The following is an 84,253-nucleotide window of genomic DNA, read 5'->3' as shown; positions in this document are numbered from 1 at the left end:
AACAACGGATGCGAAGCACCAAGCAAGACCCCGGCCCCGGAGGGGACGTGCGACGACGAGGCGGCGGCAGCCGCCACGAATCGGCCCCGCCGAACCGACCCAGGGCCACCACGGCACCAGCCCAACCCCACGACGCCCAACCCGCCAACCGCCCCCGACCACGAGCCAGCGAAGCCGACCAGGGCAGTGACGGCCACGTAGTGGACGGGCAACAACGGATGCGGAGCACCAAGCAAAAACCCCGGCCCCGGAGGGGACGAGCAACGACGAGACGACGGCCACCGCCACGACCCGGCCCCGCCGAACCGACCCAGGGCCACCACGCACCAGCCCAACACCACCACGCCAACCCGCCAACCGCCCTCGACCACGAATCAGCAAAGCCGACCAGGGCAGCAACCGCCACGTAGCTGACAGGCCCCGCCCCCAGGTACGGCAGCCGCCCAGTGGCCGTTCGGCGGAACCCCGCCCGGGTGTGCGTTCAGAGCCCTCAGAGTCGCCAGATCTCGGGTAGCCCCGCCTGGGCGCCTGTCGCCGAGTAGTCGTGTCCGACCTCGGCCAGCTCGTCCATCCGGGCCTGCCACGCGACGTTGACCGGTAGGTCGGCCAACTCCGCGAGCAGGCGCTCGTAGTCGTCGCAGTCGATCAGGTGGAACAGGTCCTGGCCGCTGCGCCAGATGCTCCACTCGTGCACGCCCGCCGCGCGGATCGCTGCGGTCAGCTCGGCGGGGACCTCGCGGTGGGCCTGTTCGTACTCGGCCTCGCGTCCCGCGTGCAGGCGGGTGTGTAGTGCCACGCGCATGTCGTTGCTCCTGGTTCGGGGGGGGTCCAGGTCGTCCCACACGACCTTGACATTGATCCGATCATTGGGTTTCAGTGGGCGAGTCAATCTTGCATATCGGCGTCATGTGGACCAGGGGTTCGGGCATTCGATCCCACATTGGTCGGATGACTTCATCGCCCTGCGTACCTCTGGAGTGACGTTTCGTGAAATTCCTGCGCGTCGGCGCCCCCGGCTTCGAGCGTCCCGCCGTGCTCGGTCCGGACGGCGGCGTACACGACCTGTCCTCGCTGACCGGCGACCTCGACGGCGCGTTCCTGGCCGGGGACGGGATCGCCCGAACCCGCGCCGCGCTCGCCGCCGGCGAACTGCCGAAGACGCCGAAGCTGCCGAAGCCGCCCACCCCCGCCCGGATCGGCGCCGCCCTCGCCCGCCCCGGCAAGGTCGTGTGCATCGGGCTCAACTACCGCGACCACGCCGAGGAGACCGGCGCCGAACTGCCCGCCGAACCGATCGTGTTCATGAAGGACCCCGGTACGGTGATCGGCCCGCACGACGAGGTGTTGGTACCCCGGGACAGCGTCAAGACCGACTGGGAGATCGAACTCGCCGTGGTGATCGGCGCGCGCGCCCGCTACCTGGAGTCCGACGCGGCGGCAGCCGAGTGCATCGCGGGCTATGCGATCAGCAACGACGTCTCCGAGCGCGAGTTCCAGTTGGAGCGCGGCGGGCAGTGGGACAAGGGCAAGTCGTGCGAGACGTTCAACCCGCTCGGCCCGTGGCTGGTGACCGCCGACGAGGTCGGCGATCCGCAGGCCCTCGAGCTGCGGCTATGGGTCAACGGCCAGTCCCGCCAGCACGGTTCCACCGCGAATATGATCTTCGGCGTCCACCACCTGGTCCGCTACCTGAGCCGCTTCATGGTCCTCGAACCCGGCGACGTGATCAACACCGGCACCCCCGCCGGCGTCGCACTCGGCCTGCCCGGCAACCCGTACCTGCGTGCCGGCGACGTCGTCGAACTGGAGATCACCGGCCCGAACGGCTCCCTCGGCCGCCAGCGGCAATCGATCGGGCAGGCATGAGGAACGAGACGAACGAGACCAAGAAAACCAAAAGAACCAAAGAAACCAAAGGAGCCAAAGAGCCAAACGCGACCAACCAACCAAACAAGCCCCCCGCAGCCGACCCCACCCCCCGCCTCGACGCCCACCACCACCTCTGGGACACCGGAACCGGCACGGACACCGCCACCGCCACCGACTCCAGCACCGCCACGGACTCCGCCGCCACCACCACCCACACCTACCCCTGGATGGACGGCCCCTGGGCCGACCCCCTCCGCGGCCGATTCGGCCCCGCCGAGCTGACCGTAGCCACCGGCCCCGGCGCCGCCACCATCGCCGTCCAGGCCCGCACCGACACCCACGAAACCCGTGAACTCCTCGCCATCGCCGCCGATCCACGGACACCCGTGGTCGCCGTGGTCGGCTGGGTCGACCTGACTCGCCCCGACGTCGCCGATCAAATCGCCGAGTTGCGCAGCGCGCCCGGCGGCCGACACCTCGTCGGTGTTCGGCACTTCGTCCAGGACGAGCCCGACCCGCGCTGGTTGTTGCGGCCCGATGTGGAGCGTTCGCTCGCCGCGTTGACCACCGCCGGCCTGACCTACGACCTGCTGGTGAAGCCGGCGCAGCTGCCCGCCGCGATCGAAGTGGCCCAGCGCCACCCCGAGTTGTCCTTCGTCCTCGATCACCTCGGCAAGCCGGAGATCGGCGCCGGCACCTGGCAGCCCTGGGCCGACACGATCGCGCGACTCGCCGCGCTGCCGAACGTCTCGGTCAAGCTGTCCGGCCTGGTCACCGAGGCGGACTGGCGGCACTGGACGATCGACCGGCTGCTCCCCTACGGCCGACACGCGCTGGCCCGCTTCGGCGCGAACCGCACCATGTTCGGCTCGGACTGGCCGGTCTGCACGCTGGCCGCGTCCTACGACACCGTCGTCTCGGTCGCCGACCGGGTCTGTGCCGAGCTCTCGGCCGCCGAGCGGGCACACGTGTTCGGCGCCACCGCCCGCCGCGTATACGGCTGCTGACGTCACGTCGGACATCGGCGGCGGATCGGCGGCCGACGGTCGGCGGTCGGCAACCGGCGGATCGGCGGATCGGCAATCGGCGGCGCACGGCACGGAGGAGCCATGCGCCGCCGGGACGAACCCGTGCCGACCCCCGTGCCTAGCCGCACGCCTCCAGGTACTTGTGCAGGATCAGCTTGGCCACCGAGGTGTGCGCCCCGATCGGCTCCGCCGCCGTGCACCCGGCCTGATCCGCGACCGCCGCGATCCGGCCGCCCTCGACGTCCGGCCCGAGCACATGCGGCGCCAGCGCTATCGAGGCCGCGCCCATCTCGCGCAGTCGCTCGGCCGCGGCCTCCACCGTCTTCGGGTCCCCCAGGTCGGCGGTCATCACCGGCAACGCGAGTCGGGCCGCGAGCAGTACGCCGGTCACCTCGGCGGCGGCCACCGCCTCCGGACCGCCGTCGGTGACCAGCACGATGCCCTCGGCGGCGGTCGCCACGCTGAACAGTCGGGCCCGGTCGGCCCGGGCCAGGCCGGCCTCGGACAGCCGCTCGTGCAGTACCTCGGCGAGCAGCGGATGCGGGCCGAGCACGCCGCAGCGCACGAACTCCCCCTCCGTAGCGGCGAGCACCGTCTCGATCCGGTCGGCGGCCTCGGCGTTGGGGCCGAGCAGAAGCGGGACGACGACCGCCGACGGCGCGCCGTGCAGCACGGCGGCCAGGTCGGTGCCGTCCTCCTCTATCACCACCGGCCGGATGTCCAGACCGGGCAGATCCGCGCCGGCCAGCAGCGCGACCTCGCCCACCAGGGCGATCAGGTCCGCGTTCGCCGGTCCGGGCACGGCGAGAATCAACGGTTTTGCGGCCTCCGGGAGTTCGTGGGAGTCGGGCCGACGGTGCCGTCCGCCCTGACGGGGTTGCGGCACTCGGGTGGGCAGACCTGGAGTGCGGGCGGGCAGCGGGGACGCTGCGTCCGAGGAGGAGCTCATGGGATCGAATTTTATGGAATCCGGCCAAAGCCTTCACAGCCGGACGCCAAGAGCAACAGGACTGTTACGGCCATGATCGGCGGCGACCCCGGCCGACCCGCTCAGATCCGGGTCGCCAATTGTGGATAGTCCACCACCAATCCCTCACGATCCACGAGCAGATCGCTGCTGAAGTCCCCGGATTCGTAGCGCACCCGGGCCCCGCCGGGCTCCACGCACAGGTGTGTGTACGTCTGCCAGGACGGCTGCACCACCAGCTCCGGCACGGCCACGAAGGCCATCAGGAACCGATGCCGCCCCGCCTCCTCGTGCAGCCCGTGGCGCAGGATCGGCATCGTGTTGGTGAGCGGACACAGGCCCAGATCGCAGTCGAGCGCGTCGACCAGGTCGGGACGCGGTACGCCGTCCACCGTCCACCCGTCGGCCGTGCGCCGCAGATCGAGGCGCCTGGTCTCGCCCGCGCCCTGCGCGACCACCCGCAATCGGGTCGTCACGTAGTCGTCCGCCGTCGCCAACTCGTAGGTGAGCCGATAGGAGCGCGGCGTCGTGCCCAGGGCCTCGCCCCGCGCACTGAGCCGGGACTCCCCCAACTCGACCCACGAGGTCTCCTGCCCGCCGCTCTCGGTCACCCGCCATGTCAGTACGCGCTCATCCGTCACGTGTGCATCGGTACCCCGAATCGGCCGCCCACACCAACGCATTTCCCGGCCCGGCCGCGCCTCGCTCAGCCGGCCGCCGCAGCCGCGGTCGCCAGCAGTTCGGGCAACGTCCCGGCGAACGAGGGGGCCATCCGCGCGGCGATCACCCGGGCCTCCAGGCTCGTGCCCAGGTATTCGCGGAGATACTCGGGCATCCGGGCCCGTTGCGTCTCGCGCAGCCGGGCGTCCTCCGCGTATCGCTGGATCCGGTTGTACAGTTCCAGCGCACGCTCGGCGCTGCTCGCGCCGTTGAACACCCGTTCGGCCAGCCCCGGAATCTTCGCCAACTCGATACGCAGCCGACGTACCTCGTTGGTGTACATGTCACCGCGCGCGACCGCCGGCACCCAGTCGCCGACCACCGGCCATCGCACGCGCAGCGCCTTGCCGTCCGCCTCCGCCGCGGCGACGATCGGGTCCGGACAACCCGGGAACGTGCTCAGCAAGCGCGCCGCCTCCTTACGCGGCGGCTCCTCGGCGCACGCGGCCCAACCCGTTTGCGGATAGCCCGGCACGGCAAGCCGAAAGCCCAACGGCGCGAGCCACTCGCCCTTGAACATCCGCTTGTCCAACGCCCGCGCGCACTCCGTCCGCATCCGCGCCCGACCCGCGTCCCCGGCCGCGAACAGCGCCCGCAGCCGCGCGGCCGTCGACGCTCGCAGCGGCAGGTCGTCGACCAGGCTCTCCGCCGCCGCCACGCCGTGCCGATCCCACAACCCGAGCAACGCACCCAGCAGCACTCCGCGATGCGCCGGCACCATGAACGGCTCGTGCTGCTTGCGCTGGTAGCTGTTGTGGAACAGCGGGCGCAGCGCCTCGATCCCGCCCTGCTCCCACCGCTCCATACACTTGGCCACACTCGTGCCCATGTTCCGCACCCGCAACATCGCGGCCCGCACCAGCTTGGGATCGCCGGACCACACACCGGGGCGCCGGTAGTGCGGGTTGTCCGACTGGATCACCCGCGCGATCGTGACCGGGTCGAGCGGGACCTCACCCGCACTCGCCATGATCAGGTTTCGTTCGCGCTCGCCGGCCCGGGGGTTGAGGTAGATCAGCGCGTTCAACTTCGGGTCGGCCAGGGCGAGCAGCGCGTCGTACGCGTCGGCGCGCGGATGGGTCGCGACGGCCAGCGCGGCGCGCTGCCGGGGCGTCGCGCGGCGCACCGCCTCGGCGACGATCGGGCCGGGCAGCCGGGCGCCGAAGTGCACCAGGTCGAGCACGGTACGCGGGCGCAGGTGCGGCACCAGTGCGGCCAGTCGCTCGGGGCGGGCGAACAGGAGCAGTTGCCGCCAGTCGACCGCGACCGCACGCGGCGGGGCCGGTATCGCCTCGGTGCCGCCCGCACCCGCCCCGGCCGCCTCGATCAGCTCGGCGACCGTGCCCTGGCAGTCCGGCAGCATCGCCAACAGGCGGGACCAGGCGCACGGATCGGCGCCCAGGTGCCGGTCCAGCAGCCCGGTCACCTCGGCCATCGGCCGCAGGTAGGCCTGGGCATCGTCGCTGCCGCAGTGCCGCAGGAAGCGCAGTACGGCGACGGCGGGGCCGGCCGTGGCCAGGATCTCGGTGGCCACCCGCACGTCCGAGTTCGGCGCGGCGATCCGGACCAGGTCGGCGCCGGTGCCGTGGCGGATCACCGAGGTGATCAGCGAGGCGGGCAGACCACCGGCCTCGCCCAGGTGCGGGGTGTAGGTGCCGCGCACCCGGGCGAACACCTCACCCTCGGCGTTGTCCAGCGCGGCGAGCAGCGCGAACGCGGCGGCATAGTGCATGTCGGAAGCCCTCTCGGGAGTCGGACCCGTTCGCGGTCGAACGGCGGCTGTCGAACGGTGGCTGTCGAACGGTGGCGGTATGCGGAACGGTCAGCCGCGCACCGCGGCGGCCGACGTGGTGACCAGTTCGGCCAGGCTGCCCTCGAACTCCCGAAGCAGGCGCAACGCGACCACGGCGAACGCCGTCCGGTCCGTCGGGGCCACCTGACCGTCGATCAGTTCGCGCAGCTCGTCCCGGAGTCGGCGGCCGGCCCGGGCGTCGGGGGCGATCGTGTCACGCCGGCCGAGCAGTTCGGCCGCCGGCGCGGCCCGCGGGCCGGTCAGCAGGTCGGCGATCGGCACTCGGCCGGTCGCCAGGGCGGTCGCGTAGTCGTGCTCGGCGGCGGTGTCCTGCCCGCGCGAGCGCGGATCGAACCAGTACACCGGGGTCGGCCAGGCACCACGTAGACGTGCGCCGTACGCGGGCCGCCCGGCGGTGCTCGCCGCGCGTCGCAACTCGGCCGGGCAGCCGTCCTGTTCGGCCAGCAGTGCCAACGCCCGGGCGGAAAACGCCCGGCGTCGGTGCGCCCGGGTCAGCTCGGTCCAGTCGACCACGGGCGTCTCCACCATCGGCCACTCCAGGGCGGGCAGGTAGCCGCGCAGTCGCCGGGTGAGCCGGCGAGCCCCGGTCGATCGGGCGATCTCCGCACGCAGCCGGGTGATCCCGGCGGGCGAGGACAACAGTTCGCGAAGGTGCGCGGCCGAGCGCTCGGGCAGGTTCAGCTCGGCGACCAGCTCGAGGGCCGCCTCGGCACCGGCGCGCTCGGACAGGCGCAGCAGGGCGATCAGCAACACCGAGCGATAGCGCGGCACCCGGAAGGGTTGCGGCGCGCGGCCGTCCGCTGTGGCTACCGGGTCGACGGTGTACACACGCAGTTCGTCGATGCCCTTCTCCTGCCAGATGGCCAGGCATTCGGGCAGGGTGAGCCGCACCGCGCGGCGCCCGAGCAGCGCGGCCCGCACCAAGAGCGGATCGCCCGACCACAGTGCGGGCACCCGGATCGTGCTCGCCCAGTCGTTGCACACCCGTTCGACCAGGGTCGGATGCAGCGGCGTCGCGCCCGTCATGATCCGCGCCCGCAGCGCCACGCCGGTGCGCGGATTGAGGTAGACCGCGGCGTTCGTCGCGGGATCGGCCAGGTCGAGCAGCGCGCCGGCCACCTCGGGCAGCGCGTGTCTGGCCGCGGCGAGCACCCGGCGCTGCGCGGGGGTGGCCCGGGCGACCACATCGGCGAGTACGTCGGCGGGCACCTCGGCGCCGAACCGGATCAGATCGCGCACGGTGTACGGGGGCAGCGCGGGCAGCAGTTCGGCCAACCCCTCCGCCGGCGCGAGCAACAACAACTGACGAAATTCCACCCGGAGTCGGGCCGACACCCGCAGTCCCGGCGCACCGTCGCCAACCCCCTCCCCCGGGTCCTCGCCCGCGCCCGCCGCCTCGATCGCCGCCGGCAGTGGCCCGTCGAAGGTGGGCAGCGACGCGAGCAGTCGACCCCACGCGGCGGCCGAGCCGCCGAGGTGACGGTCCATCAACTCGCCGACACCACGGGTGGCTTCGGTGTACGCACGCGGATTCTTGGCGGCCAGCCCGCGCAGTGCGCGCAGCGCGGGCAACACCGGCCCGGTGTACAACTCGGCGAGCGCGCCGCGCGGCAGGCCCAGGTTGCCCGCGATCGCGGACAGGGCCTGTTCGTCGGCCCGGCGCAGCGCGTCGCGGACCAGCGCCGGCGGCAACGCCTCGGTCTCCCGGAGGGCGGCCGGCAGCTCGTCCCGCATTCGTGCGAGGATCGACCCGTCGGCGTCGTTCATCTCGGCCAGCAGCGCGATGATGGCGGTCTTCGACACTCGTGCACCCTCCGTGGCGTCCTCACCAGGACGCTACGGGGTCCGGCCGACAAGAACTCGGCCGAGGTGCACCCGGGCGCTCGGCGCGCGGGTGCACCCCCTGCGTACCTCGGCTCAGCCGCTCGTCGTCGCGCACTGCCCACGATCGGCATACGCCGGGCCGTCGGCCGAGGGTCGGATGTCGAAGTCGAAGATCTCCGTCGGCACGTACAACGTCGCGCACGCGTTCGGGATGTCCACGACGCCGGAGAACCGGCCCTCGATCGGCGCCGCGCCCAGGATCAGATAGGCCTGCTCGGACGTGTAGCCGAACTTGGTCAGGTAGGTGATCGCGTTCAGGCAGGCCCGCCGGTAGGCCAACGTCGCGTCCAGGTAGCGCTGTTCGCCGTCCTCGGTGACCGAGAAGCCGGTGAAGGTCAGATACTCGCTGTACTGCGGCGCCGAGCGTCCCGGCAGGAAGATCGGGTTGGTGGTGACCCCGTACGTCTCCATGCCGCCCTTGAGCACCTCCACCCGCAGGTCGATGAACCCGCCCATCTCGATCGCGCCGCAGAAGGTGATCTCGCCGTCGCCCTGGCAGAAGTGCAGGTCGCCCACGGAGAGCTTGGCGCCGTCGACGAACACCGGGTAGAAGATCCGCGATCCGGCGGTCAGGTTCTTGATGTCCTGGTTGCCGCCGTTCTCGCGCGGCGGCGCGGTGCGCGCGGCCTCGCGGGCGGCGGCTGCGGCCTGCGCGGCGTCCAGCGAGCCGAGCACGGCCGCGATCGGCTCGGGCGGCAGGGACAGCGGCGGCACCCGGTTCGGGTCGGTGGCGCGCAACGCGCCCTCGCGGGCGTTCCATTCGGCGAGCAGCCGGGCGGAGGGCGCGGTGCCCATCAGGCCGGGGTGGATCATCCCGGTCAGCTCGACCCCGGGGATGTGCCGGGAGGTGGCCCGCTGCCCGTGGAAGTCCCAGACCGCCTTGTACGCGCCGGGGAAGTGGTCGGTGAGGAAGCCGCCGCCGTTCTCCTTCGCGAACAGGCCGGTGTAGCCCCAGCCCTGGCCGGCCACCGGGCCGGTCACCGAGAAGGTGTCGTCCTGCGGGCAGGCCCCGACGTCGAGGATGTCCACGATCAGCAGGTCGCCCGGTCGGGCACCCTCCACCCCGATCGGGCCGCTGAGTTGGTGCACCATGGTCAGGTCCGCGTCGCGTACGTCGTCGGCACTGTCGTTGTTGCCGATCGTGCCGTCGAACCACTCGCGACACTCGATCCGGAACTCCGCCCCGGGCTTGACCATCGTCACCGGCGGCACGTCCGGGTGCCAGCGGTTGTGGCCGAGCACCTTCTGCTCGCGAAACGGGCGGGACTGGTCGACACCGAATACGACCTCGGGCATGTGACTCCTCGAAGACTCGCAGGAACGGCGGCCGTTGACGATGCGTCAGGGCCGGGGCAGCCGTGCGTGCCGGGGGTCGCCCGGCCCGCGTACACCCGGCCGGGGCGGTGGGCCCGAGGTCACGGCGGGGGCATGCGCCGAGCGCTCCTCGGCGGCGGCGAGCCGCATGCCGCCGCCGGTGTTGCCGAGCCGGGGAGCGGTCCAGACCCGTCTGCCGGGCACCGCGCACACGGGACATCGCTCGGCCGCCCGGGCCTCGCCCAACGGGCGGCTCAGCTCGAAGTCGCCACAGTCCGCGCATCGGTACACGTAGGTCGCCACAACCGCTCCTCACCTGGTCGCCGGGTGTGCCAGGAAGCAGAACACAGCGCCGACCAAAAGAAAACGGCCGACACGCGGGTTGGACCTGACGCATGGTCAATTCGAGCGCTCCATGGTTGCATCACGCTGTCGATCAGCACGTTCCGGAGGTCCGATGACACAACGTGTGGCCCTCGTCGTCGGCACCGCCGCCATCGGCAAGGCGGTGGCCCTACGGCTGGCCGGGGACGGGTACGAGGTGATCCTGGTCGATGCCGCGGACTCCGAGCGGGCGGCGGAAGCGGTCGTGGGGACCGGCGGACGGGCCGGCGAACGGGCCGACGGGCGGGGCGGCGAACCGACCGGCAGGCCGGCCGACGACCGGGACGCGGCGCAAGGCGGCGGCCGGGCAAGCGGGCGGGCCGAGGCGCAGGCCGACCCACAGGACGACCGGTGGGTCCGCGGTATCCCCATCCCCGTCGACCTCGGCGACCCCCGGCGGCTTCGGGCTGCGCTTTCGGCGTCGGCGGCGCGCGATGCGGTGGATGTGATCGTCCATACCCTGTTGCCCGGCGACGCGTTCGTGCCGCGGGCCCTGGCCGCGCTCGGGGACGACGAGTGGCGGCGGTTGGCGGAGGATCCGGTTCGGCACGGCCTGACCGTGCTTCAGGTCGCCCACGGGTTGCTCGCCCCACGGCGCGGCCGGTTCGTACTGGTCGTGCCCGCCGTCGCCCTCGAAGGCGCCGCCGAACTCGTCCCGTTGGCCACCGCCGCCGAGGCGCTGCGCGCGCTGGCCAAGTCGGCGGCCCGCCGCTGGGCCGCCGACGGCATCACCGTCAACATCGTCACGCCCGACGTATTCGCCTACGGCGCCGAGCACTTGCGCGGCACCGACGTCGACCGGAACGAGGCGGTCCTGCCCGGCCCCCGGACCACCCGGGACGTCGCCGACGCGGTGGCACTCCTGCTCGCCCCGGACGCCGCCCGGCTGACCGGCACCACCCTGATCGTCGACGGAGGAGCGCTGATGACGCCGTGACGGAACACGTGGCGTTGGTGACCGGCGCGGCGGCCGGCCTCGGCCGAGGCATCGCCCTGGCCCTGGCGGCGGCCGGCTCCACCGTCGTGGTGACCGCGCGACGCCTGGCGGCCGGCGTCGAGGTGGTCGAGGAGATCACCGCCCGCGGCGACACCGGCTGGGCGACCGAATGCGACGTCACCTCGCCGGAGTCGGTCCGCACCGCGATCGAGGCGAGCGCCGCCCGATTCGGCCGACTGGACGCGGTGGTACACAACGCGACCTCGCGCCGCTCCGCTGAGCCGGTGGATCTGGCGCAGGCCGAGCCCGAGTTGTGGCGCGAGCACGCCGCCGTATCGCTCACCGGCTCGTTCATCGTGGCCCGCGCGGCCTACCCCCATCTGCGCGCCACCGAAGGCGCGTTGCTCCTGCTCACCTCCCCCGCCGGCATGCGCGGCAGCGCGAATCTGGCCTTCTACGCCGGCGTCAAGGGCGCCCAACGCGGCTTCGTCAAGGCGCTGGCCCGGGAGTGGGGCCCGACCGGCGTCCGGGTCAACGGCCTGGCACCGCTGGCGGTGACCCCGGCCCTGGCCGCCGCGTTCGCCGCGGACCCGACCATGGAGTCGCGGATCGCGGACCGGGTGCCGATGCGCCGCGTCGGCGACCCGGAGACCGACATCGGCGGCCCCGCCGTGTTCCTGTGCGGCCCGGCCTCCCGCTACGTCACCGGCCAGACCCTGATCGTCAACGGAGGCCGCGACACCTTCCTCTGATCCCGCGAGTCCCGTGCCGCCCGCACTTCCCGGCCCCGCCCCGGCCCGGCCTCCCTCCGGCTGCCGATTTCCCACCAACTCCCTTGATACGCCCGCATATAGCACAAGAATCCGCTTTCCTACAAGAGAGAGCACCGTGTGGTAACCGAGCGATCACCCGTCTAACCTGACCGGATCGCCGAGCGGAACGAGGGGGCGCCCGTTCCATGTCCAGCACCGCAGCGCCGGCCGGCGCGGCACCGCCGATCACGACCCGGTCGATCGTGGGCCGTCCGCGCCGGATCCGGGCCCGGTTGCCCTCCTCCACGCCGGGCCGGTTGGTCGCCCTCGCGCTGCTCGTGGTGCTCGCGCTGATCCCGGTCTGCACCCTGTCCGTACTGATAGCGGACCGCTCCCGAACCACCACCGCGGATCTGAAGGACCGTCAAGTCCCCGGTGTCCTGGCCCTGGACCAGGCCGCGTCCGCGCTGACCGAGGCGGATCGGGCCGCCGCCACGAGCCTGGTGTCCGGCGCATTCGCGCTGACCGGTCCGGGGCAGGACTACCAGGACGCGGTCAAGCGGGCCAACCGCTTCCTCACCCAGGCCGCCGATCTGCATCGCGACGACGCCGCCGCCCGCGCCCGGCTGACCGGGGTGAACGCGCTGCTGGTCGAGTACACGATGCTGGTCGGCCTGGCGCAGACCGGCGACGCCGGGCCACTGTCCCTGGCCAACGTGTTCTACGCGGCCGACCTGCGGCGCTCGATCGTGGACTCCCTCTACGACCAGCGCCGGGCGGATCTGGCCGACATCCGGGCGGCCCGCTCGACCTGGTGGGTCGGCACGTATGTCGCGGTCCCGTTCGGCGCCACCGCGTTTGTCGCGCTGCTCCTGGTGTTGTTCGCGCACCGCTACGTCCGCCGGCGCTTCCACCGCCGGACCAATCCGCCGCTCCTCCTGGCCGCCGCCGCGCTCGCCGCGCTGATCGCCTGGACCGTGCTGCACGCACAGACCACGCACGACCGGCTGGCCGAGGCGGCCGGGCGCGGGGTCACCGAGCAGTCCGCGCTGTGGCAGGCGCGGACCGCCGTACACGAGGTGGTCGGCACCGCCGCGCTCGACCTGGCCTCCGGCGGCGTGCCGCGCAACAACCCGGTCAGGGCCGGGCTCACCCTGCGCGATCTGGCCGAACCGCTGCCGTCCGCCGACCGGATCGAGGGTGTGCGGACCGGCGCCGACCCCCGGTTCGGCGGCCTGATCGCCACCGCGCTGGCCCAGGACCACTCACCGGCGCTGCGCGAGGCGGGCGCCCGGGCGCTCACCGCGCTGGCCGCGTTGCGCGACGCCGGCGACCGGGAACGGGCCCAGGCACCGCACGACGGCACGCGCGTGGTCGGCCCCGGGGCGGCGCTGCTGACCGGCCGGGCCCCGGATCGGATGTCCGGCGCGGCGGACGCGGCGGAGGCCGCGTTGACCGACGCGCTGATCGCCGGCCGGACGAGCGCCGACGCGGCGCTGACCGAGGCCGCCGACGACGGCGGACTCACCCTCGGCGGTCCGGTGGTCTGCGCGGCCGTGCTGGTCCTGGCCCTGCTGGGCCTGCTGTTGCGCCGCTTCGAGTACGGGAGGCACCGGTGATCGCCATCGGCCGACGCGAGTCCACGATCGGCCGACCGGGGTCCGGGGCCGGTCGGCGGGAGTCCGGATTCGGCCCGCGCACGTCCACGTCCGACCCGCGCACGTCCAAGTCCGGTCGCCGGCAGGCCGCGTTCCGCCGCCGGCGGTTCGCGCTCGGCGCCCTGCTCGTGGTCGGCGCGGTGCTCGCGCCGATGGTGTCCTGTTCGCCCCAGCGGTCGACCCAGGTGGTCCACGTGCTGGGCACCTGGGAGGACGCGGAGCGCCGGGCGTTCGAGGACGTGGTGGCCCCGTTCGAGCGGGAGACCGGGATCGACGTGCGCTTCGAGGGCTCCCGGGACGTCGCGGCGGTGGTGGCCGGTCGGGTCGAGGAGGGCAATCCGCCGGAGATCGCGGTACTCAGCTCGCCGGGCGATCTGCTGCGCTACGCCAAGATGAACAAGCTCATCCCGCTGGACTGGATCCGCCCCGGCTACGCGCCCGAGTGGCTGGCGCCGGGCCGGGTCGACGGTCGGCAACTCGCGGTGGTGCTCAAGGCCACGCTCAAGAGCACGATCTGGTTCAACCCGGCCAAACTGGCCCGGGTCGGCGACCCGATTCCCGCGTCGTGGTCGAACCTGCTGGCCACCACCGCGAAGTTGCGGGCCTCCGGGGCGACTCCGTGGTGTGTGGGACTGGCCTCCAGCACCACGTCGGGCTGGCCCGGCACGGACTGGATCGAGGACCTGGTACTGGCCCGCTCGGGGCCGGACGTCTACGACGCCTGGGTCCGGGGGCAACTGTCCTGGGCGGCACCGGAGATCCGCGCCGCGTGGCAGAGCTGGGGCGAGTTGCTGAACCCGCCGGACACCGTGCTCGGCGGCCCGATCGGCGAGTTGCTGACCGGCTTCGACAAGTCGGCGGAGCTGCTCGACCCGCACGGGGGTTGTGTGTTCGACCACCAGGGCTCGTTCGTGTCCGGCACCTACGCGGCCCGGACGCCGCCGGGCGCGCCGCGCGGCTACGACGAGTTCGCCTTCCCCGGCTTCGGCACCCCCGCGCCGCGCGAGGTCGCGGGCGACGTCGCGGCGATGTTCCACTCGACCCCGGCGGCCCGCCGACTGCTCGACTACCTCACCGGGACGAAGGCGCAGGAGTTGTGGGTCAGGTCGGGCACGGCGCTGTCCCCCGACCGCAACGTGTCGCCGGACGCCTACCACGACGAGGTGACCGAACGACTCGGCACCGCGCTGGCCGGCGCACCCGCGATCCGCTTCGACGCGTCCGACCTGATGCCCACCACGATGCGCGACGCGTTCCAACGGGCGGTGTCGGCCTACGTGTCCGCGCCGGCGAACCTGGACCGGATCCTGAACGACCTCGACCAGGTGCGGGCCACCGCGTACTGACCGGCCGCCGGGAGGGGGACGACGCGGGCCCGCCCCGGCCGGGCCCGCCTCGTCTCGAAGTGTTCGCCACGCTCCCTGGCGAACACCTGCAATCTTGGCCCCTCGACGGGCTACTCATGCGTATCCACAGTGAAGTTCTTGAGAATTTTACTTTTCTCCGCACAACCGTCGAGGTATTTGCCCCTATTTTCGGGGTTCGTTCCCGACAGAACCTCACTCCTCCAGCGTGTCCCGGGCAATGCTCGCCAAACCGGTCACAAGGAACTCGATTCGCGCCCGAAGCTCACCGGCCGGATCCGCGGCACGACACAGCGCACTTGCCGCGCGATACCCGGCGACCACTTCGACCACGGTCGGCAACCCGGGCCCGGCGTCCGGCAGATGCCCACCGCACCGGCGCACGGCAGTCGGCCGGCGGCACCTACTCCGCGTCGAGCGGCCCACGCAGGTCTGCCACCAACCGCTGCATACGATCGGCGAGATCGGTGAGTTCCTCGGGCGTCCAATCCGCCAACTGCCCGGCCAACATCTCGTCGTTGGCCGTCACGAACGACCGGTACGCCTCGTGCCCACGCTCCGTGGCCTCCAACAGCGCCACCCGGCCGTCGTCGGGATCGGCCACCCGGACCGTGTAGCCGCCCTCCTCCAGGATCCGTATCTGCCGACTCAACGCGGCCGGTTGGATGTCCGCGCGCTCGGCCAGTTCGGTCGGCCGGATCGGCCCGAAGTCGATGATGCGGTGCAGCACACCGATCGCGACCAGGCTCAACGGCACACCGGAACGCTCCACATGCAGCGCGTCCAGCCGGCGGCTGCTCATCAGCCGGCGGATCGAGCTGATCGCCTCGTTGATCCTGCGTCGGCTCTCCACGTCGGTCATGAGCGCCAGCGTACGGCCGGCCTGTCGGGCGGCTTCGCCGCCGGCTCGCGAGATACCGCTTTTTGCTCCCCCGCTTCGCTCCTCCGCAAAAAGCGGCACCTCGCTCGGGGTGGTGTGTCCCTCCGCTTCGCTCCGGGCCACCCCACCCAAACCTGCGGCTCCGCCGCTCTCCGCGCTCCGCGCGTCGATCACTTGGGGTGGCCCATCTCGTGGGCGCTGACGCGCCGGGGGGTGTGACCATCGGAGCCAATCACCGCCACCCCCTGTCCGGAGCGGGCCTTCGTCCCCAACACTGATCTCCGTGCATGCCGAGGTGGTCGTCGACGACCCACGAAACGATTCCGGAGAGCGCGCGTTCGCGCTCACCACGCCCGAGGCCGCCGTCGTGGTGGCCGCCGCGCTGACCGAACCGGTGGGCGGGTGCGGGCACGGCATGGACTGGTTCCTGCGCCGCCTCGGGGTGCACCTGCTCGCGAGGTTGACCGACCGCCCGGACCGGGGCCTCACCGACTGCCTGGCCGACACGATCGCCGAGACCGCCGCCCTGCACGGCGCCCGCTGCGACCTCGCCCACGACGCGACGCCGGCCGCTTCGGTGGTGGCGTGCCGGGTGCTGCCCCACGACCTGCAATACCTGATCCTGGGCCCCGGCGTGGTCCACCTCCACCACGACGGCGGCCCACCGAGCCGAATGACCGGCCCCGACGGCCCCTTGGCCGCGGTACGAGCCCGCCCGACCATCGCCACCCACGCCACGACGGGCTCGGCCCGCCTGACCTCCATAACCGCCGCATCCCTGACCACGGACCCCACCAACCACCCCTCGGCCCAAATCACCCTGACCTTTTAGCCCTTGTCGGGCGGCTTCGCCGCCGGCTCGCGAGATACCGCTTTTTTGCTCCCCCGCTTCGCTCCTCCGCAAAAAGCGGCACCTCGCTCGGGGCGCGGCGTCCCTCCGCTTCGCTCCGGGCCACCCCACCCAAACCTGCGGCTCCGCCGCTCTCCGCGCTCCGCGCGTCGATCACTCGGGCGGGCCCACCTCGCGGGCGCCGACGCACCAACCCGCAGCGCGCCCGTCCGCGACCTGGGGCAGCCCACCCAAAACCGCAACCAATCCACCAAATCCCGAGCAACCACCCGAGCGGGCTACAAGGCCAGACCAGGCCACCCCGCAGCCTCTGAAACCCCAGCCATCGAACCAAACGCCACGGGTGGAGCGGGCGGGCAAACCACCCAACCCAACCAAAACGCACCCGCAACAACCACACCCATCAGGGCCATGCGGCCACGAACTACCCACGCCAAGCAAAACTCGGCACTCGCCGCTCCGTGAACGCGGCCAACCCCTCCCGGACGTCCGCCGACCCACGCGACTCGGCCTCCCACGTCGCCCGCCACGTCGCAAGCCGATCCTCGTCGGCGGCAGCCAACGGCGTCGACAGGAGATCCTTCGCCGCCCGGACCGTCAACTGCGACCTCGACGCGATCGTCCGGGCGAAGGTGTACACCCTCTCCTCGGCCTCGTCCGGCCCGAACACATCGTCCACCAACCCGACCCGCAACGCGTGCGCCGCGTCGATCAACTCGGCCGAGAACAACAGGTACTTGGCCGTGGACACCCCCACCAACCGGGCCAGCCGCGCCGTCGACACCGCGTCGTAGACGATCCCGAGCTTCGCCGGCGTCACCCCGAACCGCGCCGTCGAGTCCGCGAAGCGCAGGTCACAGGCCGCCGCGAGCTGACACCCGCCGCCCACGCAAGGCCCCTGTACGAAGGCGATCGTCGGCTTGCCGAACCCCGCCAACGCCCGCTCCGCGGCCGCGTTCAGCGCATGGAACGCGTCCGCCGCCTCGGCCGTCGCGTAATGCCCCCGCAGTTCCCGGATGTCCGCCCCCGCCGAGAACACCCCATCGGTGCCGGTCAGCACGAGCACGCTGACCTCACGATCCGCCTCGAGCCCGGCCAACAACCCCGGCAAGGCCCCCCACATGGCGGCGGTCAACGCCCCCCGAGCCTGCGGCCGGTCGATCCGCAACGTCGCGATCCCACCGTCGACCTCGACCACAAGCCCATCGACCCCGCCCATAGCGCCACCTCTCCGCACCGCCCGAAACCCGCACCCAACCCAAGCGCCCGCACGTCCCACCGGATCATGTCCCGCACGCCGCCCGAATCCCACATCCCTCGAACCCCCCGCGACGGGTGGGCGGGTGGACGGGCGGGCCACCCAAACCCCCTACCGCCCCGCCGCCCCCACCTCTTCGTGCCCGGGATCCAACGGCGGCCCGGCCATGTCGCAGCCCATGCGCACGCACGGTTGCGCGCCCTTGACACCCGGCTCGCCCGTTTCGCTCGCCCCCAACACCCCCGCCGAGATGGTGAACCACGCCACCGCCGACCCCACCACGAGCAACCCCGCGCAGATCCACAACGCCCGGTCGAACCCCGTGTCGACCACCCCCGGGTCGCGGTATCCGTCGCCGGACAGGCCGACCAGCGCCGGCAGCCCGGCCACCGTGAGCAGCCCCGCCGCCCGCGCCGCCGCGTTGTTGACGCCGCTCGCGATGCCCGCGCGCGTGACGTCGACCGACGCCAGCACCGTCGCCGTCAACGGCGCGACCAGCACCGCCAGTCCCAGACCGAAGACCAACACACCCGGCAGGACATCGACCACATAGGAGGCGTCCGGGCCCACCCGCAGCAGCGACAACAACCCGCCCGCGCACACCAGCGGCCCCACGGTCAGCTGCCAACGCGGCCCGATCCGGCGAGCCAGATCCGCCGAACGTGCGGACAGCAGCAACATCACCACCGTCACCGGCAACAGTGCCAACCCCGCCGACTGCGCCGAATAGCCCGCGACCGTCTGGAGTTCGAGCACCAGCAGCAGCATGAACGCGCCCAGCGCGCCGTACACGAACAGGGTCACGATGTTGACCGATGTAAACAACCGGACCCGGAAGATGCCCAGCGGCAACATCGGCTCCCGGGTACGCCGCTCCACCAACACGAACGCCACCCCCGCCACCACCCCCGCCACGCCCGCGATCCCCGCCGCGACCGGGCTGGTCTGCGCCTCCACCAGCGCCCAGGTCACCCCCGCCAACGCCAATGCGGCAAGGGCCGCGCCGGGTACGTCGAAGCGCCCGCGTGGTTGCGGGTCGAACGTCTCCGGGACGGTGCGCAGCGCGACCACGATGGTCACCGCGGCCAGTGGCAGATTGATCAGGAAGACCCAGCGCCAACTCACCGCGTCCACCAGCCAGCCGCCCAGGAACGGCCCGATCGCACTCGCCACGCCGCCCAGCCCGGACCAGGTGCCCACCGCGCGGGCCCGGTCGTCGGCATGGAACGTGGCCTGGATGATGGCCAGCGATCCGGGCGTGAGCAACGCGCCGCCGATGCCCTGGAGCGCCCGTGCGGCGATCAGCGTCTCGACGTTCGGCGCGATCCCGCACAGCAGCGAGGCCAGCGCGAACCAGGCCACGCCGATCACGAACACCCGGCGCCGCCCGTACCGGTCCCCGAGCGCGCCGCCGAGCAGGATCAGCCCGGCCAGGGTGAGGGTGTACGCGTTGACCGTCCACTGCAGCGCCGCGAGGGAGGTGCCGAAGGACCGTCCGATGGTGGGCAACGCGACGTTGACCACGGTCGAGTCGAGCATCGCCATGCCGGAGCCGAGCACGGTGGCCAGCAGCACCCACCGGCCGGCGGACGTCTTGGCGCGGATGCCCCCGGAGGGGAAGGAGACGGGCATCTGTGCATCATGCCCGCCGGCGACCGCGAACTACCGCGCTATCCGCGGCGCCGGGATCCGGCGCGCCAACCGCTCCTGTGGATCGTGCCCCGGGCCGGGCAACACCGCGAGCGCGAAGATCATCAGCAATACCGCGACCACCGCGTCCATCCAGTAATGGTTCGCCGTCACCACGACCACCATCAGGGTGATCACCGGATGCAGCCACACCACCCAGCTCGCCACCTTGCGACCGGTGCCGGCGGTATGCCACACGGACGCTATCGCCAGCGCGACCACCACCGCCCAGCCCACGTGCAGCGACGGCATCGCGGCGAACTGGTTGGCGATCTTGGCGCCCGCGCCGGAATACGGCGAGTCGCCCGCGTCCATGCCGGTGTCGGTGAAGCCCGGCATCTTCCGCGGCGGAGCCAGCGGGACCAGGATGTGGATGATCAGCGCGGCGCCGGTCATCATCGCCAGGATGTTGCGCACCCACCGGTAGTGCTCACGATGGCGGATCCACAACCACAGCAGCACCCCGACGGTGGCCGGGAAGTGCACGTACGCGTAGTACTTGTTGCAGAACGTCACCGCCGCGTGCGACTGCATGAACCAGTCCTGGATCGCCGCCTCGTCCGGCAGGCGCAGGTTCTGCTGCATGGTCAGCAGTTGCTTGGCGTTCGCGAACGCCGTGGACTCCTCGCCCGAGGCCAGGCCGCGGCCGAGCTTGTACACCCCGAACAGCAGCGCGACCAGGAGCAGTTCGCGCGCCGCGTCCTTGAGGGTGCGCTTGCGGCGCGCCTTCGCCGCCGCCTCGTCCGCGCCCGGGTCCGCCGCCGGCCGCTCGGCCGCCCGATCGACCTCCGTCACCGAAGCCGCCTGCGTGGTCGGCGACGCCTGCGCGCGTCGCCGGACCTCGTGGGAAGGATCCTCCGTGACGTCTGCCTTCACCACGTCCCCCTGCTGTCGGTTGTGCCGGTAGCCGTCGGTCGGCCGCTCGATCCTGTCCGTCGCCGCCCGGAACGGGGGCCACTTCCCCGCTCGCGCACCGCCCCGGATCGCGGGTGTTCGGTGTCCTGCGGCAACGCTTCAGTCAGGGTAGACGGATCAGGTTAGACCGATCCTCCCCCTGAAGTACCAATCCCGAGCGACTCGTGTGGGGTACCCGAGTCCCATGCCCTCCTCTGCACGTCGTAGGGGACTCCCTCGGTTCGGCCCCGATTTCGCCCGCGTACGGACCGGCCCGACCAACTCGCGCACACACCCCGCCGGTGGTACGTAGGCTGCGGGTATGACCGACCCGACGGGGGAAAAGCGGCTCGTACTCGTGGTCGAGGACGAGCCCATGATCGCCGACGCGGTGGCCGCCCGGCTGCGGGCGGAGGGCTTCGGCGCGATCACCGCGCCGGACGGCCCCTCGGCGCTGACCACGGCCGCGACCACCCGGCCCGACCTGGTCGTGCTCGACGTGATGCTGCCCGGGCTGGACGGCCTGGAGGTGTGCCGTCGGCTCCAGACGCTGCACCCGGGCCTGCCGGTGATCATGCTCACCGCGCGCGACGACGAGACCGATCTGCTGGTCGGCCTCGCGGTGGGCGCCGACGACTACATGACCAAACCGTTCTCGATGCGCGAGCTGGTCGCCCGGGTGCATGTGCTGCTGCGTCGGATGGAGCGTGCCGAGGCCGCCGCCCGGGCGGTCTCCCCCGAGGCTGCGCTGCACCTGGGCACGTTGCGGATCGACCGCACCCAGCGCCGGGTCCGGCTCGGCGCCGACGAGGTGCACCTGACCCCGACCGAGTTCGACCTGCTGGTCTGCCTGGCCTCGCGCCCGCGCGCGGTGCTCTCGCGCGAGCAGTTGCTGGCCGAGGTGTGGGACTGGGTCGACGCGTCCGGCACCCGCACGGTGGACAGCCACGTCAAGGCACTGCGCCGCAAGCTCGGCGCCGAATGGATCCGCACCGTGCACGGCGTGGGTTACGCGTTGGAGGCACCGTCCTGAACCTCGCCGACCCCCGCCTCGTCCGGCCCGGGCGCGCCCGGCTCGGCCGGGCCAACCTGCGGCCGCTGGATCGACTGCGCTCGATCAAGGCGAAGCTCGGCGTGCTCGTGATCGCGTCGGTGTTCGTCTCGACGCTGCTGATCATTTTGGGCCTGCGCACCGAGGTGCGGTTCCGGTACATGCTCGTGTTCACCTCGCTGGCCTGTCTGGCGGTGACCCTGGTGCTCGCGCACGGGATGACCTCGCCGCTGCGCGAGATGACCGCCGCCGCGCAGGCGATGGCGCGCGGCGACTACTCGCGCCGGGTGCGGGCCACCTCCCGCGACGAGGTGGGGCGCCTGGCCGGCGCGTTCAATCACATGGCCGCCGACCTGGAGGCGGTGGACCGACATCGCCGCGAACTGGTCGCCAACGTCTCGCACGAGTTGCGCACACCGATCTCGGCGCTGCACGCGGTGTTGGAGAACATGGTCGACGGCGTGCAGAAGCCCGACCCGGACACGCTGGGGCTCGCGCTCAACCAGACGGCGCGACTCGGGCGTCTCGTGTCACAACTTCTCGACCTTTCCCGGCTCGATTCGGGGGCGGTTCCGCTACAGGCGCGCGAGTTCGCCGTCCGGCCGTTCCTGGCCGCGCTCACCGAGGAGACCGGGGCCCTGGGCAGCGACGTTCGCTTCCGGGTGGACGTACAGCCGGCCGACCTGACCGCGGTCGCCGACCCCGAGCGGCTGCATCAGGTTGTTACCAATCTGGTGGCCAACGCCTGCCGGCACAGCCCCTTCGGTGGCACGGTGAGTCTGCACGCCCGACGCGACGAGGGCCCCGGCAGCCTGCGCCTGGAGGTCCAGGACGAAGGTCCGGGGATCCCGTACAACGAGCGTGGTCGAGTCTTCGAGCGGTTCACCCGCGGCGGTGGCAGTTCGGCCACCGACGGGGGGACCGGACTGGGCCTCGCGATCGCTCGCTGGGCCGTGGATCTGCATGGGGGTGATATTTCCGTAGCCGAATCGAGCCATGGGTGCCGTATCCGAGTACTCCTGCCCGGTGACCCGGCGTAATCGGGTGATCGGTCACTTACTGCACGGGACGATCCCGACATGACGTTCCGTGACCAACAATACGGCGGGAAGCAACAAACGCGACTAAACAGTCAACCGTTTGTGATCTACGCGACGCGGAGGCCGAGGGGCCTGCGCGACACTGGTCAAAGGGCGTAGCCTTGTTTCCCGCTGTCCACCACCCCAGGAAGCGGAAGAGGGCGGTTGCCGCCGTGTCGTCACAGTCCCCTAGCAACCCGATGGCCAGCTTCGGCCCCAACGAGTGGCTCGTCGACGAGATTTACCAGCAATATTTGCAAGATCCCAACTCGGTGGATCGTGCTTGGTGGGACTTCTTCGCCGATTACAAGCCCAGCGAGTCGTCGACTCCGTCGACGTCCGCCGGTCAAGCCACCGTGGCAAGCCCGAGCGGCCCCACACCAGTGAGCAGTACCACGAACAACTCTGGAAGCATCCCCGCGCCGAACGCGGCGCAACCCCCTGTGTCGGCGGCGGTCTCGTCGACCGCGACGGGGACGACGACTCCGGCCCCGGCTCCGAGCCACCCGATGATGACGACCGGCGTCCAGGATGCGGCGCCCGCGCCGACTCCGACCCCGGCCGGCACGCCGGCCCCGGCCGCGCCCGCCAAGGTCGCCGCAGCCCCTACGCCCGCGCCGGCACCGGCCGTCAAGGCACCCGCCGCGCCCGCGAAGAAGCAGCCCGCCGCATCCCCCGAGGCCGTCCAGCTCAAGGGCCCGGCGGCACGTGTCGCGATCAACATGGACTCGTCGCTCACCATCCCCACCGCGACCAGCGTGCGGGCCGTGCCGGCCAAGCTGCTGATCGACAACCGGATCGTGATCAACAACCACCTCAAGCGCGCTCGCGGTGGCAAGGTCTCGTTCACCCACCTCATCGGCTACGCGCTCGTCCAGGCGGCCAAGTCGATGCCGTCGATGAACCACGCCTACGAGGAGCGCGAGGGCAAGCCGTTCCTGGTCAAGCCCGCGAACGTCAACCTCGGTCTCGCGATCGACCTGACCAAGGCCAACGGTGACCGCCAGCTCGTGGTGGCGGCCATCAAGAAGGCCGACGAGATGGACTTCTTCGCGTTCTGGCAGGCCTACGAGGACATCGTGCGCCGGGCCCGCTCGAACAAGCTCACGGTGGACGACTTCGCCGGAGTGACCATCTCGCTGACCAACCCGGGCGGCATCGGCACCGTGCACTCGGTGCCGCGCCTGATGCCCGGTCAGGGCACCATCGTCGGCGTCGGTGCGATGGACTACCCGGCGGAGTTCGCGGGGGCGTCCGCGGACACCCTGTCCCGCCTCGCGGTCAGCAAGACACTCACGCTGACCAGCACCTATGACCACCGCATCATCCAGGGCGCCCAGTCGGGCGAGTTCCTGCGCCGGATGAACCAGCTGCTGCTCGGCGAGGACTGCTTCTTCGAGGAGATCTTCCGTTCGCTGCGCATCCCGTACGAGCCCGTGCGCTGGGTGCAGGACATCTCCGCGACACACGAGGACGACGTCAACAAGACGGCACGTGTGCAGGAGCTGATCCACTCCTACCGGGTCCGCGGTCACCTGATGGCCGACACCGACCCGCTGGAGTACAAGCAGCGCCGGCACCCCGACCTCGACGTGGTCGAGCACGGGCTGACGTTGTGGGACCTCGAGCGCGAGTTCGCGGTCGGCGGCTTCGCCGGCCAGTCGCTGATGACCCTGCGCGACGTGCTCGGCGTGCTGCGGGACACCTACTGCCGCACCGTCGGCATCGAGTACATGCACATCCAGGACCCGGACCAGCGGCGCTGGATCCAGGAGCGGGTGGAGGTGCCGCACGCCAAGCCGGACCGCGAGGACCAGCTGCGGATCCTGCGCCGGCTCAACGCCGCCGAGGCGTTCGAGACCTTCCTGGCCACCAAGTACGTCGGCCAGAAGCGCTTCTCCCTGGAGGGCGGCGAGACCACCATCCCGCTGCTCGACGCGATCATCTCGGCCGCCGCCGAGGACGGTCTGGACGAGGTCGCGATCGGCATGGCGCACCGCGGCCGGCTGAACGTGCTGACCAACATCGTCGGCAAGTCCTACGCGCAGGTCTTCCGCGAGTTCGAGGGCAACATCGACCCCAAGTCGATGCACGGCTCGGGCGACGTGAAGTACCACCTCGGCGCCGAGGGCACGTTCTCCTCCGAGGACGGCGCGCAGGTCAAGGTCTCCCTGGTGGCGAACCCCTCGCACCTGGAGGCGGTCGACCCGGTCCTGGAGGGCGTCGTGCGCGCCAAGCAGGACATCATCGACATGGAGGGCGCCGACTTCCCGGTCCTGCCGCTCCTGCTGCACGGCGACGCCGCGTTCGCGGGTCAGGGCGTGGTCGCCGAGACGCTGAACATGTCGCAGCTGCGCGGCTACCGCACCGGCGGCACGATCCACGTGGTGATCAACAACCAGGTCGGCTTCACCGCCTCCCCGGCCGAGTCCCGCTCGTCCATCTACGCGACCGACGTCGCGCGGATGATCGAGGCGCCGATCTTCCACGTCAACGGCGACGACCCCGAGCAGTGCGTACGGATCGCCCAGCTCGCCTTCGAATACCGCCAGACGTTCCACAAGGACGTGGTGATCGACCTCATCTGCTACCGGCGCCGGGGCCACAACGAGGCCGACAACCCGTCGTTCACGCAGCCGCTGATGTACGACCTGATCGACAAGAAGCGCTCGGTGCGCAAGCTCTACACCGAGGCGCTGATCGGTCGCGGCGACATCACCGTCGAAGAGGCCGAGCAGGCCCTCAAGGACTACCAGGACCAGCTGGAGAAGGTCTTCTCCGAGGTCCGGCAGGCCACCGCGCCGCAGGCCCCGCAGGTGGCCCCGGCCGCCCCGGCGGCCGACATCGCCTTCCCGCGGATCGACCCGACCGGCATCGCGCACGAGACGGTCAAGCGGATCGTCGAGTCGCAGGTGTCGCTGCCCGAGACGTTCTCCGTACACCCGCGCCTGCAGCCGCAGTTGCAGCGTCGGGCGGCGATGGTCGAGGACGGCACGATCGACTGGGCGATGGGCGAGACGCTCGCGTTCGGCTCGCTTCTGATGGAGGGTCGCCCGGTGCGGCTCGCCGGTCAGGACAGCCGGCGCGGCACCTTCGGCCAGCGGCACTCGGTGCTCGTCGACCGCACCTCGGGCGCCGAGTACACCCCGCTCGCGCACCTGTCCGACGACCAGGCCAAGTTCACCGTCTACGACTCGCTGCTCAGCGAGTTCGCCGCGATGGGCTTCGAGTACGGCTACTCGCTGGCCCGGCCGCAGTCGCTGGTGTTGTGGGAGGCGCAGTTCGGCGACTTCGCCAACGGCGCGCAGTCGATCATGGACGAGTTCATCTCCTCCGCCGAGCAGAAGTGGCACCAGCACTCCGGTGTGGTCCTGCTGCTGCCGCACGGCTACGAGGGTCAGGGTCCGGACCACTCGTCCGCCCGGATCGAGCGCTACCTGCAGATGTGCGCGCAGAACAACATGACGGTGGCCGCGCCGACCCTGCCGAGCAACTACTTCCACCTGTTGCGCTGGCAGGCGCTCAACCCGCACCACAAGCCGCTCGTGGTGTTCACCCCGAAGTCGATGCTGCGCCTGAAGGCCGCCGCGTCGAAGATCGAGGAGTTCACCACCGGGCAGTTCCGGCCGGTGATCGGGGACACCACGGTGGACCCGGCCAAGGTCAAGCGGGTGGTGATGTCCGCCGGCAAGTTCCACTACGACCTGGCCGCCGGGCGCGCCAAGGCGGGCCGCGACGATGTCGCGCTGGTCCGGGTGGAGCGGCTCTACCCGCTGCCGGTGGCCGAGCTCAAGGCCGAGCTGGAGCGCTACGGCCTGGACCGCTACGGCAAGGACCTGGAGCTGGTCTGGGCCCAGGAGGAGCCGACCAACCAGGGCGCGTGGCCGTTCATCGCGCTCAACCTGGTCGAGTACGGCCTGCCGGCCCCGCGCCGGATCGCCCGGCCGTCCTCCTCCTCGCCCGCGGTCGGTTCGGCCAAGCGGCACGAGGCCGAGCAGCAGGGCCTGGTCGAGGAAGCGATGAGCTGACGCTCGTGGCTCGATGCACCGGCTCCGCCCCGGCGCGCGTACGATGCGCGCCGGGGCGGAGCCGTGTGTACCGGCAGTGGATCCGCTGAACACACCGGAGTTGGAGAGCATGTACTTCACGGACCGTGGCATCGAGGAGCTGGAGAAGCGGCGCGGCGAGGAGGAGGTGTCCCTGGCCTGGCTCGCCGAGCAGCTGCGCACGTTCGTGGACCTGAACCCCGAGTTCGAGACCCCCGTCGAGCGGTTGGCCACCTGGCTGGCCCGGCTGGACGACGACGAGGACGACGAGTAGCGGCGGGCCTTCGGCTTCGCGGCGCGGGCGTTCGACGACCCGCGCGGCGAAGCTCCGGGCTCATGCGTGGGCGCCGGCCCGGCGCAGTGTGCGGCCCTGCCACAGGGCCCAGCCGAGGCCGTACAGCGCCAGCCCGATGGCCAGCCCACGCCCGAAGCCGGTCGCCGCGTCGAAGCCGAGCACCTCGAAGGCCGGCACCCGCCCGTCGGGGAACGGGAACAGCGCCTGGGCCGCCCCGAGCGTGCCGAGCAGCGCCAGGCCGCCCAGCACCGCCCAGCGCGCCGCCACGGGCATCCGCGGGCCGGTGACCGGGCGCCGGGGCAGGCCGGCGATCCAGCGCCACGTCCACACCGCGCACACGGTCAGTCCGACCGCCGTGCTCAGGTGCTGGAGCAGCACGTAGCCGGGCCGCAGTCCGAAGAACTCCCGGCGCAGTTCGGGCAGTACGTGTGCCACCCCCGGATCGTCGTGGTGCGTCCAGGCGTCCCAGGCCAGGTGCGACAGGCCGCCCAGGATCGCCGAGACCACGAACCACCCGCACACCGCGAGGGTGTCCCGCGCGAACGGCCGGCCGGCCCGCGCGGCGGCGTACAACCGGCCCGGCAGGCGCGGCCGGAGCGGTTCCTCCAGGGCGCCGCGGATCCGGTCCGGCAGCAGTCCCAGGAGCGGTCGCGCGAGCAGGTGGAACGCGAGCACGAGCAGCCCGGTGAGCGCGATGTCCAGGCTCAGCGCGCCCGACCACAGGCCGTGGGTGGCCCGCCGGTCGGCGCGCACGGGCAGGAAGTCCAGGTTCACGTACAGGATCAGGTCCGGGGCCATCGCACCGAACGCGAGCGCGGACGCGATCAGCGGGCCGTGTCGCCCGGCCCCGGCGCCGGCCGTGGTCCCGGTGCGGGTCGCGCCCTGCAACGGCAGCACCGCCGCGATGTGGCCGAGCGTGAATGGCATGCGTTGCGCCCCCGGGTGGTGAGTGAAGCCCCTCGGGTTCGACAAACGCGAAAACTCGACCGCCGGTTCCCTTGACGTTCGGCAGACGCGATATATCGTGAATGGCAGAGCCTCGCGATATATCGCGTTCGACACTCCGACCCGAAGGGGAGGGTCCATGTCCCAATGGATGATCGACGCACCACAGGACCTCACACTCGACACCGTCCGCGTGCTGCGGGTGCGCACGATCGGCGGCCTCGTCGACGTCGTCGGCACCGACGGACCGCCGCGCCTGGAGGTGCACGCGGTCGAGGGGCCGCCGCTGCGGGTCACCCACGACGAGGTGAGCGGCGAACTGGTCGTCACCTACCCGGACCTGACCGGGAAGCAGCTGATGAACTGGTTCCAGGAGGCGGGCCGGCGCGGCGACTTCAAGACCTTCATCGCCGACGGTCGCGCGTTGAGCAAGCGACACGCGGAGGTGTCCCTGGCGGTGCCGTGGGACTGCACGGTCGAGATCGGCGTGGCCTCCGCCCACGCGACCGTCTCCGGCCTGAGCGGTGCCACCACGGTGCGCAGCGTCAGCGGGGATGTGACCCTGGTCGGGCTGACCGGCACGGTCGACGCGAACACCGTCTCCGGGTCGGTGGACGCCGAGTCGATGGCCGGCGACCTCGGGGTGGCCACGGTGGCCGGCTCGCTCACCGTGATCGAGGGCACCGGCGGGCGGGTACGGGCCAATTCGGTCTCCGGCTCGATGATCCTGGACTTGGACGCGGCCGGCCGCAGCCACGTACAACTGAGCACGGTCTCCGGCGAATTGACCGTTCGGCTGCCGCATCAGGGCGACATGCGCGTGGATGTGCGCAGCGCGATCGGCTCGGTCGACTCGGTGTTCGACGAGCTGACCACCACCGGCAGGTACGGCGCGAGCCACGTCACCGGCAAGCTGGGCCGGGGCTCGGGTCGGCTGCGGATCAACTCGGTATCGGGCGACGTGACGCTGCTGCGCCGCGCCCCGGAGGGAAAGGTGAGCGCATGACCCCGGTCTTCGGTCACGGCCGACTCCGGCTCTACCTGCTCAAGCTGCTCGACGAGAGCCCCCGACACGGCTACGACGTCATTCGGCTGCTGCACGACCGCTTCATGGGCCTCTACGCCCCCTCGGCGGGGACGGTCTACCCGCGCCTGGCCAAGCTGGAGCAGGAGGGGCTGGTCGAGCACGACGTCGAGGGTGGCCGCAAGGTCTACCGGATCACCGCCGCGGGCCGCGCCGAACTCGAGGAGCGGCAGGAGGAGTTGGCCCAGTTGGAGGCGCAGATCCACGAGTCGGTCTACGAGCGGGCCCGAGAGATCCGGGACGAGGTGCGCACGTCCGCGCAGAGCCTGCGCGAGGAACTGGGCCTGGCCGCCCGCGAGGTGCGCAACACGCCGCGGGCCGCCGTCGGCGGATCGGCGAAGGCCGACGCGGCGAACGACTCGACAGACGGCGCGACGGCGGCCGACGGCGACCCGGAGTGGCCGGACGCGGACCGGTGGCCCGGGCGCGGGAGCGGGCGCGGGCGCGGCGCGCGGTCGAACAACACGTGGGAGCCGATCTTCTCGCAGCGGATGGCCGACCTCGCCGAGGGCCTCGCGCACAACCTGGTCGACCTGGCCGCCCGGCCGGGCCTGGGCGACCTGGAGCGCGAACTGCGCCGCCGCTTCGGCGCCGGCCCGGAGCCGACCACGGCGCGCGAGCGGGCCGAGGACGCGTGGGCCGAGGAGACCGACCGCCCCGCCCCGCGCGGCCCGGAGGGCTTCGATCTGGACGCCGTCATCGACACCATCCGCGCCGAGGTGGCCCCCCTGGCCCGGCGCGCGGGAGTGACCCCCGACCAGTTCGACCGGGCCCGCGCCATCGTGGTCACCGCCGTCAAGGACCTGCGCGAGGTGTTCGCCGAGGACACACCCCCGAAGGACACATCCCCGAGCTGACCCCGGCCGCGAGCCCCGACCGACGCCACCTTCGGCCCGGCCGGGGCTCGCGGCCGACCGGCATCCGGCGCTCTCGTCCCTACGCCCCAGTCCCTAGTCGCGCAGGTGCAGCTTGGCCAACTCCACCCGTCCGACCGCCAGTTGCCGTACGTCCACCGACTCGACCCGGCCGGTCCGGCCGACCGCGACCTTCGGGTAGACCGGCGGCAGCACCACCGCGTCGCGCGTGACGATCTCGCCCGCCACCCGGGTGAGCGTGGCCCGCTTCGCGTGGTCCGCGGTGGCCAACGCCTGCTCGATCAGCCGGTCCAGCTCGGGATTGACGTATCCGGTGGCGTCCGGGCCGCCGGACATGGCCGGCGCGAGCACCGCGAACCCGGTCCGCCCCACCACGTATCCCGCACCGCGCCGATCCACCAGCGCGACGTCGAAGTCGCCGGTCCGCCGCCGCGCCGCGAACCCCTCCGAGTCCGCCTGCTCGACCGTCACGGAGAACCCGATGCGATTCCATCCCTCGGCCAACACCCGGGCCACCTCCGGCAGTTCGCCGGCCTCGCCGGTCACCGCGAGCAGCGTGAAGCGCACCCCGGGCGGCACCGGCGCCTCGCCGAACATCGCGGTGACCCGCTCGGGCTCGACGGTCGGCCCGGCGGTCGCGCTCGGGCTCGGCTTGGGCGACGCGCTCGGGTCGACCCCTCGGCCGTACGGCGTGTACTCCGGGTCCCAGCCCTCGTTGCCCGGCCCCAGCGGCCCCTGCCCGATCACCGCCTCGCCCCGGTAGACATCCAGGGACACCCGGGTCCGGTCCATCCCGAAGGCCAGCGCCCGACGCACCGCGACGTTGTCGAACGGCGGCCGGCGCAGATTGGGCAGCACCACCAGATCGGTCGGCCCGCTCGCGATCTGCACGTAGGTGCCGTCGGCCCTGTGCAGCCGGCGGACCTGATCGGGCGTCGGGCGCGGATACACCCCCAGGCGGTGCGCCTTCAGGTCGGCCACGCCGTCGGCGGCGGCGCGAAACTCCAGGCCGTCCAGCGGCGCGGCCTTGTCCCGGTAGTCCGGCGAGCGGCGCAGCGCGACCACTCCCCCGGCGGCGCTCGCCAGCCGGAACGGGCCGGTGCCGATCAGCGCCCGGGGATCGGCGAGGGTGGCCTGATGCGGGATCGGCAGGCAGGCCAGAAAGGCCCGCAACGCACCGAACGGCCGGGGCAGCGCGATCCGTACCGTGCGGTCGTCGGGCGCCTCGATCGGGCCGAGGCGACCGGCCAGCCACGGCGCCCAGTCGCCCGCCGTCGCCGGGTCGTTCATCCGGCGCAGCACGGCTGCCACGTGCTCGGCGGTGAACGGGTCGCCGTTGTGGAAGCGCACCCCCGCGCGCAGCCGGATGGTCCAGCTCAGCCCGTCGGCGGCGAGTTGCGGATCGGCCGCGGCAAGGACCGGGCCGATCGTGGTGTCGTCCCGGTAGGTGTACAGCGCCTCGACCACCGGATCGGCGATCCAGCGCACCGGCTCGGCGCTGGAGTGCAGCGGGTTGAGCACGTCCGGCAGCCGGGCCAGGCCCACCGTCAGCGTGCCGCCCGTGCGCAGGTCGTGGCCGGCACAGGAGGCGAGCAGACCGCCGGTCGCCGCGACGGCCACCCCCGTACCGGCTCCGAGGGCGAGCAGGCGGCGACGGGACAGCGGCATCGGCGGGTCCTTCCGAGACGACCCGGGCGACTCCGGACCGGCGGTGGATCGGTGATTCGGGTGGCTGGTTGCCGCGCCCGGCGACGTTCCCCCCGGCACGGCGCCCGGCGCGGCACTAGACGGTGAAGACGATCTTCCCGAACAGATCGCCCTCGGCCAACCGACGGAAACCAGCCACGGCCTCGGTCAGCGGCAGCACGGTGTCGATCACCGGCCGCACGCCGGCTTGCGCGCACAGCCGGAGCAGGCCCGCGAGTTCGTCCCGGTCGCCCATCGTGGAGCCGACCACGCGCAGTTCGTTGAAGAAGATCCGGGTCAGTTCGGCGGCGGCCGGCCGGTCGCCGGAGGTGGCCCCGGAGATGACGATCGTGCCGCCGGGCTTGAGGCTCTTGATCGAGTGCGACCAGGTGGCCGCCCCGACGGTCTCCATCACCGCGTCGACCCGCTCGGGCAGTCGGGCTCCGGACCCGAAGGCCGCGTCGGCGCCCAGTTCGACCGCACGGGCGCCCTTGGCCTCATCCCGACTGGTCACCCAGATCCGGTAGCCGGCCGCCTTGCCGAGCACCACGAGCGCCGTGGCCACCCCGCCGCCCGCGCCCTGGACCAGCACCGTGCCGCCCGGGCGCACGCCCGAGTTGGTGAACAACATCCGGTAGGCGGTCAGCCAGGCGGTGGGCAGGCAGCAGGCCTGTTCGAAGGACAGCTCGGCGGGCTTGGGCAGCAGGTTCCAGCGCGGTACGGCGACCTTCTCGGCGAAGGTGCCGTGGTGGCGCTCGGTCAGGATGGACCGGGGCTCGTCGGTACCGAGTCCGCCGATCACCGAGTGCACCACCACTTCGTTGCCGTCCTCGTCGAGTCCGGCCGCGTCGCAGCCCAGGATCATCGGGAGCCGGTCCTCGGTGATCCCCACGCCCTTGAGGGTCCACAGGTCGTGGTGGTTGAGCGAGGCGGCCTTGACGGTCACGGTGGTCCACCCCGGCGGCAACCCCCCGTCCTGCCCGGGCTCGGGTCGCTCCCCGAGCCGGAGGCCGGACAGCGGGTCCTGGGCGTCGATGCGCACGGCACTCACGGCAAACATGGGGGCACCCTACTGACGCGAGGGGCCCACCCGGTCGGGCAGGCCCCTCGTGTCGTGGCAGGCCCGCGAACCGCGATCGAGCGTCGGACGGTCGGCGAGGAGCCGTCGGACGGGCATCGGGCGCCGCTGCGCGGACCGCGGCTCAGATCCGCGCCACGCCGTCCCGTCGGGCCGCGTCGGCCACCGCCTTGGTCACCGCCGGCGCCACCCGCGCGTCGAACGGCGAGGGGATCACCTTGTCCGGCGCGAGTTCGTCGGCGACGACCGCGGCCAGCGCCTCGGCGGCGGCCACCTTCATGCCCTCGGTGATCCGCTTGGCGCGCACCGACAGGGCCCCGGCGAACACGCCCGGGAAGGCGAGCACGTTGTTGATCTGGTTCGGGTAGTCGCTGCGCCCGGTGGCCACCACCGCGGCGTACTTGTGGGCGACGTCCGGGTCGATCTCCGGGTTCGGGTTGGCCATCGCGAAGATGATCGCCCGCGGCGCCATCGTGGCCACCACGTCCTCGGGCACCTTGCCCGCGGACACCCCGAGGAAGACGTCGGCGCCGGCCATCGCGACCTCGATGCCGCCCTTGAGGCCGGCCCGGTTGGTCAGTTCGGCGATCGTGCGCTTGATCGGCGTGAGGTCGTCGCGGCCCTCGTGCACGATGCCGCGGCTGTCCACCACGCACAGGTCGCCGATGCCGGCCTCGATCAGGATCTTGGCGATCGCGATGCCCGCGGCGCCCGCGCCGGAGATCACCGCGCGCAGGTCGCCGAGCGTACGGCCGGTCACCGTCGCGGCGTTGCGCAGCGCGGCGAGCGCGACGATCGCGGTGCCGTGCTGGTCGTCGTGGAAGACCGGGATGTCCAGCCGTTCCTGGAGTCGGCGCTCCACCTCGAAGCAGCGCGGGGCGCTGATGTCCTCGAGGTTGATCCCGCCGAAGGAGGGGGCGAGTCGGGCGATGGTGTCCACGAGTTCGTCCACGTCGGTGCACGAGAGCGCGAGCGGCACCGCGTCGATCCCGGCGAACTCCTTGAACAGGATCGCCTTGCCCTCCATCACCGGAAGCGACGCGGCCGGGCCGATGTCGCCCAGACCCAGCACCGCGGTGCCGTCGGTGACCACGGCGACCGTGTTGGACACCCAGGTGTACTCGTGCACCAGTTCCGGGTTTTCCGCGATGGCCGTGCAGACCCGGGCCACCCCGGGGGTGTACGCGAGGGACAGGTCGTCGCGGTTGCGCACCGGGACGGTCGAGCGAACTTCCATCTTTCCGCCGCGGTGCAGGGCGAAGACCGGATCGAGTCCGTTCGTCGCCGTGCTGTCCGTCGGGATGATCTCCGCTGCCACAGGGACCCCTTTGTCGACATTGTCAGTAGTGGTGCAGCTCTCGGATGCGTGATCGCAGGCTGCAGCCTCGGTGAGATCGGCGCTTCGTGCAGCGCCCTTGATCCGGCCGAGGTTACGGGGGTCACCCGTGACGCCGATTTTGACACACCCCCCGAATGGCGATGTGCGGGGGCGATGCAGTCATTACCACCATGTCGTGACGGCGCGTCGGACCCCTTCGCGCAACCGGCCCAGACGCTAGCGCCACGCGCAGTAGGCTGACAGTAACCGCCGCCACATCCGGCCCGATCGACCGTGCGAAGGGCAGTCGTTGGACCTCTCCGCCTACGCCGAGCACGCGGTCCGCCTGGTCAACACCGAGCAGCCGGCGCGCGGCGAGGACGTGTTGCGCTCGCCGGAGGACGTACTGGCGCTGATCGCACCCGTTCGGCGGATCCCACCGCGGGTGACCGACGGCGACGTGACCCGGCTGCGTTCGGTGCGCATCCGGCTGCGCGCGGTCTTCGCCGACGCCGCCGCCGGGCGCGAGGCGGACGCGATCGCCACGCTCAACGGCCTGCTCGCCGAGTTCCCCGTACATCCGCGCCTGACCGGGCACGATGCGAGCCCGTGGCATCTGCACCTGGCGGGCGACGCGGTCGGCGCGGCCGAGGGCTTCGCCGCGATAGCCGGCATGGGACTGGCCGTACAGCTGACCACGCACGGCATCGACCGACTGGGCGTGTGCCAGGCGCCGCCGTGCCGGAACGTGTTCCTGGACCTGTCCGCGAACCGCTCCCGCCGGCACTGTTCGGACCGGTGCTCCTCGCGCGCCAATGTCGCGCTGTACCGCGCCCGACGCCGGGCCCACGAGCCGCGGCCGGAGCGACATACCTGACATTTGCGGGTTGGCGCGCGGCGCACTGTGGCACATGTACATGGACGGCTCGATCTCGCAGTGCGAAATTACCAAAGTCGGGTACACTACGTACTCGTCAAATCACATATCGTGACGTACCGTCGGGTAGAAGCCGCCCCGGTCGTTCCGGCTCACGTTCCCGCATCGATGACGACAGTTGTCGGCCGGCGCGGTAGCGTCGCTGGGGTTCCCCCCGACATCGGTGGTGATCGCCCGGCGGCGGCCACCCACAGCAGCACCTTGGAGGTGAGGGTGTCCCAGCGATCCGCACACACGGCGGACGAAGCCGGCACCGGACAGCGTGACTTCGTCGAGGTCCGACTGCCTGCCGAAGGTGCCTATCTCTCCGTCCTGCGCACCGCGACGGCGGGCCTCGCGGCCCGTCTCGACTTCACCCTGGACGAGATCGAGGATCTGCGCATCGCGGTCGACGAGGCGTGCGCGATGTTGCTCGACCAGGCGGTGGCCGGCGGAGTCCTCTCCTGCGTGTTCAACCTGGTCGGCGACGCGTTGCACGTGACCGTGTCCGCACCGACCACCGACGGTCGAACACCCGCGCGCGACACGTTCGCCTGGACCGTCCTGTCGGCACTCGCCGGCGAGGTGGACGCCACGGTGAGCCAGGACAAGGTGGTCAGCATCAGCCTGCACAAGAAGCGCGGTGGCGGGCCGGAGCAGACGTGAGCAGTGGTGTTGAAGGCGCGGCCAACGAACCGCAGCCGAGCGCGGCCTCACCCGACGAGGCCGCCGGGCGCGGCCGAGGGGAGGGTGAGGGCATGGTGAGCGACGCGAGTATGACGATGGACGGTGGCGTCGAGGCGGCCGGCCCGGACGGTCCGGCGCCGCCCGCCGGCACCGGGGGCCCGGGTCACGCGGTGCCGAACCGGCGGCGCGCCGGTTCCGAACGCCACGCCCACGACCGGGAGATCGCGCGCGGCCTGTTCGCGCAGCTCGCGCAGTTGGAATCGGATCCGCCCGCGCGGGCCGCGGTGCGCGACCGGCTGGTGGAGATGCACCTGCCGCTGGTCGAGCACCTGGCCCGGCGGTTCCGCAATCGCGGCGAGCCGTTGGACGACCTGATCCAGGTGGCCACGATCGGCCTGATCAAGTCGGTCGACCGGTTCGACTCCGAGCGCGGCGTGGAGTTCTCGACGTACGCGACGCCGACCATCGTCGGCGAGATCAAGCGGCACTTCCGGGACAAGGGCTGGGCGGTGCGGGTGCCGCGCCGGCTCCAGGAACTGCGGCTCGCGTTGACCTCGGCCACCGCCGAGCTCTCCCAGCGCAACGGCCGCTCCCCCACGGTGGCCGAACTGGCCGTACAACTCGGGATCTCCGAGGAGGAGGTGCTGGAGGGCCTGGAATCGGCGAACGCCTACAGCACCCTCTCGCTCGACGTCCCGGACACCGACGACGACTCCCCGGCGGTGGCCGACACGCTCGGCGCCGAGGACGACGCGCTGGAGGGGGTCGAATACCGCGAGTCGCTCAAGCCGCTCCTGGAGCAACTGCCGCCGCGCGAGAAGAAGATCCTGCTGCTGCGCTTCTTCGGCAACATGACGCAGTCGCAGATCGCCCAGGAGGTCGGCATCTCGCAGATGCACGTCTCGCGACTGCTCGCGCGCACCCTCGCGCAACTGCGCGAGCGCTTGCTCGTCGAGGAGTAGCCCGCGGCGCACCCCGAGCCGAACCTGACCCGAGCACGGCGGCGGGGGGGGGGGCCCGCCCCCCCCCGGCCGCCCCCCCCCCCCCCCCCCCCCCCCCCCCCCCCCCCCCCCCCCCCCCCCCCCCCGGGGGCCCCCCCCCCCCCCCCCGGGGCCGGGCCCCGCCGCCGTCGTCCGCTCAGGCCCCGCGAGTCCGGTGCCGCGCCTCGAGCGCGTTGTACATGCTCGGTGTGGCGAGGAAGCCGATGGTGGCCGCGCCCACGATCATGGTCAGGATGCCGATCGCCGACTGGTCGGCCTTGATCAGATACCAACCCATGCCGACCACGATCAGATTGGCCGTGATCGCCGGCGACCTGCTCCAGCGCCGACCGCGCAACATGCCGACGAGCACGGCGACTATCCCGGCGGCCAGGATCAGCAGATAGATCCCGATCGCGACACCCTCCGACGAGTTGCTCGGATGGCCGAACTCGCTGCGGAAGGTCAGGTAAAGGGAGTACCCGAGGAGTGCGAACGCCTCCACACCGACCACCGCGGTGCAGATGCGCCAGGTGCGGGGGAGGGCCCCGGCGGGGTCCGACTGGTCCTGGGCGGATGGGCTCTCGGTCACCACACGACTGTAACCGGGGCCCGGACCGGCCCCGGCCACGGGCGGGCTACCGGCCGGTAGATACGTCGATACGCTGTCGTCCATGCGCGCCCTTCTCGTCGTCAACCCCAACGCCACGACCACCAGTGAGCGGACCCGGGACGTGCTGGCGCACGCGCTCGCCGGCGACCTCAAGCTCGACGTGGTCGGCACCGAGCACCGCGGCCACGCCGCCGAGCTGGCCCGACAGGCCGCGGACGACGGCCTCGACCTGGTGATCGCGCTCGGCGGCGACGGCACGGTCAACGAGGTGGTCAACGGTCTGCTCGTGGCCGGACCCGCCCCCTCGCTGCCCGCGGTGGCGGTGGTGCCGGGCGGCAGTACCAACGTCTTCGCCCGCTCGCTCGGGATGCCCAACGAGCCGGTCGAGGCGACCGGCATGCTGATAGAGGCGCTGCGCGCGGGGCGCAGTCGGGAGATCGGCCTGGGGCTGGCCGACGAGCGCTGGTTCCTGTTCTGCGCCGGGTTGGGTTTCGACGCGGAGGTGGTCGGCCGGGTCGAGCGGCACCGGGCCGGCGGCCGGCGGGCCACCCACGGGTTGTACGTGCGTTCGGCGGTGAGCCGCTTCGTCGGCGGTCGCGCCGCGCGCCGGCACGGGCCGCTCACCCTGGAGGTCCCGGGCCGCGACCCGATCGAGGGAATCTCCATGGGCATAGTGCAGAACACGGTGCCGTGGACGTTTTTGCGCAACCGGCCGCTGAATCCGTGTCCACAAGCGTCATATGACACCGGATTGGACCTCTTCGCGCTCACTCGGATGTCAACACTGCCCACATTGCGCCATCTGGCCCAGATGCTGGCCGCGACAGGTAATGCTCCACATGGGCGTCACGTCGTGTCCCTGCACGACTGCGATGCGTTCACTCTTCGGGCTGAAGAACCTGTTTCCCTTCAGGTCGATGGGGACCATCTGGGAGAACATCGGAGTGTGACCTTCCGGGGGGTTCCCCGTGCACTGCGTGTGATTGTGTGAGTGGAAGGGCCTTTTGGCCTTTCACTCGAACGCAAATACCGGGTTCACCCCTTCGATGTAGTGGTGTGACCTAGTCGACACCGATGATTTAAAAAATCCTGGCCCAAGGGGGTTGTATCGGCGGCCCAGGTTTGTAAGGCTCTACGAGGCGGCAGGGACGTGGCCGAAAGGTCATCTTCACCGCCCGAATCCACTGCCAAACCTGGGGACCGACTTCGTCGGCCCCATGCTTGTCGGGGGGTTCGTGAAAGCGTTCACATTCACAAGCCACAGCGGGGCCGGAAGCCCCCGCTGACCCACGAGGAGTTGGACCGCATGGACTGGCGCCACGTTGCTGCCTGCCGTGACGAAGACCCGGAGCTGTTCTTCCCGATCGGCAACACCGGTCCCGCTCTGCTTCAGATCGAGGAGGCGAAGGCGGTCTGCCGCCGTTGCCCCGTGATGGAGCAGTGCCTGGGCTGGGCTCTCGAGTCCGGTCAGGACGCGGGTGTGTGGGGCGGTCTGAGCGAGGACGAGCGTCGCGCTCTCAAGCGCCGCGCCGCCCGCAACCGCGCCCGCGCCTCCGCCTGATCACCACGAAGGCTGAACACTCCGGAGACTGAATCACCGGAAACCGAAGCTTTACCAGCAGTTGCCCCGTCAGGGTCCGGTCGGACCAAGGCGGGGCAACTGCTTTTCCCGGCGGGGCCGTTGTCCCGGTATTCGCCCGGTCGGCGGAATTCGGCCGGACCGCACGCGAATTCGCCCGCCGCGCGCGTTTTCGATCAGCGGCGCTGGCGCAGTTGCAGGTCCAGGGTGACGATCGTGCCGCCGGCCGGATTGGCCACCATGTCGAAGCGGCCCGCGAGTTCGCTGCCGACCAGGGTGCGGACGATCTGTAGACCGAGATTTCCGGACACCTGCGGATCGAAGTCGGCGGGCAGTCCGATCCCGTCGTCGGTGACGGTGATCAGCAGGCGTTCCGCACGCCGTTCGGCGTGTACCTCCAAGGTGCCGACCCGGCCGGTGGCGCCCTGATCCTCGAACGCGTGCTCCAGGGCGTTCTGCAACAACTCGGTGAGCACCATCGCCAGCGGGGTCGCGGTCTCCGCGATCAGTTCGCCGAAATTGCCGTGGCGGGCGGTGCGTACCCGGATCGAGGACGCGGCCACCTCGGTGACCATGGACAACACCCGGTCGGCGATCTCGTCGAAGTCCACCCGCTCGTCCAGCGTCTGGGACAACGTCTCGTGCACGATCGCGATCGAGCCGACCCGGCGGACCGCCTCCTCGAGCGCGGCCCGGGCCTGCGGCGCGTCCATCCTTCGGGCCTGCAGGCGCAGCAGCGCGGCCACCGTCTGCAGGTTGTTCTTCACCCGGTGGTGGATCTCCCGGATGGTGGCGTCCTTGGTGATCAGCTCGCGCTCGCGGCGGCGCAGTTCGGTCACATCGCGCAGCAGCATGATCGCGCCGATCCGCTGACCGCGCGGCTTGAGCGGGATCGCGCGCAGCTGTACCACCGCGGCGGGCGTCTCCACCTCGGTCTCGCGCGGCGCCCAGCCGCTGGCCACCGCGGAGATCGCCTCGTCGACCGGGCCCTCGTGCGGGGCGAGTTCGGCGGTGATCCGGCCCAGGTGGCAGCCGACCAGGTCGGTGCTCAGGCCGAGCCGATGGTAGGCGGAGAGCGCGTTGGGGCTCGCGTACTGCACGATGCCGTCCGCGTCGAGCCGGATCAGGCCGTCGCCCACGCGCGGCGAGGCGTCCATGTCGAGCAGTTCGCCGGCATGCGGAAACGTCCCTGCGGCGATCATCTGCGCGAGGTCCGCGGCGCTTTGCAGGTAGGTCAGTTCCAGCCGGCTCGGGGTGCGCGCGGTGAGCAGGTTGGTGTTGCGCGCGATCACGCCGATCACCCGGCCCTCGCGGGAGACCGGGATCGCCTCGACCCGTACCGGTACGTCGTCGCGCCATTCCGGATCGCCCTCGCGCACGATCCGGCCCTCGTCCAGGGCCGCGTCCAGCATCGGCCGCCGGCCGCGCGGGACGAAGTCGCCGACCAGGTCGTCCTGATGCGAGGTGGCGCCGGTGTTGGGCCGCATCTGGGCGACCGCGACGTACTGCCCATCGCCGGTGGGCACCCACAACACCAGGTCGGCGAAGGACAGGTCGGCGAGCAGTTGCCACTCGGACACCAGCAGGTGCAGCCACTCCAGATCGGCGGCGGGCAGCGTGCCGTGGCGGCGGACGAGATCGTTCATGGAGGGCACACGCGCAGCGTACTTTCCGACCGGCCTGCGATCCTGGCCGCCCCACTCCGGCGCACCTGTGAGGTTTCGATGTCCACCGAATCGCCCACGTCCCGGCCGGCCCTCGGCGGCGGCGGTCACCCGCTCGACTGGTTGGACCTGCGCGAGAAGGAACGGGTGGCGGCAGGACTGCGCCGCCGGTTGCGCCCGCGCGAGGCGAGTGCGACCGCATTGGATCTGGCCGGAAACGACTACCTGGGGCTGACCCGGGACGAGCGGGTGATCGAGGCGACGGTGGCCGCGGTGCGCACCTGGGGCGCCGGCTCGACCGGTTCCCGACTGGTGACCGGATCCACCGCGCTGCACGCCGAGTTGGAGGCCGAGTTGGCCGAGCACACCGGTGCCGAGGCGGCGCTGGTCTTCTCCTCCGGCTACCTGGCCAATCTCGGCGTGATCGCGGGCCTGGTCGGCAAGGGCGGCCTGGTGGTCTCGGACGCGATCAACCACGCGTCGATCGTGGACGCGTGCCGGCTCTCCCGGGCCCGGGTGGCGATCACCGGGCACCGCGACGTCGAGGCGGTGGCCCGGGTGCTGGCGGAACGGGCCGAGGAACGGGCCCTGGTGGTCGTGGACGCGGTTTTCTCGGTGGACGGGGACATCGCCCCACTCGCCGAGCTTGCGGCCGTCACACGGCGATCTGGCGCCGTCCTGCTCGTGGACGAGGCGCACGGCCTCGGCGTGGTCGGCGCGGGCGGCCGGGGGGCGGTACACGCGGCCGGCCTCGCGGGCGCCGACGACGTGGTGCTGACCGCGACCCTGTCCAAGGCGCTGGGCGCGCAGGGCGGCGCGGTCCTTGGGCCGCGCCGGGTGGTGGAGCATCTGGTCGACGCGGCCCGGCCGTTCATCTTCGACACGGGTCTGGCCCCGGCGAGCGTCGCGGCGGCGCTGGCCGCGCTGCGGATCCTGCGCGCGGAGCCGGGGTTGGCGGACACGGTCCGGGCGAACGCGCGGGCGCTGGCGGCCGGCGTCCGGGAGTCGGGCCTGCGGGTGACGGAGCCGGCGGGCGCGGTGGCCTCGGTGTTGATCGGCGAGCCGCAAGCGGCCTTCGACACGGCGGCGCGGTGTGCGCAGGCGGGCGTCCTGGTCGGCTGCTTCCGCCCGCCGTCCGTGCCGGACGGCATCTCCCGGCTGCGGCTGGCCGCGCGCGCGGACCTGACCTCGGCGGACCTGACCCGCGCTCTGGAGGCACTGCGCTTCGCCACCCTTTGACCCGAAATTCCCGCACACCCTCGGTACATCCTTCGCCACCTTCCTCGGCATTGGTCTAGACAACCAGGATTGGTCTGAACCAAAATGGGCGGCGGCCTCCCGGCCCGCACCGGGAGGCCGCCGAACGTTCGGCCGCGTAGCGGTCCCGCAGGGAAGGAAGGGCACGCGTGGCCGGCATTGGGGCACCTCGCGTGCTTGTGGACGGGAAGCTCGTCGGCCCGACCGAGGTGAGGGTGGAACAGGGCCGGATCACCGGCGTCACCGAGGGCCCCGGCGGCCCCGACGCGGTACGGCTGCCGCACGGCGTGCTCACCCCCGGCCTGATCGACGTACAGCTCAACGGCGCGTTCGGGCACGACTTCGTGGCCGCGGACGCGACCGCGTGGCGCGAGGTGGCCGCGAAGCTCCCGTCGACCGGGGTCACCGCCTTCTGCCCGACCTTCATCACCGGCGACCTGGACACGCTCACCGCGGCGCTCGTGCGCGCCGCCGAGCTGCGCGCCAAATTCGCCGTGGAGCCGATCGCGCGCGACCTGGGCGTGCACCTGGAGGGGCCGTTCCTGTCCCCCGCCCGGGTCGGCACCCACCCGCCGCAGTACCTCCGCGAGCCCACCCCGGAGCTGGTCGACCGACTGCTCCTGGACGACGCGGTCCGCGAGGCGCTGACCCTGATCACACTGGCGCCGGAACTACCCGGTGCGCTCGACGCCATTCGGCGCATCGTCGCCACGGGGATCCGAGTCTCGGCCGGACACACGGACGCGACCGCCGCCGAGATGTCCGCCGCCGCGGACGCGGGCGCGACCATGGTCACCCACCTGTTCAACGCACAACGCGGCCTCGGCCACCGCGAACCGGGCGTGGTCGGCGCGGCCCTGAGCGACCCGCGCCTGACCCCCGGCCTGATCGCCGACCTGCACCACGTGGTCGGCCCGGTCTGCTCCCTGGTCCTGCGCGTGGCCGGCGAACGCACCGCGCTGGTCACCGACGCGATGGCCGCGGCAGGCATGCCCCCGGGCCGCTACCGCCTGGGCGACGTGGACGTGACCCTGGTCGAAGGCGACGTCCCCCGAAACCCCGACGGCACGATCGCCGGCTCGGCGCTGACCCTGGACCAGGCCGTCCGCAACCTGATCGGCCTGGCCAACCCCCCGGCCAAGGTCCTCACCTCGGCCACCAAGGTCCCGGCCGACGCCCTGGGCCGCAAAGACCTGGGCCGAATCACGGCAGGCGCGGCAGCGGACCTGGTGTGGTGGAGCGACGACTGGCAGGTCCTGAAGACCTGGGTCGGCGGCGTGGTCGCCTACGAGGCAGCGGGGGCCTGAGCCCGACCCGAGCGACGCACCGCCATCAGGCCGGGAGCCGCAAGCCGAGCAAGCGGATGGGCCCGAGTCGCGCTCACCGCCGTCCGCCGAACCCGAGTCGCGAGCGAAGCCCGATCAACCACCCCGGAAGGGCTGCGAGGCCGGACCAGACCGCCCCGCAGCCCCTGAAACCCCAGCCATCACGCCAAAAGCAACGGGTGGAGCGGGCGGGTACACATCCCGACCCGACCAAAACGCAACGGCAAGGTGCACACCCGAGCCTGCCGCAGCCACAAAGCCCCGGTCCCCCGGACCCATCAGGGCCATGTGGCCACGAGCATCGAACCCACGCGCGGAGCTACCGCGTCTCCGTCACCTTCGCGAGCGCCCTGGGCGCATCCGGGTCCAGCCCCCGCGCCATGGTGACCTCGTACGCCAACAGCTGCAGCGGGATGATCTCCAGGATCGGCTGCACCTCCTCGGCCACGCCCTCCGGCAGGACGAAGCCCGCCGACGCCCGGCCGACCTGGTCCGCCGTGCCGATCACCATCAGGTCCGCACCGCGACCGCGCAGCCGGTCCAGGACCGGCTGGAGCGCGTCGCCGCCCTTGCCGTCGGGGACGACCGCGATCACCGGGCTGACGTTGTCGACCATGGCCAACGGACCGTGCAGCAGGTCCGCGCCGGAGAACGGCTGGGCCGGGATGTAGCTGGTCTCCATGATCTTGAGCGCCGCCTCGCGCGCCGTCGGGTAGCCGTAGCCGCGCGAGGTGATCACCAGCCGCTGGGCGAACCGGTAGCGCTGGGCCAGTTCGGCGACCTCCGCGCCGCGGTCCAGGATGTCCTGGGCCAGCGCGGGCAGCAGGTCGGCGGGCGAGGTGTCGCCGCCGCGCAGGCCCTCGACGAACAGGTACAGGGCGAGCAGTTCCGCGGTGTACGTCTTGGTCGCGGGCAGCGCCTTCTCCGGGCCGGCCAGCACGTCGATGTGGAACTCGGAGACCGCGGCGAGCGCCGAGCGCGGGTTGTTGGTCACCGCGAGGGTGATCGCGCCGGCCTTGCGGGCCGCCTCGGTCGAGGCCACCAGGTCGGGCGAGCCGCCGGACTGCGAGACGGTGATCACCAGGCAGTCGGTCAGGTCGGGCTCGGCGCCGTACGCCGTGGTGGTCGACATCGAGGTGAGCCCGGCGGGCTTGCCCAGCAATACCTCGATCAGATACTTCGCGTACAGCGCCGCGTTGTCGCTGGTGCCGCGCGCGGTCAGCAGTACGAACCGCGGGTTGCGCGCGGCGATCTCGGTCGCGACGGCCCGGATCGCGGGCGCGCCCTCGGCCAGGATCCGGCGCAGCACGGCAGGCTGCTCCGCCATCTCGGCGGACATGATGGTGCCCCGGTCGGGTGCCGAGACGTCACGGTCGTCGGTGGCGGACATGGTGCGGCCTTCCGTTGATTCCATGTGCTGTTGCACAGTGTCCGGTTTCCCGGTGTCGAGCAGGTTCACCAGGACCGGACGCCGCGTGTCGTACGGATTCACAGTCGTACGGACGCGCCGTCCGGTCCCCGGATCGGGCCGAGTCACAGACCCTCAGGCCAGCCGGCGGCCGGTCAGGATCTCCGCCGCGGCGATTCCGCAGACGGTGGCCGCGCCGTGCGTGGCGAGATGGGCGGCGCCCGGAGTGGCAGCTCCGGGGATGCCCATCTCGACCACGACGGCGTCCGGCCGCGCGGCGAGCAGGCCCGCCACGATCTCGGTCGCCCAGGCGTGGTGGTCCAGGTTGCGCACCACCAGCACCAGCGGACGTTCGGCCGCCGCCCGCAGCACGTCCTCGACGAGTTGCGGCTCGGCGGCCCGGGCGCGGGTGACCGTGGTCCCGGGCAGCGCGTCCGCCAGTACGGGGGCCAGGCCCCACGGGGTCTGCTCGCCGACCGCGATATTGGCGGTGGGCGACAACTCCACGACATGCGCCGGCCGGTCGATCGGCGTCACCGTACCGGTCACCCGGACCGCACGCCGGGCCGCGTCCAAGCCGAGCGCGTAGTCCACCGGTTCGGCCGCGCCCACCTTGGCCCACGCGGCCAGTGCGTGCACCCGCCCGGCCGCGTCGGCCAACCGCTCCTCGCTCAGCCGGCCCTCGCGGACCGCGTCCACCAGCGCGTCGCGCAGGTGCAGCACGGTGTCCTCGTCGCACAGCCCGCCGCCCACGCACACCGCGTCGACGCCGGCCGCGATCGCCCGGACCGTGCCGTCGGCGATGCCGTAGGTGTCGGCTATCGCGCCCATCTCGATCGCGTCGGTGACGATCAGGCCGGTGTAGCCCAGTTCCTCGCGCAGCAGCCCGGTCATGATCTTCCGGGAGAGCGTCGCGGGCAGCTCGGTGTCGTAGGCGGGCAGCAGGATGTGCGCGCTCATGATCGCCTTGGTGCCGGCCGCGATGCTCGCGTGGAACGGCACCAGCTCACGCGTGGCCAGCGTCTCGCGCGAGACGTCCACGAGCGGCAGGCCGTGGTGCGAGTCGATCGCGGTGTCGCCGTGGCCGGGGAAGTGCTTGACGCACGCGGCCACGCCCGCCGACTGCAATCCGCGTACATAGGCCGCAGTGTGCCGGGCGACCAGCTCGGGCTCGGCCCCGAAGGCCCGCACGCCGATGATCGGGTTGTCCGGGTTGGAGTTGACGTCGGCCGACGGCGCCCAGTTGAGGTTGACCCCGCAGGCGGCCAACTCGCGACCGAGGCCGCGCGCGACCGCCTCGGTGGTCGCGGTGTCGTCCACCACGCCCAGGGCCAGGTTGCCCGGCCAACGGCTGCCGGTGTTGACGTGGATGCGGGTGACATCGCCGCCCTCCTCGTCGATCGCCACGACCAGGTCCGGGTTCTCCCGGCGCAGTTCCTCGGTCAGCGCGGTGACCTGCTCGGGGGTCGCGATGTTGCGACCGAACAGGCCCACCGAGCCCAGCCCGGCGGCGATCTGCCCGCGCACCCACTCGGGCGCGGTCAGCCCGTCGAATCCGGGCTGCAGGACGGCGAGCGCGAGCCGCTCGATACGTTCGGACATCGTCGATCAGCCCTTTACCGCGCCGGAGGTGAGACCGCCGGTGACCTTGCCCTGCAACACCAGGAAGATCGCAAGTACCGGAAGCATGAACAGGGTCGAGGCGGCCATGATGGCGCCCCAGTCGATGGTCAGCCCGTTGCTGAACGAGTTGAGCCAGGTCGGCAGGGTCTTCTGCTCCGGCTTGTTCAGCAGCAGCGCGTTGGCGAACGCGAACTCGTTCCACGCGGTGATGAAGCCGAACAGCGACGTGGAGAGCAGACCCGGGGCGAGCAGCGGGAAGACGATCTTGCGGAACGCGGTGAAGCGTGAACAGCCGTCCACCCGGGCGGCCTCTTCCAGCTCGACCGGGATGCCGCCGAGGAAGCCGCGCAGGGTCACGATCGAGAACGGGAGGGTCATCACGAAGTAGATCGCGGTGAGCATCGGCAGCGAGTCGAGCAGGTCGTTGTCGCGCGCGATCAGGTACATCGGGATCATCAGCGCTTCCCACGGCGCCATCTGCGCGATGAACACCATCAGGATGAAGGGCGCCCGGCCCTTCCACTGCATGCGCGCCACCGCGAATGCCGCGAAGCACGCGACGACCAACGCCAGGAGGACACCGCAGCCCGCAACGAGCAGGCTATTGCGCCAGTAGTCCCAGAAGTGCGGTGTGTTGATCGCGGTGTCGAAGTTGTGGAACGAGATGGAACTCGGCAGGAACTTCGGCGTCCTGGTCTGGATGTCCTTGGCCGGCTTGAACGCGGTGAGGACCATCCAGTAGACCGGGAAGATCGACACGGCGAAGACCAGCAGCGCCGCGATATTGAGCGGAATCCGCTTCAGGGTGCGCGCCTTCACTTGTCGGCCTCCCGCTCCTGCTTGAACATCTGACGGAAGTAGAAGACGAGCATCACCACGAGGATCAGCACGGTGATCGTGGAGATCGCGCCGGCCATGTCGAACAACTTGAGCGACATGCCCTGCTGGTACGCGTACACGGGAAGGGTGCGCACGTCGTTGATCGGTCCGTTCTCGCCGGCGATCGCCCAGATCTGGGCGAACGACTTGAAGATCCAGATCACTTCGAGCGAGGCCACCAGCGCGAAGATCGGGCGCAGGATCGGGAAGGTGATCGAGCGGAAGATCCGCACCGGGCCCGCGCCGTCGAGCCGGGCCGACTCGTAGACGTCGGTGGACACGGTGGTCAGACCGGCGTACAGGGTCAGCGTCGCGAACGGGATCGACTGCCACACGATGAGCAGGGTCACCACCACCAGCGTGGAGGTGCCGTGCGCGAACCAGGTGTAGCCGTCGTAGTCGAAGCCGAGCTTGACCAGCGCCCAGTTGACCACACCGTTGTCCGAGCGGAAGAGCCACTTGAAGATCGTGGTGGCCGCGATCACCGGGGTCGCCCACGCGGCGATCAGGCCGATCAGCATCACGATGCGCATGGTCTTGCCGAGCTTCATCAGCATCAGCGCGCACAGCGTGGAGATCACCATGACCGCGATCACGTTGACGGCGGTGAAGTAGAAGGTCCGCCGGGTGACGTCCCAGAACTCGCTGTCCTTGAGGACGGTCTGGTAGTTCTCCCAGCCGACGTAGTCGGCCGATCGGGAGATCAGCTGCTTGAAGCGGTAATGCTGGAACGACAACATGACGTTCCGGACCACCGGATAGAACAGCAGGAAGGCGATCCCGAGGATCGATGGCGCGACAAGAAGGTATGGGGTGACCATCTTGACGATCCCCGACTTGCGTGGGGGCTTCGTTGCGCGTCTGGCACCCGTCGGTGACTGGTTGCGCGGGGGCTGCGTAGGTGTCGCGACCACCGCATCTGCCTTGGAGGCTGACACAGCTGCCTTCCCGTTGTTCGGTGTCGGGGGTCTGGGGCGGCGGTCCGTCCGGCCCGGTGGCGGGACGTGCCGAGGGCGCGGAGCCGGCGACGGGGGTCCGCCGGCGGGCCGCGCCGGGTGGGCCGGGCCGGTCCCGCCGCGAGGGATGACCCCGCGGCGGGAGCCGGTCGTTCGGCCCGACTGCGCTGCGCCCGATCCGGTCGTCGGTTCGGGCGCGCGCGTCACGTCAGTTCTTGGTGTTCAGCGTCTTCTCGATGGACGCGTTGGCTTCCTTGCCGGCGCCGGCCGCGTCGCCGCCGGTCATCACCTTGGTGAGGTACGCCTTGATCGGGTTGTTCTCCTCGACGGAGGCCCAGTTCGGCGAGTTGGGGGTGGCGAAGCCGTTCTTCGCGCCCTCCATCATCGCCGCGCCACCCGGGTCGGCCGTGACGGCCGAGCCGAGCGTGGTCTTGTTCGGGAGCTGCTTGGTCGCCTGCGCGAGCTTGGTCTGCCACTCGTCGCTGTTGATCAGCTTGATGACGTCGTAGGCCAGGTCCTGGTTCTTCGACGCCTCGGGGATCATCAGGTCGGAGCCGCCGGTGAGGGCGGCGCCGGCCTTGCTCGCGTCCTTGCCCGGGATCGGGAAGAAGCCGAACTTGTCCTTCAGGGCCGGGTTGGACTTGATGATCGTCTCGGCCTCGCCGGGAACGGCGATGAACTGGGCGATCTTGCCGCCGTCGGCCGCGACGACCTCGGGCTGGGTCTTCTCGTCGCCGTCCTTGGCCGCCTTGCCCAGGGCCTGGAGCTCCTTGTAGAAGCCCGACGCGGCCACGGCGGGGGCGCCGTCCAGGTTGGCCTTCCACGAGCTGCCGGCCTTGGTCGCGATGTCCGCGCCCTCGTCCTTGAGCAGGCCCGCGTAGAAGTACCAGTTCTGACCCGGCAGGTAGATGCCCTGCTGGTCGCCGGTGTTGAGCTTCTTGGTGGTCTCGATCCACTCGGCGCGGGTCTTCGGCGGCTGGACCGAAGCCTTGGCGAACAGGTCCTTGTTGTAGACCACGACCCGGTTGGCGGCGTAGAACGGGATGCCGTAGGTCTTGCCGTCCACCTTGCCCGGGTCGGACAGGCCGGTCAGCCAGTCCTTGCCGCCGAGGTCGGAGACCTTGGAGCTGAGGTCCTTGAGCCCACCCGAGGCGCCGTACTGGGCGATCTGGGTGTTGCCCGCCTCGATGACGTCGGGGGCGTCGTTGCTGGCGAGGGCGCCGGTGATCTTCTGCCCGATGCCGTTCCACTGCTGGATCTGCACGTCCAGCTTGGCGCCCGGGTGGTCCCCTTCGAACTTCGTCTTCAGCGCGGCGATGTAGTCGTCGGGGGCGGAACCCTTCATCAGCCAGACGCGGACCGTCTTGCCGCTCGCATTGCCGGCCGGCGCGCTCGCGCCCGGCGCCTTGGTTTCCTTCTTGTTGTCATCGCTGCTGCTGTCGGACCCACAGGCGGCAACACCGGTCAGCGCCGCCGCGACACCGGCCGCGACGAGAAGACGACGCTTCACTACATCCTCCTCAGGATGTCGGGCACCGCAGTTCGGTATGGAGTTGTCGCTGTTTCCCCGTCGGATCCGTGAAGGTGCGCGGATCGACCGAGTCCCCCACTGGGGAGGGGACTCGAAATGGGAAAACACCGACGCACCAGGGACGAGGGTTGCGCGGTGACCATCAATGGTTTAGACCATTTCGGAGGTTGGCATAGACCAATTGGGGTGTCAAGGTTCCGTAGACGGCGAACCCGCGCCGTTATCGGACCGACATCCGCGCTCCTGGTCCTGGGGGGATCGGTGGTCGTGCCACGATGGGGACCGAACGTGTCAGGAGGGCACCGGTGACGGCGGAACACGCGATCACAACCGCGGCGGACAGTGCGACGGCAGGAGGCGACCCCGGCCTCGAACCGAGCGCACGCGTGCCCAAGTACTACCGCCTCAAGCGCCATCTTCAGGAGCTGACCAACACCCAGCCACCGGGCACGCCCGTGCCACCCGAGCGAACCCTCGCGGCGCAGTTCGACATCTCCCGCACCACCGTGCGCCAGGCCCTCCAGGAGCTGGTGATCGAGGGCCGGTTGGAGCGTGCCCAGGGGCGGGGCACCTTCGTCGCCAAGCCCAAGGTCGCACAGAGCCTCCAGTTGACGTCGTACACCGAGGACATGCAGGCCCAGGGCCTGGAGCCGACCTCTCGGCTGATCGAGATCGGCTACATCACGTGTGACGACCACCTCGCCGAGCGGCTGGCCATCCGGCCCGGCAACCGGGTCCTGCGGATAGAGCGCCTGCGGCTGGCCAACTCCGAGCCGATGGCGATCGAGACCACTCACCTTTCCACCAAGCGCTTCCCGGGGTTGCGCAAGCACCTGGCCAAGCACAACTCGCTGTATCGGGCCCTGTCGGCCGGCTTCGACGTCCACCTGGCCGAGGCCGAGGAGACGATCGAGACCGCGATGGCCACCCCGCGCGAGGCCGGCCTGCTCGGCACCGACGTGGGGCTGCCGCTGCTGCTGCTGTCCCGACACAGCTTCGACACCGACGGCGAACCGGTGGAGTGGGTCCGCTCGGTCTACCGGGGCGACCGGTACAAGTTCGTCGCCCGGCTGCGTCGTCCCCAGGAGTGAACCGGGCCGCGCCCCGATCCACCCTCACGGTCCACCGCATGCCATCGGCCGGGTGCCCCGGGTCGCCCCGGACCACCCGGCCGATGGCCGGAGGATTGCCGTTCGCTCCTACAGCCCCGTGCAGCGGGCCGCTGGTTCGGCGAGTCGCACCGCCCCGCCGGGCCGTACGCTCACCGCTTCCATGGTCCCTCGGGTCCGCGCCGCCGCCAGGGGCCACAGGTCCACAATCGGCGGGCCGAAGGTCCCGGGGGGTGACTTCGGGCCCGGTCGAGCCCACGACGGCCTGATCCGACGGGGGCCCGAAGGCACGCCCTACTCTGAACGGTCATGAGCATTCTCGTGGTGACCGGTACCGACACCGGCGTGGGCAAGACGATCGTCACGGCGGCCGTCGCGGCCATCGCGGCCGTGCGCGGTGGCACCGTGGCGGTGGTCAAGCCGTCCCAGACGGGCGTGGCGCCGGACGAGCCGGGCGACCTCGCGGATGTGCGCCGCCTGGCCGGGGTGACCGACCTGCACGAATACTCGCGCTATCCCGACCCGCTCTCCCCCGCCGCCGCCTCCCGCGTCTCCGGCCTGCCGCCGGTGGACCTCTACGGCGTCGCCGACCGGGTCCGCGCGCTGGCCGAGACGACCGACCTGGTGATCGTCGAGGGCGCGGGCGGCCTGCTCGTGCGCTTCGACGACGAGGGCACCACGATCGCCGACCTCGCCCACGAGCTGAAGGCGGGGGTACTCGTGGTCACCCGCCCCGACCTGGGCACGCTCAACCACACCGCGCTCACCCTGGAGTCGATGGCCCATCGCGGCGTGGACCCGATCGGCGTGGTGATCGGGTCCTGGCCCGCCGCGCCCGACCTGGCGATGCGCTGCAACGTCCGGGATCTGGAGACATTGGCCGCCCGCCCGCTGGCCGGGGTGCTGCCCGCCGGCGCCGGTTCGCTGCATCCGGCCGACTTCCTGCTCACCGCCCGCGCGAGTCTGGCACCGGCCCTGGGCGGTACCTTCGACCCGGCCGCGTTCCGCGCCATACAGGATCCGACCGCGAGGTGAAGCGACATGACGGAAACCCTCGACAGTGACCGTACGCAGACCGTGACCGACGACATCCTGACCGTGGCCCGGCGACAGGTCCTCGACGAGGGCCGCGGCCTGAGCGCCGAGCAGGTGCTGGCCGTACTCACCCTGCCGGACGAGCGGCTGGAGGAGTTGCTCCAGCTCGCGCACGAGGTCCGGGTCCGGCACTGCGGGCCCGAGGTCGAGGTCGAGGGCATCGTGTCGGTCAAGACCGGCGGTTGCCCGGAGGACTGCCACTTCTGCTCGCAGTCCGGGCTGTTCCCCTCCCCGGTCCGGGCCGCCTGGCTGGACATCCCCACGCTGGTGAAGGCGGCCGAGGAGACCGCGGCGACCGGCGCCACCGAGTTCTGCATCGTGGCCGCGGTGCGCGGTCCGGACGCGCGCCTGATGAAGCAGATGCGCGAGGGCGTCGCGGCGATCCGCGAGGTCGTCGACATCAACATCGCCGCCTCGCTCGGCATGCTCACTCAGGAACAGGTCGACGAACTGGCCGAGATGGGCATCCACCGCTACAACCACAACCTGGAGACGGCCAGGTCCTACTTCACCAACGTGGTCACCACGCACACGTGGGAGGAACGCTGGGACACCCTGCGGATGGTGCGCGCGGCAGGCATGGAGGTGTGCTGCGGCGGCATCGTCGGCATGGGCGAATCGGTCGAGCAGCGCGCCGAGTTCGCCGGCCAGCTGGCCGAACTGGAACCGGACGAGGTGCCGCTGAACTTCCTCAACCCGCGCCCGGGCACCCCGTTCGCCGACCAGGAGGTGCTCGCGCCGCGCGAGGCGCTCCGGATCATCGGCGCCTTCCGGCTCGCGCTGCCCCGGACCATCCTGCGCTACGCGGGCGGTCGCGAGATCGCGCTCGGCGACCTGGGCACGCGCGAGGGCCTGCTCGGCGGGATCAACGCGGTGATCGTCGGCAACTACCTGACCACGCTGGGCCGCGGCGCGGACGCCGACCTGGCGCTGCTCGACGAACTGAGCATGCCGGTCAAGGCGCTGAACCAGACCCTGTAGTGCCGCGGGCGGGGCCGCCCCGGCGGCGGCCCCGCCCGACAACCCGGCGGCCGCGCGGACCGGTTGCCGCCGGCACGGCGTCGCGGCGCGCGTGCGCCGCCGGCGGGCCGTACCCGCCGAACGGGCGCGCCGCTCCGGCGGCGGTCCACCCGCGAGCGACCATCGGGGTCTCCCGGGCGGCGTAAACTGGGCGGCTATGAATCCTCCTGGCTCCGCCGCCGCGGCCCGACCCCACGACCAGCTCGCCGCACCCGCAGGCGTCCGCATCCGCCAGGCCCGTCCGGACGAATACGAGGCGGTCGGCGAGGTGACCGTCGCGGGCTACGCGGGTCTGCTCGCCGCCGACCGGCACTACGTCGACGACCTGCGCAAGGCCGCGCACCGCGCGGACAACGCCGAACTCCTCGTGGCCGTGGACGAGCACACCGGGGAGATCCTGGGCACCGTCTCGTTCGTGCTGCCCGGCAGCGCCTACGCCGAGGTCTCCCGCGAGGGCGAAGGCGAGTTCCGGATGCTGGCGGTCACCCCCGCCGCACGCGGGCGCGGCATCGGCGAGGCACTGGTCGAGGCGTGCCTCGAACGCGCCCGCAAGTACCACTTCACCGCCGTCGCGATCTCCACCGTGTGGGACATGCGGGCGGCGCATCGCCTCTACGCCCGCATGGGCTTCCACCGCGCACCCGAGCGCGACTGGTGGCCGGTGCCCGAGGTGGAACTGTTCTGCTACCTCAAGGACCTCCGCGAGCCGGCGCAGCCGTAACCTACGCCCGTGAGCACACGTACGACCTTCTGCGACCACTGCGGCGACCCGTTGTCCGGCCCCGCACACGAAACCTGCGCACGCCGCCGCGAACTCGAACCCCCGCGCTACTGCGCCGAGTGTCGCCGCCGCATGACGGTGCAGGTGACCCCACGGGGCTGGACGGCCAAGTGCGTGGAACACGGGATGCGCACGTCGCCCTGAAGGGCCGCGCCGTGCCGTGGGCCTCGGGGCCCGACCGGAACGCCCCGAGGCCCCCGAGACTCCAGCCGCCGAACGGGAGGCAACGGGAGGAGCAAGTGGAGCGGGTGGGTAAACCGATCACGCCCGACCCGGGTGCTCCACCTCGACCACGGTCTCCTCGACCGACACCCGCTGCGCGTCCACCTCGACACGCACCAGTTTGATCCGCTCCAGCACCTTGGAACGCAGTTCCGAAGGCACCTCGTCGCGCCCGCAGCAGCGGTGCACGAGTTCCTTCACCTGTTGTTCGAGGCCGTACTTGTCCAGGCACGGCGAGCACTCGTCGAGGTGGGTGCGGATGCTCGTGCAGTCCGCGTCCGCCAGCTCGTTGTCGATGTACTCGTAGAGGTGCCCGAGGATCTCGGCGCAGTCCACCTCGTGGTGGTCACCGCAGCTCATGAGTCCGAGCCTTTCCGGTCGGTGCCTGCGGGGACGAGGCCGCGCTCGCGTGCGTAGTCGGCCAGCAGATCGCGAAGCTGGCGCCGCCCGCGGTGCAGGCGCGACATCACGGTCCCGATGGGAGTACCCATGATGTCCGCGATCTCCTTGTACGCGAAGCCCTCGACGTCGGCGAGGTAGACCGCGATCCGGAACTCCTCGGGGATGGCCTGGAGGGCCGTCTTCACGTCGGAGTCCGGCAGGTGATCGAGCGCCTGTGCCTCGGCCGAGCGCAGTCCGGTGGACATGTGCGACTCGGCGCGGTGCAGCTGCCAGTCCTCGATCTCCTCCGCATGCGATTCCAGCGGCTGCCGCTGCTTCTTGCGGTAGGAGTTGATGAAGGTGTTGGTCAGGATGCGGTAGAGCCAGGCCTTGAGGTTGGTGCCCTCTTTGAACTGGTGGAACGACGCGTACGCCTTGGCGAACGTCTCCTGGACCAGGTCCTCGGCATCCGCGGGGTTGCGGGTCATCCGCAGCGCCGCCGAATACAACTGATCGAGGAACGGCAGGGCGTCCCGCTCGAACCGCGCGTCTTGCTGCTCCAAGGTCTCCGGTACGAGACCCACCTCCTTCAAGCCAGGAGTCGACGATATCGCCCGAGGCTGGTCGGTGCCCGCACCCCACTCGGGCCAGGCGAGAAACGGTGCCTCGTTTCGGACAACCGAACCGGCGGCCTTGAGCATGGGAGGGACCTCCACTCGTCGACGCTTGACAGTGGTGGGAACACGACGTCGACACGGATCATTCCCGTGCGCTCGCCGCCACCAGCCAATCGCCGACACCCGCTGTGATCAGGGCCAATGCCGCTTCCTGAGTGATCTCGGCACGCCTGGGAACGGCGAATCCGTGGTCCGCGAACGGCACCGCGAGCACCGTCGGACCGTCCGCCGGAAACTCCGGCGGGCCGCCGAACGTGTCCCGTTCGCCCTGTACGACCAGAGTCGGCACACCGGCGCCGAGCAGTTCAGCCAAGCGCGAACGCTCCGGCCGACCGGGTGGATGCAGCGGGAAGGCCAGCGCGACCACACCCGCCACCGCGGTGTCCCCCGCGGTGCGGCAGGCGACCCGCGCACCGGCACTGCGCCCGGAGCCGAACACGGGCAGGCCCTCGGCCGCGTTGCGCCGGGCGATCTCGACGAGCACCGGCCGCCAGCCCGCGTCCAGCGTCTTCGGCGCGGGCGCGAGTCGGCGCCCGGCCACCCGCCACGGCTGCTCGACCAGGGCCACGTGGATCCCGCGCCCGGGCAGCGCCGCGGCGAGCGCGACCAGGTCGCGCGCCTCGATCCCACCGCCCGCACCGTGACTCACCACGAACCACGCACGGGCCGGCCCGACGGCCCGATGCAGGGTCACCCGCGCGAGCCCGACCGGCGTGTCGACGTCGAACACCTCCGGCGCCGCGGCATCGGCCGAACCGACCCGATCAGAAGAGCGTCGCGTCAACGGTGACCTCGTCCTCGGGAATCGCGTCGAGCAGACGCGGCGCGTTGTTGCGCACGTTGTTCACGTCCGTGGAGACCGGACGCGCCGTCATGAACCCGGTGGGCGGCGGCACCAGCAGCCCCCGGATCTCCTCGGGCTCGGTCCACGCCGGGTCCAACCACCCGTCCCACCTGTCCCGGGTCAGCACCAGCGGCATCCGGTGGTGGATCCGGGCGAGTTCGGGATCGGCGTCCAGGGTCAGGATCGTGCACGTCCACAACCAGCCGAGCGGGTCGTCGTCCGGCCGGCTGCGGTCGCGCCACCATTCGTACAGCCCGGCGAAGGCCACCTCGGCGCCGTCCGCCGCGTGGATCCAGTACGGCTGCCTGCGCGAGGCGCCCTTGGGGCCGTCCGGCGCGGTCTGCGGGGTGTGCCATTCGAAGTAGCCGTCGGCCGGCAGCAGACACCGCCGCGCGGCGAACGCCTTCCGGTAGGCGGGCTTCTCGTGCACGGTCTCCGAGCGCGCGTTGATCATCTTGGCGCCCTGGCCCGGGTCCTTGGCCCAGGACGGCACCAGGCCCCATTTGACCGAGCGCAGTTGCCGGGCGGGCGGGCCGCCGGACTCGACCGGGCGTTCCAGGACCGCGTAGACCTGCTTGGTCGGCGCGATGTTCCAGTCGGGTGGGAGTTCGTCCGCGGGGTCGAACCGATCGACCTCGAACAACTCGACGAGGTCCTCGGGGCTCTTGCTGGACGCGTACCGGCCGCACATGGCGTCCAGGGTGCCACGTAGCCGAAGCACATCGGGGGCCGGGCGGCCAAACCACTAGGCTTGGGACGTGATGTCTGCGTTGTGGTCCGCCCCTGTCGCCTCCGCTCCCGTGACCGCCACCGTCGAGGTGCCCGGTTCCAAGTCGGTGACCAACCGCGCCCTGGTGCTGGCCGCGCTCGCCGACGGTCCCGGCCATGTCCGCCGTCCGCTGCGCAGCCGCGACTCGCTGCTGATGGTGGCCGGGCTGCGGGCGCTCGGCGTGGTGATCGAGGACCGCGGCGCGGACTGGTACGTGTTGCCCGGCGGGCTGACCGGCCCGGCGACCGTGGACTGCGGCAACGCGGGCACCGTGATGCGCTTCCTGCCGCCGGTCGCGGCGCTCGCCGACGGGCCGGTGCGCTTCGACGGCGACCCGCGCTCCTACGAGCGCCCGCTGGACGGGGTGATCAACGCGCTGCGCGACCTGGGCACCCGGATCGACGACGAGGGCGAGGCCCGGTTGCCGATGACCGTGCTCGGCGGCGGCAGGGTCGAGGGCGGCGTGGTGCACATCGACGCGTCGAACTCGTCGCAGTTCGTCAGCGCGCTGCTGCTGTCCGGGCCGCGCTTCAACCTCGGCGTCGAGGTCCGGCACACCGGCGGCTCGGTGCCCTCGATGACGCACATCGCGATGACCGTGGACATGCTGCGCGCGGCCGGCGCCCGGGTCGACGACGCCGAGCCGAACGTCTGGCGGGTCGCCCCCGGCGCGCTCCTCGGCCGGGACATGGTGGTCGAGCCGGACCTGTCCAACGCCGGCCCGTTCCTGGCCGCCGCGCTGGTCACCGGCGGCTCGGTGACGGTGCGCGACTGGCCCGAGCACACCACGCAGCCCGGTGACCGGCTGCGCTCGATCTTCACCGAGATGGGCGGCTCGTGCGTGCTCACCCCGGCCGGGCTGACCCTGACCGGCGGCGGCGCGGTGCACGGCATCGAGGCCGACCTGCACGACGTCGGCGAGCTGACCCCGGTGATCGCGGCGGTCGCGGCGCTGGCCGACGGCCCCAGCCGGCTGACCGGCGTGGCCCACCTGCGGCTGCACGAGACCGACCGGCTGGCCGCGCTGGTCAAGGAGATCAACGACCTCGGCGGCGACGTCAACGAGATCCGGGACGGCCTGGAGATCCGGCCACGCCCGCTGCACGGCGGCGTCTTCCACACCTACGACGACCATCGCCTGGCCACCGCCGCGGCGGTGCTGGGCCTGCTGGTCCCGGGGGTGGAGGTGGAGAACGTGGCGACCACCGCGAAGACCCTGCCCGACTTCACCGGCCTGTGGACCCGCATGCTGACCGCGCGACGCGGCTGAGAGGCAAGACCATGGCGGGACTCGGTTCGAACCGACGCAGGGACCTGGACGAGGACGACATCCGGATCCGGCCGGGCAAGCGCGGTTCACGCCCGCGCACCCGCACCAGGCCCAAGCACGAGGACGCCCGCGAAGGCCGGGTGCTGACCGTGGACCGCGGCCGGTACACGTGCCTGCTCCAGGACGAGGACGCGCCGGACCGCTCGATCACCGCGATGAAGGCCCGCGAACTGGGCCGCAAGGGCGTCGTGGTCGGCGACCGGGTGGGCATCGTCGGCGACCTCAGCGGCGAGGACGGCTCGCTGGCCCGGATCGTCCGGGTCGAGGAACGCCGCAGCACGCTGCGCCGCACCGCGGACGACGACGACCCGTACGAGCGGATCATCGTGGCCAACGCCGACCAGCTCGCGATCGTCACCGCGCTGGCCGACCCCGAGCCGCGCCCGCGCCTGATCGACCGCTGCCTGGTCGCGGCCTACGACGCGGGCCTGGAACCGCTGCTGGTGCTGACCAAGGCCGACCTCGCCGCCCCGGACGACCTGCTGGAGATGTACGGCGCGCTCGGCGTCGAGCACGTGGTCACCAAGAGCGCGTCGAACTGGGACCTGGACCCGATCCGGGCCCGCCTGGCGGGCAAGGTCACCGTGTTCGTCGGGCACAGCGGCGTCGGCAAGACCACGCTGGTCAACGAACTGGTGCCGGCGCATCAGCGCGCGGTCGGGCACGTCAACGAGGTGACCGGTCGCGGCCGGCACACCACCACGTCGGCGCTGACCCTGCGCCTGCCGGTCTTCGAGCCGGGCGAGGACCAGGGCTGGGTCGTGGACACCCCCGGTGTGCGCTCGTTCGGGCTCAACCACGTCGACCTCAGCCGGGTGATCAACGCCTTCCCGGACCTGGCGGCCGGCACCGAGGGCTGCCCGCGGGCCTGTTCGCACGACGAGCCGGACTGCGCCCTCGACGCGTGGGTGGCCGCGGGGCACGCCGACCCGGCGCGGCTCTACTCGCTGCGCCGGTTGCTGAGCACGCGCGAGCGGGACGAGGGCGACTGACCGGCGCCGCCGGTTCGGGAGCCGATCATTGGACCGGCGCCTGGCTGTTCTTGACCGTGTCGTGCCAGACCGCCTTGGACCCGGACTCGCCCACCCGCACCACCTGGACCACCGCGAGCACCGCGCCCACCACGGTCAGCACCGCGACGATCGGCACCACGATCGGCGGTATCGTCCGCGGCCGGAAGGTGGCGGCGGCCCGGTGCCGGGCGACGAGCAGCAGGATCAGCGTGATGCCGAGCAGGCCCAGCGTGTACCAGAGCATGTCCTGGCCGCGGTCCACGTGCGTCTGCACCGCGGCGGCGCGCTGCCCGTCGGTGAGCCGGTCCAGCCGGGCGAGCAACTTCTCACCGCTCAGCTTGGCGACATACGCGGTGAGCGCGGCGGCCGCGTCCAGCCCGACCACCCACCACCCGGCGCGCAACAACCACGGCCGGCGTACCGCCACGAGCACACTCGCGATCGCCGCCACCGGCACGATGACCACCGCCAGGTGCACGACCAGGACGTGGAGGGGCAGGCCGGAGACGGTGTCGAACATGAATCGGCACTCCTGATCAGTCGGGGTCCGCGGTTGTCGTGTCGGCGGTCCATGGGAGAAAAAACGACCCTCGCACAGAACGACGGCTCCCAGAGTGCCCGGGTTCACCCCGGGTCGAACACCCGCCACGCGCGGCCGGTCACGGTCCGCACAGGGGGGCCAGCCCTACCCCGGGTTCGGGTGACCACCGGATGCCGGTCCCGGGGCGCGCGCTCATACAGTTGGTCAGCTTCGCATCACCTGTCGGGGAGAGTGTCATGAAAAGGCCGCTACGGACGTCACTGATCTTCTTCGGTGGTCTCCTCACCATCGCCGGGATCGTGCTGGCCGGATGGACCGCGATGGCCGCGCTCTCCCAACACGACGTCCGCGCCCAGCAGATCTTCCCGTTCACGGCGAACAACCTGGTCATCGACACCGACAACGGCGGAGTCACCCTGGAGCCGGGTGAGCCGGGCAAGGTCACGGTGGACCGGAAGCTCACGGACAGCGTCAACGGCCCCGACCCGACCTGGTCGCTGGAGGGCAACCGGCTCAAGCTCCGGCTGCACTGCCCGTCCTTCTTCGGCATCGCGTGCGGCGGGTCGTACCGGATCAAGGTGCCGCTGAATGTCCCGCTCGACGTCTCCTCGGACAACGGCGGCATCAGCGCCAGCGGACTACGGCAGGACCTGACGTTCAGCACCGACAACGGTCACCTCGACGTCTCCGACAGCACCGGAAATCTGCGGCTGACCAGCGACAACGGCGGCATCACCACGTCTCGGGTCAATGCCGACCAGGTCTGGGTCCAAACCGGTAACGGGGGCGTCCGCCTGCGCTTCGACTCCGCTCCCGGCAACGTGCGGGTGCGGACCGACAACGGCGGCGTGCGGGTCACCGTGCCCGAGGACCAGAACACGTACCAGGTGAGGACCCATAGCGGCAACGGTGGGATCGAGAACGGGATCGACAACGACTCGCGCTCGAAACGCTCGATCGACGTCGGGACCTCCAACGGCGGGATCACCCTCGATCGGGCCCCGGTCCGCTAGCACGTCACCCCAAGCAGGCCGCGCGCTCAGACCACGAACGACCCGCCGGTGCGCCAGTACACGCCGCCCTCGCGGCCCAGGAAGCCCTCGTCCACGAGGTGTCTGCGCAGCGCCGCGTGGTCGTCCATGAAGCGGCGCAGCGTCTCGACGATCTCCTCCTCGTCGTAGCGCACGCCGGGTTCGAAGCTGCCCGCGACGTGATCCAGGACGACCAGCCGCTTGGCCCGCTGCACGGGCAACTGGCGCACCCGGCCGCGCACCAGGTAGGTCCGCAACACGGCCGCCTCGGCCGGGCCGCGGTCGGCGAACGCGTCGTCCGGTTCCTCGCCCATCCCGGCCGCCGCCTGGGCCAGCGCCTCGGGGCACGCATGCCATCCGTCGCCGGCGCGCGCGGCCAGCCCGGCCGTCTCCAGTTTGGCCAGCACCTTGATCGTGTCCCGCAGCGGCAGCCCCGCCCGATCGGCGATCTCGGAGCTGAGATGGGCCTCCAGAACCAACGCGGCGAACACCTTCAACCGGGCGTCGTCGGCGAGGAGACGGAGCAGTTCCGCAGGTTCGTCGGCCGGACCCATGTCCCCAGGGTAGGACTTCGGGTCCGGCCCGGGACGCCTTGCCGGCCAGGATCACCCGGATGCGTGCGCACGGTCAGTCGCCGCGCACGCCCAGTTCGTCGATGTGCGCGAGCAGGTCGCCCGGCTCGTCGTAGACCCGGAAGGCGTGCGCACGTTCGAGTTCGTCCGCGCCGTAGCCGCCGGAGAGCAGGCCCACCCCGAGCGAGCCGGCCCGCCGGGCGGCCAGCAGGTCCCAGATACTGTCCCCGACCACGACACACTGGCCCGGGTCCACGCCGAGCTTGGCCGCGCCGGCCAGGAACAGATCGGGGTCCGGCTTGGCCCGGGCGACCTCGTCGCGGGTGACCATCGGCAGGTCGGCGGGCGCGCCGAGCTTGGCCAGCATCGGTTCGGCGCCCGCCCGCCGCCCGCTGGTGGCGATGGTCCACGGGATGCCCACCTCGGTCAGGTGACGCAGCAGTTCCGGCGCGCCGGGCAGCGGCTCGACGAACGGCACCCGGGCGGCGTAGTGGCGCCCGTGCGCGTCGGTAAACGCCTCCACCTGGTCCGGGGAGAGGTCGATCCCGGTCTCGCGCTGGATGCCCTTGACGAACAGTCCGCCGCTCATCCCGATCTTGCGATGGATGCGCCACATCGCCAGGTCGATGCCGGCCTCACTGAGTGCCTCCTGCCACGACATGACGTGGTGGTAGACGCTGTCGACGAGGGTGCCGTCGAGGTCGAAGACGAACGCGGGCGGACGGGAACGTACAAGATCGGTCATACCGAAAATCTAGCCCGCTCCCCCGCCTTCGGCCCTTTCGTGCCCGCGACTCGGACGCCCCCGGCGCGCGATATCGGCGCTACCCCTCCGCACCCGACTCCACCATGTCCGCGACCTCGGCCGCCCGGGCCCGCTCCTCGGCGCGGATGCGCCGGTCCCGGTCCAGGGCCTCGGCCTGGTCCTCGTCGTCGCGCATCAGCCGCTCGACGTTGGCGTCGCCCAGGTCCAGCACACCCATCTCGGCGAACGTGGTGCGTACCTTGGGTCCCCACAGGCCGATGTCCTTGATGCACGGCACGATCCGGCTGAACAACAACCGGCGGAACTCGCGCAGGTATTCGGAGTTCTCGGTGGCCTCGCGCGCCTCGGCCTTGTCTATCTGGAAGTTCTCCCACACCTCCTCATCGCGCAGCCGGTCGCGCATCAGGTAACACCCCTCGACCACGAACTCCTCGCGCTCCGCGCGCTCGGCGTCGGTCAGTTCGCGGTAGTGGTCGCGCAACGCCATCCGCCCGAAGGCCACATGCCGGGCCTCGTCCTGCATCACGTAGGCCAGGATCTGCTTGGGCAGCGCCACCGAGGTCAGGTCCCGCAGGATCCCGAACGCGGCCAGCGCCAGGCCCTCCACCAACACCTGCATGCCCAGGTACGGAAAGTCCCAGCGGCCGTCCGAAAGGGTGTCGTCCAGCAGCGACTTCAGGTGCGGGTTGATCGGGTAGTACAGCCCGACCTTCTCCTTGAGAAAGCGGGCGTACACCTCGGCATGTCGGGCCTCGTCCATCACCTGGGTCGCCGCGTAGAACTTCGCGTCGATGTCGGGCACCGACTCGGCGATTCGCGCGCTGCAGATCAGCGCGCCCTGTTCGCCGTGCAGGAACTGGCTGAACTGCCACGCGATCGCGTGCCGGCCCAGTTCGTCGCGCTCGCGCTGCGACATCATGTTCCAGCTGCGGGTGCCGTAGAGGGTGTGCAACTCCTCGGGCATGCCCAGCGGGTTCATCGGGTCCACCGGCAGATCCCATTCGATCCGCCGGGCGGCGTCCCACTGCTTGTCCTTGCCCTTGGCGTACAGCGCGAGGAGCCGGTCGCGCCCCTCGTCGTATTCCCAGTTGAAGCGGGCCGCCCCCGACGCGGGGACCTCCCAGACGGTCATGTCGGCGGGCAGCGCGTAAAGGTCGTGCGTCGACACGGGCGTTCTCCTCGCGAGAGACGTGTGACGTGCGGTCGGCGAATGCCGTTACCCGCTGTCCTACGCCTTCCTCGCGCCGACCGGAACCCCCGCGCGGCAACCGATTACTGCCGAGTAGCCTGCCCGGTCCGCACCTCGCCGGCCACCGGCGGCGGGCTGGCCGGTTTGGCCGGCATCACCACCGGCGGCGGCACGGCCCGGCCCTGCGCCGGGATGGCCGCGGTCGGCGCGGGCGGGCCGCCGAGTCGACCGCGCAGCCGCTGCCGACGCCGGCCCAACGCTCGGGTCGCGGCCGGACTGGCCCGGCGCACCTCCTCGGGCAGCGCGAACCACACCTCCACCACGGCCAGCGCCTGCGGTCGCTCCCCCGCGCGCTCGAGCAGGTCGGCGGCCCGCTCGTAGGTCCACGCGGTCCGCATCTCGGCCCCGACACCGTGCAACAGCGTGCCCAATTCGCGCAGTTCCTCGGGCTCGAAGCGATCCGCGAGCGGAGTACCCTCCAGTGTCCAACCGTCCAGACTTCGACGCGGTTGGACGAGACCGGGTCCCGGTACGGCCTCTTTGCCGTGTGCTGCCCTGCGCCCGACCCCGAACAGTGCCATCGCGGTCCCGCACCCCCTCCGCCATCGACTCGTACCCGTAACACGCGCAGGATCGATGAACGGTTGTCGACTGTCGCTGTTCGCGCTTTCGTGTCTGCATAACGAGCGTACGAGGCCACGGCGACGGCGCGTAAGTGCGTGGCATGGGCGCGGGGCGCGCGGACGCTTCGGCGAGGCGCCAGTACTGTTCGTGTCATGCCCGGCTATGACGACGACCTGCGCTTCGCCCACGTCCTCGCGGACGCCGCCGACGCGACCACCATGGACCGCTTCAAGGCGCTCGACCTCCGGGTCGAGACCAAGCCGGACATGACCCCGGTCAGCGACGCGGACAAGGCCGCCGAGGAGATCATCCGGCACCAACTCGGGCGCGGACGCCCGCGCGACGCGGTGCTCGGCGAGGAGTTCGGCTCGACCGGACACGGCCCCCGCCGCTGGGTGATCGACCCGATCGACGGCACCAAGAACTTCGTCCGGGGCGTGCCGGTGTGGGCGACGCTGATCGCGCTGATGGACGGCGACGAGTCGGTGATGGGTGTGGTCTCCGCACCCGCCCTGGGCCGCCGCTGGTGGGCCGCCAAGGGCGCGGGCGCGTGGACCGGGCGCAGCCTGTCCCAGGCCTCGCGCTGCCGGGTGTCGCAGGTGGCCGCGCTGGAGGACGCGTCGTTCGCGTACTCCAGCCTGGGCGGCTGGGAGGAGCGCGACCGGCTGGACGACTTCCTGGACCTGACCCGGGCCTGCTGGCGCACCCGCGCCTACGGCGACTTCTGGTCGTACATGCTGGTCGCCGAGGGCGCGGTGGACATCTGCGCCGAGCCCGAGGTCAACCTGTGGGATCTGGCGCCGCTTTCGGTGATCGTCGAGGAAGCCGGCGGCCGGTTCGGCGCGCTCGACGGCACCCCCGGCCCGGCGGGCGGCACCGCGGCCGCCTCCAACGGTCTGCTGCACGACGAGTTGCTGAATCGACTCGGTGACCCGCTCACTCCGAAGGAGTAACCGGGTCCATATACCTTCCCTTGACCTTCCCGGGCATGTGACCATGTGAAAACAGGGCTTGTGAACTTGTGAAAACTTTCTCGAGCGCACTCGCCCGTATCGGTTGCACACCCGACGGAGGTGGTGTCACATGTTCGTCCGCGACGGCATGAGCACGATCGTTCTGACCATCGGCCCGGCCCACACCCTGCGCGCCGCGGCGCGCCTGATGTCCGCCCGGCAGATCGGCGCGGCGGTGGTGATCGACCCGGAGACGTCCGGCCTGGGCATCCTGACCGAGCGCGACATCCTGACCTCGATCGGCGCCGGCCAGGACCCCGATACCGAGTTCGCCGGCGACCACCTCACCTCGAACGTGGTCTTCGCCACCCCCTCGTGGTCGCTCGCGGACGCGGCGACGGCGATGACGCGCGGCGGCTTCCGCCACCTGATCGTGCTCGACGACGGCGACGTGCTGGGCATCATCTCGGTCCGCGACATCGTCCGCTGCCAGATCCACGAGGCGCAGCGCACCCAGGAGTTGGTGGGTTGACGGACGCCGCCCGATACCGATTCGCGGATCAGGTACCGGGCGGCGCGCTGTGGGGCATGGAGGTCAGGCGCGTAGGCCCTTGACCGCCGCCTCGATCCGGTCGCCGTAGTCCTGATCGGCGGCCCGGAAGTGCCCGACCACCCGATCGACGATGTCGTCGCGGGAGACCTGCGCCAGGAACCCGGAGATGTTGGCCACCAGCCGGCCCCGCTCGTCCGCGTCCATCAGCCGATAGAGATTGCCGGCCTGCACGTAGTCGTCGTCCTCGGCGTGCGCCGGTGCGGCGTGGGTCCCGGTGAACCCGGCCACCTCGCTCGGCGCCCACAACGGCGCACCGCTCTCATCCGGACCACCGAAGCTGTTCGGCTCGTAGTTCTTGGCCCGCCCACCGGGATTGCCGGCCATGGCCCCGTCCCGCCCGTGATTGCGCGCAACGGCCGCCCGCGGCGCGTTCACCGCAAGCTGCGTGTGGTTGATCCCCACCCGATAACGCTGCGCGTCGGCATAGGCAAACAACCGCCCCTGCAGCATCTTGTCCGGACTCGGCCCGATCCCGGGCACGAAGTTGGCCGGCGAAAACGCCGCCTGCTCCACCTCCGCGAAAACATTCTCCGGATTACGATCCAGCACCAACCGCCCGACCTCGATCAACGGATAATCCGCGCGCGGCCAAACCTTGGTCAGATCGAACGGATTGAACCGGTAATTCGCCGCCTCGCCGACCGGCATGATCTGCACCTTCAACGTCCACGACGGAGCCGCACCGCCATCGATCGCATTGAGCAGATCCCGCTGATGCGAATCGGGATCCGCCCCGGCCAGCGCCGCCGCAGCCTCGCTCGTCAGATTCCGGATGCCCTGATCGGTCTTGAAGTGATACTTCACCCAAAACGCCTCGCCCGCCGCATTGACCCACTGGTAGGTATGCGACGAGAACCCGTCCATGTGCCGATACGAAGCCGGGATCCCCCGGTCTCCGAACAGCCAGGTGACCTGGTGGATCGCCTCCGGCGAATGCCCCCAGAAGTCCCAGACGTTGTCCGCCTCCTGGCTCCCGGTGTACGGATCACGCTTCTGCGTATGAATGAAATCCGGGAACTTCAGAGGGTCCTTGATGAAAAATACGGGAGTATTATTCCCGACCAGATCATAATTCCCCTCCGCCGTATAAAACTTCACCGCAAACCCACGCGGATCCCGCACCGCATCCGCCGACCCGAGGCTGCCGGCCACGGTCGAGAACCGAGTAAACACCTCGGTACGCCGCCCGACCTCCCCCAGGAAATGCGCCCGAGTAAACCGCGACAGATCCGCAGTCACCTCGAAATACCCGAACGCCCCCGCTCCTCGGGCATGCACCACCCGCTCCGGAATCCGCTCACGATTGAACCGGGCAAGCTTCTCGATCAAATACTGATCCTGCACCAACAACGGCCCACCGACCCCGGCGGCCTGACTGTTCTGATTGTCCGCAACCACCGCACCCGACTCGGTGGTCAAGGCATCCACCCGCTGCGACACGATCCATCTCCCTCGACGTAGCCCACACCGCGCTCCGCCACCCAACCTAGAACCAAACTTAGACTTTGTCCAGATCAACACTTAGACCAAGTCCAACCCAACGTCCAACCGCAGCCCGTGGCCCGATGGCACCCAAACCAATCAGCCCGTCCGGCGCTTGAGGACACCCAGCGCCGCCAACGCCCAACCGCAACGATCGACCCCAACGGCAACCAAATTCAGCCCGTCCGGCGCGTGAGGACACCCCAACTCGGCCCAACACCACGCCGCAGCCACCCAGCCCAAGCGCAACCGCCCCAGCCCGTCCGGCGCTTGAGGACGTCCCAACACAACAAAACGCCCAGCCGCAGCCCGTAGCCCGATGGCAACCAACCAATCAGCCCGTCCGGCGTTTGAGGACACCCGGCGCACCCAACGCCCAACCACAGCGATCCAGCCCAACGGCAACCAAATTCAGCCCGTCCGGCGTTTGAGGACACCCCAACCCGGCCCAACACCACGCCGCAGGCCCGACCTCAGCCCGCCCGGCGCTTGAGGGCAACGGCAACACCAACCCAACAACGACCCAGCCCGCGGCTCAACTCGCCAGCGACTCCGCCCGAAACGCGTCCAACAGCCGCTGCGCCTTCGCCGCGACCTCCGCAGGCCCATGCGCCACCGCCGGCCCACACCAGTGCTCCGCATCGGCCAAGTCCCCACGATGCAGCGCCAATACGACCAGCCGCAACGCCGCCCGCCCATGCCCCCCACGCGCGGCCACCGTCAACCACGGCTCGGCCCCGTCCGGATCGCCGTGCCGCAGATGCAGCAGCGCCAGATTCCACGCCCCGGAGACGCTCCCCGCCTCGGCCGCGACCTTGAACCGCCGCGCCGCCGCCTTGTCCTCCCCCCGCCGCGCACACAACACGCCACACCGCAACGCCGCCGTCACATGCCCCGCATCGGCCGCCACCGCGTACCAGCGCTCCGCCTGTCCGGCCTCCCCCGCACCCGCGAGCATCGCGCCGAGCCGAAACGCCGCCGTCGGCCGATCCGCCCGAGCCGCCGTCTCGTACGCCCGCGCCGCCCCCTCCGCGTCCCCCCGACGCTCCAGCAACAGCCCCATCTGCAAGGCCGCGTCCGCGTGCCCCGCGTCCGCCGCCCGCCGCCAGCACGCCTCGGCCGCGTCGTCGAGCCCGGCGCGCGCGTGCAGGATGCCCAGGTTGTACGAGCCGTCCACGCTGCCCGCCTCGGCGGCCCGCGCGAACCATATCCGCGCCTCCTCGTCGTCCCCACGCTCGAGGAGCAGCCCGGCCAGCGCGTTGGCCGCGTCCCCATGACCCGCGTAGGCCGCCATCCGGAACCACCGCTCCGCCCCCGCCGCGTCCTCGTGCTCGGCGTGCAACAGCCCCAGGTTGAACGCCCCGTTGCACTCCCCCGCCGCCGCGGCCCGTTCGTACCACCGCGCCGCCTCGCCGGAGCGCCCACCGGCCGCGAACCAGGCCCCGAGCGCATTGGCCGCCGTACCGTCCCCGCTCTCCGCGGCGACCTGCCACCAGCGCACCGCGCCCTCGACATCGCCCTCGTCCTGGAGCAGGAACCCGAGTGCCCGGGCGCCCTCCGCGTCGCCCTCCTCGGCCGCGAGCCGATACCACTTGATCGCCTCGGCGAGATCGCCCGCCCGCTCGAGCGACGTGGCCAACCGCACCGCGGCCCGGACATGTCCGCACGAGGCCGCGCGCAGGAACCACGTCGACGCCGCCCGCTCGTCGTCCCGCTCCTGTCCCATCCGCCCGAGCCGATACGCCGCCTCCGGATGCCCCGCCTCGGCCGCCCGCCGATACCACCGCTCCGCGCCGGGACGCCCGGTCTCCTCGAAGAACTCGCCCAACGTGAGCGCGGCCCGCACATGCCCGGCCTCGGCCGCGTTCCGCAGCCAGTAGACGCCCTGCCCGGACAGGTCGTGCTGCCTGGACGAATCACGAGGGGCCCCCGCGCCCACACCCGCACTCGCCCGCGCCGCGTCCGCCTGATCGAGCAGCAGCGCGCCCAGCGAGAAGGCCGCGATCCGGCTGCCCGCCTCGGCCGCCCGATGCCACCACAACGACGCCGCGTCATCGCGCCCCTGACGGTGCATCAGTACGCCCAGGTTGGTCGCCGCGCCGCGATGCCCCGCCTCGGCCGCCCGCCGCAACAGCTCGGCGGCCTCGTCCTGTTCGCCGCGCTCCAGCAACATCAGCGCGAGACTGTTCGCCGCCGAGGGACTGCGCCCGGCCCGTTCCCGGTAGCGCCGCTCCAACTCCGCCGACTCGTGCCGGTCCAACGCCTCGTGACCCTCGACGCTGCCCCCCGGACCACGCCGGCGCGGCCGGAACGGGACCAGGACCGCGTAGTCGTCGGGATGTTCGGGAGCCGTCGCGGCAGCCGCCCGACCGCGGTCCAGGACCACGGTGTCGGGGCCCTCCGGCACGGTCTCGAAGACGTCCGGCTCCGGCGGTGGGTGCTCCCCCCGCCGTCCGCGATGTCCCTTCCACGCCCCCATGAGTCCATCGTGGCATCTCGGGCCACATCCATGCAGTCGCGATTCGGCAACAGCCGACCCGACCCCCGGCCGAATTGTCGGGGAACGCCCTTTGTCGGCACACGCACGAAGGGCCCGGTCGATTGACCGGGCCCTTCGATGTGGTAGCGGGGACAGGATTTGAACCTGCGACCTCTGGGTTATGAGCCCAGCGAGCTACCGAGCTGCTCCACCCCGCGTCGGTAGACACAACTGTACGGCAGCGCCGACGCGCCAGGCAAATCCCCTCCGGCGCCCGCCCGTACCGACCGCGGCCGGCGACCACCCGGGAGAGCGGCCGAATTCAGACCATGGAGTGAACCTGCCCGATCCCGTCCCGACCCCGAAACGACTCCCCTTTGTTCCCAATTACCCCTGGTTGCCCGGGAGTTCGTTTGCGCCACAAGCGACCGGTCGGCCATTCGCGGACACGATCGGGTCTCGAGATGGGTCCGGAAGCCGTCACGGCGTGCCCCCGATGGGGTACGGTCTGCGTCGTGGTCATATCAGGAATGGACCATCCGAGCATGCCGCGCCGAGTCCCGGTTCCGCCGATGGACGTAGGCCGAAGCAGCATGGGCGAGCGCCTCGAACGGCACCTCGCCCTGATCGGCCGCGCCTCCACCCAGGAGACGGCCGACAGTCGCGAATCGGCCGCCATCATCCAGAGCCTGGTTCCGCGTACCGAACAGCGCGGCACCCACCGTCTGGCGCGCGTCACCCTGATGGCTCCGCTGCGCGCCAAGCGCCGCCGCCAGATCGCGCTCTAGGCCGCCAAGCCCTCAGCTCGTGCGCCACCGAAAGCACATCCGAAAAAGCACAACCCAACACAAAAGACCCGAACGCAAAAGGCCCGGTTCCGAGGAACCGGGCCTTTTGCGTTCTTCCCAAGTAGCGGGGACAGGATTTGAACCTGCGACCTCTGGGTTATGAGCCCAGCGAGCTACCGAACTGCTCCACCCCGCGATGCGTTGTGCCTTGAGCTTACGGGACCTCTCGCCTGACACCAAATCGATAACGCGACGGGCCCGCCCCCCGAAGGGGACGGGCCCGCCCGATGCGTCACGCGCCGACGATCACGGCTTCGGCGGCGTGGAGGCCGGTGGTGTGCCGCCGGCCGGTGGCGTCGAGGGCGGTGTACCCGGTGGTGTACCGCCTCCCGGCTTCGCCGCCGCCTCGGCCGCGATGGCCTTGTTCACGGCCGCCTGGAGCCGCTTCTGCGCCTCGCCGTACTTGGCGAAGTCGCCGGCCTTGATCGCCGCGTCGGCGTCCTTGAGCGCCTGACTGGCCTCGTCCAGCGCCTGCTTGACCGTCGGGTTCTCCGGCGTGGTCGCCGGCGGTGTGCCGGTCGCCGGTGGCGTACCGGTGGCCGGCGGCGTACCGGTGTCGGTCGGTGGCAGCGTGGTCGTCGGCGTCCCGCTGAACACCTTGCTCAGCGCCTGGTCGAGGGAGTCCTCGAAGGCGATACTGCCCCCGTAGGACACCAGCACCTTCTGCAGCACCGGATACGACCCCGGCGCGTTCGCCCGGACGTAGACCGGTTCCACGTACAACATGCCGCCGCCCACGGGCAGGCTGAGCAGGTTGCCGTAGACGACCACCGAGTCACCGCGCTGCAGGATGTTGATCACCGTGGCGACCGCGGCGTTCGACTTGAACTGGTTCTGCATCTGGTCCGGGCCCAGGATCGCGGTGTTCGGCGGCAGGCTCAGCAGTCTGATCTTGCCGTAACCCGGTGATCCCGGTTCCGAGTTGACCGCCATGAAGGCCGCCAGGTTCTGCCGTTCCTTGGGCACGAAGGTGCTGGTCAGCTGGAACGACTGTTGCGCGTCGGGCGCGGCGCCCGCGAGCGCCGGCATCTTCATCGACAGGTAGTACGGCGGCTGGTCGCCCGAGCCCGGCGCCACCCCGGTCGGGTCCTTGGGGACCTTCCAGAAGTCGGAGCCGTTGAAGAACGTCCGCGGGTCGGTCACGTGATACCGGGTCAGCAGATCGCGCTGCACCTTGAACAGGTCCTGCGGGTAGCGCAGGTGCTCCATCAGGGTGGGCGGGATGGTGTTCTTCTTCTTGACCGTGTTCGGGAAGGCCTTCATCCAGGTCTTCAGGACCGGGTCCTTCTCGTCCCACTGGTAGAGCTTGACCGAGCCGTCGTAGGAGTCGACCGTGGCCTTGACCGAGTTGCGGATGTAGTTGACGTTGCCGGTGTTGCCGACCGCGCCGCGGGCCCGGTCCTCGGCGTTGAGCGAGTCCGCGGTGGCCTGGCCGAGGGTGGTGCGGGTGGCGTACGGATAGCCGTTGCTGGTCGTGTACGCGTCGACGATCCACTGCACCTTGCCGTCTATCACGGCCGGATACGGGTCGCCGTCGATGGTCAGCCACGGCGCGACCGCCTCGACCCGCTGCTTGGGCGTGCGGTTGTACAGGATCCGGGAATCCTTGTTGATCGTGTCGGAGAGCAGGATGTTGCCCTCCTGGAACTTCGTCGCGTACAACAGCTTGTTGAACATGCCGCCGATCGGCACGCCGCCCTTGCCGTTGTACGTGTAGGTGGCCTGGCCCGACGCGGTGTCGGTCGGGTAGTCCACCTCGGTCGGCGTGGTGTTCTTCGGCGCGCCCACGATCGAGTACTCGGTGGTCGACTCGCCGAAATAGATCCGCGGCTGGTACGGGCCCAGCGGGCTGGGCGTCTGCGCCTCCTGGGCGTCCGTACGGATGTTGCCCTCGATGTAGACGGGCTTGCCCTCGCGGTCGACCCGGGTGCCCTCGGCCGCGACGACGCCGTAGCCGTGGGTGTACTTGGTGTGGTCGTTGACCCAGTTGTGGGTCTGACCACCCTTGGGGTTGAGCTCGCGCAGCGCGATCACGGTGTCCTGCATCTTGCCGTCGATCATGTAGCGGTCGACGTCGAGCGTGGTCTGGAAACCGTAGTACTGGCGCAGCTGCTGCATCTGGTTGAACGTCGGCGAGACGATGTTCGGGTCGAGCAGCCGGATGCTGGCCGTGTTCGCGGCCTGGTCCCGCAGTTCGGGCTTGGCCTCGACGTTGCCGTCGTACTTCTCCGGCTCCACCTTGTCGATGCCGTACGCGTCGCGCGTCGCCTGGATGTTGCGCTCGATGTACTTGGCTTCCTTGGCCTGCTGGTTCGGCTTGACCTGGAAGCGCTCGACGATCGCCGGGTAGAGCCCGCCGATCAGCACCGCGGACAGCACCATCAGGCCGAAGCCGATGATCGGCAGCGCCCACGTGCGGCGGAAGACGTTGACGAAGAACAGCGTCGCGCAGATCAGCGCGACGATGAACAGGATCGTCTTCGCGGGCAATACCGCGTGCGCGTCGGTGTAGCGCAGGCCGGTGAATTGCGAGGCCTGCTTGAAATCACCGGACGAGACCGCGAGCGAATAGCGGTCCAGCCAGTAGGCCACGGCCTTGAACAACACGAAAAGGCCGAGCAGCAGCGAAAGATGCGCCTGCGCGGCCGGCGTCGCCCGCGACCCCGGGCTCTGCACCCGAAGTCCGCCGTAGAGGTAGTGCGTGATCACCGCGAGGACGAGGCCGACGACGACCGCGACGAACGCGAAATTGATCAGGAATCGGTAGAACGGCAGATCGAACGCGTAGAACGAGACGTCCTTGTGGAACTGCGGATCCTTGGTTCCGAACGAGACGCCGTTCACGAACTGGAGCCAGGTCTTCCACTGCCCCGACGCCGAGGTCCCGGCGATGATGCCGATGATCACCGACAGGCCGATCAGCAGCCAGCTGCGGAACGGCGTGATGGCCGACCGGTAGCGGTCGAGGCTCTGCTGTTCGAGCGACATCCCCCGGAAGGCGGGACGCAGCCGGTAGGCCATATAGACGTTGGCGCCGACGGCCGCGGCCATGAGCAGACCGAACACCAGGAACAACCCGATGCGCGTCCACAGTTTGGTCGTGAATACGTTTCCGTAGCCGACCGACTTGTACCAGAGCCAATCCGTCCAGAAATTCGCGAACAGCACCCACGCGACCACGATCACCACGAGGATGGCCAGCGTCAGGAGCAGGGTTCTGGACCTGCGGGACGGAGCTCCCAATCTGATCCGACGGCCACCTGAGCCGCCTCGTTCGGGCATCTGAAAAACCAAGGGTGCGCACCTCGATCATTACCTGGACGCGCCCGGTCGGCGCTCGATGGGTCAACTTACCGAGTGGGGACGTGGTTCCCCACAGACACGGCCGATACAGGCTCGTGATCCACCGTGGGGAACAGACGGGAAGATGGGGTCATGACCGTTGCACTCACCCAGGCCCTCGTCGAGATCGAACGCCACGTGGCGGCGTACGGCTGGGACCAGCAGGCCCGCCTCTACGCGCTCGTGGACACCGCGGAATTGGCCCGTACCGAACCCGACCTCGCGGCGCAGCTCGGCTTGTCCGCCGACCGTGACGCGCCCATCGACACCCTTACGCCGATCGAGCAGGAGGAGATCCCGGACAACGTCGCGATCGACGAATTCCTGGCGAGTATCGCCTGGCCGGAGGCCGTACTCGGCTGCGCGCTGGTGGTGGAGCGGCTGATGTTGCCGCCGGCCGCCGAGGCGAGCATGCCCGCGGTGGGCAGTGATCGGGAGATCCACGACTGGGTGGCGGCGCACCCGCAGCGCCAGGAGGTCCGGCTCGCGGTCGGGGTGTTGCGCGACGGCTCGCGCGAGTCGGCGGTGCGGCTGCGGGACAAGGACGACGACTCCGAGGTGCTCTCCGGCGCGGATCTGGTGCCGGGGCTGGCCGAGGCGCTGTTGGCCACGTTCGGGGAGGGCGACGAGGACTAGTCCGCGCCGCGGGGGTCCGCACCGGTCACGCATGACATTCCGTCAGCGTGCCCCGGCCGGTGCGGATCGTCTCCAGGGCCTTGAGCGCGTCGGTCAGGGTCTCCACCTGGACCAGGGTCAGCCCGCCCGGCTTGGTCTGCGCGGCGGCGGCGCAGTTGGCCTTGGGGGTGAGGAAGTACTTGGCGCCCTGGCGGCGGGCCCCGATGGTCTTCATCTGGATGCCGCCGATCGCGCCGACCTTGCCCGCGTCGTCGATGGTGCCGGTGCCGGCCACGAACTTGCCGCCGGTCAGGTCGCCGGGGCTGAGCTTGTCGATGATGCCGAGCGCGAACATCATGCCCGCACTGGGACCGCCGACGTCCTCGAGGTGGATCTCCACCTTGAACGGGAACTTGGGCAGGATGCCCGGCGTGATGCCGACCAGCGCCCGACCGTCGTCCTCGGCCCGCCGGGTGACCACCTGCACGTCGCGCCGGGTGCCGCGGGCGTCGGCCGGGTCGACGGTGAGCGTGACCGTGTCACCGGCCTGGTGCTTGGTGATCGCCGCGGCGACGTCCTCGGTCCGGCCGATCGGGGTGCCGTCCACGGCCACGATGATGTCGCCGGCGTGCAGCTTGCCGAGCGCGGGCGCGTCCTTGGCGACCGTGGCGACGATCACCTGCTTCTCGATCGGGATGTTCAGCGCGGCGAAGGCGGCGACCTTGGCGTGTTCCTGCGAGGAGCTGAACTCCTCGGCGTTCTCCCGCTCGACCTCGGCCGCCGACTTGTTGTCGGGGTAGAGCGACTTCTTGAGCACCACGTCCGCGTCGTCCTTGACCCAGCCGGCGAGCGCGTCGAGCAGCGGCATGTTGTACGACTTGTTGGTCACCGACACGGTGGTCATGTTCAGGTGGCCGGTCGTGGGATAGGTCTCGTGGCCGGAGATCTCGATGACCGGCTTGCCGCCCTCGTCGCCGAGCGTGTTGTAGGTGGGCCCGGGGGTCAGCTCGGCGTAGGGCACCGGCGCGAACAGCACGGCGCAGGCCAAAGCCAGGAGCAACAGCCCGGAGACGACCAGTGTGGCGGTGCGGCGCGACATGCGCCCGACCCTACGGCACCCGGTTTCGCGCGGTGCGGCCCGGGCGGTCACGGGTTTTCGCGGCCGGATTCCGGAAGCGGTTCGCCGGGCGCATCGAGGGTGGGGTCGGGCCGGACCGGGCCGGCCGCGCGGACCCGGTCGAGCGCCGCGCTCCACTCCGCGAAGTCGGACATCGAGTCGCGCATGCTCGGGGTGCGAAACGACCGGCAGGTCCACGCGGCCCAGCTCACGCCGACCACCAGTGCGATCCCCGGGATGGCCCACCACCACGCGACAGACGCCATGACGTACCCCGTCCAAACGAGAGGGAGGCTGAAGGCTTAAATCATATGTATGTGGTGCTAATGGTGCATTCCCATTGCTCCGTGGCGTATGTGCATAAAGAGGCGAGTGGGGTCGGTATCGACCTCAGCAGGCGCCGACCCAGTCCGCGTCGCCGTCGGTGAAGTGCTGGAGCTTCCAGATCGGTACCTCGTGCTTGAGGTCGTCGATCAGTCGCCGGCAGGCCGCGAACGCCTCCGCGCGGTGTGGGCACGAGACCGCGACCACGACCGCGAGATCGCCGATCTCCAACCGGCCCACCCGGTGCACCGCCGCCATCGCCAGCACCGGCAGGTCGGCCGCGATCTTGTCCATCACCCGGCGCAGTTCGGCCGTCGCCGAGGGGTGCGCGGAGTATTCGAGCGCGGTGACCGTACGACCGCCGTCGGCGTTACGGACCGTGCCGACGAACAGGTCCGTACCGCCGGCCGACGGGTCGCCGACGGCGGCGAAAACCTCGTCGACGGACAGCGGCGTGTCGCGGATCTCGGCGATGCGAATGACGTCCATACCGGGCAGTATCGCGCGCCGGGCACCGGCACCGGCCGGCCCGGTCCCCCACCGGCGTGCGGCGGCGTGCACCGGGCCGACCGGCATCCCGGGGAGCGCGGGTCAAAAACCCCGGCGTCGGCGGCGCACCTTGCGCACGATCGCGGCCGTGCCGACCAGGGCCACGGTGGCACCGGCCGCACCGAGCGTGGTGGCGTCCTTGCGGCCGAGTCGGCGGGCGACCAGCGCATGCCGGCCGGCGACGTCCTCTAGCAGCGCGGCGAAGGCCAGCTCGTTGGTCCACACCGGCCGCCAGCCCGCCGCGCGCAGTCGCTCGGAGGACACCACCCAGCCGTGCATCGTGTACGCGAGGTCGCCCGCCGGGGCCGGGGTGATGCCCAATCGGTGCAGCCGTTCGGCGGTGCCCAGGGCCAGCGACGCGGGCAGTTCCATCCGGCGCATCCCGGACAGCTCCTCGATCTCCTCCTGCTCCAGCCAACCCTCGGACCCGACGGTGACCACGCCCTCGACCCGGCCGAGCGCGGCGAACTCCAACGCGGAGGCGAGGTCGTCCAGGTGACAGAACTGCCAGCGCGGCTGCCCGCCGGAGACCACGAGCAGGCGCGGCGCCTCGAAGTGCCGGGTCATCACGCTGTCCGCCTCGGGGCCGCCGACCAGGGTGGCCGGGCGCACCACGGTGACCTTGACGTGCGGGTGCGCGCGCGGGGTGCGCTCGGCCAGTTCCTCGATCTCGAGCAGATCGCCGACCAGGGAGGCGTCCGCCGTCGCGCGCAGCGGCGCGTCCTCGGCGAGCGGTACGTCGTTGTCCGGCAGCGCTCCGTAGACCATCGCCGACGTGCACAACACCACCCGGGGCACCCGGGCCGCGGCGGCGGCGGTCAGCACGGTCTGTGTGCCGCGCACGTTGCGCGCGCCGCGGGCGCGCGGCTCGGAGTCGAGCGACATGTCGAGCGCGAGGTGCACGACCACGTCCACGCCCTCGAGGCGCCCGGCCAGCGCGGGGTCGCGGACGTCCATGATCCGCCACTGCGCGCCGGGGATCTCGCCGCGCCGCTCGTCGATCGCGATCAGCCGCTTGACCTGGTCGTTCGCGGCCAGCAGGGACGCGACGCGATGGCCGAGCCCGGCGGCGGCGCCGGTGACCGCGACGACCGGGCGCACCCGGGGCACACTGGTGGCCGAGGGCCGGCCCGCAGCCTCGGTGCCGCCGGCCGCGGCGGTGTCCGAGGCGTCGGTCCCGGTGCCTTCGCTCGTGCTCTCCCGCCCGCTCCGCCCAGAGCGAACGCGTGGGGGCTGGGAACTCACTGGCGGTCTCCCGTGGTTAGTTTGGTACGAGCGGTTCGTCAAGAAAGGTACGCGCGACTGCTTGCCTTTCCTGTCAGTGTCCGCGATCCATCCTGCCGGAGGTGTTGTGGTGATCTTCACGCCAGGCGCGAATCGGCGCTCCTGCGGCGTTGCCTCCGGTCGGGACGGCGGGCCGGCCGAGCGAGACGAGGTAACCGTGAGTCAGCATCGAGTGGTCGGGCCCGAGGGCGCCGCGCACGTGGACAACGTAGAGGGGCCCAACCATGGCTGACTTCCCCTTCGGTTTCGGCAAGGCCTCGGGCGACGACGATCCCGACCGGCCGCGCGGCGGCTCGGGTGGCTCGGGGGGCTCCGGCGGCTCGAACCCGAACGACCCGTTCGGCTTCGCGGCGGCCGGCGGCGACCCGAACAATCCGTTCGGCGCGCTGTTCGGGCAGATGAACCAGGCCGACCTGGGCGCGGCCTTCCAGCAGCTGGGCAAGCTGCTGTCCTACGAGGGTGGCCCGGTCAACTGGGACCTGGCCCGGGACATCGCCCGGCAGACCGTGTCCCAACAGGGCGACGCGTCGATCGGCGCGGTCGAGCGCGCAGGCGTCGAGGAATCGGTGCGGCTGGCCGAGCTGTGGCTGGACGAGGCCACCTCGCTGCCCTCCGGGGTGAGCACCACCGCGGCCTGGAGTCGCGCCGAGTGGATCGAGGCGACGCTGCCGCAGTGGCGCGCGCTGGTCGAACCGCTGGCCACCCGGGTGGTCGCGGCCATGGGCGAGATGATGCCCGAGGAGATGCAGAGCATGGCCGGGCCGCTGCTCGGCATGATGCGCGGCATGGGCGGTGCGATGTTCGGCGCCCAGGTCGGCCAGGCGCTCGGCGCGCTGGCCGGCGAGGTGGTCGGCTCGACCGACATCGGGCTGCCGATCGGACCGGCAGGCAAGGCCGCGCTGCTGCCCGCCAACCTGACCGCGTTCGGCGAGGGGCTCTCCCTGCCGCAGGACGAGGTGCGGCTGTATCTGGCGCTGCGCGAGGCCGCGCACCAGCGGCTGTTCGGGCATGTGCCGTGGCTGCGGCAGCACCTGTTCGGCGCGGTCGAGGCGTATGCGCGCGGCATCAAGGTGGACATGAGCCGGCTCGAGGAGGCCGCGGGTCGGATCGACCCGAGCAACCCCGAGGCACTCCAGGAGGCGTTCTCCCAGGGCCTGTTCGAGCCCGAGGAGACGCCGGAGCAAAAGATCGCGCTGTCCCGCCTGGAGACCGCGTTGGCGCTGGTGGAGGGCTGGGTGGACGCGGTCGTGCACAGCGCCGCCGCACCCCGGCTGCCCTCGGCGGGCGCGCTGCGCGAGACGCTGCGCCGGCGGCGGGCCACCGGCGGTCCGGCCGAGCAGACCTTCGCCACGCTGGTCGGCCTGGAGCTGCGCCCGCGCCGGTTGCGGGACGCGGCGCGGTTGTGGGCCTCGCTGGCCGACGCGCGCGGCATCGACGGGCGGGACGCGGTGTGGCAGCACCCCGACCTGCTGCCGACCGCCGACGACCTGGACGACCCGGACGGCTTCGTGCACCACGCCGAGCTGGACCTGTCCGGCCTGGACGCCGAGTTGGACGCGGACCTGGACCGGCTGGAGTCGACCGGCGACCCGGGCAAGGCGGGTGACCAGGCGACCGACGAGAAGCCGGGCGACAAGCCGGGCGAGTCCCGCGACGGTGGCGACGAGTCGAAGGGCCGGGACGACAAGAAGGGCCCCGACGCGTGAGCCTTCGGCTCGACGCCGTCGACGTACTGGCGAAGTGGGACGCGCCCGACGACCGGGGCGAGCGGCTGCGCCTGGACTATCTGGCGCACCTTGCCGCGCATCGGGACGGCATGCTCAAGAGTTGCCGCCACGCGCACGTGACGGCGAGCGCGCTGATCGTGGACCCGGTCGGCGGTCGGGTGTTGCTCACCCTGCATGCCAAGGTCCGCAAGTGGCTGCAAACCGGCGGGCACTGCGAGCCGGGTGATCGCACGTTGGCCGACGCGGCGCTGCGCGAGGCTCGGGAGGAGTCCGGGATCACCGGCCTGACTCTGCTCGCGGCCGGCGCGCCGGTGTTGTTGGACCGGCACGACACCCCGTGCGCGGTGCACCTGGACGTGCAGTACGCGGCGCTGGCTCCGGCTGGCGCGACCGAGGTGATCAGCGAGGAGTCGCTGGACCTGCGCTGGTTCGGGTTCGACGCGCTGCCCACCGAGACCGACGACTCGGTCCGCGCGCTGGTGACCCGGGCCCGCGCGGTGCGCTGAGCGACGCCGCGCGCCGAAACGCCACGAGGGGCGCCCGACCGGGATCGATCGGTCGGGCGCCCCTCGTTCGGTCTTCCACTGATCCCAGCTGCTACCGACGCCGGCTGCTACTGACCCCAGGTGTTGCCGCGCACGCCGCCGTCCTGGCCCAGGCCGCGGCGGGCCAGGTAGCCGCCCTCGACGATGAACTCGGCGGGCGGGAGCAGCTCGCTGGGCTGGACCACGACGTAGCCCTCGCCCATGAAGGCCATGTTCCAGCCCTCGCCGGTGCCCCGGCGACGCCGGTAGATCCGCGCCGAGTTGGTCTGCGCCTGCATGCTGATCGACAACCGGGTGCTCCACGCGATCACCGCGTCGGAGTCGGCGAACACCTCGGCGCCGTGGGTGACCCGCATGATCAGCGGCTTGCCCGAGGTCATCAGCGCGATCTTGCCGTTGCCGCTGATGTCGAGGTTGTACGAACCGGCGCCGGCGACCGACTGCGCGCTCTCGATCGCCACCACGTTCCAGCTCAGCGTGCTGTCCAGGGCCAGTACGTACTGCCCGTCCACGCTCAGCCCCTCGAAGTCGAGGTCGAGTACGTGGATCGACTGGGACATGTTGGCCAGCCACATGGTGCCGGTGCCGTACGCGCGCATCAGCTGGAGTTGTTCGCCGGTGGCCGCGGCGGCCTGCTGTTCGGCGCCGGTGCGCAGGTTGCCGTCGAAGTCGATGGCGCCCTGGTAGGCGACCATCGAGCCGACCCGGGCCAGGCAGTGGTCAGGGAGGCCGTTGCCGAGTTGGACCTTGAGCATGTGCTCGTTCTGCAAGCTGAATCGCTCGGGTGTCTGGACCGGCGCGTGGCCGAAAAGCGAGCTCTGCACGGTGTTCCTCCTTCGCTCGCGGTCAGCCGCGCATGTGGAAACGGTCGGTGGCGTCCTCGGCCGGTTGCACGACGACGAAGCCGTTGCCCTTGAAGGACACCTGCATCGCCTCGCCGGAACCACGCCCAACGATGCCGCCGAGCCGCATCGAGCGTTTGGTGCCGACCTTGAGGCTGGTGCTCCAGGCGACCAGCGCGTCCGGGTCGACGTAGGTCTCGCGCTCGGCGGGGTTGAGCACCACCGGGGTGCCGCGCGTGGTGATCGCCACCCAGCCCTGGCCGGAGAGTTCCATGTTGAACATGCCGTTGCCGCTGAACTTGGCGGTGACCCCGCTGATCATCTTGATCCGGTGTTCGAGGGTCTCGTCGAACGCGAGGATGTTGCTCGCGTTGACCGACAGCCCCTCGCCCGGGTTGAGCTGCATGATGGCCACGTCGGCGCCGTAGTCGGCGAAGTAGATGTCCCCCTGGCCGGTGCAGCTCATCAACTGCATGCGCTCCCCGGTGAGCCCGCTGGTCACCCGGCGCTGGATGCCCTGGCCGTAGCCGGCCATCCGGATGTAGCCCTCATAGGCGATCATCGAGCCCTGCTTGGCCAGCACGCCGGGCGCGCCGGGCTGGATGTTGACCCGGCAGATCTTGTGGCCGTGCGCGCTCATCCGGGCCTGGGGGGCGGTCTGCCCGTACGCGGCGATCAGTTGCTGATCCATGTTCCCCTCACACCTCGTAGGGCTGGACGACGATGAAGTTGTTGGTGCCCGGCGGGCACCGGAACTGCAGGTTGACCGTCTCGCCGCTGTGTCCGGGGAACGCGGTACGGCGCAGCCGCATCTGGGTCGTGGTGGAGACGTCCATGTCGGTCCAGGCCACGATCGCGTTGCTGTCCGCGAAGGTCGGGCCCTGCACGGGCAACACCAGCGGGATGCCCTTGGTCTTGACCACCACCGTGCCCTGGCCGCTGAACGTCTGGGCGAACAGCGCGCCGCCGGGGATGCCGGCGCCCTCGACCCGGGCCGGTTCGATGGTCAGTCCCTCGTCGAAGGCGAGCACGTTGGCCACGTTGACGAACAACTTGTTGCCCTGGAGTTCGACCAGGTGCAGGTTGGCCGCGTCCTCGGCGAGGAACACCTCCCCGTTGCCCTCGCAGCGCATCAGTTCGAGGGACTGGCCGGTCTGCCGGTTGTCGAACCGGCTGCGCAGGCTCTGGCCCTGGAACTTGAACTTCACGTCGCCCTGGTAGGCCACCATCACGCCCTGTCGGGCGATCACCTTGCCGCCGGAGACGTCGACGCGCACCATCTTGGGGTTCTGCTGGGCCCAGCGACCACCGGCGGGCACCTCGCGGTACTGCTCGATGCCGTACTGGAAGGCCGGCTCGGGCGTGGCCAGGCCGACGCCGGGGGGCGGTCCGGGCGGGCCGCCCTGGACCGGCCCGGGCGGCATGGGCCCGCCGTGCATCGGGCCGGGTGGCATCGGGCCGCCGGGTACCGGCATCTGGAGGGTGGGCTGCATCTGGCCGGGCTGCCCCGGGCCGGGATATCCGCCGGGTCCGGGCGGGCCCGGCGCCGGGTAGCCACCGGGCTGACCGGTGCCGGGCGGCGCGGGCGGCGCCATGTGCCCCTGGTGCGGCATCTGGTTCGGGTAGCCACCGGGACCGGGCGGCCCGGGCGGCGGCGGATAACCACCGGGAGCACCGTGCGGCGGTGTACCGGGACCCTGCTGGTACGGCGGCTGCGGCGGGCCGGGGGGCGGCGGATAACCACCGGGCGCACCATGCGGCGGTGTGCCGGGGCCCTGCTGGTACTGCGGCGGGCCGGGCGGCGGCGGGTAGCCGCCGGGGGCGCCATGCGGAGGTGTACCGGGACCCTGCTGGTACGGCGGCTGCGGCGGACCGGGGGGCGGCGGGTAGCCACCGGGCGCACCGTGCGCGGGCGTGCCCGGACCTTGCTGGTACTGCGGCGGCGGCCCGCCGAGAGGTGGCTGCGGCGGGCCGCCGGCGATCGGCATCGTGCCCACCGGCTGGGGCGCGGGCGGCGGCCCGCCGCCGGGTGGGCCGAAGGACGGCGCGGGCTGATGTTGCGGCGGCCCGCCCGAGGGCGGTGCGAAGCCGGGGGCGCCACCGGGCGGCACGGGCACCGGCTTCGGCGCCGGCTCGGGCTCGTCCTCGGCCACCTCGCCGCCGAAGTTCTCCAGGAGCGCGCGCAGCCCGCCGTCGAAGCCCTGCCCGACCGCGGAGAAGCGCCAGACGTCCTTCTTGTAGAGGTCCGCGATCATCACCGCGCGCTCGGTGCTGAACTCGCGCCCGGTGAACGAGTAGCGCGCGACCTCCTGGCCGCCCGCCACGATCCGCAGGTAGCCCGAGGCGACCTGGGACATCACCCCGTCGCCGTCCACGGTCGCGGTGAACGCGAGCTTGTTGACACTCGCCGGAACCCGGTCGAGGGTGACCCGGAAGGACTCGGTGTCGCCGGCCTGCGCGCCGAGGAGCTGAATCGACTCCTCGGGCGACTTGGGCTGGTTGAAGAAGATGAAGTACCGATCGTCGGACAGCCGTTCGCTCGCGTCCAACCCGAAGCACGCGATGTCGAACGTCAGCCCGGGGCTGTCCAGTTGCACCCCGACGTACAGATCGGTCCCCGCGGTCAGGTCGGACAGCTTCGACTTCTGTCCCTTCCTGAACTCGACCACTGTGTGGCTCCCTTCCCCGCTTTTCCGCCACCGGCGGTGCGGGCGCCCACCACCTGGGTCCCCGCCGCGCACGGCACGCTACAACATCGAATCCGCCCCGGTCCGGGTACGGCGCAACGCGCGGCGGCCCCCTGATGCCCGACCCGGACGGCCCCCCGCGACCGGTTGCCGGCTGCGTACGCGCCTCACGCTATACGCCCGAATCCGGCCCCGCGACGACTCGCGGCGGGCGGATCCGGGTCAGTCGCGGCGCTTGCGGGCGGCCCGATCGCGCGTTGTCCCGGCACGCGCACCGTCCGCAGCGGCGGTGCCCTTCCGGGCCCCGCGCGCGCCCGCCGCACCGGGCCGGTCGCGGGTCGGCGCGGCCGACTCGCGCTCGGCGCGCGGCGGCTCCGGCTCGGCGGCCCCGCCGTCCTCGTCGTCGCTCGGCGCGAGCCCGCTCGCGGCGGCGACGCCCTCCAGATATCCGCGGGCACGTTCGGTGCGCGGATAGGCCGCGAGCAGCGTCCAAAAACGTGGGCCGTGACCCGGTACCAGCAAATGCGCCAACTCGTGCAGCAATACATAGTCGACGACATAGGTCGGCATGCCGCGCAATCGTGTGGAGAGCCGGATCGTGCCGTCGATCGGCGTGCACGAACCCCAGCGACTGTTCTGATTGCCCACCCAGCGCACGCTCGCCGGTTCGGCCCGCCCGTCCAGATAGCGCGCGGACAACTCCCGGGCCCGCGCGGCCAGGTCCTCGTCACTGGGCCGGCGGCGGCGCTCCTGGGCGGCCAGCCGCTCCAGCATCACGCCGACCCAGCGTTTCTCCTCGGTCTGCGTCATTCGGCCGGGGAGCAGGACCACGGTGCGGTCCCCGTCCCGGTAGGCCGACACGGTTCGTCTCCGCCGGGCGCTGCGACGCACCTCGACGGCACCCTGATAGGGGGCTCCGGACAACATGTCGTGTCCGGCCCCGGGATCCGCGACCACAACCAGGACGTTAACCGAAGGCACCGACAGGGCGCCGCCGCTTCGGGCCGACCGGGGATATTCGGCGCCGCTTTTCGCGGGCATAAGCAATATTCGTTCGATATCTCTCATTCCATTCTTCTCTGCCTAATATTTCCAAATAGCATATTCATACGCCGCCTGTGGACAACAAAATGCCCGATCGCTTCTCCGGCAGGCACCCTGGGGCATGTCCTCGGTTCTTCTGCGTCCACTGCTCAAGCCCGCGCTGCGTCGGTTGTGGCGCGATCGACAGACCCTGCAACTGGGCCTGGATCCGCGCCGGGCGGTGTTGCTCGGCGGCCTGGATCCGCTGACCTCACGTTTCGTGGAGCACCTGGACGGCACCCGCGATCCGGCCCAACTGCACGAGGTGGCCGAGCGGATCGGCCTGGGGCCCGCCCGGGCGGCGGCGGTCCTGGAGTTGCTGGCGCGTGAGGGTGTCCTGGAGGACGCCGCCGGGCGCCCCACCCCGGTCCCCTCGCTGCCCGGTGCGCGGGCCCGGCTCGGTCCGGACCTGACCTCGCTGGCCCTGGTGCACGGCAGCGGCGCCGCGGGCCTGGCCGTGCTCGAGCATCGTTCCCGGGCGGTGGTGGCGGTGCACGGCGCCGGTCGGGTCGGCGCGGCGGTGGCCGGGCTGCTGGCCGCCGCCGGCGTCGGCCACGTGGTGCCCGCCGATCGCCGACCGGTGCGCGCGGGCGACGCCGGGCCGGTGGCACACGGATGGGACGCGTCGCGACCGCGCCGGGAGACCACCGTACGGGCCGCGCT

General features: G+C 71.2%; 76 protein-coding genes, 2 tRNA genes and 1 pseudogene (1 of these 79 only partly in view). 35 read left to right on the top strand and 44 right to left on the bottom strand.

From position 1 onward, the window contains the following. Nucleotides 1-490: 490 nt before the first annotated feature. Nucleotides 491-802: an L-rhamnose mutarotase gene (locus tag ABIA38_RS30740; RefSeq protein ID WP_424642133.1), complete on the bottom strand. Its 312-nt coding sequence runs from the start codon at nucleotides 800-802 to the stop codon at nucleotides 491-493. Between the two features lie 185 nt (nucleotides 803-987). Here ABIA38_RS30740 and ABIA38_RS30735 point away from each other — a divergent pair, with 185 nt between their 5' ends. After that, entirely contained in the window at nucleotides 988-1,866 is an 879-nt protein-coding gene (locus ABIA38_RS30735) for a fumarylacetoacetate hydrolase family protein (RefSeq protein WP_424642132.1), read from the top strand. Next, nucleotides 1,863-2,876, top strand: a complete 1,014-nt coding sequence (locus tag ABIA38_RS30730) for an amidohydrolase family protein (RefSeq protein WP_424642131.1) — start codon at nucleotides 1,863-1,865, stop codon at nucleotides 2,874-2,876. The genes ABIA38_RS30735 and ABIA38_RS30730 overlap by 4 nt, the downstream gene beginning before the upstream one ends. Before the next feature lie 139 nt (nucleotides 2,877-3,015). Here the strand turns inward: ABIA38_RS30730 and ABIA38_RS30725 are convergent, their stop codons facing one another. The 6 genes from ABIA38_RS30725 to ABIA38_RS30700 form a co-directional block, all read right to left on the bottom strand. Continuing rightward, nucleotides 3,016-3,846 (bottom strand): sirohydrochlorin chelatase, encoded by an 831-nt coding sequence (locus ABIA38_RS30725; protein ID WP_424642130.1) that lies wholly within the window; start codon nucleotides 3,844-3,846, stop codon nucleotides 3,016-3,018. Nucleotides 3,847-3,947: 101 nt separating this feature from the next. Continuing rightward, nucleotides 3,948-4,505, bottom strand: a complete 558-nt coding sequence (locus ABIA38_RS30720; protein WP_424642129.1) for a putative glycolipid-binding domain-containing protein — start codon at nucleotides 4,503-4,505, stop codon at nucleotides 3,948-3,950. A 65-nt stretch (nucleotides 4,506-4,570) separates the two neighbouring features. Continuing rightward, nucleotides 4,571-6,316: a hypothetical protein gene (locus tag ABIA38_RS30715; RefSeq protein WP_424642128.1), complete on the bottom strand. Its 1,746-nt coding sequence runs from the start codon at nucleotides 6,314-6,316 to the stop codon at nucleotides 4,571-4,573. A 90-nt stretch (nucleotides 6,317-6,406) separates the two neighbouring features. Then, complete coding sequence (locus ABIA38_RS30710; protein WP_424642127.1) at nucleotides 6,407-8,200, bottom strand: hypothetical protein; 1,794 nt, start codon at nucleotides 8,198-8,200, stop codon at nucleotides 6,407-6,409. 114 nt (nucleotides 8,201-8,314) lie between these two features. Then, nucleotides 8,315-9,577, bottom strand: coding sequence for a formamidase (gene fmdA, locus ABIA38_RS30705; RefSeq protein WP_424642126.1), 1,263 nt, complete (start codon nucleotides 9,575-9,577; stop codon nucleotides 8,315-8,317). Nucleotides 9,578-9,622: 45 nt separating this feature from the next. Then, nucleotides 9,623-9,898: an FmdB family zinc ribbon protein gene (locus tag ABIA38_RS30700; protein ID WP_424642125.1), complete on the bottom strand. Its 276-nt coding sequence runs from the start codon at nucleotides 9,896-9,898 to the stop codon at nucleotides 9,623-9,625. Between the two features lie 154 nt (nucleotides 9,899-10,052). Between ABIA38_RS30700 and ABIA38_RS30695 the strand changes: the two genes are divergently transcribed. From ABIA38_RS30695 to ABIA38_RS30680, 4 genes are all read left to right on the top strand, one after another. Then, nucleotides 10,053-10,916, top strand: a complete 864-nt coding sequence (locus ABIA38_RS30695; RefSeq protein WP_424642123.1) for an SDR family oxidoreductase — start codon at nucleotides 10,053-10,055, stop codon at nucleotides 10,914-10,916. Continuing rightward, nucleotides 10,913-11,668 (top strand): SDR family NAD(P)-dependent oxidoreductase, encoded by a 756-nt coding sequence (locus ABIA38_RS30690; RefSeq protein WP_424642122.1) that lies wholly within the window; start codon nucleotides 10,913-10,915, stop codon nucleotides 11,666-11,668. Before ABIA38_RS30695 ends, ABIA38_RS30690 begins: the two co-directional genes overlap by 4 nt. Before the next feature lie 206 nt (nucleotides 11,669-11,874). Then, entirely contained in the window at nucleotides 11,875-13,287 is a 1,413-nt protein-coding gene (locus ABIA38_RS30685) for a hypothetical protein (protein WP_424642121.1), read from the top strand. Then, nucleotides 13,284-14,672 (top strand): ABC transporter substrate-binding protein, encoded by a 1,389-nt coding sequence (locus ABIA38_RS30680; protein WP_424642120.1) that lies wholly within the window; start codon nucleotides 13,284-13,286, stop codon nucleotides 14,670-14,672. Before ABIA38_RS30685 ends, ABIA38_RS30680 begins: the two co-directional genes overlap by 4 nt. A 421-nt stretch (nucleotides 14,673-15,093) precedes the next feature. Here the strand turns inward: ABIA38_RS30680 and ABIA38_RS30675 are convergent, their stop codons facing one another. Next, nucleotides 15,094-15,552, bottom strand: a complete 459-nt coding sequence (locus tag ABIA38_RS30675; protein ID WP_424642119.1) for a MarR family winged helix-turn-helix transcriptional regulator — start codon at nucleotides 15,550-15,552, stop codon at nucleotides 15,094-15,096. Between the two features lie 301 nt (nucleotides 15,553-15,853). Between ABIA38_RS30675 and ABIA38_RS30670 the strand changes: the two genes are divergently transcribed. Then, nucleotides 15,854-16,402: a hypothetical protein gene (locus ABIA38_RS30670; protein ID WP_424642118.1), complete on the top strand. Its 549-nt coding sequence runs from the start codon at nucleotides 15,854-15,856 to the stop codon at nucleotides 16,400-16,402. Between the two features lie 442 nt (nucleotides 16,403-16,844). Here the strand turns inward: ABIA38_RS30670 and ABIA38_RS30665 are convergent, their stop codons facing one another. From ABIA38_RS30665 to ABIA38_RS30655, 3 genes are all read right to left on the bottom strand, one after another. After that, nucleotides 16,845-17,639, bottom strand: a complete 795-nt coding sequence (locus ABIA38_RS30665; protein WP_424642117.1) for an enoyl-CoA hydratase/isomerase family protein — start codon at nucleotides 17,637-17,639, stop codon at nucleotides 16,845-16,847. Nucleotides 17,640-17,789: 150 nt separating this feature from the next. Beyond that, on the bottom strand, nucleotides 17,790-19,310 hold the full coding sequence (locus ABIA38_RS30660; RefSeq protein ID WP_424642116.1) for an MFS transporter: 1,521 nt from the start codon (nucleotides 19,308-19,310) through the stop codon (nucleotides 17,790-17,792). A gap of 30 nt (nucleotides 19,311-19,340) precedes the next feature. After that, on the bottom strand, nucleotides 19,341-20,162 hold the full coding sequence (locus ABIA38_RS30655; protein WP_424642115.1) for a phosphatase PAP2 family protein: 822 nt from the start codon (nucleotides 20,160-20,162) through the stop codon (nucleotides 19,341-19,343). Nucleotides 20,163-20,583: 421 nt separating this feature from the next. Between ABIA38_RS30655 and ABIA38_RS30650 the strand changes: the two genes are divergently transcribed. From ABIA38_RS30650 to ABIA38_RS30635, 4 genes are all read left to right on the top strand, one after another. After that, nucleotides 20,584-21,294 (top strand): response regulator transcription factor, encoded by a 711-nt coding sequence (locus ABIA38_RS30650; protein WP_424642114.1) that lies wholly within the window; start codon nucleotides 20,584-20,586, stop codon nucleotides 21,292-21,294. Next, nucleotides 21,243-22,352: a sensor histidine kinase gene (locus tag ABIA38_RS30645; protein ID WP_424642113.1), complete on the top strand. Its 1,110-nt coding sequence runs from the start codon at nucleotides 21,243-21,245 to the stop codon at nucleotides 22,350-22,352. Before ABIA38_RS30650 ends, ABIA38_RS30645 begins: the two co-directional genes overlap by 52 nt. A 239-nt stretch (nucleotides 22,353-22,591) precedes the next feature. Beyond that, nucleotides 22,592-26,419 (top strand): multifunctional oxoglutarate decarboxylase/oxoglutarate dehydrogenase thiamine pyrophosphate-binding subunit/dihydrolipoyllysine-residue succinyltransferase subunit, encoded by a 3,828-nt coding sequence (locus ABIA38_RS30640; RefSeq protein ID WP_424642112.1) that lies wholly within the window; start codon nucleotides 22,592-22,594, stop codon nucleotides 26,417-26,419. 109 nt (nucleotides 26,420-26,528) lie between these two features. Beyond that, nucleotides 26,529-26,711, top strand: a complete 183-nt coding sequence (locus ABIA38_RS30635) for a DUF6104 family protein (RefSeq protein ID WP_020557400.1) — start codon at nucleotides 26,529-26,531, stop codon at nucleotides 26,709-26,711. Nucleotides 26,712-26,771: 60 nt separating this feature from the next. Here ABIA38_RS30635 and ABIA38_RS30630 read toward each other — a convergent pair whose 3' ends face one another. Beyond that, nucleotides 26,772-27,659 (bottom strand): DUF4184 family protein, encoded by an 888-nt coding sequence (locus ABIA38_RS30630; RefSeq protein WP_424642111.1) that lies wholly within the window; start codon nucleotides 27,657-27,659, stop codon nucleotides 26,772-26,774. Nucleotides 27,660-27,816: 157 nt separating this feature from the next. Between ABIA38_RS30630 and ABIA38_RS30625 the strand changes: the two genes are divergently transcribed. Both ABIA38_RS30625 and ABIA38_RS30620 read left to right on the top strand, forming a co-directional pair. Beyond that, on the top strand, nucleotides 27,817-28,683 hold the full coding sequence (locus ABIA38_RS30625) for a DUF4097 family beta strand repeat-containing protein (protein ID WP_424642110.1): 867 nt from the start codon (nucleotides 27,817-27,819) through the stop codon (nucleotides 28,681-28,683). After that, nucleotides 28,680-29,618 carry a helix-turn-helix transcriptional regulator gene (locus tag ABIA38_RS30620; RefSeq protein ID WP_424642109.1) on the top strand — a complete coding sequence of 313 codons (939 nt, stop codon included), beginning with the start codon at nucleotides 28,680-28,682 and terminating at the stop codon, nucleotides 29,616-29,618. The genes ABIA38_RS30625 and ABIA38_RS30620 overlap by 4 nt, the downstream gene beginning before the upstream one ends. Before the next feature lie 93 nt (nucleotides 29,619-29,711). Here the strand turns inward: ABIA38_RS30620 and ABIA38_RS30615 are convergent, their stop codons facing one another. From ABIA38_RS30615 to ABIA38_RS30605, 3 genes are all read right to left on the bottom strand, one after another. Continuing rightward, nucleotides 29,712-31,304, bottom strand: a complete 1,593-nt coding sequence (locus tag ABIA38_RS30615; protein ID WP_424642108.1) for an ABC transporter substrate-binding protein — start codon at nucleotides 31,302-31,304, stop codon at nucleotides 29,712-29,714. Between the two features lie 115 nt (nucleotides 31,305-31,419). Next, nucleotides 31,420-32,382 carry a zinc-binding dehydrogenase gene (locus ABIA38_RS30610; protein ID WP_424642107.1) on the bottom strand — a complete coding sequence of 321 codons (963 nt, stop codon included), beginning with the start codon at nucleotides 32,380-32,382 and terminating at the stop codon, nucleotides 31,420-31,422. Nucleotides 32,383-32,524: 142 nt separating this feature from the next. After that, on the bottom strand, nucleotides 32,525-33,718 hold the full coding sequence (locus ABIA38_RS30605) for an NAD(P)-dependent malic enzyme (protein ID WP_424642106.1): 1,194 nt from the start codon (nucleotides 33,716-33,718) through the stop codon (nucleotides 32,525-32,527). A gap of 310 nt (nucleotides 33,719-34,028) precedes the next feature. Between ABIA38_RS30605 and ABIA38_RS30600 the strand changes: the two genes are divergently transcribed. The 3 genes from ABIA38_RS30600 (at nucleotide 34,029) to ABIA38_RS30590 (ending at nucleotide 36,283) form a co-directional block, all read left to right on the top strand. Next, nucleotides 34,029-34,595 carry a CGNR zinc finger domain-containing protein gene (locus ABIA38_RS30600; protein ID WP_424642105.1) on the top strand — a complete coding sequence of 189 codons (567 nt, stop codon included), beginning with the start codon at nucleotides 34,029-34,031 and terminating at the stop codon, nucleotides 34,593-34,595. Nucleotides 34,596-34,856: 261 nt separating this feature from the next. Beyond that, a complete protein-coding gene (locus ABIA38_RS30595) occupies nucleotides 34,857-35,300 on the top strand; it encodes an anti-sigma regulatory factor (protein WP_424642145.1) in 444 nt (147 codons plus the stop codon). Then, entirely contained in the window at nucleotides 35,189-36,283 is a 1,095-nt protein-coding gene (locus ABIA38_RS30590) for an RNA polymerase sigma factor SigF (protein WP_424642144.1), read from the top strand. The genes ABIA38_RS30595 and ABIA38_RS30590 overlap by 112 nt, the downstream gene beginning before the upstream one ends. A gap of 175 nt (nucleotides 36,284-36,458) precedes the next feature. On the opposite strand, the gene ABIA38_RS30585 is transcribed toward ABIA38_RS30590, so the two are convergent. Beyond that, nucleotides 36,459-36,893: a hypothetical protein gene (locus ABIA38_RS30585; protein ID WP_424642104.1), complete on the bottom strand. Its 435-nt coding sequence runs from the start codon at nucleotides 36,891-36,893 to the stop codon at nucleotides 36,459-36,461. A gap of 82 nt (nucleotides 36,894-36,975) precedes the next feature. On the opposite strand from ABIA38_RS30585, the gene ABIA38_RS30580 reads away from it, so the two are divergent. After that, nucleotides 36,976-37,905, top strand: coding sequence for a diacylglycerol/lipid kinase family protein (locus tag ABIA38_RS30580; RefSeq protein ID WP_424642103.1), 930 nt, complete (start codon nucleotides 36,976-36,978; stop codon nucleotides 37,903-37,905). Nucleotides 37,906-38,220: 315 nt separating this feature from the next. Beyond that, nucleotides 38,221-38,475 carry a WhiB family transcriptional regulator gene (locus tag ABIA38_RS30575; RefSeq protein WP_020557388.1) on the top strand — a complete coding sequence of 85 codons (255 nt, stop codon included), beginning with the start codon at nucleotides 38,221-38,223 and terminating at the stop codon, nucleotides 38,473-38,475. A 194-nt stretch (nucleotides 38,476-38,669) separates the two neighbouring features. On the opposite strand, the gene ABIA38_RS30570 is transcribed toward ABIA38_RS30575, so the two are convergent. After that, nucleotides 38,670-40,139, bottom strand: a complete 1,470-nt coding sequence (locus ABIA38_RS30570; protein ID WP_424642143.1) for a sensor histidine kinase — start codon at nucleotides 40,137-40,139, stop codon at nucleotides 38,670-38,672. Nucleotides 40,140-40,217: 78 nt separating this feature from the next. Here ABIA38_RS30570 and ABIA38_RS30565 point away from each other — a divergent pair, with 78 nt between their 5' ends. Next, on the top strand, nucleotides 40,218-41,396 hold the full coding sequence (locus tag ABIA38_RS30565; protein WP_424642102.1) for an 8-amino-7-oxononanoate synthase: 1,179 nt from the start codon (nucleotides 40,218-40,220) through the stop codon (nucleotides 41,394-41,396). A gap of 167 nt (nucleotides 41,397-41,563) precedes the next feature. Next, nucleotides 41,564-42,721: an N-acetylglucosamine-6-phosphate deacetylase gene (gene nagA, locus ABIA38_RS30560; protein ID WP_424642101.1), complete on the top strand. Its 1,158-nt coding sequence runs from the start codon at nucleotides 41,564-41,566 to the stop codon at nucleotides 42,719-42,721. Between the two features lie 337 nt (nucleotides 42,722-43,058). On the opposite strand, the gene ABIA38_RS30555 is transcribed toward nagA, so the two are convergent. The 5 genes from ABIA38_RS30555 to ABIA38_RS30535 all read right to left on the bottom strand — a co-directional run bounded on the left by ABIA38_RS30555 (nucleotide 43,059) and on the right by ABIA38_RS30535 (nucleotide 49,115). Further along, complete coding sequence (locus ABIA38_RS30555) at nucleotides 43,059-44,129, bottom strand: SIS domain-containing protein (protein WP_424642100.1); 1,071 nt, start codon at nucleotides 44,127-44,129, stop codon at nucleotides 43,059-43,061. Between the two features lie 153 nt (nucleotides 44,130-44,282). Further along, the gene (locus ABIA38_RS30550; RefSeq protein ID WP_424642099.1) at nucleotides 44,283-45,749 is read right to left on the bottom strand and encodes a glycoside hydrolase family 3 protein; all 1,467 of its coding nucleotides are present in this window, start codon (nucleotides 45,747-45,749) and stop codon (nucleotides 44,283-44,285) included. A gap of 6 nt (nucleotides 45,750-45,755) precedes the next feature. Next, a complete protein-coding gene (locus ABIA38_RS30545) occupies nucleotides 45,756-46,589 on the bottom strand; it encodes a carbohydrate ABC transporter permease (RefSeq protein ID WP_424642098.1) in 834 nt (277 codons plus the stop codon). Next, nucleotides 46,586-47,470: a carbohydrate ABC transporter permease gene (locus ABIA38_RS30540; RefSeq protein WP_424642097.1), complete on the bottom strand. Its 885-nt coding sequence runs from the start codon at nucleotides 47,468-47,470 to the stop codon at nucleotides 46,586-46,588. Before ABIA38_RS30540 ends, ABIA38_RS30545 begins: the two co-directional genes overlap by 4 nt. A gap of 343 nt (nucleotides 47,471-47,813) precedes the next feature. After that, nucleotides 47,814-49,115, bottom strand: coding sequence for an extracellular solute-binding protein (locus tag ABIA38_RS30535; RefSeq protein WP_424642096.1), 1,302 nt, complete (start codon nucleotides 49,113-49,115; stop codon nucleotides 47,814-47,816). 344 nt (nucleotides 49,116-49,459) lie between these two features. Between ABIA38_RS30535 and ABIA38_RS30530 the strand changes: the two genes are divergently transcribed. From ABIA38_RS30530 to ABIA38_RS30510, 5 genes are all read left to right on the top strand, one after another. Then, the gene (locus tag ABIA38_RS30530; protein WP_026219623.1) at nucleotides 49,460-50,227 is read left to right on the top strand and encodes a GntR family transcriptional regulator; all 768 of its coding nucleotides are present in this window, start codon (nucleotides 49,460-49,462) and stop codon (nucleotides 50,225-50,227) included. Between the two features lie 327 nt (nucleotides 50,228-50,554). Then, a complete protein-coding gene (gene bioD / locus ABIA38_RS30525) occupies nucleotides 50,555-51,280 on the top strand; it encodes a dethiobiotin synthase (protein ID WP_424642095.1) in 726 nt (241 codons plus the stop codon). A 6-nt stretch (nucleotides 51,281-51,286) separates the two neighbouring features. Further along, on the top strand, nucleotides 51,287-52,321 hold the full coding sequence (gene bioB / locus ABIA38_RS30520; protein ID WP_424642094.1) for a biotin synthase BioB: 1,035 nt from the start codon (nucleotides 51,287-51,289) through the stop codon (nucleotides 52,319-52,321). A gap of 196 nt (nucleotides 52,322-52,517) precedes the next feature. Continuing rightward, nucleotides 52,518-53,081 carry a GNAT family N-acetyltransferase gene (locus tag ABIA38_RS30515; protein WP_424642093.1) on the top strand — a complete coding sequence of 188 codons (564 nt, stop codon included), beginning with the start codon at nucleotides 52,518-52,520 and terminating at the stop codon, nucleotides 53,079-53,081. Nucleotides 53,082-53,090: 9 nt separating this feature from the next. Beyond that, nucleotides 53,091-53,285, top strand: a complete 195-nt coding sequence (locus tag ABIA38_RS30510; protein WP_424642092.1) for a hypothetical protein — start codon at nucleotides 53,091-53,093, stop codon at nucleotides 53,283-53,285. A gap of 117 nt (nucleotides 53,286-53,402) precedes the next feature. Here the strand turns inward: ABIA38_RS30510 and rsrA are convergent, their stop codons facing one another. From rsrA to ABIA38_RS30490, 4 genes are all read right to left on the bottom strand, one after another. Further along, nucleotides 53,403-53,723 carry a mycothiol system anti-sigma-R factor gene (rsrA, locus tag ABIA38_RS30505; protein ID WP_424642091.1) on the bottom strand — a complete coding sequence of 107 codons (321 nt, stop codon included), beginning with the start codon at nucleotides 53,721-53,723 and terminating at the stop codon, nucleotides 53,403-53,405. Then, nucleotides 53,720-54,355, bottom strand: a complete 636-nt coding sequence (locus tag ABIA38_RS30500) for a sigma-70 family RNA polymerase sigma factor (RefSeq protein WP_063744985.1) — start codon at nucleotides 54,353-54,355, stop codon at nucleotides 53,720-53,722. Before ABIA38_RS30500 ends, rsrA begins: the two co-directional genes overlap by 4 nt. 148 nt (nucleotides 54,356-54,503) lie before the next feature. Beyond that, entirely contained in the window at nucleotides 54,504-55,151 is a 648-nt protein-coding gene (locus ABIA38_RS30495) for an alpha/beta family hydrolase (RefSeq protein WP_424642090.1), read from the bottom strand. 34 nt (nucleotides 55,152-55,185) lie between these two features. Further along, entirely contained in the window at nucleotides 55,186-55,956 is a 771-nt protein-coding gene (locus ABIA38_RS30490; protein ID WP_424642089.1) for an SOS response-associated peptidase, read from the bottom strand. A 70-nt stretch (nucleotides 55,957-56,026) separates the two neighbouring features. On the opposite strand from ABIA38_RS30490, the gene aroA reads away from it, so the two are divergent. Continuing rightward, entirely contained in the window at nucleotides 56,027-57,304 is a 1,278-nt protein-coding gene (gene aroA, locus ABIA38_RS30485) for a 3-phosphoshikimate 1-carboxyvinyltransferase (RefSeq protein ID WP_424642142.1), read from the top strand. An 11-nt stretch (nucleotides 57,305-57,315) separates the two neighbouring features. Continuing rightward, nucleotides 57,316-58,356, top strand: a complete 1,041-nt coding sequence (gene rsgA, locus ABIA38_RS30480; protein ID WP_424642088.1) for a ribosome small subunit-dependent GTPase A — start codon at nucleotides 57,316-57,318, stop codon at nucleotides 58,354-58,356. A gap of 25 nt (nucleotides 58,357-58,381) precedes the next feature. Here rsgA and ABIA38_RS30475 read toward each other — a convergent pair whose 3' ends face one another. Then, complete coding sequence (locus tag ABIA38_RS30475) at nucleotides 58,382-58,897, bottom strand: DUF2231 domain-containing protein (protein WP_424642087.1); 516 nt, start codon at nucleotides 58,895-58,897, stop codon at nucleotides 58,382-58,384. A gap of 257 nt (nucleotides 58,898-59,154) precedes the next feature. Here ABIA38_RS30475 and ABIA38_RS30470 point away from each other — a divergent pair, with 257 nt between their 5' ends. After that, nucleotides 59,155-59,931 (top strand): DUF4097 family beta strand repeat-containing protein, encoded by a 777-nt coding sequence (locus ABIA38_RS30470; protein WP_424642086.1) that lies wholly within the window; start codon nucleotides 59,155-59,157, stop codon nucleotides 59,929-59,931. A gap of 26 nt (nucleotides 59,932-59,957) precedes the next feature. On the opposite strand, the gene ABIA38_RS30465 is transcribed toward ABIA38_RS30470, so the two are convergent. The 4 genes from ABIA38_RS30465 to ABIA38_RS30450 all read right to left on the bottom strand — a co-directional run bounded on the left by ABIA38_RS30465 (nucleotide 59,958) and on the right by ABIA38_RS30450 (nucleotide 63,057). Then, nucleotides 59,958-60,503, bottom strand: a complete 546-nt coding sequence (locus ABIA38_RS30465) for a DUF2087 domain-containing protein (protein WP_424642085.1) — start codon at nucleotides 60,501-60,503, stop codon at nucleotides 59,958-59,960. Nucleotides 60,504-60,576: 73 nt separating this feature from the next. Further along, complete coding sequence (locus tag ABIA38_RS30460; RefSeq protein WP_424642084.1) at nucleotides 60,577-61,266, bottom strand: HAD family hydrolase; 690 nt, start codon at nucleotides 61,264-61,266, stop codon at nucleotides 60,577-60,579. A 79-nt stretch (nucleotides 61,267-61,345) separates the two neighbouring features. After that, nucleotides 61,346-62,455: a ferritin-like domain-containing protein gene (locus tag ABIA38_RS30455; RefSeq protein WP_424642083.1), complete on the bottom strand. Its 1,110-nt coding sequence runs from the start codon at nucleotides 62,453-62,455 to the stop codon at nucleotides 61,346-61,348. A 104-nt stretch (nucleotides 62,456-62,559) separates the two neighbouring features. After that, the gene (locus ABIA38_RS30450; protein WP_424642082.1) at nucleotides 62,560-63,057 is read right to left on the bottom strand and encodes a hypothetical protein; all 498 of its coding nucleotides are present in this window, start codon (nucleotides 63,055-63,057) and stop codon (nucleotides 62,560-62,562) included. Nucleotides 63,058-63,252: 195 nt separating this feature from the next. On the opposite strand from ABIA38_RS30450, the gene hisN reads away from it, so the two are divergent. Further along, nucleotides 63,253-64,053 carry a histidinol-phosphatase gene (hisN, locus tag ABIA38_RS30445; protein ID WP_424642081.1) on the top strand — a complete coding sequence of 267 codons (801 nt, stop codon included), beginning with the start codon at nucleotides 63,253-63,255 and terminating at the stop codon, nucleotides 64,051-64,053. 130 nt (nucleotides 64,054-64,183) lie between these two features. Continuing rightward, nucleotides 64,184-64,585 (top strand): cyclic nucleotide-binding/CBS domain-containing protein, encoded by a 402-nt coding sequence (locus ABIA38_RS30440; RefSeq protein ID WP_424642080.1) that lies wholly within the window; start codon nucleotides 64,184-64,186, stop codon nucleotides 64,583-64,585. A 63-nt stretch (nucleotides 64,586-64,648) separates the two neighbouring features. Here ABIA38_RS30440 and ABIA38_RS30435 read toward each other — a convergent pair whose 3' ends face one another. From ABIA38_RS30435 to ABIA38_RS30425, 3 genes are all read right to left on the bottom strand, one after another. Then, nucleotides 64,649-66,106 carry a catalase gene (locus tag ABIA38_RS30435; protein ID WP_424642079.1) on the bottom strand — a complete coding sequence of 486 codons (1,458 nt, stop codon included), beginning with the start codon at nucleotides 66,104-66,106 and terminating at the stop codon, nucleotides 64,649-64,651. Between the two features lie 577 nt (nucleotides 66,107-66,683). Beyond that, nucleotides 66,684-68,627: a tetratricopeptide repeat protein gene (locus tag ABIA38_RS30430; protein ID WP_424642078.1), complete on the bottom strand. Its 1,944-nt coding sequence runs from the start codon at nucleotides 68,625-68,627 to the stop codon at nucleotides 66,684-66,686. 141 nt (nucleotides 68,628-68,768) lie between these two features. Then, a tRNA-Met gene (locus ABIA38_RS30425) sits at nucleotides 68,769-68,845 on the bottom strand. A gap of 297 nt (nucleotides 68,846-69,142) precedes the next feature. Between ABIA38_RS30425 and ABIA38_RS30420 the strand changes: the two genes are divergently transcribed. Further along, complete coding sequence (locus tag ABIA38_RS30420) at nucleotides 69,143-69,415, top strand: hypothetical protein (protein WP_424642077.1); 273 nt, start codon at nucleotides 69,143-69,145, stop codon at nucleotides 69,413-69,415. 122 nt (nucleotides 69,416-69,537) lie between these two features. On the opposite strand, the gene ABIA38_RS30415 is transcribed toward ABIA38_RS30420, so the two are convergent. Beyond that, a tRNA-Met gene (locus tag ABIA38_RS30415) sits at nucleotides 69,538-69,611 on the bottom strand. A 110-nt stretch (nucleotides 69,612-69,721) separates the two neighbouring features. Then, nucleotides 69,722-72,757 carry a UPF0182 family protein gene (locus ABIA38_RS30410; protein WP_424642141.1) on the bottom strand — a complete coding sequence of 1,012 codons (3,036 nt, stop codon included), beginning with the start codon at nucleotides 72,755-72,757 and terminating at the stop codon, nucleotides 69,722-69,724. A 153-nt stretch (nucleotides 72,758-72,910) separates the two neighbouring features. Between ABIA38_RS30410 and ABIA38_RS30405 the strand changes: the two genes are divergently transcribed. Beyond that, the gene (locus tag ABIA38_RS30405; protein WP_424642076.1) at nucleotides 72,911-73,453 is read left to right on the top strand and encodes a PPA1309 family protein; all 543 of its coding nucleotides are present in this window, start codon (nucleotides 72,911-72,913) and stop codon (nucleotides 73,451-73,453) included. Between the two features lie 25 nt (nucleotides 73,454-73,478). On the opposite strand, the gene ABIA38_RS30400 is transcribed toward ABIA38_RS30405, so the two are convergent. From ABIA38_RS30400 to ABIA38_RS30385, 4 genes are all read right to left on the bottom strand, one after another. After that, the gene (locus ABIA38_RS30400; RefSeq protein ID WP_424642075.1) at nucleotides 73,479-74,531 is read right to left on the bottom strand and encodes a YlbL family protein; all 1,053 of its coding nucleotides are present in this window, start codon (nucleotides 74,529-74,531) and stop codon (nucleotides 73,479-73,481) included. Between the two features lie 47 nt (nucleotides 74,532-74,578). Beyond that, on the bottom strand, nucleotides 74,579-74,815 hold the full coding sequence (locus tag ABIA38_RS30395; protein ID WP_424642074.1) for a hypothetical protein: 237 nt from the start codon (nucleotides 74,813-74,815) through the stop codon (nucleotides 74,579-74,581). Nucleotides 74,816-74,939: 124 nt separating this feature from the next. After that, complete coding sequence (locus ABIA38_RS30390; protein ID WP_424642073.1) at nucleotides 74,940-75,362, bottom strand: molybdenum cofactor biosynthesis protein MoaE; 423 nt, start codon at nucleotides 75,360-75,362, stop codon at nucleotides 74,940-74,942. Nucleotides 75,363-75,464: 102 nt separating this feature from the next. Beyond that, on the bottom strand, nucleotides 75,465-76,667 hold the full coding sequence (locus ABIA38_RS30385) for an NAD-dependent epimerase/dehydratase family protein (RefSeq protein ID WP_424642072.1): 1,203 nt from the start codon (nucleotides 76,665-76,667) through the stop codon (nucleotides 75,465-75,467). A gap of 263 nt (nucleotides 76,668-76,930) precedes the next feature. Here ABIA38_RS30385 and ABIA38_RS30380 point away from each other — a divergent pair, with 263 nt between their 5' ends. Together ABIA38_RS30380 and ABIA38_RS30375 are read left to right on the top strand one after the other, a co-directional pair. After that, nucleotides 76,931-78,412 (top strand): zinc-dependent metalloprotease, encoded by a 1,482-nt coding sequence (locus tag ABIA38_RS30380; protein WP_424642071.1) that lies wholly within the window; start codon nucleotides 76,931-76,933, stop codon nucleotides 78,410-78,412. Further along, nucleotides 78,409-78,939: an NUDIX hydrolase gene (locus ABIA38_RS30375; protein WP_424642070.1), complete on the top strand. Its 531-nt coding sequence runs from the start codon at nucleotides 78,409-78,411 to the stop codon at nucleotides 78,937-78,939. The genes ABIA38_RS30380 and ABIA38_RS30375 overlap by 4 nt, the downstream gene beginning before the upstream one ends. A gap of 107 nt (nucleotides 78,940-79,046) precedes the next feature. On the opposite strand, the gene ABIA38_RS30370 is transcribed toward ABIA38_RS30375, so the two are convergent. The 4 genes and pseudogenes from ABIA38_RS30370 to ABIA38_RS30355 all read right to left on the bottom strand — a co-directional run. After that, on the bottom strand, nucleotides 79,047-79,802 hold the full coding sequence (locus tag ABIA38_RS30370; protein ID WP_424642069.1) for an AIM24 family protein: 756 nt from the start codon (nucleotides 79,800-79,802) through the stop codon (nucleotides 79,047-79,049). 22 nt (nucleotides 79,803-79,824) lie between these two features. Then, nucleotides 79,825-80,511, bottom strand: a complete 687-nt coding sequence (locus tag ABIA38_RS30365) for an AIM24 family protein (RefSeq protein WP_424642068.1) — start codon at nucleotides 80,509-80,511, stop codon at nucleotides 79,825-79,827. Nucleotides 80,512-80,518: 7 nt separating this feature from the next. After that, the gene (locus ABIA38_RS30360) at nucleotides 80,519-82,489 is read right to left on the bottom strand and encodes a TerD family protein (protein WP_424642067.1); all 1,971 of its coding nucleotides are present in this window, start codon (nucleotides 82,487-82,489) and stop codon (nucleotides 80,519-80,521) included. A gap of 432 nt (nucleotides 82,490-82,921) precedes the next feature. Beyond that, nucleotides 82,922-83,434, bottom strand: a pseudogene (locus tag ABIA38_RS30355) (M48 family metallopeptidase); the annotation flags it as partial. A 238-nt stretch (nucleotides 83,435-83,672) separates the two neighbouring features. Between ABIA38_RS30355 and ABIA38_RS30350 the strand changes: the two are divergent. Then, on the top strand, nucleotides 83,673-84,253 hold the 5' portion of the coding sequence (locus ABIA38_RS30350) for a ThiF family adenylyltransferase (RefSeq protein ID WP_424642066.1). Its footprint extends 541 nt past the window's final position; 581 of the gene's 1,122 nt are visible here — the first part of the coding sequence; the start codon lies at nucleotides 83,673-83,675; its stop codon lies off the right edge, out of view.

It is taken from the genome of Embleya sp. AB8 (assembly GCF_049739465.1).
Classification (GTDB): domain Bacteria; phylum Actinomycetota; class Actinomycetes; order Streptomycetales; family Streptomycetaceae; genus Embleya.
The sequence above is the reverse complement of the archived record's forward strand: the minus strand, read 5'-3'. Positions and strand labels throughout refer to the sequence as shown.

Bases quoted from the DNA above. Each gene is read 5' to 3' on its own strand.
- ABIA38_RS30685 (WP_424642121.1), top strand. From the start codon at position 11,875: ATGTCCAGCACCGCAGCGCCGGCCGGCGCGGCACCGCCGATCACGACC.
- ABIA38_RS30650 (WP_424642114.1), top strand. From the start codon at position 20,584: ATGACCGACCCGACGGGGGAAAAGCGGCTCGTACTCGTGGTCGAGGAC.
- ABIA38_RS30400 (WP_424642075.1), bottom strand. From the start codon at position 74,531: ATGTCGCGCCGCACCGCCACACTGGTCGTCTCCGGGCTGTTGCTCCTG.
- ABIA38_RS30665 (WP_424642117.1), bottom strand. From the start codon at position 17,639: ATGGGCGGGGTCGATGGGCTTGTGGTCGAGGTCGACGGTGGGATCGCG.
- ABIA38_RS30695 (WP_424642123.1), top strand. From the start codon at position 10,053: ATGACACAACGTGTGGCCCTCGTCGTCGGCACCGCCGCCATCGGCAAG.
- ABIA38_RS30380 (WP_424642071.1), top strand. From the start codon at position 76,931: ATGGCTGACTTCCCCTTCGGTTTCGGCAAGGCCTCGGGCGACGACGAT.
- ABIA38_RS30460 (WP_424642084.1), bottom strand. From the start codon at position 61,266: ATGACCGATCTTGTACGTTCCCGTCCGCCCGCGTTCGTCTTCGACCTC.
- aroA (WP_424642142.1), top strand. From the start codon at position 56,027: ATGTCTGCGTTGTGGTCCGCCCCTGTCGCCTCCGCTCCCGTGACCGCC.
- bioD (WP_424642095.1), top strand. From the start codon at position 50,555: ATGAGCATTCTCGTGGTGACCGGTACCGACACCGGCGTGGGCAAGACG.
- ABIA38_RS30580 (WP_424642103.1), top strand. From the start codon at position 36,976: ATGCGCGCCCTTCTCGTCGTCAACCCCAACGCCACGACCACCAGTGAG.
- hisN (WP_424642081.1), top strand. From the start codon at position 63,253: ATGCCCGGCTATGACGACGACCTGCGCTTCGCCCACGTCCTCGCGGAC.
- ABIA38_RS30540 (WP_424642097.1), bottom strand. From the start codon at position 47,470: ATGGTCACCCCATACCTTCTTGTCGCGCCATCGATCCTCGGGATCGCC.
- ABIA38_RS30550 (WP_424642099.1), bottom strand. From the start codon at position 45,749: ATGTCCGAACGTATCGAGCGGCTCGCGCTCGCCGTCCTGCAGCCCGGA.
- bioB (WP_424642094.1), top strand. From the start codon at position 51,287: ATGACGGAAACCCTCGACAGTGACCGTACGCAGACCGTGACCGACGAC.
- rsgA (WP_424642088.1), top strand. From the start codon at position 57,316: ATGGCGGGACTCGGTTCGAACCGACGCAGGGACCTGGACGAGGACGAC.
- ABIA38_RS30515 (WP_424642093.1), top strand. From the start codon at position 52,518: ATGAATCCTCCTGGCTCCGCCGCCGCGGCCCGACCCCACGACCAGCTC.
- ABIA38_RS30740 (WP_424642133.1), bottom strand. From the start codon at position 802: ATGCGCGTGGCACTACACACCCGCCTGCACGCGGGACGCGAGGCCGAG.
- ABIA38_RS30615 (WP_424642108.1), bottom strand. From the start codon at position 31,304: ATGCCGCTGTCCCGTCGCCGCCTGCTCGCCCTCGGAGCCGGTACGGGG.
- ABIA38_RS30675 (WP_424642119.1), bottom strand. From the start codon at position 15,552: ATGACCGACGTGGAGAGCCGACGCAGGATCAACGAGGCGATCAGCTCG.
- ABIA38_RS30620 (WP_424642109.1), top strand. From the start codon at position 28,680: ATGACCCCGGTCTTCGGTCACGGCCGACTCCGGCTCTACCTGCTCAAG.
- ABIA38_RS30465 (WP_424642085.1), bottom strand. From the start codon at position 60,503: ATGGGTCCGGCCGACGAACCTGCGGAACTGCTCCGTCTCCTCGCCGAC.
- ABIA38_RS30610 (WP_424642107.1), bottom strand. From the start codon at position 32,382: ATGTTTGCCGTGAGTGCCGTGCGCATCGACGCCCAGGACCCGCTGTCC.
- ABIA38_RS30475 (WP_424642087.1), bottom strand. From the start codon at position 58,897: ATGTTCGACACCGTCTCCGGCCTGCCCCTCCACGTCCTGGTCGTGCAC.
- ABIA38_RS30645 (WP_424642113.1), top strand. From the start codon at position 21,243: ATGGATCCGCACCGTGCACGGCGTGGGTTACGCGTTGGAGGCACCGTC.
- ABIA38_RS30395 (WP_424642074.1), bottom strand. From the start codon at position 74,815: ATGGCGTCTGTCGCGTGGTGGTGGGCCATCCCGGGGATCGCACTGGTG.
- ABIA38_RS30625 (WP_424642110.1), top strand. From the start codon at position 27,817: ATGTCCCAATGGATGATCGACGCACCACAGGACCTCACACTCGACACC.
- fmdA (WP_424642126.1), bottom strand. From the start codon at position 9,577: ATGCCCGAGGTCGTATTCGGTGTCGACCAGTCCCGCCCGTTTCGCGAG.
- ABIA38_RS30575 (WP_020557388.1), top strand. From the start codon at position 38,221: ATGGACTGGCGCCACGTTGCTGCCTGCCGTGACGAAGACCCGGAGCTG.
- ABIA38_RS30365 (WP_424642068.1), bottom strand. From the start codon at position 80,511: ATGGATCAGCAACTGATCGCCGCGTACGGGCAGACCGCCCCCCAGGCC.
- ABIA38_RS30565 (WP_424642102.1), top strand. From the start codon at position 40,218: ATGTCCACCGAATCGCCCACGTCCCGGCCGGCCCTCGGCGGCGGCGGT.
- rsrA (WP_424642091.1), bottom strand. From the start codon at position 53,723: ATGAGCTGCGGTGACCACCACGAGGTGGACTGCGCCGAGATCCTCGGG.
- ABIA38_RS30440 (WP_424642080.1), top strand. From the start codon at position 64,184: ATGTTCGTCCGCGACGGCATGAGCACGATCGTTCTGACCATCGGCCCG.
- ABIA38_RS30635 (WP_020557400.1), top strand. From the start codon at position 26,529: ATGTACTTCACGGACCGTGGCATCGAGGAGCTGGAGAAGCGGCGCGGC.
- ABIA38_RS30725 (WP_424642130.1), bottom strand. From the start codon at position 3,846: ATGAGCTCCTCCTCGGACGCAGCGTCCCCGCTGCCCGCCCGCACTCCA.
- ABIA38_RS30450 (WP_424642082.1), bottom strand. From the start codon at position 63,057: ATGGCACTGTTCGGGGTCGGGCGCAGGGCAGCACACGGCAAAGAGGCC.
- ABIA38_RS30640 (WP_424642112.1), top strand. From the start codon at position 22,592: ATGGCCAGCTTCGGCCCCAACGAGTGGCTCGTCGACGAGATTTACCAG.
- ABIA38_RS30405 (WP_424642076.1), top strand. From the start codon at position 72,911: ATGACCGTTGCACTCACCCAGGCCCTCGTCGAGATCGAACGCCACGTG.
- ABIA38_RS30470 (WP_424642086.1), top strand. From the start codon at position 59,155: ATGAAAAGGCCGCTACGGACGTCACTGATCTTCTTCGGTGGTCTCCTC.
- ABIA38_RS30490 (WP_424642089.1), bottom strand. From the start codon at position 55,956: ATGTGCGGCCGGTACGCGTCCAGCAAGAGCCCCGAGGACCTCGTCGAG.
- ABIA38_RS30715 (WP_424642128.1), bottom strand. From the start codon at position 6,316: ATGCACTATGCCGCCGCGTTCGCGCTGCTCGCCGCGCTGGACAACGCC.
- ABIA38_RS30410 (WP_424642141.1), bottom strand. From the start codon at position 72,757: ATGCCCGAACGAGGCGGCTCAGGTGGCCGTCGGATCAGATTGGGAGCT.
- ABIA38_RS30430 (WP_424642078.1), bottom strand. From the start codon at position 68,627: ATGGGGGCGTGGAAGGGACATCGCGGACGGCGGGGGGAGCACCCACCG.
- ABIA38_RS30555 (WP_424642100.1), bottom strand. From the start codon at position 44,129: ATGTCCGCCACCGACGACCGTGACGTCTCGGCACCCGACCGGGGCACC.
- ABIA38_RS30390 (WP_424642073.1), bottom strand. From the start codon at position 75,362: ATGGACGTCATTCGCATCGCCGAGATCCGCGACACGCCGCTGTCCGTC.
- ABIA38_RS30730 (WP_424642131.1), top strand. From the start codon at position 1,863: ATGAGGAACGAGACGAACGAGACCAAGAAAACCAAAAGAACCAAAGAA.
- ABIA38_RS30570 (WP_424642143.1), bottom strand. From the start codon at position 40,139: ATGAACGATCTCGTCCGCCGCCACGGCACGCTGCCCGCCGCCGATCTG.
- ABIA38_RS30660 (WP_424642116.1), bottom strand. From the start codon at position 19,310: ATGCCCGTCTCCTTCCCCTCCGGGGGCATCCGCGCCAAGACGTCCGCC.
- ABIA38_RS30630 (WP_424642111.1), bottom strand. From the start codon at position 27,659: ATGCCATTCACGCTCGGCCACATCGCGGCGGTGCTGCCGTTGCAGGGC.